Source organism: Nocardia sp. CA-120079 (assembly GCF_050955745.1).
GTDB lineage: Bacteria > Actinomycetota > Actinomycetes > Mycobacteriales > Mycobacteriaceae > Nocardia.
On record NZ_CP192088.1, the window covers coordinates 3,370,444 to 3,481,727 of the forward strand.

At 66.2% G+C, this 111,284-nt stretch carries 110 protein-coding genes (2 of these 110 only partly in view); 54 read left to right on the forward strand and 56 right to left on the reverse strand.

All coding sequences use genetic code 11. The annotated features are described in order from the left end of the window. The 4 genes in view from ACQPYR_RS15390 to ACQPYR_RS15405 are tightly spaced (each overlapping or abutting the next) and all read right to left on the reverse strand, a layout consistent with a single transcriptional unit that may run on beyond the window. Positions 1-615: the beginning of a flavin-containing monooxygenase gene (locus tag ACQPYR_RS15390; protein ID WP_433632774.1), read on the reverse strand. 921 nt of this gene lie to the left of the window's left edge; only the first 615 of its 1,536 coding nucleotides appear in the window; its start codon is at positions 613-615; the stop codon falls past the left edge of the window. Then, positions 612-1,469: an SDR family NAD(P)-dependent oxidoreductase gene (locus ACQPYR_RS15395; protein WP_433632776.1), complete on the reverse strand. Its 858-nt coding sequence runs from the start codon at positions 1,467-1,469 to the stop codon at positions 612-614. The genes ACQPYR_RS15390 and ACQPYR_RS15395 overlap by 4 nt, the downstream gene beginning before the upstream one ends. Further along, positions 1,453-2,352 carry an alpha/beta fold hydrolase gene (locus tag ACQPYR_RS15400; RefSeq protein ID WP_433632778.1) on the reverse strand — a complete coding sequence of 300 codons (900 nt, stop codon included), beginning with the start codon at positions 2,350-2,352 and terminating at the stop codon, positions 1,453-1,455. Before ACQPYR_RS15400 ends, ACQPYR_RS15395 begins: the two co-directional genes overlap by 17 nt. Then, on the reverse strand, positions 2,349-3,692 hold the full coding sequence (locus ACQPYR_RS15405; RefSeq protein WP_433632780.1) for a cytochrome P450: 1,344 nt from the start codon (positions 3,690-3,692) through the stop codon (positions 2,349-2,351). The genes ACQPYR_RS15400 and ACQPYR_RS15405 overlap by 4 nt, the downstream gene beginning before the upstream one ends. Before the next feature lie 125 nt (positions 3,693-3,817). Here ACQPYR_RS15405 and ACQPYR_RS15410 point away from each other — a divergent pair, with 125 nt between their 5' ends. After that, the gene (locus ACQPYR_RS15410; RefSeq protein WP_433632782.1) at positions 3,818-5,437 is read left to right on the forward strand and encodes a carboxylesterase/lipase family protein; all 1,620 of its coding nucleotides are present in this window, start codon (positions 3,818-3,820) and stop codon (positions 5,435-5,437) included. A 27-nt stretch (positions 5,438-5,464) separates the two neighbouring features. On the opposite strand, the gene lexA is transcribed toward ACQPYR_RS15410, so the two are convergent. Next, the gene (gene lexA / locus ACQPYR_RS15415; protein ID WP_433632784.1) at positions 5,465-6,175 is read right to left on the reverse strand and encodes a transcriptional repressor LexA; all 711 of its coding nucleotides are present in this window, start codon (positions 6,173-6,175) and stop codon (positions 5,465-5,467) included. Between the two features lie 302 nt (positions 6,176-6,477). On the opposite strand from lexA, the gene ACQPYR_RS15420 reads away from it, so the two are divergent. From ACQPYR_RS15420 to nrdR, 3 genes are all read left to right on the forward strand, one after another. Continuing rightward, positions 6,478-6,918: a hypothetical protein gene (locus tag ACQPYR_RS15420; protein ID WP_433632786.1), complete on the forward strand. Its 441-nt coding sequence runs from the start codon at positions 6,478-6,480 to the stop codon at positions 6,916-6,918. A gap of 152 nt (positions 6,919-7,070) precedes the next feature. Next, entirely contained in the window at positions 7,071-8,324 is a 1,254-nt protein-coding gene (locus ACQPYR_RS15425) for a hypothetical protein (RefSeq protein ID WP_433632788.1), read from the forward strand. 175 nt (positions 8,325-8,499) lie between these two features. Then, complete coding sequence (gene nrdR / locus ACQPYR_RS15430) at positions 8,500-8,976, forward strand: transcriptional regulator NrdR (RefSeq protein ID WP_063038396.1); 477 nt, start codon at positions 8,500-8,502, stop codon at positions 8,974-8,976. Positions 8,977-8,985: 9 nt separating this feature from the next. On the opposite strand, the gene ACQPYR_RS15435 is transcribed toward nrdR, so the two are convergent. Both ACQPYR_RS15435 and hrpA read right to left on the reverse strand, forming a co-directional pair. Then, entirely contained in the window at positions 8,986-9,207 is a 222-nt protein-coding gene (locus ACQPYR_RS15435; protein WP_433632790.1) for a hypothetical protein, read from the reverse strand. Between the two features lie 216 nt (positions 9,208-9,423). Then, the gene (gene hrpA / locus ACQPYR_RS15440) at positions 9,424-13,785 is read right to left on the reverse strand and encodes an ATP-dependent RNA helicase HrpA (RefSeq protein WP_433632792.1); all 4,362 of its coding nucleotides are present in this window, start codon (positions 13,783-13,785) and stop codon (positions 9,424-9,426) included. 300 nt (positions 13,786-14,085) lie between these two features. On the opposite strand from hrpA, the gene ACQPYR_RS15445 reads away from it, so the two are divergent. Beyond that, positions 14,086-14,460 carry a Pr6Pr family membrane protein gene (locus ACQPYR_RS15445; protein WP_433632794.1) on the forward strand — a complete coding sequence of 125 codons (375 nt, stop codon included), beginning with the start codon at positions 14,086-14,088 and terminating at the stop codon, positions 14,458-14,460. A gap of 1 nt (position 14,461) precedes the next feature. Then, complete coding sequence (locus tag ACQPYR_RS15450; RefSeq protein ID WP_433632796.1) at positions 14,462-15,685, forward strand: aspartate aminotransferase family protein; 1,224 nt, start codon at positions 14,462-14,464, stop codon at positions 15,683-15,685. Positions 15,686-15,871: 186 nt separating this feature from the next. Here ACQPYR_RS15450 and ACQPYR_RS15455 read toward each other — a convergent pair whose 3' ends face one another. Together ACQPYR_RS15455 and ACQPYR_RS15460 are read right to left on the reverse strand one after the other, a co-directional pair. Continuing rightward, positions 15,872-16,483 (reverse strand): malonic semialdehyde reductase, encoded by a 612-nt coding sequence (locus tag ACQPYR_RS15455; RefSeq protein ID WP_433632798.1) that lies wholly within the window; start codon positions 16,481-16,483, stop codon positions 15,872-15,874. Positions 16,484-16,519: 36 nt separating this feature from the next. Beyond that, entirely contained in the window at positions 16,520-16,939 is a 420-nt protein-coding gene (locus ACQPYR_RS15460) for a nuclear transport factor 2 family protein (RefSeq protein WP_433632800.1), read from the reverse strand. Between the two features lie 160 nt (positions 16,940-17,099). Here ACQPYR_RS15460 and ACQPYR_RS15465 point away from each other — a divergent pair, with 160 nt between their 5' ends. Next, entirely contained in the window at positions 17,100-17,882 is a 783-nt protein-coding gene (locus ACQPYR_RS15465; protein WP_433632802.1) for an SDR family NAD(P)-dependent oxidoreductase, read from the forward strand. A 12-nt stretch (positions 17,883-17,894) separates the two neighbouring features. Further along, positions 17,895-18,398, forward strand: coding sequence for an acetyl-CoA carboxylase biotin carboxyl carrier protein (locus tag ACQPYR_RS15470; RefSeq protein WP_433632804.1), 504 nt, complete (start codon positions 17,895-17,897; stop codon positions 18,396-18,398). A 9-nt stretch (positions 18,399-18,407) separates the two neighbouring features. Here ACQPYR_RS15470 and ACQPYR_RS15475 read toward each other — a convergent pair whose 3' ends face one another. Then, complete coding sequence (locus tag ACQPYR_RS15475; protein ID WP_433632806.1) at positions 18,408-18,797, reverse strand: lipocalin-like domain-containing protein; 390 nt, start codon at positions 18,795-18,797, stop codon at positions 18,408-18,410. 29 nt (positions 18,798-18,826) lie between these two features. Continuing rightward, positions 18,827-19,321, reverse strand: a complete 495-nt coding sequence (locus ACQPYR_RS15480) for a luciferase family protein (RefSeq protein WP_433632808.1) — start codon at positions 19,319-19,321, stop codon at positions 18,827-18,829. A gap of 132 nt (positions 19,322-19,453) precedes the next feature. Between ACQPYR_RS15480 and ACQPYR_RS15485 the strand changes: the two genes are divergently transcribed. After that, positions 19,454-19,819: a winged helix-turn-helix transcriptional regulator gene (locus ACQPYR_RS15485; protein ID WP_433632810.1), complete on the forward strand. Its 366-nt coding sequence runs from the start codon at positions 19,454-19,456 to the stop codon at positions 19,817-19,819. On the opposite strand, the gene ACQPYR_RS15490 is transcribed toward ACQPYR_RS15485, so the two are convergent. The 7 genes from ACQPYR_RS15490 to ACQPYR_RS15520 are packed head-to-tail and all read right to left on the reverse strand — an operon-like array spanning position 19,798 to position 26,453. Next, on the reverse strand, positions 19,798-20,598 hold the full coding sequence (locus ACQPYR_RS15490; protein ID WP_433632812.1) for an alpha/beta fold hydrolase: 801 nt from the start codon (positions 20,596-20,598) through the stop codon (positions 19,798-19,800). The two genes, ACQPYR_RS15485 and ACQPYR_RS15490, sit on opposite strands and share 22 nt — an antisense overlap. Before the next feature lie 2 nt (positions 20,599-20,600). Then, entirely contained in the window at positions 20,601-21,860 is a 1,260-nt protein-coding gene (locus tag ACQPYR_RS15495) for an FAD-dependent oxidoreductase (RefSeq protein WP_433632814.1), read from the reverse strand. Then, on the reverse strand, positions 21,848-22,783 hold the full coding sequence (locus tag ACQPYR_RS15500; protein WP_433632816.1) for an MBL fold metallo-hydrolase: 936 nt from the start codon (positions 22,781-22,783) through the stop codon (positions 21,848-21,850). The genes ACQPYR_RS15495 and ACQPYR_RS15500 overlap by 13 nt, the downstream gene beginning before the upstream one ends. Then, the gene (locus tag ACQPYR_RS15505) at positions 22,780-23,718 is read right to left on the reverse strand and encodes an aromatase/cyclase (RefSeq protein WP_433632818.1); all 939 of its coding nucleotides are present in this window, start codon (positions 23,716-23,718) and stop codon (positions 22,780-22,782) included. Before ACQPYR_RS15505 ends, ACQPYR_RS15500 begins: the two co-directional genes overlap by 4 nt. Then, a complete protein-coding gene (locus tag ACQPYR_RS15510) occupies positions 23,715-23,960 on the reverse strand; it encodes an acyl carrier protein (protein WP_433632820.1) in 246 nt (81 codons plus the stop codon). The genes ACQPYR_RS15505 and ACQPYR_RS15510 overlap by 4 nt, the downstream gene beginning before the upstream one ends. 10 nt (positions 23,961-23,970) lie before the next feature. Continuing rightward, a complete protein-coding gene (locus tag ACQPYR_RS15515; protein WP_433632822.1) occupies positions 23,971-25,188 on the reverse strand; it encodes a ketosynthase chain-length factor in 1,218 nt (405 codons plus the stop codon). After that, positions 25,185-26,453, reverse strand: a complete 1,269-nt coding sequence (locus ACQPYR_RS15520) for a beta-ketoacyl-[acyl-carrier-protein] synthase family protein (protein ID WP_433632824.1) — start codon at positions 26,451-26,453, stop codon at positions 25,185-25,187. Before ACQPYR_RS15520 ends, ACQPYR_RS15515 begins: the two co-directional genes overlap by 4 nt. A 167-nt stretch (positions 26,454-26,620) precedes the next feature. Here ACQPYR_RS15520 and accA point away from each other — a divergent pair, with 167 nt between their 5' ends. After that, the gene (gene accA, locus ACQPYR_RS15525; protein WP_433635138.1) at positions 26,621-28,312 is read left to right on the forward strand and encodes an acetyl-CoA carboxylase carboxyl transferase subunit alpha; all 1,692 of its coding nucleotides are present in this window, start codon (positions 26,621-26,623) and stop codon (positions 28,310-28,312) included. A gap of 4 nt (positions 28,313-28,316) precedes the next feature. Beyond that, the gene (accC, locus tag ACQPYR_RS15530; protein WP_433632826.1) at positions 28,317-29,678 is read left to right on the forward strand and encodes an acetyl-CoA carboxylase biotin carboxylase subunit; all 1,362 of its coding nucleotides are present in this window, start codon (positions 28,317-28,319) and stop codon (positions 29,676-29,678) included. Here the strand turns inward: accC and ACQPYR_RS15535 are convergent. Then, entirely contained in the window at positions 29,675-30,520 is an 846-nt protein-coding gene (locus ACQPYR_RS15535) for an AfsR/SARP family transcriptional regulator (protein ID WP_433632828.1), read from the reverse strand. The two genes, accC and ACQPYR_RS15535, sit on opposite strands and share 4 nt — an antisense overlap. Before the next feature lie 377 nt (positions 30,521-30,897). On the opposite strand from ACQPYR_RS15535, the gene ACQPYR_RS15540 reads away from it, so the two are divergent. Beyond that, positions 30,898-31,530, forward strand: a complete 633-nt coding sequence (locus tag ACQPYR_RS15540; protein ID WP_433632830.1) for a TetR/AcrR family transcriptional regulator — start codon at positions 30,898-30,900, stop codon at positions 31,528-31,530. Continuing rightward, positions 31,527-33,122, forward strand: coding sequence for an MDR family MFS transporter (locus tag ACQPYR_RS15545; RefSeq protein ID WP_433632832.1), 1,596 nt, complete (start codon positions 31,527-31,529; stop codon positions 33,120-33,122). Before ACQPYR_RS15540 ends, ACQPYR_RS15545 begins: the two co-directional genes overlap by 4 nt. 69 nt (positions 33,123-33,191) lie before the next feature. Here ACQPYR_RS15545 and ACQPYR_RS15550 read toward each other — a convergent pair whose 3' ends face one another. After that, positions 33,192-33,623, reverse strand: coding sequence for a L,D-transpeptidase (locus ACQPYR_RS15550; protein ID WP_387284936.1), 432 nt, complete (start codon positions 33,621-33,623; stop codon positions 33,192-33,194). A 366-nt stretch (positions 33,624-33,989) separates the two neighbouring features. On the opposite strand from ACQPYR_RS15550, the gene ACQPYR_RS15555 reads away from it, so the two are divergent. From ACQPYR_RS15555 to ACQPYR_RS15565, 3 genes are read left to right on the forward strand one after another with little or no spacing between them, the layout of a single operon-like run. Further along, positions 33,990-34,313, forward strand: a complete 324-nt coding sequence (locus ACQPYR_RS15555) for a hypothetical protein (protein WP_433632834.1) — start codon at positions 33,990-33,992, stop codon at positions 34,311-34,313. After that, positions 34,310-35,599 (forward strand): hypothetical protein, encoded by a 1,290-nt coding sequence (locus tag ACQPYR_RS15560; RefSeq protein WP_433632836.1) that lies wholly within the window; start codon positions 34,310-34,312, stop codon positions 35,597-35,599. Before ACQPYR_RS15555 ends, ACQPYR_RS15560 begins: the two co-directional genes overlap by 4 nt. Further along, complete coding sequence (locus tag ACQPYR_RS15565) at positions 35,586-36,572, forward strand: hypothetical protein (RefSeq protein ID WP_433632838.1); 987 nt, start codon at positions 35,586-35,588, stop codon at positions 36,570-36,572. Before ACQPYR_RS15560 ends, ACQPYR_RS15565 begins: the two co-directional genes overlap by 14 nt. Before the next feature lie 57 nt (positions 36,573-36,629). Here the strand turns inward: ACQPYR_RS15565 and ACQPYR_RS15570 are convergent, their stop codons facing one another. Then, complete coding sequence (locus tag ACQPYR_RS15570; protein WP_433632840.1) at positions 36,630-37,139, reverse strand: GNAT family N-acetyltransferase; 510 nt, start codon at positions 37,137-37,139, stop codon at positions 36,630-36,632. Between the two features lie 324 nt (positions 37,140-37,463). On the opposite strand from ACQPYR_RS15570, the gene ACQPYR_RS15575 reads away from it, so the two are divergent. Further along, a complete protein-coding gene (locus tag ACQPYR_RS15575; RefSeq protein WP_433632842.1) occupies positions 37,464-39,107 on the forward strand; it encodes an acyl-CoA synthetase in 1,644 nt (547 codons plus the stop codon). Between the two features lie 198 nt (positions 39,108-39,305). On the opposite strand, the gene ACQPYR_RS15580 is transcribed toward ACQPYR_RS15575, so the two are convergent. Next, on the reverse strand, positions 39,306-39,707 hold the full coding sequence (locus ACQPYR_RS15580; protein WP_433632844.1) for a winged helix-turn-helix transcriptional regulator: 402 nt from the start codon (positions 39,705-39,707) through the stop codon (positions 39,306-39,308). 98 nt (positions 39,708-39,805) lie between these two features. On the opposite strand from ACQPYR_RS15580, the gene ACQPYR_RS15585 reads away from it, so the two are divergent. Genes ACQPYR_RS15585 through ACQPYR_RS15595 form a run of 3 tightly spaced genes read left to right on the forward strand, consistent with a single transcriptional unit; the run spans position 39,806 to position 41,963 of the window. Further along, entirely contained in the window at positions 39,806-40,636 is an 831-nt protein-coding gene (locus ACQPYR_RS15585) for an NAD(P)H-binding protein (protein WP_433632846.1), read from the forward strand. Positions 40,637-40,641: 5 nt separating this feature from the next. Continuing rightward, a complete protein-coding gene (locus tag ACQPYR_RS15590; RefSeq protein WP_433632848.1) occupies positions 40,642-41,046 on the forward strand; it encodes a pyridoxamine 5'-phosphate oxidase family protein in 405 nt (134 codons plus the stop codon). 44 nt (positions 41,047-41,090) lie between these two features. After that, on the forward strand, positions 41,091-41,963 hold the full coding sequence (locus ACQPYR_RS15595) for a haloalkane dehalogenase (protein ID WP_433632850.1): 873 nt from the start codon (positions 41,091-41,093) through the stop codon (positions 41,961-41,963). 410 nt (positions 41,964-42,373) lie between these two features. Here ACQPYR_RS15595 and ACQPYR_RS15600 read toward each other — a convergent pair whose 3' ends face one another. After that, on the reverse strand, positions 42,374-43,663 hold the full coding sequence (locus ACQPYR_RS15600; protein ID WP_433624106.1) for an IS256 family transposase: 1,290 nt from the start codon (positions 43,661-43,663) through the stop codon (positions 42,374-42,376). A gap of 172 nt (positions 43,664-43,835) precedes the next feature. Here ACQPYR_RS15600 and ACQPYR_RS15605 point away from each other — a divergent pair, with 172 nt between their 5' ends. Further along, positions 43,836-44,531: a DUF5134 domain-containing protein gene (locus tag ACQPYR_RS15605; RefSeq protein WP_433632852.1), complete on the forward strand. Its 696-nt coding sequence runs from the start codon at positions 43,836-43,838 to the stop codon at positions 44,529-44,531. A gap of 17 nt (positions 44,532-44,548) precedes the next feature. Here the strand turns inward: ACQPYR_RS15605 and ACQPYR_RS15610 are convergent, their stop codons facing one another. Beyond that, on the reverse strand, positions 44,549-45,490 hold the full coding sequence (locus ACQPYR_RS15610; protein WP_433632854.1) for an amidohydrolase family protein: 942 nt from the start codon (positions 45,488-45,490) through the stop codon (positions 44,549-44,551). A gap of 58 nt (positions 45,491-45,548) precedes the next feature. Between ACQPYR_RS15610 and ACQPYR_RS15615 the strand changes: the two genes are divergently transcribed. After that, entirely contained in the window at positions 45,549-46,043 is a 495-nt protein-coding gene (locus ACQPYR_RS15615) for a MarR family winged helix-turn-helix transcriptional regulator (protein ID WP_433632856.1), read from the forward strand. Between the two features lie 19 nt (positions 46,044-46,062). Here ACQPYR_RS15615 and ACQPYR_RS15620 read toward each other — a convergent pair whose 3' ends face one another. The 4 genes from ACQPYR_RS15620 to ACQPYR_RS15635 form a co-directional block, all read right to left on the reverse strand. Further along, complete coding sequence (locus ACQPYR_RS15620; RefSeq protein ID WP_433632858.1) at positions 46,063-46,764, reverse strand: PhzF family phenazine biosynthesis protein; 702 nt, start codon at positions 46,762-46,764, stop codon at positions 46,063-46,065. Positions 46,765-46,806: 42 nt separating this feature from the next. Then, positions 46,807-50,091, reverse strand: coding sequence for a DUF4132 domain-containing protein (locus ACQPYR_RS15625; protein ID WP_433632860.1), 3,285 nt, complete (start codon positions 50,089-50,091; stop codon positions 46,807-46,809). Positions 50,092-50,225: 134 nt separating this feature from the next. Next, positions 50,226-50,765, reverse strand: a complete 540-nt coding sequence (locus ACQPYR_RS15630; RefSeq protein ID WP_433632862.1) for an alkyl hydroperoxide reductase — start codon at positions 50,763-50,765, stop codon at positions 50,226-50,228. A gap of 50 nt (positions 50,766-50,815) precedes the next feature. Next, positions 50,816-51,403, reverse strand: a complete 588-nt coding sequence (locus ACQPYR_RS15635; protein WP_433598015.1) for a peroxiredoxin — start codon at positions 51,401-51,403, stop codon at positions 50,816-50,818. 114 nt (positions 51,404-51,517) lie between these two features. On the opposite strand from ACQPYR_RS15635, the gene ACQPYR_RS15640 reads away from it, so the two are divergent. Further along, positions 51,518-52,432, forward strand: a complete 915-nt coding sequence (locus ACQPYR_RS15640) for a hydrogen peroxide-inducible genes activator (RefSeq protein ID WP_433632864.1) — start codon at positions 51,518-51,520, stop codon at positions 52,430-52,432. A gap of 10 nt (positions 52,433-52,442) precedes the next feature. Here the strand turns inward: ACQPYR_RS15640 and ACQPYR_RS15645 are convergent, their stop codons facing one another. Next, positions 52,443-52,877, reverse strand: coding sequence for a MarR family winged helix-turn-helix transcriptional regulator (locus ACQPYR_RS15645; protein ID WP_433632866.1), 435 nt, complete (start codon positions 52,875-52,877; stop codon positions 52,443-52,445). 86 nt (positions 52,878-52,963) lie between these two features. Between ACQPYR_RS15645 and ACQPYR_RS15650 the strand changes: the two genes are divergently transcribed. The 6 genes from ACQPYR_RS15650 (at position 52,964) to ACQPYR_RS15675 (ending at position 57,485) form a co-directional block, all read left to right on the forward strand. Further along, the gene (locus tag ACQPYR_RS15650; protein ID WP_433632868.1) at positions 52,964-53,809 is read left to right on the forward strand and encodes an SDR family oxidoreductase; all 846 of its coding nucleotides are present in this window, start codon (positions 52,964-52,966) and stop codon (positions 53,807-53,809) included. Positions 53,810-53,972: 163 nt separating this feature from the next. Then, a complete protein-coding gene (locus ACQPYR_RS15655; RefSeq protein ID WP_433632870.1) occupies positions 53,973-54,431 on the forward strand; it encodes a gamma-glutamylcyclotransferase family protein in 459 nt (152 codons plus the stop codon). A gap of 49 nt (positions 54,432-54,480) precedes the next feature. Beyond that, positions 54,481-55,071 carry a TetR family transcriptional regulator C-terminal domain-containing protein gene (locus ACQPYR_RS15660; RefSeq protein WP_433632872.1) on the forward strand — a complete coding sequence of 197 codons (591 nt, stop codon included), beginning with the start codon at positions 54,481-54,483 and terminating at the stop codon, positions 55,069-55,071. 88 nt (positions 55,072-55,159) lie between these two features. Beyond that, entirely contained in the window at positions 55,160-55,894 is a 735-nt protein-coding gene (locus tag ACQPYR_RS15665; protein ID WP_433632874.1) for an SDR family NAD(P)-dependent oxidoreductase, read from the forward strand. Then, entirely contained in the window at positions 55,894-56,094 is a 201-nt protein-coding gene (locus tag ACQPYR_RS15670) for a tautomerase family protein (RefSeq protein WP_433632876.1), read from the forward strand. The genes ACQPYR_RS15665 and ACQPYR_RS15670 overlap by 1 nt, the downstream gene beginning before the upstream one ends. A gap of 197 nt (positions 56,095-56,291) precedes the next feature. Continuing rightward, positions 56,292-57,485 carry a cytochrome P450 gene (locus ACQPYR_RS15675; RefSeq protein WP_433632878.1) on the forward strand — a complete coding sequence of 398 codons (1,194 nt, stop codon included), beginning with the start codon at positions 56,292-56,294 and terminating at the stop codon, positions 57,483-57,485. A gap of 100 nt (positions 57,486-57,585) precedes the next feature. Here ACQPYR_RS15675 and speD read toward each other — a convergent pair whose 3' ends face one another. The 4 genes from speD to ACQPYR_RS15695 form a co-directional block, all read right to left on the reverse strand. Continuing rightward, positions 57,586-58,788, reverse strand: a complete 1,203-nt coding sequence (speD, locus tag ACQPYR_RS15680; protein WP_433632880.1) for an adenosylmethionine decarboxylase — start codon at positions 58,786-58,788, stop codon at positions 57,586-57,588. An 8-nt stretch (positions 58,789-58,796) separates the two neighbouring features. After that, a complete protein-coding gene (locus ACQPYR_RS15685; RefSeq protein WP_433635139.1) occupies positions 58,797-59,897 on the reverse strand; it encodes a type III PLP-dependent enzyme in 1,101 nt (366 codons plus the stop codon). A 126-nt stretch (positions 59,898-60,023) separates the two neighbouring features. Then, entirely contained in the window at positions 60,024-62,522 is a 2,499-nt protein-coding gene (locus tag ACQPYR_RS15690) for a DEAD/DEAH box helicase (RefSeq protein WP_433632882.1), read from the reverse strand. 49 nt (positions 62,523-62,571) lie between these two features. Beyond that, positions 62,572-63,516 carry a PAC2 family protein gene (locus ACQPYR_RS15695; protein ID WP_063038328.1) on the reverse strand — a complete coding sequence of 315 codons (945 nt, stop codon included), beginning with the start codon at positions 63,514-63,516 and terminating at the stop codon, positions 62,572-62,574. 233 nt (positions 63,517-63,749) lie between these two features. Here ACQPYR_RS15695 and ACQPYR_RS15700 point away from each other — a divergent pair, with 233 nt between their 5' ends. Further along, complete coding sequence (locus ACQPYR_RS15700; RefSeq protein WP_433632884.1) at positions 63,750-64,472, forward strand: sensor domain-containing protein; 723 nt, start codon at positions 63,750-63,752, stop codon at positions 64,470-64,472. A gap of 368 nt (positions 64,473-64,840) precedes the next feature. Then, positions 64,841-66,295 carry a DUF4192 domain-containing protein gene (locus tag ACQPYR_RS15705; protein WP_433632886.1) on the forward strand — a complete coding sequence of 485 codons (1,455 nt, stop codon included), beginning with the start codon at positions 64,841-64,843 and terminating at the stop codon, positions 66,293-66,295. A gap of 102 nt (positions 66,296-66,397) precedes the next feature. Here the strand turns inward: ACQPYR_RS15705 and galE are convergent, their stop codons facing one another. Further along, a complete protein-coding gene (gene galE / locus ACQPYR_RS15710) occupies positions 66,398-67,378 on the reverse strand; it encodes a UDP-glucose 4-epimerase GalE (RefSeq protein WP_433632888.1) in 981 nt (326 codons plus the stop codon). Between the two features lie 3 nt (positions 67,379-67,381). Further along, complete coding sequence (locus ACQPYR_RS15715; protein WP_387284880.1) at positions 67,382-68,068, reverse strand: metal-dependent transcriptional regulator; 687 nt, start codon at positions 68,066-68,068, stop codon at positions 67,382-67,384. Between the two features lie 198 nt (positions 68,069-68,266). Here ACQPYR_RS15715 and ACQPYR_RS15720 point away from each other — a divergent pair, with 198 nt between their 5' ends. The 4 genes from ACQPYR_RS15720 to ACQPYR_RS15735 all read left to right on the forward strand — a co-directional run bounded on the left by ACQPYR_RS15720 (position 68,267) and on the right by ACQPYR_RS15735 (position 73,495). Then, positions 68,267-69,544: an acetoin utilization protein AcuC gene (locus tag ACQPYR_RS15720; RefSeq protein ID WP_433632890.1), complete on the forward strand. Its 1,278-nt coding sequence runs from the start codon at positions 68,267-68,269 to the stop codon at positions 69,542-69,544. Then, positions 69,537-72,305, forward strand: a complete 2,769-nt coding sequence (locus ACQPYR_RS15725; protein WP_433632892.1) for a GNAT family N-acetyltransferase — start codon at positions 69,537-69,539, stop codon at positions 72,303-72,305. The genes ACQPYR_RS15720 and ACQPYR_RS15725 overlap by 8 nt, the downstream gene beginning before the upstream one ends. Before the next feature lie 588 nt (positions 72,306-72,893). After that, positions 72,894-73,244 carry an NAD(P)-binding domain-containing protein gene (locus ACQPYR_RS15730; RefSeq protein ID WP_433632894.1) on the forward strand — a complete coding sequence of 117 codons (351 nt, stop codon included), beginning with the start codon at positions 72,894-72,896 and terminating at the stop codon, positions 73,242-73,244. Further along, positions 73,208-73,495 (forward strand): NAD-binding protein, encoded by a 288-nt coding sequence (locus ACQPYR_RS15735; RefSeq protein WP_433632896.1) that lies wholly within the window; start codon positions 73,208-73,210, stop codon positions 73,493-73,495. The genes ACQPYR_RS15730 and ACQPYR_RS15735 overlap by 37 nt, the downstream gene beginning before the upstream one ends. Before the next feature lie 171 nt (positions 73,496-73,666). Here the strand turns inward: ACQPYR_RS15735 and ACQPYR_RS15740 are convergent, their stop codons facing one another. From ACQPYR_RS15740 to ACQPYR_RS15750, 3 genes are all read right to left on the reverse strand, one after another. Then, a complete protein-coding gene (locus ACQPYR_RS15740; RefSeq protein ID WP_397045490.1) occupies positions 73,667-74,635 on the reverse strand; it encodes a sigma-70 family RNA polymerase sigma factor in 969 nt (322 codons plus the stop codon). A gap of 195 nt (positions 74,636-74,830) precedes the next feature. Continuing rightward, the gene (locus ACQPYR_RS15745) at positions 74,831-76,348 is read right to left on the reverse strand and encodes a DUF7059 domain-containing protein (protein WP_433632898.1); all 1,518 of its coding nucleotides are present in this window, start codon (positions 76,346-76,348) and stop codon (positions 74,831-74,833) included. A 72-nt stretch (positions 76,349-76,420) separates the two neighbouring features. Then, positions 76,421-77,161, reverse strand: coding sequence for a VOC family protein (locus ACQPYR_RS15750; protein WP_433632900.1), 741 nt, complete (start codon positions 77,159-77,161; stop codon positions 76,421-76,423). A 224-nt stretch (positions 77,162-77,385) separates the two neighbouring features. Here ACQPYR_RS15750 and ACQPYR_RS15755 point away from each other — a divergent pair, with 224 nt between their 5' ends. Further along, a complete protein-coding gene (locus tag ACQPYR_RS15755; RefSeq protein ID WP_433632902.1) occupies positions 77,386-78,714 on the forward strand; it encodes an MFS transporter in 1,329 nt (442 codons plus the stop codon). 213 nt (positions 78,715-78,927) lie between these two features. Here the strand turns inward: ACQPYR_RS15755 and ACQPYR_RS15760 are convergent, their stop codons facing one another. Beyond that, positions 78,928-79,281, reverse strand: coding sequence for a DUF3099 domain-containing protein (locus ACQPYR_RS15760; RefSeq protein ID WP_433635140.1), 354 nt, complete (start codon positions 79,279-79,281; stop codon positions 78,928-78,930). Positions 79,282-79,453: 172 nt separating this feature from the next. Between ACQPYR_RS15760 and ACQPYR_RS15765 the strand changes: the two genes are divergently transcribed. Then, the gene (locus ACQPYR_RS15765) at positions 79,454-79,690 is read left to right on the forward strand and encodes a DUF3039 domain-containing protein (RefSeq protein ID WP_433632904.1); all 237 of its coding nucleotides are present in this window, start codon (positions 79,454-79,456) and stop codon (positions 79,688-79,690) included. On the opposite strand, the gene ACQPYR_RS15770 is transcribed toward ACQPYR_RS15765, so the two are convergent. Further along, positions 79,663-80,871 carry a YihY/virulence factor BrkB family protein gene (locus ACQPYR_RS15770; RefSeq protein WP_433632906.1) on the reverse strand — a complete coding sequence of 403 codons (1,209 nt, stop codon included), beginning with the start codon at positions 80,869-80,871 and terminating at the stop codon, positions 79,663-79,665. The two genes, ACQPYR_RS15765 and ACQPYR_RS15770, sit on opposite strands and share 28 nt — an antisense overlap. Positions 80,872-81,159: 288 nt before the next feature. Here ACQPYR_RS15770 and ACQPYR_RS15775 point away from each other — a divergent pair, with 288 nt between their 5' ends. Further along, positions 81,160-82,818: a DEAD/DEAH box helicase gene (locus ACQPYR_RS15775; protein WP_433635141.1), complete on the forward strand. Its 1,659-nt coding sequence runs from the start codon at positions 81,160-81,162 to the stop codon at positions 82,816-82,818. 9 nt (positions 82,819-82,827) lie between these two features. Here the strand turns inward: ACQPYR_RS15775 and ACQPYR_RS15780 are convergent, their stop codons facing one another. After that, positions 82,828-83,436: a TetR/AcrR family transcriptional regulator gene (locus tag ACQPYR_RS15780; protein ID WP_433632908.1), complete on the reverse strand. Its 609-nt coding sequence runs from the start codon at positions 83,434-83,436 to the stop codon at positions 82,828-82,830. Between the two features lie 107 nt (positions 83,437-83,543). Between ACQPYR_RS15780 and ACQPYR_RS15785 the strand changes: the two genes are divergently transcribed. After that, on the forward strand, positions 83,544-84,284 hold the full coding sequence (locus tag ACQPYR_RS15785) for an SDR family NAD(P)-dependent oxidoreductase (protein ID WP_433632910.1): 741 nt from the start codon (positions 83,544-83,546) through the stop codon (positions 84,282-84,284). Positions 84,285-84,299: 15 nt separating this feature from the next. On the opposite strand, the gene ACQPYR_RS15790 is transcribed toward ACQPYR_RS15785, so the two are convergent. Next, positions 84,300-85,178, reverse strand: a complete 879-nt coding sequence (locus ACQPYR_RS15790; RefSeq protein ID WP_433632912.1) for an AraC family transcriptional regulator — start codon at positions 85,176-85,178, stop codon at positions 84,300-84,302. A gap of 118 nt (positions 85,179-85,296) precedes the next feature. Here ACQPYR_RS15790 and ACQPYR_RS15795 point away from each other — a divergent pair, with 118 nt between their 5' ends. Beyond that, positions 85,297-85,866 (forward strand): class I SAM-dependent methyltransferase, encoded by a 570-nt coding sequence (locus tag ACQPYR_RS15795; RefSeq protein WP_433632914.1) that lies wholly within the window; start codon positions 85,297-85,299, stop codon positions 85,864-85,866. Between the two features lie 6 nt (positions 85,867-85,872). Here the strand turns inward: ACQPYR_RS15795 and ACQPYR_RS15800 are convergent, their stop codons facing one another. Together ACQPYR_RS15800 and ACQPYR_RS15805 are read right to left on the reverse strand one after the other, a co-directional pair. Further along, positions 85,873-86,433 (reverse strand): hypothetical protein, encoded by a 561-nt coding sequence (locus ACQPYR_RS15800; RefSeq protein ID WP_433632916.1) that lies wholly within the window; start codon positions 86,431-86,433, stop codon positions 85,873-85,875. Further along, a complete protein-coding gene (locus ACQPYR_RS15805) occupies positions 86,433-88,178 on the reverse strand; it encodes a DEAD/DEAH box helicase (RefSeq protein ID WP_433632918.1) in 1,746 nt (581 codons plus the stop codon). The genes ACQPYR_RS15800 and ACQPYR_RS15805 overlap by 1 nt, the downstream gene beginning before the upstream one ends. Before the next feature lie 143 nt (positions 88,179-88,321). On the opposite strand from ACQPYR_RS15805, the gene ACQPYR_RS15810 reads away from it, so the two are divergent. Then, positions 88,322-89,062 (forward strand): TetR/AcrR family transcriptional regulator, encoded by a 741-nt coding sequence (locus ACQPYR_RS15810; protein ID WP_433635142.1) that lies wholly within the window; start codon positions 88,322-88,324, stop codon positions 89,060-89,062. 68 nt (positions 89,063-89,130) lie between these two features. Here ACQPYR_RS15810 and ACQPYR_RS15815 read toward each other — a convergent pair whose 3' ends face one another. Further along, positions 89,131-89,325: a DUF7455 domain-containing protein gene (locus ACQPYR_RS15815; RefSeq protein ID WP_029903635.1), complete on the reverse strand. Its 195-nt coding sequence runs from the start codon at positions 89,323-89,325 to the stop codon at positions 89,131-89,133. Between the two features lie 273 nt (positions 89,326-89,598). Here ACQPYR_RS15815 and ACQPYR_RS15820 point away from each other — a divergent pair, with 273 nt between their 5' ends. Then, entirely contained in the window at positions 89,599-89,973 is a 375-nt protein-coding gene (locus tag ACQPYR_RS15820) for a DUF952 domain-containing protein (protein WP_433632921.1), read from the forward strand. A gap of 1 nt (position 89,974) precedes the next feature. On the opposite strand, the gene ACQPYR_RS15825 is transcribed toward ACQPYR_RS15820, so the two are convergent. Beyond that, positions 89,975-90,619 carry a response regulator gene (locus ACQPYR_RS15825; RefSeq protein ID WP_433632923.1) on the reverse strand — a complete coding sequence of 215 codons (645 nt, stop codon included), beginning with the start codon at positions 90,617-90,619 and terminating at the stop codon, positions 89,975-89,977. Next, entirely contained in the window at positions 90,619-91,812 is a 1,194-nt protein-coding gene (locus tag ACQPYR_RS15830; protein ID WP_433632925.1) for a sensor histidine kinase, read from the reverse strand. The genes ACQPYR_RS15825 and ACQPYR_RS15830 overlap by 1 nt, the downstream gene beginning before the upstream one ends. 156 nt (positions 91,813-91,968) lie before the next feature. Between ACQPYR_RS15830 and ACQPYR_RS15835 the strand changes: the two genes are divergently transcribed. Further along, a complete protein-coding gene (locus tag ACQPYR_RS15835) occupies positions 91,969-92,451 on the forward strand; it encodes a cation:proton antiporter regulatory subunit (RefSeq protein WP_063043599.1) in 483 nt (160 codons plus the stop codon). A gap of 4 nt (positions 92,452-92,455) precedes the next feature. Continuing rightward, positions 92,456-93,640: a cation:proton antiporter gene (locus ACQPYR_RS15840; RefSeq protein ID WP_433632927.1), complete on the forward strand. Its 1,185-nt coding sequence runs from the start codon at positions 92,456-92,458 to the stop codon at positions 93,638-93,640. Here ACQPYR_RS15840 and ACQPYR_RS15845 read toward each other — a convergent pair. Then, on the reverse strand, positions 93,542-94,486 hold the full coding sequence (locus ACQPYR_RS15845) for a rhomboid-like protein (protein ID WP_433632929.1): 945 nt from the start codon (positions 94,484-94,486) through the stop codon (positions 93,542-93,544). The genes ACQPYR_RS15840 and ACQPYR_RS15845 overlap by 99 nt on opposite strands. Positions 94,487-95,089: 603 nt before the next feature. On the opposite strand from ACQPYR_RS15845, the gene ACQPYR_RS15850 reads away from it, so the two are divergent. Further along, positions 95,090-95,866, forward strand: a complete 777-nt coding sequence (locus ACQPYR_RS15850) for an MHYT domain-containing protein (RefSeq protein WP_433632931.1) — start codon at positions 95,090-95,092, stop codon at positions 95,864-95,866. 54 nt (positions 95,867-95,920) lie between these two features. On the opposite strand, the gene ACQPYR_RS15855 is transcribed toward ACQPYR_RS15850, so the two are convergent. The 3 genes from ACQPYR_RS15855 to ppgK all read right to left on the reverse strand — a co-directional run bounded on the left by ACQPYR_RS15855 (position 95,921) and on the right by ppgK (position 99,510). After that, positions 95,921-96,766, reverse strand: coding sequence for an MHYT domain-containing protein (locus tag ACQPYR_RS15855; RefSeq protein WP_433632933.1), 846 nt, complete (start codon positions 96,764-96,766; stop codon positions 95,921-95,923). A 415-nt stretch (positions 96,767-97,181) separates the two neighbouring features. Continuing rightward, on the reverse strand, positions 97,182-98,555 hold the full coding sequence (locus ACQPYR_RS15860) for an RNA polymerase sigma factor (protein WP_433632935.1): 1,374 nt from the start codon (positions 98,553-98,555) through the stop codon (positions 97,182-97,184). 196 nt (positions 98,556-98,751) lie between these two features. Then, positions 98,752-99,510 carry a polyphosphate--glucose phosphotransferase gene (gene ppgK / locus ACQPYR_RS15865; protein WP_433632937.1) on the reverse strand — a complete coding sequence of 253 codons (759 nt, stop codon included), beginning with the start codon at positions 99,508-99,510 and terminating at the stop codon, positions 98,752-98,754. 180 nt (positions 99,511-99,690) lie between these two features. Between ppgK and ACQPYR_RS15870 the strand changes: the two genes are divergently transcribed. Beyond that, complete coding sequence (locus ACQPYR_RS15870) at positions 99,691-100,596, forward strand: inositol monophosphatase family protein (RefSeq protein WP_433632939.1); 906 nt, start codon at positions 99,691-99,693, stop codon at positions 100,594-100,596. A 63-nt stretch (positions 100,597-100,659) separates the two neighbouring features. On the opposite strand, the gene cei is transcribed toward ACQPYR_RS15870, so the two are convergent. Next, positions 100,660-101,340, reverse strand: coding sequence for an envelope integrity protein Cei (cei, locus tag ACQPYR_RS15875; protein ID WP_040692557.1), 681 nt, complete (start codon positions 101,338-101,340; stop codon positions 100,660-100,662). A gap of 372 nt (positions 101,341-101,712) precedes the next feature. Here cei and ACQPYR_RS15880 point away from each other — a divergent pair, with 372 nt between their 5' ends. Further along, positions 101,713-102,015: a DUF4193 domain-containing protein gene (locus tag ACQPYR_RS15880; RefSeq protein WP_040692543.1), complete on the forward strand. Its 303-nt coding sequence runs from the start codon at positions 101,713-101,715 to the stop codon at positions 102,013-102,015. Between the two features lie 65 nt (positions 102,016-102,080). Here ACQPYR_RS15880 and ACQPYR_RS15885 read toward each other — a convergent pair whose 3' ends face one another. Then, positions 102,081-102,560, reverse strand: coding sequence for a DUF3093 domain-containing protein (locus ACQPYR_RS15885; protein ID WP_433635143.1), 480 nt, complete (start codon positions 102,558-102,560; stop codon positions 102,081-102,083). 159 nt (positions 102,561-102,719) lie between these two features. Between ACQPYR_RS15885 and dut the strand changes: the two genes are divergently transcribed. Further along, positions 102,720-103,217 carry a dUTP diphosphatase gene (gene dut, locus ACQPYR_RS15890; protein ID WP_433632941.1) on the forward strand — a complete coding sequence of 166 codons (498 nt, stop codon included), beginning with the start codon at positions 102,720-102,722 and terminating at the stop codon, positions 103,215-103,217. 5 nt (positions 103,218-103,222) lie between these two features. After that, the gene (locus ACQPYR_RS15895) at positions 103,223-104,227 is read left to right on the forward strand and encodes a DUF3710 domain-containing protein (protein ID WP_433635144.1); all 1,005 of its coding nucleotides are present in this window, start codon (positions 103,223-103,225) and stop codon (positions 104,225-104,227) included. On the opposite strand, the gene ACQPYR_RS15900 is transcribed toward ACQPYR_RS15895, so the two are convergent. Further along, positions 104,224-104,940 (reverse strand): alpha/beta fold hydrolase, encoded by a 717-nt coding sequence (locus ACQPYR_RS15900; RefSeq protein ID WP_433632943.1) that lies wholly within the window; start codon positions 104,938-104,940, stop codon positions 104,224-104,226. The genes ACQPYR_RS15895 and ACQPYR_RS15900 overlap by 4 nt on opposite strands. A gap of 130 nt (positions 104,941-105,070) precedes the next feature. Here ACQPYR_RS15900 and ACQPYR_RS15905 point away from each other — a divergent pair, with 130 nt between their 5' ends. From ACQPYR_RS15905 to ACQPYR_RS15915, 3 genes are all read left to right on the forward strand, one after another. Then, entirely contained in the window at positions 105,071-105,448 is a 378-nt protein-coding gene (locus ACQPYR_RS15905) for an OB-fold nucleic acid binding domain-containing protein (protein ID WP_063043609.1), read from the forward strand. A gap of 3 nt (positions 105,449-105,451) precedes the next feature. Next, positions 105,452-106,180 (forward strand): DUF3159 domain-containing protein, encoded by a 729-nt coding sequence (locus ACQPYR_RS15910; protein ID WP_433632945.1) that lies wholly within the window; start codon positions 105,452-105,454, stop codon positions 106,178-106,180. Positions 106,181-106,330: 150 nt separating this feature from the next. Next, the gene (locus ACQPYR_RS15915; protein ID WP_433632947.1) at positions 106,331-106,966 is read left to right on the forward strand and encodes a sigma-70 family RNA polymerase sigma factor; all 636 of its coding nucleotides are present in this window, start codon (positions 106,331-106,333) and stop codon (positions 106,964-106,966) included. A 40-nt stretch (positions 106,967-107,006) separates the two neighbouring features. On the opposite strand, the gene ACQPYR_RS15920 is transcribed toward ACQPYR_RS15915, so the two are convergent. Further along, entirely contained in the window at positions 107,007-107,678 is a 672-nt protein-coding gene (locus tag ACQPYR_RS15920) for a potassium channel family protein (RefSeq protein ID WP_063043610.1), read from the reverse strand. A gap of 2 nt (positions 107,679-107,680) precedes the next feature. Beyond that, entirely contained in the window at positions 107,681-108,346 is a 666-nt protein-coding gene (locus ACQPYR_RS15925) for a potassium channel family protein (protein ID WP_433632950.1), read from the reverse strand. Positions 108,347-108,587: 241 nt separating this feature from the next. Between ACQPYR_RS15925 and ACQPYR_RS15930 the strand changes: the two genes are divergently transcribed. After that, positions 108,588-110,576, forward strand: coding sequence for an APC family permease (locus ACQPYR_RS15930; RefSeq protein ID WP_433632952.1), 1,989 nt, complete (start codon positions 108,588-108,590; stop codon positions 110,574-110,576). Then, on the forward strand, positions 110,573-111,284 hold the start of the coding sequence (locus ACQPYR_RS15935; RefSeq protein WP_433632954.1) for a class I SAM-dependent RNA methyltransferase. Its footprint extends 908 nt past the window's final position; the window shows 712 of its 1,620 coding nt (coding positions 1-712); it begins with the start codon at positions 110,573-110,575; its stop codon lies off the right edge, out of view. Before ACQPYR_RS15930 ends, ACQPYR_RS15935 begins: the two co-directional genes overlap by 4 nt.

Below are 111,284 nucleotides of genomic sequence, written 5' to 3' on the forward strand. Positions count from 1 at the left end.
CACCGCGGTGGCCCCGCTGCCGATCACGACGACTCGCTTACCGGCATAGTCCAGGTCGGCGGGCCACTGCTGCGGATGTACGAGCTGCCCACGGAAATCCTCGATTCCGGCGAACTCGGGGGTGTAGCCGTGGTCGTAGCGGTAGTAGCCGCTGCACACGTAGAGGAAGCCGCAGGTGTATGTCGAGGTGGTGCCGTCATGTTCAGCCGTGACCGTCCATTGCGCCGCTCCGGTCGACCAGGATGCGCTGACGACCTTGTGCCCGAACCGGATTCGGCGATCGATACCGGCTTCGGACGCGGTGTCACGGATGTAGTCGAGGATCGATGGCCCGTCGGCGATGGCCGCGGCCTTTGTCCACGGCCGGAAACGGTAACCTAGGGTGTGCATATCGGAATCCGAACGCACCCCCGGATAGCGGAACAGATCCCAGGTGCCGCCGATTGCCGTGCGCGCCTCCAGAATTGCGTAACTGCGCTTCGGGAAGGCCGTCTGCAGGTGGTGTGCCGCGCCGATCCCGGAGAGACCCGCACCGACGATCAATACATCGAAGTGCTCCGGCCCACCCGACTCCCGGCTGCCACCCCTCGTCGAATCGCTGCGCGATGCTCTCATACCGTCACTCCCGCCTTGGCGCGAGCCCGCAGCTGCCGCTCCAGCACCGCGAATATGTCGTAGTAGTGAGTCGGCGCTATGCGTGCGAGTGCGTCGAACACGTAGGCATCCGGCCCGACCAGAATGCGTGACTTCCCGCGTTCGACTCCCCGACAGATGATTTCGGCCGCCTTGTCCGGCGAGGTCAATGTGATCGCCTCGAACTCCGCCGCCATCTGCTCATGCGAACGGCCGCGCCCCTCGGGATCCTTGCGTACCCGGGCATTGCGCGCGATGTTGGTGGTGATACCACCCGGGTGCACATTCACCGCGGATACTCCGGTGCCCCGAAGTTCCTGGCGCAGTGAGTCGGTGAAGCCGCGCACCGCGAATTTCGCCGCGCAGTAGGCGCTTTGATTCGGCATGCCGAGCAGTCCGAATACGCTGGAGGTATTCACGATGACGCCTTGGCCCTGTTCGACCAGGATGGGCAGAAACGCGCGCGTGCCATTGACCACGCCGTCGAAGTTGATCTGTCGCAGCCATTCATCGTCGTCCGGAACCGCGTCCAGCACCGACGAGCTCACCGCCACACCGGCATTGTTGAATACCGCCGCCAACGGTTCGGTCAGCCAGTCCTCGACCTCGGCGGCGAAGGCGAGTTGGTCGGCGGCATCACGGACGTCGAGTACCCGCATGAGCACCGGACCGGCCAGGGCGGCGGCCGTCTGCTTCAAACCGACCTCATCGATATCGGCGATCGCCACCGGCGACCCACGGCGCGAGAGCAATTGGGCGAGACTGCGACCGATGCCGGAGGCGGCGCCGGTGATCATGGCGGGACGGCCGGACAGCGGCCTAACGGTGCGGGGCATCGGTGCTCCTGGCGGTGCGGATATGGGTGTCGATGAGGTCGGTGAGCGTCGGCCGGACGCCGACGGGCAGGTCGTGGCCCATGCCGGACAGGGTGTGCAGGCGCGCACCCGTGATGGCGCTGGCCGTAACGGTGCCGCCGGTCGGATTCACCATCAGGTCGCGGTCACCGTGCAGGATCAGCGTCGGGGCGACGACGGCGGCGAGTTCCGCCGTGCGGTCACCGGATTTGAGGATGCCGGCGAGTTGACGGCCGACGCCCGGTGCCGGATGAGGATCGCGGTCCCAGGTCGTCGCCGCGGCGGCGCGCACCGCCTGCTCGTCGAACGGATAGCCGTGCGAGCAGATGTGGCGGTACATGCGCACCGAGCGGTCGATGTGTTCGGTCCGAGTGCGGGCCGGTCGGCCGAACATCAGCCGCCAGGTGGACAGGGCCGGACGCCCGACCCGCGCCGCACCCGTGGTCGACATGATCGAGGTCAGCGAGGCGACCCGGGCCGGATAGCGGGCGGCGACCGTCTGCGCGATCATCCCGCCGAGCGACATCCCGACCACATGCGCGGAGCTCAGCTCCAGCGCGTCGAGCAGACCAACGGTGTCGGCGGCCATATCCGAGAGTTCGTATTGCGCTGTGTGCCAACGCTTTCGCAGAAAATCGAGCGGGCCGGGCGGCGGAAAGCCGAAGTGCGTCGACTTGCCGACATCGCGATTGTCGAAGCGGATGACGTCGTAGCCGCGCGCGACGAGTAGTTCACAGAGACCGTCGGGCCAGTCGTGCAGTTGCTGACCGAGTCCCGCGACGAGCAGCAGCGGAGTGCCGCCGTCACCGAGGCGCTCGTAGGCGAGGGTGACGCCGCGGCCCACATCGGCGAATTGCTCACTCATGCCGTCACCTGTTCGGCCCTGGCTTCGGCCGTGCTGGGCCGGGGCGCGCGGCGGTACACCACGGCACGCCCCTTCTTGGCGGGTACCAGCGCGACACCGCGGAAGTGCGTGCGCTCATCAGGTGCGTCGGTTGGCTCGAGCGTGAAATCCCGCAGCAGCGTGCGCAATACGACATTCATTTCCATGGTGGCGAAGGCCGCGCCGATGCAGCGCCGGGCGCCGCCGCCGAACGGAATCCAGCTGAAGGTGCCCGGCCGGACACCGACGAAACGATCCGGATCGAAGGCGCGGGCCCTCGGAAACAGTTCCTCGTTGTCGTGCATGAGCCGAATGCTGACCAGCACATTCTGCCCCTTGGGTAGCGTCCACCGGCCCAGTTGCATCGACTCCGCGCGAATATTGCGGACCGTCGAGTCGATGACCGGACGCACCCGCTGCACCTCCAGCAGGGTGGCCTCGCGCAGTGCCGAACCGCCGTCGTCGACCTCGGCGACCAAGCGTCGCAACACTTCCGGATGTCTGCGCAGCCGCTCGACGGTCCACGACAGGGTGGTCGCCGTGGTCTCGTGGCCGGCAGTGAGCAGGGTGAGCAGTTCGTCGGCGATCTCGCTGTGGGTCATCGCGGTGCCGTCGTCGTAGCGGGCCTGCAGCATCATCGCCAGCACATCGTCGCGGTCGGCGAGGTGCTCATCGGCGGCGGCGCGGTCGATGAGCCTGCCGACGATTTCGTCGTAGTTGCGGCGGTGTGCGGCGAAGCGGGCCCATGGACCGTATCGCCCCAAGAACTTTTGCGGCACCGGTAGTGCCGCGAGCGCCGATCCGACCAGCACCATTTTGGGCAGCAGTTCGCGCAGTTCGTCGAATTCCTTACCCTCGGCGCCGAATACGGCGCGCAGGATCACATTCAGGGTGATCCGCATCATCGAGTCCATCGTCGCGAACTCCCGGCCTTGCGGCCAGGTGGCCGACTCGCGCACCGTCTCCTCCTCGATCAGCGTCTCGTACACCGCGAGACGACGACCATGGAACGGCGGAGTGAGCAATTTTCGCTGCTTACGATGTTCGGCGCCGCGCAGCGAGAACAGTGAGCCGGGACCGAGGAACTGCCCGAGATTGACGTCGACGTTGTCGGCCACATCGGAGCTCGCGGTGAACAGCGCCTTCACCTCGGCCGGTTCGGATAGCACCACCATCCGCCCGAAGCGCGGTAGGTAGACCGTGAACGCCGAGCCGTACCGCTGGTGCAATCTGCGCCATGCGCGGGTGCGACTCGCCATCACCTCGATGGCCTGTAAGAAGGCCGGACTCGTCGGCCCGTCGGGCAATTTCACCGTGGTCATGCGGCGCCTCCCAGCGTGGTACATCTGTGTACCACCAGCACGGTACGCTCACGTACCGTGTGTGGCAAGGGTCACTTTCGGAATAGCCACCCGCCGCGGCGGTGCAGGTAGTTAGCGTGGGGCCCGTGCGCAAGCATCGTTGGGTGACAACGGGAGGCTGGTTTCGCGGCACGGCTCGGGGTTGGTTGGCCATCCTCGCGGCCGTCATCGTGCTGATCGGTGTGGCCGGGCCGGCGCCCGCCGAGCCGGTCGCCGCCGATCTCGTCAGCGTCGAGACCGGTCAATTGCGCGGCATCGTGGCTGCGGAGCATCGAATGTTCGCAGGCATTCCCTACGCGGCCCCGCCGGTCGGCGAATTGCGGTGGCGGCCACCTGCTCCGGCCGCACCTTGGCCCGATATTCGGGATGCCACGGTGGCCGGGCCGAGCTGCCCGCAGGAAAACGACTTCTACGGGGTATTCGCCGCGAACCCGACGAAGTCGGAAGACTGTCTATATCTGAATGTTTCGACGCCGCGCAACCTGCCCGCCGACGGCGGTGGGCTACCGGTGCTGGTCTGGATCCACGGCGGCAGTTTCGTCACCGGCTCCGGCGATATCTACGGCGCCGAGCCGCTGATCGCGCACGGTGACGGCGACCTGATCGTGGTCACCATCAATTACCGGCTCGGCACGCTCGGCTACCTCGCCGCCTCGGCGCTCGACGACGGCTCCGGCCCCGGTAATTACGGCTACCTGGATCAGCAGGCAGCATTGCGCTGGGTGCAGCGCAATATCGCGGCATTCGGTGGTGATCCGGAGCGCGTGACGCTGGCGGGCGAGTCGGCCGGTGCGACGTCGGTATGTACTCAGATGGTCGCGCCGAGCTCGCGTGGGCTGTTCCGGGCCGCGATCATGCAGAGCGGACCGTGCAGTCCGGGTGTGCCCGCCGCGACGGCGGTGGCCGATAGTGACGCGTACGCCGCAGGTCTCGGGTGCGCCGGACCAGAGACCGCGGCGTGCCTGCGCGCGCTGCCGGTCGATACGCTGGTGAACGATCCCATCACCCCAACGGTATTCGGTGGCCGCTTCCTGCCGTCCGGGCCACAGGCGGCCGTGCGCAACGGTGCCTTCGCCGATGTGCCCACGCTCGTCGGTGCGAACAACGACGAGATGTCGTTGTGGGTGTACATGAAATACGGTGTGCCCCTTGGCAGGCCGCTGACCGCCGCCGGATACCGCGACGCACTGGCCGCCGCCATGCCCGACCTGACGCCGGAGCAACTCGACCGCGTCGAACAGACTTACCCGGCCGCCGCCTACCCGCAGCCCGCACTCGCACTGTCGCGCGCCTGGACCGATCGCATCCTCGCCATGCTGGTTGTCGAATACGACGGGCTCGGCCCGCGCACGCCCACCTACACCTACTCCTTCGACGACCCGGCGCCGCTCGGCCCACCGAATACCTTCCCGCTGGGCGCCTACCACGCCAGCGAATTGGCGTCGCTATGGAGCCTGCGCGACCTCGGCTGGCTGTACGGCGCCGTCCAGACACCGGACCAGCAGCGCCTCGCCGCCGAAATGCGAAGGTACTGGACCCGATTCATCATCGAAGCCCGCCCGGATCCGGCCGGTCTCGAACCGATCCCGGCCTACGACCCGGCAGCACCGCTGGTCATGTCCTTCCGGCCCAGCGGAAACCGGCTCATCGACTCCTATGCCGCCGACCACCGAGCCGACTTCTGGAAACCTATGCTGCCGCGCTGAGCTGGGTCATCTCGCGCTGAACTGGGGTCAGATCTTACGGATGACCGTGACGACCTTGCCGAGGATCTGCGCGTCATTACCCGGAATCGGTTCGAACAGCGAATTGTGCGGCATCAGCCAGACATCCTTGCCGGTGCGCTTGAACGTCTTCACCGTCGCCTCGCCCTCGATCATCGCGGCCACGATATCGCCGTTATCGGCGACATTCTGCTGGCGCACGACCACCCAGTCGCCATCGCAGATGGCGGCGTCGACCATCGATTCACCGACGACCTTGAGCAGGAACAGCGAGCCGTCGCCGACCAACTCTCGTGGCAGCGGAAAGACATCCTCCACCGCCTGCTCGGCCAGGATCGGGCCACCGGCGGCGATCCGGCCCAGGACGGGCACGAAGGTCGGGACCGGCCTGCCTGCCTCGACATCCTCGGTGGTGGGCAGGCTGGTCACCGCGCGCACCGCCTCATCGAGACCGCGAACGTCAACGGCGCGTGGGCGATTCGGGTCGCGGCGCAGATAGCCCTTGCGCTCGAGGGTGCGCAGCTGATGGGCGACCGACGAGGTGGAGGTCAGTCCGACCGCATCGCCGATCTCGCGGATGCTCGGCGGGTAGCCGCGCTCGCTGACCGAGGTGCGGATGACCTCCAGGACTTTGCGCTGACGCACGGTGAGATCCGCCCCGGTACTGGACGGGTCGGTGCCAACTCCGCTCCCGTCGCCCGTGTCGTCTGTGTGGCTCACCGCAACCGCCCTTCTGTGTCCAACTTGCGCCGTTCGCTGGGGCCTCTGTGGTTACGCAAGCTGTCGCCTCCGTGCCCGTCGCTCTCGTCGCCTGTCCATTGATTTCGTTTAACGAATCTAGTCCGGTAACGCCGATGTATCAAACATCTGTTCGAGGCATGTCGGCGTTTTCTGCTGACTTTGTCGGTGGAGCGTGGTAGAAATCGAACACAAGTTCTTCGAACATTTGATCGAACAGCTACTCCCATCGTCTCGCGACATACCTGAGCACCCACCAACACCCCTTCACGGAGGTTTGTCCGATGAGCACAGCGATCAGCGCCCTGAGCACCGACCTCGAGGACGAGGCCGACGTCGATCTCGGCTTCGAATCCGTTCCGCGCGTGCAGCGCCCGCATCGCGGTGGTCTGCGCGCCCTCGAGTCCGCGCGCGTCGGGACGGATCGGCGTCCGCGCGACAGTCGGCCCGGCGGTGCGGTCCTGCTGTACGACCGCGGTCCCGTTCGAAAGCCCGCACTACGTCAGGCGCGGGGGCGGCATCCTATGGAGCGGGTCGAACAGGCGCAGGTCGGTTTCGCGGTGCTCGCGGTGTCCGCACTGCTGAGCGCGCTGGCGGTGACGGCTTTGATCGGGTTGGCGCATTGGCGCGCAGGAACTTTCGGCGGCCAGACCCCGACGACGGTGCCCGCCGTGGTCGAGCAGCAGTCGGTTCCGGACGGTATGGGAGTCGGTGTGCCGCGGTAGCTCGTCGAGACCCGGTGTGGCGGATGATGACCGGTCGATCCGCCACGAAGCGTGGCCGAAATTGTCGATTGCAAACTAGAACATGTTGCTACTGTGCCTGAAAACGTGACCTAGGCAACTCTTGCCGACGAACGACTTCGGGACACCACGCAATGACGCATCGCTCCACCGCTGCACACGCCGTCCGTCTGCTCGCCCGGATCATCGGGCTGCTGGCCTGTCTTATCTTCGGGCTCACCATGATTCCGGCCGCACAGGCGGCACCCGCATACGAGGCGTATCTGGATCTACCCGCGCTCAACGGAGACGGGGCAGGCCGCGGTGGTCTGAATCCCGCACTGCCACTGGACGAGTCGACGTTGCGTGCGACGCTCGACCAGGCCAGGTCCGACGGGGTGGCACCGAGCCGCTATGCCACACTGCTGCACCAGTATTGGCTGGTGGTCTCGACCCGCAATGCCGATATCGACCTCGCGGACTGGGATCCGGCGCTCGGCGTGCGTGCCAACCAGCGCACCTTCAGCCAGGTGTACGTCAACTACTTCCGGCTCGCCAATCAGCACCAGGAGTACTGGTGGGCGGGCCTTGCCGGAATCGCGGGCGGCTCCTTCGCCTCGGGGTTCTTCGACCTCAGCGATGTCGGGGTGGTGCTCGACGTACCGGGCATCCACCAACTCGGCGACGCGGTCGCCGACCTGTTGCGCGGCACCCCACCGGAACTGGTGGCTGGGGTGCCCTCCGACATCCGGCTGCTCGCCACCGAGGGTTCGCGGCTGAACGCCGAAGATGTCGCCTGGTACCAGACCCGGCTGATGATCATGCAGAAGCACATCTTCACCGATCTGGTCCCGATGCACGAGGCGTATGCCGCACTGGGGATGGCCGGAATCGACGAAATGTATGCGGCCGGGGTGATCGATGCCGATATCCGCACCGCCTGGCAGTCGATCGATTCGCATAACCGCGACGGATATGTGGACGCGCTCATCCGGATGACCGATCGTGAGCAGAACCGTGTGATCGCCGACCAGTGGGATGCCACCTCGGCGGGCCGCGGCGGCATGGGCCGGGTCATGACCTATGTGAGCACGGTGGCCGGCAAGCCCGCCGTGCCCGGCGTGCGCGCACCCGGTGTTTTCGCGCCCGCCACCGTCAGCGCGGATATCGCGGGACGCACCGTCTCGCTGCGCACTCCGCTGCCGGACTTCAACTGGGCCGACCGCGATACCCGCTGGGCCTACATCACCGGCGATCTGGTGCTGCGCCATATCGATATGGAGAGCAACCGGCCATTCGCCGAGGTGGTGCTCGGTGAATCGTTCTGGAGCAAGCTCGCGCACGGCCGGATGATCGCCCGCATTCCGGATCTGATCGCCGACCTGACCACGCAGTGGCGACTCGGCTGAGCGTCGCTCGACGGGGTAGTTGGGACGTGTGAGACGGTTGGTGACCCCTCCCGGGTATCCTGGACCCGATATGGACGTATCGGTCTAGACCCCTGTACACGTGCTCGCCGGATCGGGACTGGCGAACCGGAGCCGATTCGGACGCGGGCGCGCGCATCGACGAAGGATCTCTCGGATGCATTGCCCCTACTGCCGACACCCCGACTCGCGGGTCGTCGACTCGCGTGAGGCCGAGGAAGGCGCGGCCATCCGCCGCCGGCGTTCCTGCCCGCAGTGTGGGAGACGATTCACCACCGTCGAGACCGCGATCCTATCCGTGGTCAAGCGCAGCGGCGTCACCGAACCGTTCTCCCGGGAGAAGGTGATTCGCGGTGTTCGTCGCGCCTGCCAGGGCCGCGAGGTCGCCGAAGACGCCCTGAACCTGCTGGCTCAGCAGGTGGAGGACGCGGTGCGCGCCAAGGGTTCGCCGGAGGTGCCCAGCCACGAGGTCGGCCTGGCCATCCTCGGCCCGCTGCGCGATCTGGACGAGGTGGCCTACCTGCGGTTCGCCTCGGTCTACCGCTCCTTCACCTCCGCCGACGATTTCGAACGCGAAATCGCCGACCTGCGCAAGCACCGCGAGGAAGCGACGGTCGCCGCCTCTGCCGACTGATCCCGGCGGTCAGAGACAGATCCCCGGCAGGCGCGAGCAGCCGAAGCTGCCCATAGCCTGCCCGGGGCAGATGGCGACCGATCCGGTATCGAGCAGCCGAACCAGCTGCCGCAGCACATCGGTGTCGGTGCGCACCGGCGCGGGCTGTGGTGGCACGGTTGCTGAAGCGGTTGCCATCGGGGCAAGTGCGACGGCGCAGGCGGTGAGAATCGGCCTGAGGGATTTCCGCATCGCGAGTACCTCTTTCGAGAATTCGCGCCGAACTGCTCAACAACGCGCGATGCGGATACTATGAGCGGCCGCGATACTCTTGCGCGCCACCATGCTTCGGCGACTGTACCGCCGTACCCCGGCTCCGGTCGCGCCCCCGGAACTACCGTTGCGAGCTCGTCGGCGCTTCGGTTGTCCTCGGTCGGACGCGCCGGCGGCATCCGCACGGCTGATGGGTCAGCGGCGGAGGGCGGCGATGGCTTTTTCGATGCGTTTGGTGGAGACCGGGTACGGCGTGCCGAGTTTCTGGGCGAAGAGGCTGACGCGGAATTCTTCGAGCATCCACCAGATTTCGGTGACATCCGGGGCGTGCTTGCGGGTTTCGGGCAGTGCATCGACGAGGCGGTCGTAGGCGGCGAGTGCGCGGTCGATTTCGACCATGCCCTGTCGGTCGCGGACCGCGGAGCCGGGTAGTGCCTCCAGGCGGGTCCGGGCGGCCGCCAGGTAGCGGGGGAGTTCGCGCAGCCGAGCGCTGCCCCACTCCGAGATGAAGCCGGGGAAGATCAGGTCGTCGAGTTGGTGGCGGACATCGTCGGCGATATCGCGTTCGGTGGTATCGGCGAGGGCGGACGAAACCTGGTGCGCCCCAGCCAGCACCGGCACCACCAGGCGCACGATGCGGGCCACGGCGGAGACGAAGTCGGGGCGGATCTTCGCGACCATCGCGTCGAACTGCTTAGGACTGCGCACCGGCCCACCGGCGGCGGCGATCAATTCGTCCGCCGCGGTGGCGCGGCAGTCTTCGATGAGCGCGTCGAGCGAGCCGTACGGATTCTGGCTCAGCGCAAGCCGATCCCGCGGCGGCAGACTGGCCGTGACGGTGCGAACCGAGGTGGGAATGGCGCTCAATACCAGTGCGCGCGTGCCCGCCCGCATGGCGGCGGCTTGCTCGGCGGGGGAGCTCAGGACGCGCACCGCGACGCCCTCGCCCTCGGGGACCAGCGCCGGGTAACCGGTGACCGTCTGTCCGGCCACTTCGCTGCGCACCGTCGGCTCGACCGTCCCGAGTGATTCCGACGTCCACACGGTCGCGGGGGCTCGTTCCGCGCCCGCGGTCGCACGGGCGACCGAGGCCGAAACCTGCTCGGACAGTCGGGTTTTCAATTGAGCGAGATTTTTCCCGCGCGCCAGCACCTGACCGCCGGCAGCGATCGCGGCGAACGTCATGCGCAGATGGTCCGGAAGCGCGGCGGGGTCGAGATCGCCCGGTGCGATGGTGACCGAACCGAGCCGCGACAGCTCCCTGGCCAGGCCGATGCGCAGGGGTTCGGCGCGCGGGGTGAGCACGGCCAGCGCCGCCGCGGCGAAGTCCGGTGCGGGAACGACGGTGCGGCGCAGAGCCTTCGGAAGTGTCTTGATCAGCGCGGTGGCCAACTCGTCGCGCATACCGGGCACCAGCCAGTCGAAGCCGACGGCACGCACATGCGCCAGCTGCTCGACCGGGATCCGCACGGTCACACCGTCGTCGTCATTGCCGGGCTCGAATTGATAGGTGAGCGGGAAGCTCAACTCACCCTGACGCCAGGCGTCCGGGAAGTCGGTCGGGTCGAGCGTCGCGGCGGCGTCATTGACCACGGTATCGGTCGAGAAGTCCAGCAGCGCAGGATCTTTGCGCTTGGCGGTGCGCCACCAGCTGTCGAAGTGGCGCACCGAGACGATATCGGCCGGGACGCGCTTGTCGTAGAACTCGAACAGCACCTCATCGTCGACGAGGATGTCGCGGCGACGGGCGCGGTGCTCCAAATCGGCGACATCGTCCAGGAGTTCGCGGTTGCGGTGGAAGAATTCGTGCCGCGTCTGCCACTCACCCTGTACGAGGGCATGCCGGATGAACAGCTCGCGCGACAGTTCCGGATCGATCCGGCCGTAATCGACGGCACGGCTGACTACCAGCGGTACGCCGTACAGCGTGACCCGCTCGTATGCGCGCGCCGCACCGCGCTTGGATGACCAATGCGGTTCGGAGTAGGTGCGTTTCACCAGATCCCCGGCCAGCCGCTCGGCCCACTCCGGCTCCACCCGGGCCGCCATCCGACCCCAGAGCCGGGAGGTCTCGACGAGTTCGGCCGCCATCACCCAGCGGGGCGGCTTCTTCGCCAGCGAGGATCCGGGGAAGATCATGAATTTGGCATTGCGGGCACCGAGGAATTCGCGCGTCTCGGCCTCGCGGACGCCGATGTGGGAGAGCATGCCCGCCAGTAGGGCCTGGTGGATGGCGGTCGAATCCCATGGTGTGCCATCGTCTTCGAGCGTCGCCGTTTGCGCAGCGGCGGTACTGCCGCCGTGCGTGCGACCGCCGCTGTCTTGCTGCTTCGCCCCCGGCGCGGCCCCGCCGCGGCCTCGGCGGTTCGCGCCCCGCGCCGACTCGGCACGGCGGCCGCCCCGCGCATCACCGCCGTTACTCGAACTATCTGCGGCATCGTTTGTCCGACGGCCGGATCCCCCACGGCGTGAACCGGTTTCGGCTTGCTCGGATCCAGCCGCATCGCCGAAGTGCGTGGACCACCCGAGTCCACGCGTGATGGTCCGCAACTGCCCGTGCAGATCCTGCCACTCTCGGATCCGCAGATAATGCAGGAACTCGTCACGGCACATGCGCCGGAACTGATTGGCCGACAGCGACTTCCGCTGTTCGGTCAAATACTCCCACAACCGCAGGTAGGCCAGGAAATCCGAGCCCTCGACCACGAAGCGGGCATGTTTGGTGTCCGCGGCCTGCTGATGGTCCGCGGGACGTTCGCGCACATCCTGAATGGACAGCGCCGCGACGATGACCAGTACATCCGCGAGCACGCCGTTGCGCTGGGCTTCGACCAACATGCGCGCCATCCGCGGATCCACTGGTATCTGGGCCATTTCGCGCCCGGTGGTGGTGAGGGTCAGCGCCGCATCGGACAACTGCTCCGCTTGGATCGGTTCGGCCGCTGCACTCGCCTGGTCTTTCGTCGTCGAATCCGCTTGCTGCGGAGCCGGTTTCGCAGTGGCGCGTGGTGCGAGCGCGCCCAATTCCTCCAGCAGTGCGATACCGTCGCGAATGGCCCTGCGGTCGGGCGGCTCCACGAAGGGGAACTTCTCGATATCACCGAGTCCCAGCGCGGTCATCTGCAGGATGACGGCGGCCAGATTGGTCCGCAGGATCTCCGGTTCGGTGAAGGCGGGCCGGGATTCGAAGTCTTCTTCGGAGTACAGGCGGATGCAGATGCCGTCGGCGACGCGGCCACAGCGTCCCGCGCGCTGGCGCGCCGAGGCCTGCGAGACCTCTTCGATGGGCAGGCGCTGCACCTTGGTGCGCATCGAATACCGCGATATGCGTGCGGTGCCGGGATCGATGACGTAGCGGATGCCGGGGACGGTCAGCGAGGTCTCGGCGACATTGGTGGCCAGCACAACTCGCCGCCCCGGATGTGGTGCGAATACGCGATGCTGTTCGGCGGTGGACAGGCGGGCGTAGAGCGGCAGAATCTCGGTGCGCGGCAGCTGCAAGTCGCGCAACGCATCCGCGGCGTCGCGGATCTCGCGTTCGCCGGATAGGAAGACCAGCACGTCACCGTCGCCCTCGGTGAAGAGTTCGCGCACCGCGTCACCGATGGCGTCGACCGGGTCGCGGTCCACGATCCGGGTGTCCTCGTCGTCGCCATCGGTGGCGACGGGTAGCTCCAGCGACAGCGGCCGGTACCGGATCTCGACCGGGTAGGAACGGCCGGATACTTCGACAATCGGTGCGGCAGTGCCGGATTCGTCAGCATCCGGGTCGTCGGGTTGCTTGGCACCGGAGTCATCGGTTTGCTTCGCACTGGGGACGTCGGTTTGCTTCGCACTGGGGACGTCGGTTTGCTTCGCAAAGTGGCGGGCGAACAACTCCGGATCGATGGTCGCCGAGGTGATGATCACCTTGAGATCCGGCCGGCGCGGCAGCAATTGCTTCAGGTAGCCGAGCAGGAAGTCGATATTGAGGCTGCGTTCGTGCGCCTCGTCGATGATGATCGTGTCGTAGCGGCGCAGCAGCCGGTCGCGCTGGATTTCGGCGAGCAGGATGCCGTCGGTCATCAGCTTGACGAGTGTGCGGTCGGAGGCCTGATCGGTGAAACGCACGGTGTAGCCCACGACATCGCCCAGTTCGGTGCCCAATTCCTCGGCGATGCGCTCGGCGACGGTGCGCGCGGCCAGCCGACGCGGCTGAGTGTGCCCGATGGTGCCTCGGATGCCCCGGCCGAGCTCCAGGCAGATCTTCGGAATCTGGGTGGTCTTACCCGATCCGGTCTCACCGGCGACGATGACGACCTGGTTCTCCATGATCGCCTTGGCGATCTCGTCGCGGCGCGCGGAGACCGGCAGCTGCTCCGGATACCGGATTTCGGGTACCGCGGCACGGCGGGCCTCGACGCGCTGCTCGGCCGCCGCGATCTCGGCCGTGATGCCGGTGAGATCGCCGCCGCGGGCTCGGTCCAGGTTGCGGCGCAACCGGTGTTCATCGCGGAGGGTTACGGCGGCCAGGCGGGTCCGAAGCTCGCGGAGATTCGCGTCGGCTGTCCTGGTCATTGCGTTCACCAGGGTAGCGAAACCGGCGCGTCTAATCCGAGTCGGGCGTGGGCATCCGGTGAGCACACCGGCGGTGCGGCCGGCGACACTGTGCTGTCGCGCTGCTCGGAGCGGTCCTGATGTGGGACGATCCGACTACTTCAGCCAGTTCACCATCGAATCCATATGCTCGGCGTCATGGTGCTGCTGGTCGGGGCGCTGTTCGATCCGCGTGATCGACGCTGGCAGCTGGTGCGCGGTGCGACCACGCTGTATCTGCTCATCATCGGCATCGTGTAGGTGCTGCTGCCGCATATCCCGATGGGAGATGAACGGGGGTGGGTGGATGACGTGCTGCAGCGCATCATGCCTATGGTGATGATCGTGGACTGGGTGCTGGCACCGGTCGCGCTCGGTATGTCCGGGCGGCTGATCGCGGGCCGGCTGGTCTACCCGCTCGGCTACGGCGCGTACACCCTCATTCGTGGGCCGATCGTCGACTGGTATCCGTACCTGTTCCTCGATCCACGGCAGCAGGGCCATGTGTCGATGGCGACGGGTCTGGTGGTCCTGGTCATCGGATTCGCGCTACTCGCCGTCGCGGTAGCCGCGCTCGGTGCGCTGTGCGGCCGCCGGCGCGGTGCGGACGAGCGGGAGAGCGACGAAATGACGTGGTTGTCGAATAGAGGTGGTTGATATGGGCGCGCTATGGCATGGGTTCGCCGATATGGGTGCTGTCGAGCGCGATGGCGCGTTCGTCGTTGCACGTGGTGAGGGCGCCTACATCTACGACCAGGCGGGCACCAGGTATCTGGACGCGACGGCCGGGCTGTGGTTCACCAACGTCGGGCACGGACGCGCTGAGATCGCGGATGCGGTCGCCGCACAGCTGCGCACGGTCGCGCACTATTCGAACTTCGGTGATTTCGCTGAACCCGCCACACAGGAGTTGGCGGAGAAGTTGGCGAGCATCGCACCGGTGCCGGGCAGCAAGATCTTCTTCACCTCCGGCGGCTCGGATTCGGTGGACACCGCGGCCAAGCTCGCCCGCCGCTACTGGCACGAGCTGGGGCGGCCGGACAAGACCATTGTCGTCGGCAGACAGCGCGCGTATCACGGCATGCACGTCGCCGGAACGGCTTTGGCGGGGATCCCGGTCAACCGTGATGGCTACGGCGAGCTGATGGCCGATGCTCGCACCGTCGAATGGGACGATGCGAAGGCGCTGCTCGCGCTCATCGAGGAGATCGGCGCGGAGCGGATCGCGGCCTTCTTCTGTGAACCCATCATCGGCGCGGGCGGGATCTACCTGCCGCCGGACGGTTACCTCACCGAGGTCCGTCGCATCTGCCGCGATCACGACATCCTCTTCGTCATCGACGAGGTCGTCACCGGCTTCGGCCGCATCGGCGGATCCTGGTTCGCCGCAACCCGTTTCGAGCTCGAACCCGACCTCATGACCACTGCCAAGGGCCTCACCTCCGGCTACGTCCCGATGGGCGCGGTCTTCATCGCCCCCCATATCGCCGCCCCCTTCTTCCGCGGCGGCGTCTGGTGGCGTCATGGCTACACCTACGGCGGCCACGCCGGCGCCGCCGCAGCCGCCCTCGCCAACCTCGCCATCATCGAACGCGAAAACCTCCTTGCCGAGGCGAAGCGCCTGGAATCCACCCTCCATGAAAAGCTCGCACCCCTGGCAGATCACCCCCGCGTCGCCGAGGTCCGCAGCGGCCTCGGTGTGGTGGCCGCCATCCAACTGGCCGATCCTTCCGAAGGTCTCCCGTTTGTGAAGGCATTGCGTGCCCACGGTATTTCGGGGCGTGCAGCCGGACAGGGCGCAATGCAGATCTCTCCGTCGTTCGTCATGACCGACACCCAAGTCGACGAACTCGTCGAGGGCTTCACCCGTGCCCTGGGTTGATCCCAAATCTGGACAGATGATCACCATGCATTGGTGTGGGTGGTTCTCGGTCGATGCCGCCGACGATGCTTGGTGATCGTCTGACCGGCTCTGCTCGGCCCACTGGGGCGAGTGTGCTGGTGGGCACGCTCCCGATGTGATGTCGCCGACGAGCGGCGCACTCGCCACTCGTCGGCGGGGATCGGCTTACACGGTGGTGACGACCTCGTCGTAGCCGAGGCGGGGGGAGCGGGGGAACCAGGCGTCGGCGCCGGGGATGCCGATATTGACGACGACCAGTGCGCTGTGGGTGCCGTCGGGGAAGAAGTCCTTGTCCAGGCCCTCGGCGTCGAATCCGTTCATCGGGCCCGCGGCCAGGCCGGCGGCGCGGATGCCGAGGATGAAGTAACCGGTTTGGATGAGGGCGTTGAAGCGGGCCGATTCGGCGCGGTAGTCGGGGTCGGCGAAGTAGTCCTTGGCTTCGGGGGCGTGCGGGAAGACCTTCGGCAGGTTTTCGTGGAAGTTCAAGTCGGCGGCCAGGATTGCGGTCAGGGGCGCGACGGCGGTCTTCGGCTTGTTGCCCTCGATCATGTGGGTGACCAAGCGGGCCCGCGCCTCGGGGCTGCGCACCAGGACGATGCGCAGCGGCTGCTGATTCATCGATGTCGGGCCAAATTTGATCAGTTCGTAGATATCGCGGATCTGGTCGTCGGTGACCGGTGCGTCGGTGAAGGTGTTCGCGGTGCGCGCCTCCCGGAACAACAGGTCCTGGGCTTCGGCGGCAAGGGTCAGCAGGGTGTCTGGCTGCACGGTGTTCACGTGGTGCTCCTCGAAATATGGTCGGGGACAGCGGAATCAGTCATGGGCGACGCGCCGGGACCGGGTCAGCAGATTGCCGTCGACGCGGACGAGCACGTCGTGTACGACGCAGCTCGGCGCGATTTCGGGCTTGCTGTTCGGCCGGACCTTGACCACGAGGCAGTAGGCGGTGGAGACGATGGTTCCGTCGTCCTGCGGCTGCAGGTTGATCATGTTGAACCAATGCCTGCGCTGCATCGGATCTGCCTCGAAGCGCTTGTGGAATTCGACCAGGTCCGAGATGATGCCCGCCCTGGTCCGGGCCGGTGGCCGACCCGGTGTGTGTTCGAATTCCGCGTCCTCGGTGAAGGTTTCGGCGTAACCCGGGATGTCGCGGTTGTCCAGCCGCTGCATCTGGTCGGCGTAGAACTGCTGGACCTCGGCGTACAACTCGGTGCGGCTGGCGACGGTGGTCATGGTGGCTCCTTGGTTGCGGCGGGGCGCGGCTGCACGCAACGGTCGCCGATGCCGCTAGAGACTGGCTCGAGCCGCGTGCGGGTTGACCGGGGCTATAGGACCTGCGACGAGTCTGGAGGTCGAACAGCCCGGCGAGTACGGAAAGACCGATGGAGGAGTCATGGCGGAAAGTCAGCGCGTCGCGCTGGTCACCGGAGCGACCAGCGGTATGGGCCTGGAGATCACCAAAAGCCTGGCGGCCCAGGGCATCGCGGTGTTCATCTGCGCTCGCGATCAGCAGAAGTTGACCGATACGGTCAAGAGCCTGCAGGACGACGGTCACGAGGTCGACGGCACGGTCTGCGATGTCGTGGATGCCGCGCAAATCCGCGAATACGTCGACGCGGGGGTGCGGCGCTACGGCCCGATCGACATCCTGGTCAACAACGCGGGCCGCAGCGGCGGCGGCGTCACCGCGGAAGTCACCGACGAGCTGTGGTTCGACGTGATCAATACCAACCTCAACAGCGTCTTCCTGATGACCAAGGCGGTGCTGACCGCCGGCGGCATGCTCGAGCGCGGCAGCGGTCGCATCGTGAATATCGCCTCCACCGGCGGCAAACAGGGTGTGGTCCACGGTGCGCCGTATTCGGCCTCCAAACACGGTGTCGTCGGCTTCACCAAAGCCCTCGGGCTGGAACTGGCCAAGACCGGGATCACGGTCAACGCCGTGTGCCCCGGTTTCGTGGAAACACCGATGGCGGAACGGGTTCGGGAGGTCTACTCCGGTCTGTGGGGTGTCGATACCGACGAGGTGCACGCCCGGGTCAGCGCGCGCGTCCCGATCGGACGCTACGTGCAGCCATTCGAGGTCGCGGCGATGGTCGACTATCTGATCGGCCCCGGCGCGGGCGCGGTCACCGCACAGGCGCTGAATGTCTGTGGCGGACTTGGCAATTACTGAGAGGCCTGGGCAATGACCGCAGTGGAGGAGAACACATCGGGCGCGTTCGACGGCGCAACCGGGCACGACGAGTATCTGCGGATCCTCGAGGCGATCCAGACGGGTGCTCTGCAACTGCTCGCGGGTTTCCCGCAGCAGCCGAGCGCGCTGCGTGTCCAGGTGGGTGAGGTGACGATCGAGGCCGAATGGCAGGTCACGGCGGCACCGCTCGTCGGGGCCCCCGAAGTGGCAGCGGGAGCGGTGGAAACCCCGGCCGCACCCGATAAGCCTGCACTCGGTGCGGTCTTCCGCGCACCGAGTGTCGGGGTGTTCTATCGCAGCCAGGAACCGGGGGCGGACCCCTTCGTGGAGGTGGGCGACCGCGTCACGGCCGGACAGCAGATCGCCATCGTGGAGGCGATGAAGTTGATGATCCCGGTGACCGCGCAGACCGGCGGTGTGATCACCGGCATCCTTAAGGAAGACAACGAACCGGTCCAATTCGACGAGCCTTTATTTTCGTATTCTCCGGAATAGCAGTGGATTTCAGGCAGGCGGGCCGGAGCGGCGCCAGGTCAGCACCCGGCGCTGCATCCGCCCGCCGACCTGGGCGGCCCCGATCAGCGTGAGAATGTCGCCGTCGAGCGACATCTGGCGCACCTGTTCGGTGTCGGCCCAGGCCGGGTTGGAGCACACGGTGATCGCGTGCACCATTTCCGTGCCGCGCCTGCGCCAGGTTCCCGCATAACCCATGAAAGGTGGTGTGCCCGGCGCTGCGTCGGTGCGCATCATGCTCACCGACATATAGCCGTGCGCGCCGTAGATCAGCAGGCCGCGCGGGTCGTCCCCCAGTGGACCGGTGCTGGTCGCATCGTGTTCGTCGATATCGAAGTAGGACAGCAATTCCCAGGTTCCGACAAGATCGGTCGCGTTCATGACCTCCACGATGGCGGCCACCGCTCTAATCACGCTGTAGCCGCCCCGCGCGCGAAACCGTGACTGATCCGCACCAGCCGCCAGATCACCTCGAGTTCGTCGAGATCGCGTGGACCGTAGACCATTAGCAGGGTCTCCGGCAGAAAACGCTGGCGCGCCATGGGATGCAATTCGGCCCACCCTTGCGCGATCGCCTCGGCCGCAATATCTTTCGGCAGACACATGTGCAGGCTGCCGTCGTCGTATCCGTGCAGATGGGCGAATTCGGTGCCGACCAGATATGCCTCGCCCGGTCCCTTGGCGATGGTCGGGCGCAAATGCAGCGCACGGGTATCGGGCAGCGAGACGCCGCTGCGGCCGAGCAGTACGCCGTTCAGCGTGGTCATCCGCGACCACAGGGTTTCCTGCAGATCTGGTGGCGCCAGCTGGCTGAGCTGCTGATGTGGATTGTGTGCCCGGGTGCGCGGCCGGTCGCCGGAGCGGCGCGGCAGGTCGATGCGACCGTCCACGGATGTCGTTGTCATGACTGTGTTCCCTTCGGTTTTCGTTCGCGTTGGTGCTCGCTCACGACCCCTGGTTTCACAGTACTTTCCAAAGTATAGTAGTTACCAAGTGGAAAGTGAGGTCCAATGAGGCCGGCATCGCGTAGCGATTCGATGAGGGGTGAGCCAACCACCGTTGATCCCTGCCCGATCACCCCGGTGATCGACCTGGTTTTCGGCCGCTGGTCCACCCAGGTGCTCTGGGTGCTGACCCATGACGGCCGCCTGCGTTTCACCGAACTCGAGCAGCGCATTCCCGGCCTCACCCCCAAGGTGCTGACCCAGCGCCTGCGCCAGCTGGAACGCGACGGACTGGTCTCCCGCACCTACCATGCCGAGGTCCCACCCCGCGTCGAATACGAGGCGACCCCGCTCGCGGTCACCCTGACTCCGGTCTTCGCGAGTATCGTCGACTGGTCCAGCGCGCATCTGAGTGAGGTGCTCGCCGCCCGCGCCGCCTACGACGCCACCGAATCCTGACTCGATCCGGTTGGGCGGCCTCGAGCAAGACTCGTCCGCGGGGCCAATGCCAGGAGGTGCCCGGCCAATTCGCGCGGCATGGTGATCATGCAGTCGTGTCCGGTCGGCAGCACATGCAGGCGGCCGGGCGGTAGGTCGGCGGGTGGCAGGGTGCGCGGCATGGCGGCGCGCATGGCCTTGTAGTCTTCGCCGCCCTCGCTGCAATACACATGTGTCACCGGAATATCTGCCAGCGCAACGGGATTCGTGAGCAGCATGCGCTGCTGGAACGTCTCCAGCGACTGAGCGGTCATCATCGAGGCCGCCCAGCTCAGATCGGGCTCCTCGATAATGCCGTACAGACCGCCGTCGCCCATCGGCTCGGTCTGCGGTGGTACGCGCCAGCCGTCACCGTATTCGGCGGCCGCGGCGGCGAAGGCATCGACCATCCCGGGCATGATGTCGGCGACCGCCTCACCGTCGCGCGGAACGAAGGTGTCGATATAGACGAGTTCGGCGATACGGTCGGCGACCGCATCGGCGAGCGCGGTCACCACGATGCTCGCGTAGCTGTGCCCGACCAGGATGACGTCGGTGAGATCCGCGGAGGTGAGCAGGCTGACCAGGTCTTCGACGTGGCTGTCCAAGCCGACCTCGGGGGTCAGTAGCTCGGCGCGGTCGCCGAGGCCGACCAGCGACGGGGCCAGCACCCGGTGTCCGGCGTCTTCGAGCAGCGGCGCCACCCGCTGCCAGGCCCAGCCGCCGTGGAATGCGCCATGGACGAGCAGATATGTCGACACGATCAGTTCTCCCTGAATTTCGTTAGGGCAGTGACGGTTCCGGTGATTTCGGCGGCCGGCGGCACGTGTTCGGGCCGGATGCCGAGCCCGATCACCCGCGCCACCAAACGGGGTAGGCGGGGAAAGCGCCGCAGCAGACGCACCAGCAGTGGCTTATCGGTGCCGGGCCGCCCGGCATTCGGATAGAGATCCGACAGCAGGCGCAACTGCGCGAATTGGACTACACGCATGGGGAATTCACGTCGGCTCTGTACGGCGCGCAATTGCGTGACGCTCGGTCGAGCTCCCGTAGCGAGGATGGGTCCGAGCAGCCGGGCGGCCGCGATCGCGTCCTGTACCGCGAGATTGATGCCGACTCCGCCCGCGGGCGACATGGCATGGGCGGCATCGCCGATCGCGAGCAGACCGGGACGGTACCAGCGGCGCAGCCGATCCACCCGCACATCAAGGGGTTTCACGTCATCCCAGGCGCGGATCTCGGCCGCCAGATGCTCGGTGAGGCTGGGATAGATCGCGGCGAGGTCGGCGCGGAAATCGGCGAGTCCGGCGGCCTCGACGGCCGCGAATCCGCCCTTCGGGATCATGTAGGCCACCTGGAGGTAGTCGCCGCGGTCGATGCAGACGATGAAGAAACCATTGCCGCTGCGCACGGTAGGCAGCCGCTCGCCGTCGGGTTTGCCGACCCGGAACCACAGCACGTCCATCGGCGCCTCGCTGGCCGCGACCTCGAGCAGGCCAGCGCGCACAATCGAATTGCGTCCATCCGCTGCGATCACCAGCTGGGACCGGACCTCCAGCGGCCCCTCGGGTGTGCGTACCCGCGCACCGACCACGGTCTCCTGCTCTTGGATGAGTTCGGTGACCTCGGCCCGCTGGATCAGTCGGAAGCCCGGATATCGCCCACCCGCCTCGGCCAGGAAGTTCAGCACATCCCACTGCGGCATGAATGCCACGAACGGAAAACCGCCTGGGAGAGAACGGAAGTCGGCGAAGATCACCGGCCCGCTCGCGGTGGCCATCGGCAGCTGAGGCAGTTCGACGTGCGGCAGCGCGAGGAATTCGGTGGCGAGCCCGAGTTCGTCCATCGCGCGCAGAGTGGATGGGTGCACGGTGTCACCGCGGAAGTCCCGCAGGAAGTCCGGATGTTTCTCCAGCACAAGCACTTCCACACCGGATCTGGCCAGCAGGAGACCGGTCATCAGCCCTGCGGGACCGCCGCCGACCACGCAGACCTGCACCGATTCGATCGTCACGCCAGGCATGCCGGCACCTGCCCGTGGTTGTACACGATCATCTCGTCGAAAATCGACAGCACATCCAGCGGCTCGCCGATCGGGCCGCCCGCCATCTCCGCATCGGCGCGGTACAGATTCCCGACTATGCGCTCTTCGTCGACCAGATCGGCGAATTCGCCGTGTTCGGCCTCGAGCGCGATGGCCAGCGGGGTGAGTCCGAGGGAGCGGCCCTCGGCGGCCAGCTCCCGCACCCACCGCAGATATCGCAGTGTCTGATCGAAGATCTCGGGTCCGGTCACCGGACCGTGCCCGGACACCACGGTCTGCGCGCCCAGTTCGGCGAGCCTTGTGATCGCGCTTATCGACCCGCTCACCGATCCCATCAGGCAGAACGGCGCGGCCCCCGACATCACCAGATCTCCAGCGAAGAGCACCTTCTCCTCGGGCAGCCACGCCACCACATCATTGGTGGTGTGCGCGGCCGGTCCGAGGTGGATGAGCTCGACCCGCCGTTCGCCGATGTGCAGGGTCACGTGGCTGCTGAAGGTGATGCTGGGCAGGGTGACTCGAACATCACCCCACTGCACCTGCGGCCACAGTTTGGTCAGCGCGAGTCCGGTCTCGATCATCTCCGGCCGGATCCGATGGTGGCCGATGACGACCGCGGTGGGCCCGAAGAGGTGATTGCCGAAATTGTGGTCGCCGTGATGGTGGGTGTTGACAATCGTTCTGGCCGGACCGATATCGAGCCCGTCGACGAATTCGATCAATGCGCGGGTGCGTCCCTCGGTCGCCAGGGTGTCGATGACTACCGCGCCGTCCGGACCAGCCAGCACGCCCGCATTGCTGACACACCAGCCGCCACGACGGTGCGTGTACGCATAGACCCGGTCGGCGATTTCGCGCACGACCGGGCCCCCGGCCACCTGCCGGGGTTCGGTGGCGGTCATGTCGGTGACTTCACGGATTCGGCATACCGCACCGCGCAAAGCAGCGTATTGCGACTATTGGTCGACAGCGCCTCGGTGAGATATGCGCGCGCATCGGCGAGATCGGTATCGATCCCGAGGATTTCGCGCGCGGCGACCGGATTGATCGCGACGGTGTGCCGCGCCGTCACCACCGCGCCGTCCGGAGCGTCCGCGAATTCCCAAGCGCCGCTGTGCCCGAAGAGCATGGCAGGCGGCAGCAGCTGCTTGTAATCGATGCGCTCATCGGTGACACAGACACGCACGGATTTGGTGGTGTGCGGAATACCGCCCGCGGTAACGGTATCCATCTCCATCAGCTGTACGCCATCGGCATCCTCGTCGAGTTCGATCCGGCCGACGTGCGGGACGTGGTCGGGCCAGCGCTCACTGTGGTAGATGAAGTCGTACGCCTCCGCTGCCGAAATATCCAGCGATACCGCGTCTTCGAAAGTATGCACGACATCGTCTACCGGGTGGCCGAGCTCTGCGATTCGGGCCAACGCCGCCAGCTCGGTCTCGCTATTGCGATCCACCGCGCCCGCGAACAGATCCGGATCGGCGCCGTCGACCACGGTGAAGTGGTGATCGAGCGTGACCTTCGTGGTACCGGAATCCATTTCGCGGAACGACCAGGCACCACCCATCGAACCGATCGGCGGCTGACTGCGTTCCTGTTCGAAGACGATGCGCCGCTGTGCCGCATCGAGCACCCGCCGGGAGGTCCAGTTCTTCACCTCGCCATTGACGGTGGCCCACAACCGGAACCGCTCCTCATCGGGTCCGCGGTGCAGATGGCGCACCAGCACGCTCGGCGCGAAGATCACCGGCCATTTGGTGACATCGGCCACCAGGTCGTAGACGATCTCCGGCGGCGCCTGCACCACCTTGGTGTGGCTCATCACCTGGGTGTTCATGCCGCACCCCGCAATTGGCTATTGACGATATCGATCAGCTCCTGCGGCGTCTTGACATCGATGAGCTGTTCCTCCGGGATCAGCACGCCGAAATCGCGCTGGATCCGCGAGGCCGTCTCGATGAGCGCCAGGGAGTCGTAGCCGAGCTGTTCGAAGTCGTGGCCGGCGATATCCTCGGCGATATCGTCGCCGCCCGCGCATTCCACGAGGATCCGGCGTAATTCGGTGATGGTCATGGTCATGATCGGCTCCCTAGGTTTGGTCGACAGCGCGCACGACGACCGCGGAGTTGAAACCCCAACGGCCACGGGCCAGGATGAGGGCGCCGCCGACAGTGGCGGGCCGCGGTGCACCGAGAACCAGATCGATCCGGTAGTCCTCGGCGAGTGTTGTGGTGTAGGCGGTCGGCGGAATCACCGAATCGCGAATGGACAGCAGCGCGGTCACGATGTCGAGCGGGCCTGCACCCGAAAACAGCCGTCCGGTCAGCGGTTTCGTCGCCGTGACCGGGACGCCGTCGGGACCGAAGACGGCCTCGATGGCCGCCGCCTCGTCCCGATCGCGGTCGGGCACGCCCGCCGCGTCGGCGAAGACGATGTCGATATCGCCCGGCCCCATACCGGCGTCGGCGAGTGCGAGTTCCGCGGCGCGACGCAAACCCGAGGGCCTTCCCGAATCCGGTGCCGGATCGAATGTCGAGGCATATCCGGCGATTTCGCCGTGCACCTTCGGCACGCCGCGCGCGCGGGCCGCCGTGGCATCCTCGACCACCAGCATCGCACCGCCCTCGCCGGGCACATATCCGGCGGCCGCGGTATCGAACGGCAGATAGGCGAGCTCCGGCTCGTCCGACGTGCTGACCTCGCCGCTCGCCAGATGCGAGGCCCAGCCCCAGGGATCGAGTGCGGAATCCACGCCGCCGGTGACCACCAACGGGGTGCCGCGGTTGACCGTTCGCCGAGCGTGCCCGACCGCATCCACACCGCCCGCCTGCTCGGCGACCAGCGCACTGCTCGGTCCGCGCATACCGTGCCGGATCGAGATCTGCCCGGTGTTCACCGCGTAGAACCAGGCGAACGACTCGTAGACGCTCACATGTTCGGAACCGCGCGACCACAGCTTATTGAATTCGCGATGGGTGAATTCGAAACCGCCGGAGGCATTTCCGGTGACCACACCCATGTCGTAATCGGTCAGCGCCGCCGTATCGACCTTGGCGTCGTCCAGGGCCCACTGCGCGGCCACCAATGCCATCCGCGTCGAAATATCGGTCTGCGGCAGCAATCGGCTCGGCAGATGCTCGGTCGCGTCGAAATCGGCGACCTGTCCGGCCAATCGCGCGGTGCTGCGACTGGTGTCGAACCGGGTCAGCGGTGCGATGCCGCCCCGACTGTCCAGTACCGCATCCCAGAAGCGTTCGACGCCGAGGCCGTTCGGCGCGAGTACGCCCATACCGGTCACGAGGATCATGCCGCCACCGCCTCGGATTTACGCAGCACCATCGCGCTCTGGAAACCACCGAATCCGCTGCCGACGGTGAGCACGGTGTCCATTCGGTGCGCACGCGCGGTGAGCGGCACGTAGTCCAGATCGCATTCCGGATCGGCTTCGTGCAGATTCGCCGTCGGTGGCACCACCTGATATTCCAGCGCAAGCAGGGAGGCGGCGATCTCGACCGAACCGATGGCCCCCAGCGAGTGGCCGACCATAGACTTGATGGAGCTCATCGGTGTCGCGTAGGCGTGCCGGCCGAGACTGCGCTTCACGGCGGCGGTTTCGTGGCGGTCGTTCTGCCGGGTGCCCGAGCCGTGCGCATTGATGTAATCCACACCGGTGGGGTCGATGCGTGATTCGTCCAGTGCGACCCGGATCGCCTCGGCCATCTCCCGGCCGTCGGCCTTGAGCCCCGTCATGTGGTAGGCGTTGCAGCGCGTGGCGTAGCCTGTGATCTCGGCGTAGATATGCGCGCCGCGTTTGCGTGCACTCTCGTACTCTTCCAGTACGAACATCGCCGCTCCCTCAGCGAGCACGAAGCCGTTGCGCGAGTTGTCGAACGGCCGGGAGGCGTGTTCGGCATCGTCATTTCGGGAGGTGGTGGCCTTGATCGCATCGAAGCAGGCCACCACGATCGGGGTGATCGGGGTATCCGCGGCACCGGCCAGCATCACATCGGCCGAACCCTCGCGAATCAGCTGGACGGCGTGGCCGACCGAATCGAGGCCGGAGGTGCAGCCATTGGAGACCATGGCGACCGGCCCCTCGGCACCCACACTCCAGGCCACCTCGGCGGGCATCACGCTGGGCACCATGTAGTCGAACATGTGCGGGGACAGGTAGGTCTGGTCGACCAGCCAGTTCTTGCCGGAATCGGACAGCACCAGATATTCCTGCTCCAGGCTGGTAGCCGCGGCGACCGCGCTGCCGAGGCTGACGCCGAGCCGGTGCGGATCCAGTGCTCCGATATCGATGCCGCTGTCGGCCACCGCCTCCCGTCCGCAGACCACGGCGAACTGCACCGCCCGATCCATACGGCGAATTTCCCTGGGCGACAACCCTTCCTGAATCGGGTCGAAGTCGGCCTCACCTGCTACCTGGGATCGGTAGGGCGTGGGGTCGAAGAATGAAATCCGGCGCGTCGCGGTGCGGCCCTCGGACAGCAGTTTCCAGAACTCGTCCTTACCCGATCCGCCGGGCGCGCGGACACCGAGTCCGGTGACGACAACGCGGCGGCTCATACCGCACCACCGGATGCGTTGGGGTTCATGGCGTTATCTCCCTTCGGTCGTGTGCTCAAGGATCGAAGGCGGTCCTCGAACCTGACTCGAGCGTCGGAGTCGAGCTGTTCTCTAGCGGGTGCGCGCAGGCTGTGTGCAGCTATCCCCGAGCACAGGAGACACGCGTGATGAAGTCAGCACACGCCCTGGACGGCGGCGCGGACTGGGTGCTCTGCCCGGCCTGTCTGATTCCGCTGTACGGCAAGCGGTTCGCCCGCGACCTCGGTGTCTGCGGCGAATGCGGCAGACATACCCCGATCACCGCCGAGCAGCGCATCACCCAGCTCGCCGACGAGGGCCGGTACGAACAGCTCGCCGTCATCCCCACCGACGACGATCCGCTGACCTTCATCGACACCTTGCCCTATCCGGACCGGTTGGCCGCCGCGCGGGCACGCACCGGCATGCACGATGCCGTGTTGTGCGCGCTCGCGGCGATCGAGGGCAATCCGGTGATCATCGCGGCCATGGACTTCCGTTTCCTCGGTGGCAGTTTGGGCACCGCGGTCGGCGAAATGATCACCGCCGCCGCGGAAACCGCGCTCGCCGAACGGATTCCGCTGCTAATCGTCACCGCCTCGGGTGGTGCGCGGATGCAGGAGGGGCCGCTGTCGCTGATGCAGATGGCGAAAACCAGTGCGGTGCTGGAACAGCTGGACCGCGCGGGCATCCTTACCGTTACGCTGATCACCGATCCGACCTACGGTGGGGTGGCGGCGTCGTTCGCCACGTTGTCGGATGTGCTGATCGCCGAGCCGGGGGCGCGACTGGGCTTCGCGGGTCGCCGGGTGATCGAGCAGACGATCCGTCAGGAGCTGCCGCCGAGGTTCCAGACCGCCGAATTCCTCTTGGAGCGCGGGCTGATAGATATGATCGTGCCGCGCGCCGGTTTGCGGCAGGCACTCGGTTCCCTGCTGCGCGTGGCCGGCCCGGTCGTTCCTACCGGCGATGTGGTGACCGAACTGGACGCGGGAACCATCACCGACCCGGCTCGGGTTCCCGACCACGACCCGTGGGCGCAGGTTCGGCGGGCGCGCACGCCGAGCAGGCCCACCGCGCTCGATTACTTCGCCCTGGCCTTCGACGGCTTCCAGGAGTTGCGCGGGGACCGCGTCTCGGGGGACTGCCCGGCCATCGTCGGCGGCACCGCCTGGCTCGGTGACCAGCCGGTCGTGGTGATCGGACATCAGAAGGGACATGAGCCGAAGGAGCTGATGGCACGCAACTTCGGCATGCCGACGCCGGCGGGATACCGAAAGTCCGCACGACTCATGCGTTTCGCCGAAAAGCTCGGGCTGCCCGTGATCACGTTGATCGACACCCCCGGCGCTTATCCCGGCGCGACCGCCGAGGAGCAGGGCCAGGCGGTGGTGATCGCCGAGAATATCCGGCTGATGTCCGCGCTGCGGGTGCCGGTGGTCAGCGTGGTGATCGGGGAGGGCGGCAGCGGTGGCGCCTTGGCGCTCGGCGTCGCCAATCGGGTGCTGATGTTCGCCAACGGGACATACTCGGTGATCAGCCCGGAAGGGTGCGCGGCCATCGTATGGAACGATCCCGCTGCGGCACCGAAAGCCGCGGCCGCGCTGTCACTTACAGCCGGTCACCTGCTGCGGCTCGGTGTCGTCGATGCGGTGCTGCCCGAGCCCGGCGACGACGTCGGTACCGCACCGCTGGCGGCGGCGAATCAACTGCACCGTGCATTGGCGGCGAGCCTGCGCGAATTGACCGGGCTCAGCGGCGAAGACCTCGCCGCCGAGCGGCGCGCCCGATTCCGCCGGTTCGGTGCGCGGCAGCAGGTTCCGGTTCGGTCGGTGGCGTAAGAGAGTGCGGGACACCATGTTCGAGAAGATTCTTATTGCCAATCGCGGCGAGATCGCGCTGCGGGTCGCACGCACCTGCCGGGAACTCGGGGTGCGCACCGTCGCGGTGCATTCGGTCGCCGACGCCGAGTCGGCCGTCGTGCGGTTCGCCGACGAATCGGTGCAGATCGGGCCCGCTGCTGCCAAACGCAGCTATCTCAATGCGGCCGCCGTACTTGCCGCGGCCGAGACGACCGGCGCCGATGCAATCCATCCCGGGTACGGATTCCTTTCGGAGTCACCAGATTTCGCGGATGCTTGCCGTGCGGCGGGTGTCACGCTGATCGGGCCGCCCGCCGATGTGATGGCCCAACTCGGTGACAAGCAGTCGGCACGCACCCTGATGGCCAAGGCGGGGCTACCGCTGTTGCCGGGCAGTCTGGATCCGCTCGAACCCGAGGAGGCGCACACGCTCGCCGACTCGATCGGTTACCCGGTGATCATCAAGGCCGCCGCGGGTGGCGGCGGACGCGGCATGCAGGTGGTTCGTGACAGCGCGGCGTTCCCACGCGCGTATCAGGAGACTCGGGCGACCGCGCGAATGTTGTTCGGGGACAGCCGAGTCTATCTGGAGAAGTACCTCGAGGGTGCCCGGCATGTCGAAATACAGGTGCTGTGTGATGGCTACGGCAATGGCGTGCACCTCGGTGAGCGCGACTGCTCGGTGCAGCGCAGGCACCAGAAGCTCATCGAGGAGTCGCCCGCGCCACGGCTGCCGGAGGGGCTCGCGGCGCGGATGGGCAAATCCGCAGTGGAGGGGGTGCTGGAAGCCGGGTACGTCGGCGCCGGAACCGTGGAATTTCTGGTGGATCGGCAGGGGAATTACTATTTTATGGAGGTGAACTGCCGAATCCAAGTCGAACATCCGGTGACCGAAATGGTTACCGGTCTCGATTTGATCGCCGAGCAGATCCATATCGCGGCGGGGCAATCGCTCAGCATCGCACAGAGCGATATTTTCCTGCGCGGTGCGGCAATTGAATGCCGCATCAATGCCGAGGACCCGGCTGCCGAATTTGCACCGGCACCCGGAATTGTGTCCGAATTCACTCCTCCCGGCGGTCCGTTCGTGCGCGTCGATACCCATGTGCACGCCGGATATTCGATCCCACCCCACTACGATTCGCTACTTGCCAAACTGATCGTCTGGGCGCCGGACCGGGACCAGGCGCTCGCACGCATGCGGCGAGCCCTGGCCGAATTCCGGATATCGGGTGCGCGCGTGGCGACGACCCGGGATTTTCTGCGAGAGGTACTCGACCACCCGGCCATGCGGTCGGCGACGCATTCGACCGCACTGGTGGACGAGATATTGCCGTCGAATTAGGCCGGTTTTGCTCGAGCCGAGCGGAATTCGGGGGAGTACCAGCCGATGAGGTATCCCGCGTGCCGGCTGTTGAGCATGGCACTGACTGATACGTCGGAGGCGGCGAGGATATCCTGATGCAATTTCTGCAGCTTCTGGCAGGGATCGAGGCCGAGTTCGCGCTGCATCGACCTGCTGAATTGCTGATAGGACTCCAGTGCGCGGGCACGCTGGCCCGCACGACTCAATGCGAACATGTAGTACGCCTGCAGCCGCTCGTGCAGCGGGTGCTGCATGGTAAGTCGGGCCAGGTCAGGGCAGGCTTCGCGATATCTGCCGAGCCGCAGCTCGGCCTCGACGCGCAACTCGATATTGGTCAGCCGCAGGTGATCCAGATGCGAGATCTCCGCGGCGAGCGGGATACCGCCCTCCACATCGACCAGTGCCGGACCGCTCCACAGCGCCTCCGCGGCGGTGAACAGATCTACCGCGCGATAGTCGTCGCCAGCCTTGGCGGCGCAGCGCGCGGCCTCGGACATGCTCTGATAGTCGCGCAAATCGAAGACGCAATCCTTGACGTCGAACGAATACCCTTTACTGCGGGTCCGGAGAAAACGTTCGGCCACGTCGGTCTGTCCGATGCCGAGCTGTTCAGCCATCTTCTTTCTGATTCCCAGGACGTAGGTCTGCACGACGGTGACGGCGCTGCGCGGCGGATCGTCGTTCCATAACTCTTCGACGAGTGTGGTTACCGGAACGACGGTGTCATGCCGGACGAGTAGTAAGGCGAGCAGTTGGCGTTGTTTCTGCGCTGTCGGCGTTGCGTTGTGATTATTGAGAGCAAGTGTCAATGGACCTAACACGCGAGCGCACACTGGATACTTCACCTGGAGTTCTCCTACGGGCGTTATTCCCCCCGACCGACGTGAGTTCTCGAAATCCCACCTCGCTGTAGGCGATATCAACCCTATCTAAAATCGAGTATCAAGTCGATGAATCTTGAGTTATATCGGAGTTAACTAGACTCGGAGGGTGCGCTAATTCTCCTTCCTGCCAAGGAAATTCGCGCATCGGGACAATTCGCGTGGTGACGCGCGCTCGGATTGCGCGTAGCGGGCGATTTGCGGTGGATTCACGCTCGGAGCCCGTTCGGGCCGAGGCTGTCCCGGTTGCGAGGTGCCGCGGCGCACTCTGAACTTGCAGTTTCTGAAAAATTGCAGTTTGTGCTACTTTGGCGAACATGTCCAAGATCGAGCGCCCGATCGGATTGCGGGAGCAGAAGAAACGCCAGACCGAGCTCGATCTCTGTCTTGCCGCAAGACGGCTCGCGGTCGAGCGCGGGTTGGACGCGACGACCGTCGAGGACATCGCGAGAGCGGTCGGGGTCTCGCCCCGCACGTTCTTCAACTACTACGAGACGAAAATGGATGCGGTGGTAGGGCCGGTCGGCGAGATCGGCACACCGGAGTTGCGCGAGCAGTTCATCGCGGGCGGGCCGAGTGGCGTGCTGATGGACGATCTCACCTGGTTGTTCGTGCACGGCTTCGAATCCGAAACCGAGGTGCGCGAGGGCATCGCGCTGGTTACCGAGATCATCAAGACCGAGCCGCGGGTGCTCGCGGCCTTCGTCGCCTCGGGCGCCCGCTTGCAGAGCGTGATGACCGACCTGCTCTCGGCTCGCCTCGGCAGTGTCGTATCGCCCGAATTCGCCGGCCTGGCAGCGGGATTCGTGACGAACATCACCACGCGGGCAGCGATGACCACGGTCGGGGACCCGACCGTATCGCTGGCGGCGGCAGTACGCGAACACTGCGCAATGGCCGCGCGGCTGTTCGAACAGCATGACGGGAAGAAGGAGAGACGCAAGAGATGACCATCACGGCTGAATCGCCGCCCGAGCCGATTGTCCTGACCCAGAAGCGGATCTGGCTCATCTTCGGCGCACTGATCGCGGGGATGTTCCTGGCCAGCCTGGACCAGACCATCGTCGGCACCGCGATGCCGACCATCGTCGGCGATCTGGGCGGCATCTCCCATATGGCTTGGACCGCCACGTCATATCTGCTCGCGACCACCATCATGATGCCGATCTACGGCAAATTCGGCGATCTGTTCGGGCGGCGCTGGCCGTTCCTGTTCGCCATCACGATTTTCACCGTTGCCTCCGTCGGCGCCGCCGCGTCGACGAGCTTCTGGGAGTTCATCACCTTCCGCGGCCTGCAGGGCGTCGGCGGTGGTGGTCTGATGATTCTGGCGCAGGCCATCATCGCCGATGTGGTGCCCGCCAAGGATCGCGGCAAATATATGGCCCCGATGGGCGCGGTCTTCGGCATCACCTCGGTCGCGGGTCCGCTGCTCGGCGGCTTCTTCGCAGACCATCTCGGCTGGCGCTGGTGCTTCTGGATCAATGTGCCGATCGGGATTGCCGCACTGTTCATCGCCTTCCGCTACCTGAGCATCCCCAGCCATCGGCCCAAGACCCGGCCCGATTATCTCGGTGTGGTATTGATGTCGGCCGCGACCACGTTGCTGATCCTGATCACCGACTGGGGCGGCAAGCAATACGCTTGGGGCTCAACGGTTATGGTCACCATGATCGCGGCGTTCGTCGTGGTGGTCGCTGCCTTCGTGCTCGCGGAGGCGCGCGCGGAGGAGCCGATGCTGCCGCTGTGGTTGTTCCGCAATCGCACCTTCGTGCTGACCTCCGCGATCGGCTTCGTGGTCGGCCTGGTGATGTTCGCCGCCCTCGCCTTCATCCCGACCTATCTCCAAATGGCAACGGGCGCTTCGGCTTCGGTATCCGGTCTGCTGCTGATTCCGATGATGGTCGGTCTGATGATCGCATTGATCGCCTCGATGACGATGATCACCAAAACCGGCCGCTACAAGGTCTATCCGCCCCTCGGCGCGGTTTTGATGTTCGCGGACATGCTCTGGTTGACCCGCCTGGACGCGGACACCGCGATGTGGGTCGTCTCCGCCATGCTGTTCGTCATGGGTGCGGGCCTCGGCCTGATCATGCAGATCATCGTTCTGGTCGTGCAGAACGCCGTGGCCCCAGACCAAATCGGTACCGCCACCAGCGCCAACAACTATTTCCGCGAAATGGGCGGCGCACTGGGCGTGGCGATTTTCGGTTCCATCTTCACCAACCGTTTGACCGAGGGCCTCACCGATGTATTCGTCTCCCACGGGCCCGAAGCCACAGCGGCGAAGCTGGATCCGAGCGCGCTGGTGCCCTCGGTGGTCAAGCATCTACCCGACGGCCTACACGACGCTATCGTCGGCGCCTACGTGGACGCCTTGGTCCCCGGCTTCTGGTACCTGATCCCGGGCGCGGTAATCGCCTTCGTGCTCGCGCTGTTCATTCCCCATATGAAGCTATCCGATGAAGCGGGCATGGTCGCCCGCGGCGAGGCGGTCATGGAAGAAGACGCGGATCCGCAGCTCGTCGGCGAACACTGAGGCAGGCGAGCAGGACATGAGAAAGGCCCGGGCGGAATCCGCCCGGGCCTTCCATGCGCAAATCCGTTGTCACGGTACGACTTCGACCACGTCGCCGGGGTTGAGATAGCGGTATGTCGCTTCGGCGCCCTCGGGAGTCATCCGGATGCAGCCGTGCGACTGCTCCTCGATGGGTCCGATATGGGTGGCGATATCGCCGTTGAAGAAGACCGCCCACTTCATCGGAGCATTGTGCATGGTGCTCCAGAAGTCTTCCCGCTTGAACGCGACCTTGAAGACGCCGGGCGGCGTCTCATATCCGGGCCGACCGTGCGAGATCGGGGTCGGACCGTAGGTGACCTTGCCATTGTCCATCAGCCAGGCCTCGTTCGTCGACAGCCGCATGCACATGCGTGCGGTGGTGCCACATGGTGCGACGATCGGAACCGGCGGGATGATCGCCGGTGAGCCGATATCCGGTCCACCGGGCCACAACGGTTCGGCCTGTGCCGTCCCCGCCATCAGGAGACCTGCGGAAACGGCACCGACGAGTAAAGCGGATCTGACCGACCAGTTTCGAAAACGTTTGCTGTTCTTCACGCTTCTGACCCCTCTAACCCTTGCCGGCACCCTGCGCGGGGATCGCCAGGGTGATGATGGGACCAACTCCGTCGCGACAAGCATAGAACCGGCGCGAGGTGAAAGTGATCATTTCCGCATTCGACCTCGGTATCTGTGGAACCGGACCGGTGTGGGAATAAGGGACGGATCCGGCGGCATAGACTCCAGCGGAACGAAAGGATCCGCGCGCGCATTGCCCGGGTCCCAAGTACGCTCGGAGTGTCGAAATGTGACGCGACAGATTGGTTTCCGTACTAAGGGGGAACAGTGGACGCGCTGAAGCTCGACCCGGCGGCGATGGCCGCCTACACCACGATCGCGAATACGGTGTCGCAACAGCTGGCCTCCGCGTCGGCGGTCGCGGGTGGCGCGGTGAATCCCGAGCGGCTGGTGGCCGACCTAGGTCAGGTCGGTGTCGAATTCGTGGCCCGGTTCACCGAGAAGGTGAACGAACACGTGCAGGCGCTCTCGACCGCGGGGCAACTGGTCGCCGCCTACGGGCAGGTACTGCGCGACTACAGCGCGGACATGCAGGGTATCGATGTCGATTCCGCGGGCGCCCTTGCCCGGCAAGGAGAGGCGCTGGCATGAGACGACTGCTTCGACGGCGGCCCACGAACAATGCTTCCGATACTCTCGCCAGCACGCCCGTTGATCCGAATGCGGACCCGCCGATCGTAGCGGCGCTGGTCGAGCCGCTGCTGCAATTGCGCGCTTCGCTCGGCAGCGGCGTCGCGACTCCGGACCAGTCCGTCGTCAACGCGCTGTCCACCGCGTCCACCCAGGCCGCCGATGCCGAGGGCCCGCACCGCGAGGGCCTGCACGCCCTCGAATCGACATGGACTTCCCGCGCCGCCGACGATGCCGTTCCGGCATTGCGCACCACGCAAACTCAGATCGGTGATATCACCGATCGCGGACCCGAGTACCTGTCGGTGCTCGGCGACGCCCATGCCACCAGCGCCCGTGCCGCGCAGAAGGTGGATCAGATCATCGCGGACTTCCGTCGCGACGCCAAACAGATCATGAGCACCGCGAGCGCGTCCTCGGATTCCGACGCGGTGATCGCGCGAGCGACCCAGGCGCTGCGCGACGCGGTCACCGCGGTCAGCACGGCGCAGTCGGAAATGGATGACCACACCGCGCGGTTGGACGCGATGGGACCGCTCACGGTGACCACACCGCAGGGTGTCGGCACCACCCAGCAGACGGTCGTGCCGGGTACGACGAACGGCGTGAGCACCGCGGGCGTGACCACGACGACGCCACTGGATCCGGTGCAGGCGGCCCAACTGCAGTTGCAGCAGTACCTGATCAACGCCGGCGTTTCGGTCGGCACCGCGGCCATCGATGCCGGGGTCAATATCGGCACCCACCTGATCGACAAGATCGCCGAGGTCGGCACGCACGCCATGGATACCGTGGCCGCGTCCGCGGACAAGGTCATCGATAAGGCGATTCCCGAACTCATCCATCCGGGTAGCACCACGAATTCGCCCACGGGCGGTGACAGCGCGAGCAAGCCAACGAATGTCATCGACTTCGGTGGTGGATCGGGGCAGTCGTCCAAGCCCGCGCCGAATATTGGAACCAACTCGGTGATCCCGCCGAGCATGGACGGCCCGACCGCCACGAAACCCGCGCCCGCACCCCCGCCGCAGGCACCGGCCGCGAGCGCGGATGCGCCGCCGTCGCGCCCTTCCGGGCCGGAACCGACGAATCAACCCGGCACCACCGGCGGTCTGGCGATGCCGCCGTCGTCGCAGTCGGATGAGGACCGCCGACCGCGCGACGGTCAACTCGGTGTCACCGTGCCGACCGTGTTGGCGACCGTCCCGCCTGCGGTGATCGGCGAATTCGACGATGACGAGCTCTGATTCCGGCTCCTCGAGCCAGTACCAGGGCAATCCGTTCGACACCGGGCTGCCCATGGTCCGGCCCGCCGCTGCGGCCCCGAAGCGGCGCCGCCGTCCGAACGCACGTCGCGGTTCGGGCCGGCCCCGGACACCGCTGGCCGATGCGCTCGATCCACCCGAGCGGCCGCGCCGTCCTCGGCCGGCCGGGGATTGGCAGGAGTGGCTCGAACCGCAGCGCCCCGCGGCGGCGCCACCGGAGGAGAATCGCAGTCGGCCTCCGACGCGCGCGGTCGAAGCCGAGTCCGAGCTACCGGCGGAGACGAGTTCCGTCGTACCGACGATCATCGATCGGTCCGGTGGCAATCCCGGTCCGGCACTTCGGCATCCGCCGCGCCGTCGCGATCCGCAACCGAACGGTGGCGGCAACCGAGTCGTCGCGGTGCTGATCGTGCTCGGCGTGGTGTTGGCGGTGGTCTCGGTGCTGATGTTCGTCTTCGGCGGCTCGGGCGATCACAAGCGACCGGCCGCGGCGACAACACGGGCGGCCGCCCAGGGAACAGGTGGGCGCGCCCCAGCGACCACGGCACCCGGTGACCAACCGTCCGTGGTCGCCACCCCGGGCTGCGAACAGCGGCGCACCGGCGATGTCATCTCCGGCACCGATCCCGGCGGCACCAGCGATGGGCCGTCGGCGATCCTCGCATTCGAACGTGCCTACTATGTGCAGCGCTCCGGATTCGCCGCGCGCGGCGTCGTCGCCAATGATGCGAATGTGCCCGCCGCCGACCAGATTCAGCGCGGAATCAACCAGGTGCCGATCGGCACCCTCTACTGCGTGCAGATCACCCGCGCGGGCAGCGATGCGGGGGAGGCGCACTGGGAGGTCCGGCTGACCCAGCAGCGTCCGGGCGAGCAGCCGCAGACCTTCACGCAGATCATCACGACGCGAACGGCGGGCAATCGCACGCTGATCACCGCGATCAACGCGGGCTGACGGTCCGATCCACCAGGCTTCGATGGGTGCTGGAGGTCTGCTCTTCGACGCGTGGAATCAGAGGGTGCGCGTCATGAAGACGCTGTGCGGATCTTCGACGTAGTCGGCGAACGGTGCGCAGATCTCGAATCCGTGGCGGGCGTAGAGCCGCTGTGCGGGGGCGAAGTAGTCCGAGGCTCCGGTCTCCAGGCTGAGTCGCCGGTAGTTGCGTGCGCGGGCCTCTGCGATGAGGTGGTGCAGCAGGGCCGAGGCGATGCCGCGGCCGGTGCGATCGGTTGTGGTACGCATCGACTTGATCTCGCCGTGAGTGGGGTCGAGTTGTTTGAGTGCGCCGCAACCAGCGAGTTCGTCATCCTCCCAGGCGCTCCAGAAAGTGACGTTCGGGCCGCGGAGCGCATCCAGGTCCAGGGCGTGCACGCTGTCTTCGGGCGAGTTGTCGTACATCTCGGCCAGATGCTGGGTGAGCAGGGCAGCGACTTCGGTACCGGACAGATCATCGACGACGATCCGCAGCACGGCAGCCGGTGCGGTTGGCGTCGGTAGGTGGTGGCCGATATCGCTGGACATCCGTCCATCATGGATTGTGCCCGCATCGGACCGGCTGTCTGGGTCGGTCCTCGACGAATCCGCCGGCGACCCTTTACTGTGAGGGCACTCGCCCTCACCTAGGTGGACAACGATGTCGATACTCGAGAAGTACGCGCCGTGCACGGATCGTGTGCTGACTGGGCCGTGCCGACTGCCGGTGCCCGCGGGCGCCGTCGTCAGTCGAACGGGGTGCGATGCCGCGTTCAGACGAATCGGCCGCATGGCCGCGGTGTCAGAATCAACTGCGGCCGAGGGGATTCGGGTCGGTGAGCGGTTCGGCTGGATTCACGTCAGGATCGAATCATGAAGTTTGCGAACAAGGTCGGGGCGATGGCCGCGGCTGCGGCGCGACGGGCCGCCGATGAGACCTACTACGCCGCGTTGACAGTGCGTGCCGGACTTGCGACCCCCGAACGCCCGGATCGGCTCGCCCTCATGGGTGCCGCGGTGCTGCGCTCCGGACTGCTCGGCGGGCTGACAACGATTGCCGCCCTGCGCTATCGCGATCGCGCCGCCATCATCGATGAACTCGGCCGCGTCAGTTTTCGTGAACTCGATGAGCGCAGCACCGCGCTCGCGAATGCCTGGCGGGCGCGCGGACTGCGTGACGGCGAAGGTGTCGCCGTCCTGGCGCGCAACCACCGCGGCTTCCACTACGCGGTCTTCGCCGCCGCGAAATGCGGTGCGCGAATCATCCTGCTCAATACCGATTTCGCGGCGCCGCAACTGCGCGAGGTGGTGACCCGCGAGGGCGCCGATCTGCTGATCTTCGACGACGAGTACGCGAGTATGCTCGGCGATTTCACGCCGCGCCGGGGACGCTACCGCGCCTGGGCCGATAAACCGGGCGTCGACACCATCGACAATCTGATCGCGGGTGCGGCGCGCACTCCACCGCGTAGGCCGCGCACCGCTCCCCGCCTCATCCTGCTGACCAGCGGGACAACCGGCACCCCCAAAGGTGCGCCGCGGAGCAGCGAGCCTGCCTCGCTGTCGCCGCTGGGCGCGATCCTCGGCAAGGTGCCGTTCCGTGCCCGCGAAATCACCGAATGCCCTGCGCCGCTGTTCCATACGCTCGGATTTGCGCACGCTGTCCTCGCGATCGGCTTCGGTTCCACGCTGGTGATCCGGCGGCGCTTCGATCCCCGGGAGGTGCTGGACAGTCTGGACCGCCACGGTGCCACGGCCATGGTCGCGGTGCCGGTGATGCTGCAGCGACTAGTCGACGCCGGACCGAAAGCTTTTGCCGGGCGCGATCTTTCGCGGTTGCGGATCATCTTCGTCGCGGGCTCGCAGCTGGGTGCGGACCTGTGCATGCGGGTGACCGAGGCATTCGGGCCGGTGGTGTACAACGTGTACGGATCCACCGAGGTGGCCTACGCGACTATTGCGACACCCGCGGATCTGGCGGTCGAGCCCGGCTGCGTCGGCTCTCCGGTGCCGAGTACCACCGTGAAGATCTTCGACGACAACGACCGAGAGGTGAGTCCCGGCACTACCGGACGCATCTTCGTCGGCAACAACTACCAATTCGAGGGCTACACCGGCGGTGGTGACAAGGCTCGCATCGGACGGCTGATGTCCACCGGTGATGTCGGCCATTTCGACAGTGCCGGAAGACTTTTCATCGACGGACGCGATGACGAAATGATCGTATCCGGCGGCGAGAACGTCTTTCCGGGCGAGGTCGAGGAACTGCTCGCCGCACATCCGGCGGTGGCGGAGGTCAGCGCATTCGGGGTGCCCGACGATCGATACGGTCAGCGCCTGCGTGCGGTAGTCGTTGTCCGCGAAGGGCATTCGCTCACCGGGGACGAGGTGCGCGAGCACGTGAAAACGCATCTGGCCCGCTTCAAGGTCCCGCGTGACGTGCTGTTCGTCGACGAACTGCCGCGCAACCCCACCGGAAAAGTACTCAAACGGGTTCTGCGGGAGCTCCCGGCCTGACGGCTCACATACTGCCGAGCATCCGTCGCATCGTATGGCGCAACTGCGCCGGACCCGGTGTTCTGTCTCACTGATCGTGAGGCATCCTCGGCCTGCTGAGTTGCGGTGGCCCAGGTTCGTGAGACGGATGGTGAGTTGGGTGTCTCGCTGATCATGAGGCAGATCATCGAATTGCTGTTGTGGACGGCGGGCTTGGGGTCACCTTCGGTGGTGTGTGTGCCGCTTGGTGTCGTAGCTGAGGCGGGCCTGTTCGACGTGGTCGAGGTTGACAGACCATTCGGACAGTGCCGCGAATACCGATGCCAGGCTGCGCCCTAGTTCGCTGATTTCATAGACGACCCGGGGCGGGACCTCGGCGTAGTAGGTGCGTACTACGAGCCCGTCGCGTTCGAGTTGCCGTAGCCGTTCGGTTAGGACCTTGGGAGTGATCGTGGTGATACGTCGTTGCAGCTCGACGAACCGATGTGGCCCGTATTCGTGGAGCACCCAGAGGATCGGGGTCGTCCACCGACTGAAGACAACCTCGACCACGGGATTGATCGGGCAGGCGTTCTCCGGGGTCGCCTGCGGGGACGCCTTCCAGGTTGTGTCGCTGGTCACACGAACACCTCTCCGCCATTACTTTCGTATAGGTATCTACTAGCTTGAGGATAGTAGCCTCGCCGAGTCGGATAGACGAACTCGGATCAGGAGCGAACATGATCGTGGTAACCGGAGCGACGGGCAATGTCGGGAGGCCGCTCGTGCAGGCGTTGGCCGCGGCCGGCGAACAGGTGACGGCGACCTCACGGTCGATCACTGCGCCCGATGTGCCGGAAGGGGTTCGATATCAACAGGTCGATCTCACCGAGCCGGACACCCTCGCGCCGGTCGTCGAAGAGGCACAGGCACTGTTTCTGCTCACCTCCGCCGACTTCCACGCCGGAGACGGCGACAGGCTCGCCGGGGTCATGGTCATCGTGCGTCGAGCCCGCGTCCGACGGGTCGTGCTGTTGTCCTCGCAGGGGGTGGGCACGGGACGCCACCCCAGTGTTCTCGAAGACGTGGTCAAGCAGTCCGGTGTGGACTGGACGATCCTGCGCCCGGGCGGCTTCGCCTCCAACGCGCTGTGGTGGGCCGAGATGGTCCGCACGCAACGAATGATCACCGCACCGTTCGCCGATGTCGCCATCCCGATCGTCGACCCAACCGACATTGCTCAGGTCGCGGCTGTCGCTCTGCGCGAAGACGGCCACAGCGGCCAGACCTACACCCTGACCGGACCGACACCGATCACACCGCGGCAGCAGGCCGCCGCGATCGGTGAAGCACTGCGCGAGCCGGTGCGCTTCGTGGAGCAGAACCGCGCCGAAGCCAAAACCCAAATGATGCAACTCATGCCGGAACCCGTGGTTGAACGCACACTCGACGCCCTGGGCACACCAAAACCCGAAGAGCAGCAAGTCAATCCGGATATCGAACGGGTCCTCGGCCGCCCACCCCGCACCTTTGCCGAGTGGGCAGCACGCAATTCCGCAGCCTTCAAGTAGCCGCCATGTCTGCTCATATTCCTCTGCGGCTGACGGAGACGATGGAGCGCTTCCTGGCAGGCAACCACGTAGCGACGCTCATCACCTTGCGGCGCGACGGCTCTCCCCACGCGGCGCCGATGCGCTTCACCTGGGACAGTTCAGCCGGTCTCGTGCGAGTGATGACAGCAGCGTCACGCCGCAAGGCCAGAAACGTGGCGGCCGGTCCCGGCAGCCGGGCTGCGGTCTGTCAGGTCGCGGGTTTCCAATGGGTCACCCTCGAAGGCTCCGCGGTGATATCGCACGACCCGGCCCGCGTGGCCGAGGGAATTCATCGCTACCGCCAGCGCTACTCGTCACCGCCGCCGAACCCGCCCGGACTGGTGGTCATCGAGATAGCAGTCGATCGGGTGCTCAGCCTCAACAGCTGAATGCCAACCAACCGGCCACAAAGATTCGATACAGGAGCGCAATCATGCCCATACAGCAAGTCCTCGACTCGACGATCTTCCACCGGGAGATGGGCGCCGGGACGCCGTTCGTATTCCTGCACGGCAATCCGACGTCGTCGTATCTGTGGCGCAACGTTCTACCGGCCGTGGACGATCCCGCACGGCGGCTGGCGCCGGACCTGATCGGGATGGGTGACTCCGGTAAACCGGACATCGACTACACCTTCGATGACCACGCCCGCTATCTGGACGCCTGGTTCGACGCGCTGGAGTTGGACAGCGTTGTGCTGATCGGACACGACTGGGGCGGGGCGTTGGCCTTCGACTGGGCGGCTCGCCATCCCGACCGAGTCCGCGGCGTCGCCTTCTTCGAGACGATCGTCAAGCCGATGTCGTGGGAAGAATTCCCAGACGACGGGCGCCGACTCTTCGAGGCGATCAAGACCCCGGGCATCGGCGAGGCGATGCTGCTGGAACAGAACGCGTTCATCGAGCTGCTCCCGGGCACCGTGATCACCCCGCTGACCGAGGAGGACCTCGCTGCCTACCGCGAACCGTACCCGACGCTGCAGAGCCGTCGGCCGCTGTTGCAATGGGCGCGGTCGATGCCGCTCGGCGGAGAACCCGCCGATGTCGTGGCCAGGGTTGAGGCATACGACGCGTGGCTGGCGACCAGCGTCGAGGTGCCCAAGCTCTTGCTGGCATTCGAGCCCGGCCCCGGAGCGATGCAGAGTCCGGAAATGGTCGACTGGTGCGCCACCCACATCGCAAACCTCGAAATCACCCGGCACGGTCCGGCTGGTCACCACACCCCCGAAGACCAGCCCACCGCCATCGCCACAGCGATAGCCGCCTGGGCGGACAAACACAATCTGAGATCAACCGCCGAATCATGAGACACGTACCCGGAAAGTTCTTCTGCCCCTATACATCGTCAGCAAAGCATGCTGCTCAACCGGTCCGATGGCGTCGATCTCCAAGTGCCGCGACGTGAATGCGTCCGCCCTGTAGACAGCAGGCGCGGCAGTCGCCATCAGACGCCGGACCTCGTCGTCGTACGAACGGGACCACTCGAACCACTCGTCTCAAATACCTGAGGCGAAATCAGCAGATGCCACAGATCAACGAGATTGCCTCAGCATCAACGAGACAGGACACCCGGCATCGCGGTATGGAACCACCCGGTCGGCGGCACCACCATCAGTCCGCCGCGTCGGTGCTCGACACAGTCGACGATCGCGTCCGTGCCGCCATGGTTTCCACATGATCGGGACTATCTCGCTAACGGTGTTTCCGGCGGTTTCTCTCAGTAGGTTTGGGCGTCGGGCCAGCGGTCGGCGAAGGTGATCGCGAACGCGTTGACCGCGGGCTTCCAGCGCATGGTCCATCGTGCCCGACCGGCGCCGGTCGGGTCCAGGGACCGGGTGACCAGATACAGGCATTTCAGGGCGGCTTGCTCGGTGGGGAAATGCCCGCGGGCTTTGATCGCGCGCCGGTAGCGGGCGTTCAACGACTCGATCGCGTTCGTCGAGCAGATCACCCGTCGTATCTCGACGTCATAGTCGAGGAACGGAATGAATTCCTCCCACGCATTCTCCCAAAGCCGCACTATCGCAGCGTATTTCGTGCCCCACTTCTCGGTGAGTTCATCGAGCGCTGCCCGTGCCGCGGCGGCGTTGACGGCGGTGTAGATCGGTTTCACATCACGACGCAACGCGTCCCAATGCTGACGGCCGGCCAGCCGGAAAGTGTTGCGGATCAAATGGATGACACAGGTCTGGACCGTAGCCAGCGGCCACACGTTGCCCACCGCGTCCGGCAAACCTTTCAACCCGTCACAGACCAGGAAGAACACATCTTTGCAGCCGCGGTTACGGATATCGGTCAACACACTCAGCCAGAACTTCGCGCCCTCACCACCGGTGCCGGCCCACAAACCCAGGATGTCCTTCTCACCGTTGACCGTGACACCGATCGCGGCATAGATCGGACGGTTGGCGACCTGACCATCCCGGACCTTCACCACGATCGCGTCGATGAAGATAGCGGCATACACCGCGTCCAAGGGCCGGTTGGCCCAATCGGCCATCTCGGCGATCACCTTGTCGGTGATCCGAGACACCGTCTCCTTCGACACCGACGCCCCATAGATCTCAGCGAAATGCGCCGAAATCTCCCCAGTGGTAAGCCCTTTCGCATACAGCGACAGCACGATCTCATCCACCCCGGTCAACCGGCGCTGGCGTTTCTTGACGATCTGCGGCTCGAAACTACCCTCCCGATCGCGGGGCACCTCGATCTGCACCTGACCCGTCGCCTCGGTCAACACCGTCTTGGCGCGAGTCCCGTTGCGCACGTTGGCCGATTCGCGCTCGGTCGGGGCTTGGCCCTTGTCGAAACCGAGATGCTCGGTCATCTCCTCGTTCAACGCCGTTTCCAGGACGGTCTTAGTGAACTGTTTGAGCAACCCGTTCGGCCCGGTCAGCGATAACCCTTGCTCCTTGGCCATCCGGACCAGCTCCTGGGCGGCGAGCTCCTCGGCCGAAGCCTCCACCGGCTTCTTCTTCCTCGTCACGGCATCAAGTGTCGTCATCACGGCACCTTCCCGCTGAACATCGCTCAGCGAATCAGGCCGGAAACACCCTTAAATCCACAGTCCCACATGATCATCCGTCCAGCGGGTGTCTGGGGTTTTGCGTTGTGGGAGGGGTGGCTGGGGGAAAGGGCGGCGGGTGGGGGGTTGGGGGTGCGAGCATGGAGGGGAAGACGTGGGTCGGGAGGTGGGTGTGGTGGAGTTCGCGCAGGAGTATGCCGCCTTGCGGTGGTCGGTAGTGGTGGCGTTTCTTTTCGCGGCCGCAGTGGTGCTCGGGCGATTGGCGGCGCCGGACGGCGTCGGTAGGGCCGAACCTGTTCGCCTGCAAGCAGATTCGCCGGGCAGGAATGCGGCGGCATGTCACGAGTCCGATGCCGCCCATCTGATCATGTGCATGGTCATGCTTGCGATGCTGATCTTTCCGATGGGAGCGGATCCGGTCGTGCTGCGCGGTGTGCTGATCGCGCTCATCATCGTCTTCGCGGCCTCACTGGTAGTTCGAATTATGCAGTGGCGCAATACGACTCGCGTGCTACCCGATGATCGCATCATCGCCGTCGGATATCACATCGCCGTCGCCGCCGCCATGCTGTACTCGATCGCGGGACACAGTGCGGGCATGCACGCCGACGGGCCGGCCCCCGGACCGGCGCTGACACTGACCGCGCTCTTCACCGCCGATGCGCTCGCCTTGCTCGTCGCGGCGAGTACCGGCCGTTGCCGGCGTTGGCTCGGCCACCCGATCGACATCCGAACCGGCCCGCAGCAGTCGGCTTCCTTCGTCACCCGTGCACTGACATCCGCGATCGTGCCGCATATCGTCATGGACATCGGCACGGCCTACATGCTGATCGCCGCCGTATCCGGGTAGGCCGACCCGATGTCTGATCAGGCGGCAGCGAGACGAGGGAATAGGGCCTCGGCGCTACCGCGATTGATCGCGTCGAGCTGGCCGGGTTCGAAACCCTCGTAGCTCTCCAGCAGAGAGTCGAGGAGATCACCGCTTCCCTCCGGGGCGAAGGGAAAGTCGCTGCCGTAACAGATGTGTCCGGGCGCGGCGAAGGCCAGCAGCGAGGGTAAGGCGGACGGCGTGGTGGACAGTGCGGTGTCGAAGTAGAAGCGCTGCAGGTCCGTCAGAATGCCCATGGGCGTTGTGCTGGGGTTGAACTGGGCGCCTCCGGTGAACCGCCAGGCGGCGTACGGCAGGAAGCCGCCCGCGTGCGAGAGGATCACGTTCATCCGGGTGTGCCGGCTCATCACGCCGTTGAGCGTCATATGGACGGCGGTGCGGGTGGTATCGAAAGGGAAGTCCAGCAGGGGACTCGGCATGCCCTCCAGCATCGGCATCGGCGGGGCGGTGGGGTGGATGAAAACCACGGCGGCGCGAGCGTCGAGCTCGGCCCAGAGCGGCTCGAACTCCTGGTGGCCGAGGTAGCGGCCGTAGTAGTTGGACAGCAGCACCACACCGTCGGCGTGCAGTTCGTCCAGCGCGTAGGAGGTTTCGGCGATCGCGCCTTCGACGTCCGGTAGCGGGAGACTCGCGAAGAAGCCGAAGCGGTCGGGCCGGTCCTTGGTCAGCTCGGCGCTGTACTCGTTGACGTCGCGGGTGATCGCGCGGGCCTGCGCGTCGTCGCCGAAGTGGGTGCCCGGTGAGCTGATCGAGAGGATGCCGGTCGCGATCGACCGGCGGTCCATCATCGCGATCGCGCTCTCGGCATCCCAGACGGCTGTGGGCCAACCTCCGGCCGTCGCCTCATGACGGTCCATTGCTTCCCGGTAGGCAGGCGGGATGAGGTGCTGGTGGACGTCGATCCGGGATGGAGAGGCCATTTTTCGCTCGCTTACTAATATTTAGCTTGCTAATTATTGTGATGCTAGGCTAGCAGGCGTGGCAAATACGGGCAATGTCCAGCAGACGGCGACGGATGCCGACGCGAGCGGAGAGGAGATCGCGCAGGCGGCCGACGCGCTGTTCGTCGCCATGCGGCGGGCCCGTTCGGTGGGTGCCGAGCAGATCGGTGGACTCTCGCTGGCCCAGGTCGCACTCTTGGAACCGCTGGCCGGGGAGGCGGACATCCCGGTGGGACGGCTGGCGAGCAACGCGGACGTCAGCGTGCCTACCGCCACTCGCATGTTGCAGCAACTGGAGGCGAAGGGCGTCGTCGTGCGACGCAGATCCCCGGAGGACGAGCGGCGAGTCCTGGTGAGCCTCACCGACGACGGCGCCGAGCGGCTCGCCTTGCTCCGGACCCGGCTGCGCGAGCGCCAGCTGCGCGCCTACGAGGCGTTCATGCCCGGCGAGCGGGTCCAGCTCGTCACGCTGCTGCGCCGCCTCGCCGAACTCGTCTCCGATTCCGACCGCCATCCGCGGCCGCCGGAATAGGTCGTCGGATACTCGCGGTCTACAGGTCGACGACCGAGTCGGCGACCACGCGGCCGCCGAGTCGGACCCAACCGTCGGAGTCCCATTCGGTGAAGATCTGCGACCCCTTGCCTTGGGTGATGATCAGGCCGCGGCGCAGCAGGGCGGTGAGGGCGACGGCGGCGGCTCCGGTGGCTTCGTCCTCGGGTACGCCCATGACGGGGGCGAACATGCGCGAGCGCAGGGCACCGCGGTGCTCATCGGTCCAAATCCAGAGGTAGTGCGAGCCGCTGTCGAAATCGTCGGGGCGCAGATTCGCCAGCTCGTCGAGGTCGTCGAGCTGGTGAAAGGTGAAGTCCGGGGCCCATTCGCCGCGTGCCCTGATCCAGACCATGCCGTCGGAGAGCTCGACGGCGACTGGACCCGCCGACACCTGCAGAATCCGCACCGGCCGGCCCTGCTCGGCGAACCACCACGCGGTGCCCACCGACGGATGCCCGGCGAAGGGCAGCTCCACCGCGGGGGTGTAGATCCGCACCTTGGCGACCTCGTCGACGGGATCCTCGACGACGACGGTCTCGCTGTACCCCGCCTTCGCCGCCAGCGCCTGGTGGTCGACCTCGGCGACATCGGCGGCGCGAGCGATGCCGAGCTCATTGCCGCCTCGACCGGTCGGGTCCGTGAAAACGCGCACGACCTCGACCCGCGTACCGATGGCCTCCGGTTCACCCTGTGTGCCCATGTTCGCGAGCCTACCGGCCCCCAAAAGGTCCAGGAAGTGCTGTCAACGCGGGCCGCAGAGCCAGGCGAGGTCACGCAGGATTTCCGACACGGTCACCGGGCCGAGGTCGGCGAAGGTGGGGCCATTGCGGCCCGCGAGCGCGGCGTACCTGAGCTCGTGCACGGGAGCGACCGGTTCGAACGGCTCCATGCCCGGATCGATCCCGATACTGAAAACCCGGTCGTCCGGGAGCCGCTTGTCGAAGGTATCGATGCGACCGCCGTCGCCGCGTTCGGGTGGATTCCAGCCGCGGTCGGTCAGGCCGTGGATACGGCCGAGGGGAACAGTGGCATGCACCGGAATCGGCACGGAGGAACTGGCGAGCAGTTCCGGATCCGGATGGTGCACCGCCCGGCCGATCTGTGGAAATGGTTGCAGGAGTTCGTAATCGGCGAGCACATCGGCCCAAGCGGCGGTCATTTCGGCGCCCAGGTGGAGAGGATGGGCGATACCGATGACGGCATCCTCGGCGACTTCGAGTGCGGCGTCGTCGGCGTCGGCGAAGGTGTCGTCCTCGGCGATGCGGAACGAGTCGAGCACCTGGTCGTCGCAGTAGGTCGCCCAGACCAGGCGGCGAGTCACGTTGATGCGCACCGGATGTGCGATGAACAGGGTGCGTAGTTCGTCCAGGGTGAAGCGGCGTTCGGTGACCATGGCGCGTTCGAGCCGCCGGATCTGATCGGCCGCGAACTTCCTGACCGACTTGCGGATCGAGCGATAGCTCGCGGTCGCGTCGGCGGCCGAGTGCTCGTCGTCGCGAATTCCGGCCTTGGGCAGTGCCTTGTAGCGGGTGCCGTCGGTGCCGGTAATGGTGGGGCGCAGCTGTTCATCGAAGCCGAGCACGAATTGGCGCGGCCCGAAGTCCAGCAGCGCCGTACCGTCGGGACGCAGGCCGAGATCGGGAACCAGGCGGTCGGCGAGTTGATCCTCGCTCAAACCCAACTCGTCCGCGACATCGGTGACCCGGATCTGCGCCGCATCCCGGACCGCCGCGTTTCGGCCCTTCTCGTTCAATGTGATCAGCGCGGACAAGGCTTGGTCGGTACCGATGGCGGCGAGAGTGTCGAGCGCATTGTCCTTGGCTCCGCTCCAGAGGATATTCGGCAGCAGTTCCTCGACGGTCTCGTCATTTCCGAAGGCAGCCAGCACTTCCCAGACCCAGGTGTCCTTCGACGGCGCGCCCGCCCTGGTCCACTGGCTGTGGATCGCTCCGGCCGCGGCGGCCAGACTCGCCGCGTCGCAGTCTGCACGAACCCGTGCCAGCGCGGCATGCGGTGCTCCGGGTTCCGACAGCATCATCAACGTAACGAGATTCGCGACCGCCTCGGGCGGCAGCGCGTGGCCGCTTTTCAGTCCGATCGCGGGCAGCTCCGAAATCGACAACCATTGCGGGAGAACCGGAATCCGCGCGGGCACGATCTCGGCGGGATCGGTATCGAGCAATTCGCGTACCGCCACGGTGGCGTCATATGCAGCGGCCGCATCAATAATGGCATCGGTGTGACCGAGTGTGACGAGGGTGCGCAGAGCTGCGGAATGCGTGCGTCTTGCCTTGCGCGCCTTGCCGATCGCTCCCGGAATGAATGCGGTCGCGGCGTAGACGGGATGGCGGCGCAACCAGTCCAGCGCGATGCGGCGGCGCGAGCGCATATGCAGCCAGTCCACGATCAGTTCGGCGACGGCCGGGCTTTCGAAGGGGGCGATCGCCGCAGCGTGGTCGCGTGGTCGCTTCGTGACGGTGTCGATGACCAGGTCGTGCGTAGCGGCACCGTGTTTTGCCGCGAGGGCGAGCAGGGGAGTGGCCGACCAGAGTCCCCAGCCCACGGTGCTGGTGCGCAGATACGGTTCCGCGATCGCGAAGTCGACCTGGACGAGTGCGTGCAGTGTCCAGTCGTTGAGAAAGTCATTGCCCGGCGGAATGCGCTCCAGCCGCTCGTGTATCTCGTCCTCGGACAGTGTGCCGACGCTGTCGAGCCATTTCTCCCGTTCGCCGTCGTCGCGCCACGAAATAGCAACGCCCGCAGGCACTTCGAGCGCTACGGCGGCAGCAGGTCTGTGAAGCGGTCGCTGCCATGGCGGTGTGCTGAGGATCGCGGGAACAAGTTGGACAGGAGTCGTATCGACCGCCTGCTCTTCGGGCAGACTCTCGGTGATCAACTGCTGCGCGGATTCGGGCAGTTCGTCGCGCATGGCGACAGCGAGTTCGGGATGGCGGCGGACGTGCCGGCAGAAGTCGGCGGCGTTCTCCTGCCGGGTGGTCCGCGCACCGAGCACACGCATGGCACGAGACGGAAACCGTTCGGTCGAGGCGAGCAGTGCCGCGGCGCTCACATTGCGCCACGAATGCCTGGCCAGGAAGTCCATCGCTTCGTCAGTTGGTAGGCGGGCGAGCATGCGCGACAGGGTTTCCGGTCCCGGAGCGGAGCTGTTGCCCTGACCCGCCTCCCACAGTCGAGTGAGTACCGAAGTGGCGTCGGGGCCGAGATGTGCTGCGACACTGTAGATCAGCGATTTGTTGTCGCGCAGCAGATGCCAGTGCCAACCGAGCAGATCGAGGATGCGGTGCGCGTGCGCCGAGTCGGTCACCGAGGCGAGCAGGAATATCGATCCGAAGCTGTCGGTTAGTTTCGGGTCGGCGAGATCGGTTGTGACCCAGTCCTGTTCGGTGGGGAACAGGTATGAGGTGAGCAACCGGATCGCGAGCGGCCCGCGGCGCAGCTGCCGTGCCTGGTCGACGGCATCGGCGTAGTCCATCTCCGCGGTGGCGGCCAGCAGGGTGCGTAGTCGCCGGACCAAGGTGGCGGGCGGATCGCAGGGACTCGACACCAGAACGCGATTCGTTTGCCCGCCCCAGGTTTCGGATGCTTCCGCGTGGATACCGGTGAGGGCGGCCACGGTTGCCACAGCGCAGCCGAAACCGTGGGCGGCGACCAGATAATCGGCCAGATCCGCGTGGTCGTCGTAGTAGCGGCCGAGGGCATCGGCATCCCAAAGCTTCGCGTCCATGCCGATGGCGGCGCACACGGCCGCGCCGAGCGGGTCGGCACGCCGATCTTCCAGATATTGCGTACCCCGCTCGGCGAGCACCTTGTGCGAGCCGGAATGGCTCAGGATGACGTGGGTCCGATCCGCGGACTGCGCCAACTTGTCGGAGACGGTCTGTGCCGCAGCCGCATTCACCGCACCGTTGCGTGCGGGCCATCGGCCGCGGAAGGGATCGGTTTTCGACCGCCAAGCGGCGGGTACCACCCAGATGTCCTCATCGGTCGGCGGCGTGCGGACAGCCATCGGCCCTGCTCCCTTGTTCACGAGGTGCGTATCGCGGACAGGCTAGCGAGGCGCTCCGACAAGTGCCGGTCGGCGCGGAAACGGCAACGGCCCCGTCCACTCGGACGGGGCCGTTGCGTGTTTCCGGCGAGATATCAGACCGCGGCGGTGGCCAGCGTCTCCGTGGATTGCACGGCCTGGCCGACTCCGGCGACGATCGCGGCCGCGCGCAGCGATTCGAAGATCACCTCACGCGAGACGCCCGCCTCGCGCAGGGTTTTCTCGTGCGCCTCCAGGCAGTGCGCACAGCCGTTGATCGAAGAGACCGCGAACGACCACAGCTCGAAATCGGCCTTGTCGACACCCGGGTTGCCGATGATGTTCATCCGCAGACCGGCACGCAGATCGTCATAGCGGCCGTCCAGAAACGCTTTGCCCCGGTAGAACACATTGTTCATGCCCATGATCGAGGCGGCGCCGAGTGCGGCGTTGTAGGCCTGCGCGGATAGATTGTCCGCGGCTTCCTCGGCGATTTCCCGCAGCGTCGTCGTCGACCGGGTCGCGGCCGCCGACGCGAGCAGCGTGCCCCACAGCTGCTGTTCGTTCAGCACGGTGGTGCGTGCGATGGACGACAGATTGAGCTTGAGGTCCTTTGCGTACTCGGGAAGGGAGTTCTTCAGGGTCTCAATGCTCATTCGGCGAATCCTCTTCTCGTTCGGGGGTTTTCAGTTGGTTCGGCTAATACTCAGACGCTCGCGGCGAGCAGTTCGCCCGCATTGATGGTCGGGTCGCCCTTTTTCCAGTTGCAGGCGCACAGCTCGTCGGACTGCAGCGCGTCCAGCACGCGCAGCACCTCGTCGACATTGCGGCCGACCGAACCGGCGGTCACCGAGACGAACTGGATCTCGTTGTTCGGGTCGATGATGAAGGTGGCGCGGTCGGCGACGCCGTCGGCGTTGAGAACGCCGGTGGCGGAGGCCAATTCACGCTTGAGGTCGCTCAGCATCGGGAAGGGGAGGGTCTTGAGGTCCTCGTGCTGGGCGCGCCACTGGAAGTGCACGAACTCGTTGTCGACCGAGGCGCCGAGCACCTGTGCGTCGCGGTCCTCGAATTCGTCGTTGAGCTTGCCGAAGGCGGCGATCTCGGTCGGGCACACGAAGGTGAAGTCCTTGGGCCAGAAGAAGACGATGCGCCACTTGCCGGCGTGGTCGTCCGAGGTGATGCGGGTGAAGTAGTCGTCAGGCTGCTGAGCGTCGACCTTCGACAGGTCACCGCCGATCACCGCGGTGAGGTTGTATGCCGGGAACTGGTCGCCGATGGTCAGCAAAGCCATGCTTGTCTCCTCGTCAGTCGGTTTGCTAGAGCGAGTGGATCGAAAAGCTCACTGGTGATCTTGCCCAAAGGCCGGTGAAAGGTAAACGTGATCAGTCGCACTACACTGATAGGCGTGACTGATCAGACTTATCAGCCGACCCTGTCGCAGCTGCGTGCGTTCGTAGCGGTCGCGGAGTACCGCCACTTCGGCACCGCGGCCGCGCGGCTCAGTGTGAGCCAGCCCACGTTATCGCAGGCACTGGCCGCATTGGAACACGGGCTCGGGCTGCAGCTGATCGAGCGCAGCACCCGGCGGGTGCTCGTCACCGCCGCGGGTATGCGGCTGTTGCCGCAGGCGACGGCGACCCTCGAGGCGGCCGATCGATTCGTCGCTTCGGCGACAGGTGACAGCCTGGGCGGCACCCTGCGGATCGGCATCATCCCGACGGTTGCCCCGTATGTGCTGCCGGATCTGCTGCCCGAATTGCGCAAGGTATTGCCCGCTTTGAATCCTCAGGTGGTCGAGGACCAAACCGCCCGGCTGTTGGAGGGATTGCGCACCGGCGTCCTGGATGTCGCGCTGCTTGCACTGCCGACCGAAGCGCCCGGACTCGTCGAGATCCCGTTGTACACCGAGGAATTCGTTCTGGTGACTCCGCGCGGTCACGCGCTGGCCGGCCGCACCGATATCGCACCCGCCACCTTGGACGCGCTGCCGCTGCTGCTGCTCGACGAGGGCCACTGTCTGCGTGACCAGACCCTGGAATTCTGCCGCTCCGCCGACGCCCATCCGGGCGCGGTCGGCGATACTCGTGCGGCTTCGCTGGCGACCGTGGTTCAGTGTGTCGCAGGCGGTCTCGGGGTGACGTTGATCCCGGAGATGGCGGTGGCGGCCGAAACCGCGCGCGGCACACTGGAAATTGCGCATTTCGCTGCCCCCGCTCCGGGGCGCACGCTCGGTCTGGCCTTTCGCGCATCGACGGCGCGCGCGGACGATTACGAACGGCTGGCGGAGATCATTCGGTCGCAGCGGCCCGGAGTCGACTGAGTCCGCGGGATCAGGGTGCGGCGTCGCCGAGGAGCTCGGTCGCGGTGCTGTGGATTTTGCGCAGGGCGTTCATGAGGTGACGGCGCTCGGTGGGGGTGAGGTCGGCGGTCACCTTGTCCTCCAAGGCTTGTCGCTGCGCCTCGATCGGCTGCTGGAGGGCGCGGCCCTTATCGGTGAGCCAGAGGCGGACCAGGCGGTTGTCGTGGTCGTCGCGACGGCGCTCGAGCAGGTCCGCGGCGGTCATGCGGGTGGCCATTTTGACCACCGTCGGGGTGGTGACGTTCAGCGCGGCGGCGACCTCGCCCGGGGTGCGCCCGTCCCGCTCCCACAGCAGAGCCAGGACGTAATTCTGACCCAGATGCAATCCATGCGTACGCATTTCGCGGTCCGCGAGTGCGCGTAGCACCTTCGAACTGCGGCCGTGTAGGTCGAGGAATTCGGGCATCTGTCGGATCTCCCTGGCTATTGACGAATAGATCGTTAGCCGTCTAGCGTTCCAATTCGTTAGACGGCTAGTGATGTGGAGGTCTGATGATAGTGGTCACCGGTGGCACCGGAAATATCGGTCGTGAACTCGTTGGCGAACTCGCTGCAAGAGGTGCGGAATTCCGTGTTCTCGTGCGCGATCCGGCTCGTGTCGTGGATCCGGGCGGGGGTGAGCTGATCGTCGGCGATCTGGACGATCCGGCGGCCCTCGCGCCCGCATTCGACGGTGCCGACACACTGTTCCTGCTGGTGCCCGGCATCGGACTGGAGCACACCGTCGATGCGGTGAACGCGGCGCGAGCGGCCGGAGTGCGGCATATCGTGCAGTTGTCGTCGTTCAATGCGATGGGCGATCCGGTACCGGCCATGGGGCGTTGGCATCTCGAGCGCGAGCGGATCGTCGCCGAATCCGGCATACCGGTGACCGTGCTGCGCCCCGGTGGATTCATGACGAATGCGCTGGCGTGGGCGCAGACGATCCGCTCCGGCGGTGCGGTCCTCGACCCCACCGGACCCGGTCGCTATGCCCCGATCGACCCTGTCGATATCGCCGCGGTGGCGGCCGAGGTTCTCACCCGCGACGGTCACCACGGTATGACATATACCCTCACCGGCACGGAAACCTTCACTGTCGCAGAACAAGTCGCGACCATCGCCCGCACGATCGGTCGCGCCATCGAGGTTCACGAGGCGGCCACGCCGCAGGAGGCTTTGGAATCCCGCTACCCGGGCGGTGCACCACCGGCGCTGGCGGCGGCGATCATCGAGGGATTCGAGTTGATGCGTGCCGACACAGTGGGGTTCCGTACCGACACGGTGAGTGAGCTGCTCGGTAGAAGTCCGCGTAGGTTCGCCGACTGGTGCGTCCGCAACGCCGATGCGTTCGTGTGAAGACGCTATTCGGGTGAGGTAATCCTCTTGGCTCGGTCGGAGCGTCCGGCCGCCTCGACGCTTCCGGCGAGTTGTTTGTCGGACCGGTAGCCCCCAGTTCTAACGCGGTCTATCGGATCGTTGGGCGTAATCTCCGCTGGTAGGCAGTTGGAAAGGGTGCGCAGTGGATGAGTCGGGTGCCAATGTGTCGACCGAGCCGGGACGGCGGCTCGGTCGCTCGATCGCGAACGGTGATCAGCTGTTCGTCTACGGAACATTGCAGTTTCCCGAGGTGCTGGTCCAGTTGATCGGGCGGTGTCCGGAATTGGTGGCGGCGGAGCTGACCGGGTGGCGGGTGGCGGCACTGCCGGGCCGGGCGTATCCCGGGTTGGTACCCGCCACGGGTGGGATTGCGCGCGGTGTGGTGTTGTCGGGGCTCGACGCGGGGGAGTGGGCGGTGCTGGATGCGTTCGAGGATGACGAGTACGAGTTGCGGCGGGTTCGACTCGGTCCGGCCATATCGGCGTGGACGTATGTGTGGACTTCGGTTGTCGCGCAGGATGATTGGTATGCTGAGCGCTTTGCGGCCGAGCATCTGGGTACGTTCGTGGCTCGGTGCGCGGAATGGCGACGACTGCTGTGACCGAAGGCCGGATTTGCGATTCCAAGACGACCGGTCATATATTATCTCCATGGCGCGACCCCGACGCAGTGATGACACTCGGCAGCTTCTGGTGGAGCAGGGCGCTGCCGGTTTCCTGACGAACGGCTATCACGGGACCGGTATCAAGCAGATCCTGGATGCGGTCGGCGTGCCGAAGGGTTCGTTCTACAACTACTTCGCTAGCAAAGAGAGTTTCGGGCAGGCCATCATCGACCATCATTCGCTGTGTGTGCAGCGGAATTTGGCCGAGGCGCTCGGGACTTCGCCGGATCCGGTCGCCGGGTTGCGGGAGTTCTTCGGGCGGCTCATGGATGATTTCGTGCGGGCGGAGTTCACCGGTGGATGCCTGATCGCGAACCTCGGCGGGGAACTCGAGGGCAGTGAGGTGCTGCGGGAATCCTTGGCGGGGGCCTGGAATTCCTGGCGCGACGGGGTGGCGGCGGCGCTGCGGCGGGCGCAGGAGCTCGGGACGATTCGCGACGATATCGACGCCACGGAATTGGCTGATCTGCTGTTGGAATCGTGGGAGGGCGCGGTGATCAGGATGAAGATCCAGCGCTCGCTCGAACCGCTGCACAAGTGTTTGCGCCGACTGCTGGAGGACTACTTTCGGCCCTGACTTGTCGGTATTGCCGCTTTGGGTGGCCATTTATCCATTCCAAGACGACCGGTCGTATCGGCAGATATCACGAGAAAGAGAGAAAGATATGGTCAAGACGGTGATCGTCACCGGATCCTCCAGTGGGATCGGGCGCGATATCGCTCGGGCCTTCGTGGAGCGTGGTGACAGTGTCGTGCTCAACGGGCGAGACGCGGACAAGCTCGCAGCGGTGGCGGACTCGCTGGGCGCGCCCGCACAGTTGGCGGTATTCGCCGGTGATATCGGCACGCCCACAACGGGTTCCGAGCTCGTGCGCCTTGCGGTGGAACGTTTCGGTCGAGTCGATGTGCTGGTGAACAATGCCGGAATCTTCGGGGCCAAGCCGTTCGTCGATGTCACCGAGGCGGATCTGGACAGTTACCTCAACGGCAACCTGAAAGGGACCTACTTCACCACACAGGCCGTCGTGCGCCAGCTGCAAGCGCAGAAAAGCGGTGGCAGCATTGTGAATATCGGGACGGTGCTGATCAATCACGCGCTCGCGGGCCTGCCCGCATCGGCCGCGCTGGTCAGCAAAGGCGGCGTCCACGCGTTGACCACGAGCCTTGCCGCGGAACTCGCGGCGGACGGCATTCGGGTCAATGCCGTCGCTCCCGGCATCATTCGCACACCACTGTTCGGTGACGGCGACGAAAGCGCCTCGGGCCGACTGGCTTTGCTCAACCGAATCGGTGAAGTGAGCGAAACCACCGCAGCGGTGCTGTATCTCGCGGACGCCGCCTTCACCACCGGCCACATCTTCCCCGTCGACGGCGGGTTCATCTCGGGAAGGGCCGCGTAATGCCTTATGTCAACATCAAAGTCACCAACGAGGGTGTGACCCGGGAGCAGAAGACCCGGCTGATCAAGGGCGTCACCGACCTGCTCCGTGATGTCCTCGGCAAGGACCCGGCGACCACCTTCGTCGTGATCGACGAGGTCGAGCTGATCGATTGGGGTATCGGCGGGATGAACGTCGAGGACTGGCGCAAACAGGGGTAGGCCGGGCGTTGGCCCACTCGCCCATTCTTGCCCGGATGCAGCGGGATCTCCTGCGGAATCGAGGCAGGAATGGGCGCTGAGGCCACTTCGGTACAGCCCGGACATGCAGTTGCTCGGCGCACTTGCCGCATACAGGAATGGCAGACTCGCCAGCCGACTATTAGCCTGAGATCCGATATATCCGGTGTAGGAGCAGCATGGCCATGCCCGGCGAGGTTCGAGCCGAGATCGGTTGGCGACAGGCGATTGTCGACCGTGACGTGCCGTCCGCACTGATCGCGCGGGCGCGGCGCAACGGCGGGATCATGCGGGTCAGGCTGCCATTGCCAGGCCGGTCGTGGCTGATCACCGACAGTGATCTCATCGACCGTGTGCTGCGTACCGGTGCGGACGAATTCGACAAAGGTGGTCCGATCTACCGGATCATCCGCAACGCGACCGGCGACGAGGGTTTGTTCGTGGTCAACGATCCGCAAATGTGGCGGACATTGCGTGAACATACGAATCCCGCGTTCGCGGCTGCCGAGCTCGCGCCGCTCGCGCACGAGAGTGTCCGGCGATTGACCGACCGGATCGACAGCTGGCATCAGGACCGCGCCGTCGACGTGTTCACCGAATTCAAACTGCTCAACGTGGAACTGCTGGCACGGCATCTTTTCGGTCAGACTGTCGACTGCGCGACACTGGTGCGACTGGCCCAGCCGATCTTCGACAGCCAGCGCAGGCAGTGGTTCCGGATCGGCGGCGGCAAGTACCGGCGCGCCATCGCGGCCATGGACGCCGAGGTCCACGCCATCATCGACCGGCGGCGCACAATGGACGATTGCGCCGGCGACCTGCTCGGACATCTGCTGCAGGTGCGTCCGGAACTTCCGGGCCAGCGGATACGCGATCAGGTGATAAGCCACTTGATGGCAGGTTTCGACAGCACGGCATGCGCTCAGGCGTGGGCATGTGTGCGACTGGCAGACCATCCCGCCGAGCTGGTCGAATTGCGGACCGAAGTCGAACAAGTGCTGGCGAGTCGACTACCGGCCGCAGCTGACCTCGCCCGGTTGCCCCTGCTCACATCGTTTTTCGGCGATGTTGTGGCACAGCGGCCGTCGTTCCCGCTCATCTTCCGCCATGTCGCAGTCGAGACCGAACTGGCCGGTCGCCCGCTGCGTCAGGGCGACCAGCTGTTCATCGCGCTCGGACCCGCCCGCCTGCCGTTCGGCATCGGCAAACGAAAATGCATCGGCGAACCGATGGCGCTTCTCACCGGCGCACTGTCCATCGCGGTACTCGTACAGCGGTTCAGCCGATGGCAGCGCACGCGGCCGGGCAACCAGCAGATCCGCTACGCGACCACCGCCCCGCCCCGCCACAGCGAGATCCGTTTCACGCCATAACCATCCGGTTCTCGGCCAGGAGCGGACACTCCGGCCGAACGCCGAATCGCACCGGCTCGAAGGGAAATCCCTTGGGAACCGGTGCGATTCGAGAGTGCCGCTAGACGCGCAGCGCGTGTGGTTCGATCGCGCCGCGCACCAGCGCCCGCGCATCGATCGTCTCTGCGCGGTAGGGCAGCGTGCCCAGCCGATCGGTCATCGCCTGCACCGGGTCATCGATTCGCTCGTTCAACCCGAACAGGAATGTCCACTCGTGCTCATCGCTGCCGTACTGCACCACGGTGCCGAACTGCTCGTGGAAGCGCTTCCAAGACCTCTTCAGCGTCTCGTTGCGCCACATCGTCGCGCATCCGGCCTGTGCGCTGAGCACGCCGCCGGGTGCGAGCAGCGCCCGACATCGCGACAGGAACTCCGACTCGTAGAGCCGGTTGTGTTGCGCGTCCTCGACCCGCTCATCGGGCAGATCGATGACTATGACGTCGTAGCGGGTGCCCGCCTCGTTCGCGTTGGCAAGGAAGTCCCAGCCGTCGGCGTAGTGCACGTTGACCGGGCCCGCACCCTTGACGGCGGCGGCCAGTTCATCGCTGGTGTAGCCGTATGGCAGGTGCTCGGCACACAACTCGACCTCGTGCTGGTCGATATCGACGTGATCCACCAGCGTCGCACCCGCGGCGACCGACATCTGGCTGGCCACACCCTCACCTGACCCGATGATCAGCACCTTGTCCAGCTTCGCGGCCAGCGCGAAGGCGGGGACCATCATCGCCTCGTGATAGGTCAGCTGGGAGAACTCCGTGGACTGGCGATCGTCGTCGGAGAACAGGCTGATGCCCTGTTCGGTGCGCGCGATCACCATGTGCTGGAACGGAGTATGGGTATCGACGATGACCTCGTGCAGATCCCAGATGCGGGTCAGGCCATTGCCCACCGGCTCTTCGATCCGCGTCGAGCCGTGCCCGCGCTGGATGACCCGCATGCGAACATCTCTGGGAGACAACTTATCTCGCAGTAGTTCGACGGCCTTCGACGCGCCGGCGCCGATACTTCCGCAGGTGAATACGTCGACAAAGATGTCGCCGGACTCCGGATAAGTGTGAATCGAGGCGTGGGACTCCGACAACAGCGCGAGGACGGTCACCCCCTGCGGATCGAACTTCTTGTGTACGACATCGCAGATGGTGACGCCCGCCGCGATCAGAGACTCGCGCAACGCCGATTCGAGTCGTTCGAGATCGTCGCAGAGATCTGCGTCGACACCACCGAACTCGGCCAGCACATGCCAGCCGGTGAATTCCGCCGTCATAGGCAAACTCACTCTCGCTCAGCGCCCGAGACATGAACGGTCAAGGGCGGAAAACCATTGAAGGACACCGACGAATAGCTCGCGGTATAGGCGCCGGTATCGAGGATCTGGATGCGATCACCGGCTCGCAACGAGGTCGGAAGAAGGACCTTCGTGCGTTGATACAGTACATCGTCGCCATCGCAGGTCGGTCCGGCCACCACCGCCTCGTCCACGGGATCTCCGTCACGTTCGGTGACGAAGCGGTATGCGATGTACTCGTTCTCGGTCTCGGCCATGCCGTTGTAGCGGCCGATGTCGAGATACACCCAGCGCCGTCCGTCCGGCGCGATGCGCACGCCGATGACCTCGGCGTGAATGGTGCCTGCCGAACCTACGAGCGCGCGGCCGGGCTCGATGACGAGTCCGGCGGTCGCGGGCAGGAATTCGGCGGTGGCGGCGGCAATGACGGCACCGATATCGTCGAGTGCGGGCGCCGCCTCGACGTACGAAATGGGCAGGCCGCCACCGATATTCACCGAGAGCACCGGAATATCTTTGTCCGCCAGCGCCGCCACGATGCGGCCCGCCTGCTCGATACCGACGTGCCAGGCTCGCGGGTCGGTCTGCTGGGAGCCGACGTGGAAGTACGGGCCCCCGACGATCAGTCCGAGATCGCGGGCGCGCACCAGCAGCCGCAGCGCCTCGGTGGGGGAGCAGCCGAATTTGGTGCCGAAGGGCGTCGTCGACTGCGGCGCCGAGGACAGGAACCGGCACTCGACTTCCGAACCCGGCGCGTGCTCGATGATGCGCAGCAGATCGTCCTCGGTGTCGAAGGCGTAGCGGCGCACACCCGCGGCGTAGGCGGCCGCGATGTGGGCGGCCTTCTTGATCGGGTTCCCGTAGCACATGCGCGCCGGGTCGACGCCCTCGTGCAGGCACAGTTCGATCTCACCGACGCTGGCGACATCGAACTCCGCGCCGTGACGGTCGAGCAGACGGATGAGTTCCGGGACCGGACTCGCCTTGACCGCGAAGCGTATTCGGGCTCCGGGTACCGCGGCCTGGAGTGCGCGGTAGTTCTCGCGCACCCGCTCTGGGTGGATGGCCAGATAGGGCGATTCGGGCAGGTTTGAACCGGTCAATCTAAGGGAACTCTCCGTCGTTTGGGGGGCGGCCGTCGTTCGGGCACCGCGCGAGAGAGTATCAGCGCGATGCCCCTGGTAACCAACTCGCTGACGACACCTTGATCATGATCACCCTGCGACTATCGTGACCTCGTCGAAGACGACCTCGCCCGCGGCATCGGACTCGGCGAGATCGACCACTGCCGCGAGCGCCCAGCCGTGGTCCCCGGCGGGATCGTCGAGCACTTGGCGCACCTGCCAGAAACCGGGGCGTTGTTCCACCTGGAACAGTTGCGGACCGCGAGCATCCGGGCCGGTGCCGATGCCTTCGTACTCGTCGAAGTAGGGGTTGAGCTCGGCCGCCCAGTCCGGTCCGGTGCCCAGCTCGGCGAGTGCCTCCCAGCGGCGCAGCGCGGCGAGTTCGACGCGACGGAACATGGCATTGCGGATCATCACCTTGAACGCGCGTTCGTTGGCCGAGATCGGCCGCACCGTTTCCGCGCCGAAGGCGAGCTGATCGGCATCGGTCTCCGCACCCGGATTGGTGAGCTGCTCCCATTCGTCGAGCAGACTCGAATCCACTTGGCGCACAAGTTCGCCCAGCCATTCGGTCATATCGTCGAGATCCTCGGTGCGCGCGGCTTCCGGGACGGTGCGCCGCAGCGCGCGGTAGGCGTCGGCGAGATAGCGCAGCACCACCCCCTCGGAGCGGGCCAGCTCGTAATGCGAGATCAGCTCGGCGAAGGTCATCGAGCGTTCGATCATGTCGCGGACGACCGATTTGGGGGACGGAGCGAATTCCGACATCCAGGGATGCCCGGCCCGGTAGGTCTCGAAGGCGGGTTCGATCAGCTCGGCCAGCGGTTTGGGCCAGGTGACCTCTTCCAACAGCTCCATGCGTTCGTCGTATTCGATGCCGTCGGCCTTCATCTCGTTGATCGCCTGGCCGCGGGCCTTGTGCTGCTGGGCCATCAGCAGCTGGCGCGGATCCTCCAGCGTCGATTCGATGAGGGAGATGACGTCGAGGGTGTAGCCGGGGGCGTCCTTGTCGAGCAGGTCGAGCGCAGCGAGGGCGAAGGGGGACAGGGGCTGGTCGAGGGCGAAATCGCGCTGCAGATCGACGGTGAGCCGGGCGCGGCGGCCCTGTGCGTCGGGTTCGGGAAGCTGTTGCACCACACCGGCATCGCGCAGGGCGCGATACAGGCGGATAGCGCGCAGGATGTGGCGGCGTTGCGCTGGGCGGGGCTCGTGATTGTCCTCCAGCAGACGGCGCATGGCGTCGAAGCAATTGCCCGGGCGGGCGATCACATTGAGCAGCATGGAGTTCGTCACGTTGAAGCGCGACACCATCGGTTCGGGGCTGGCGGCGACGAGCCGGTCGAAGGTCTCCTCGCTCCAGGAGACGAAGCCCTCCGGCGGTTTGCGGCGCACCACCTTGCGCTGCTTCTTCGGATCGTCACCCGCCTTGGCCAGCAGCCGGGTGTTCTCCACTTCGTGGTCGGGCGCCTGCACTACCACGGTGCCCATGGTGTCGTAGCCCGCCCGGCCCGCGCGGCCGGCGATCTGATGGAATTCGCGGGCCTTGAGCCTGCGGGTGCGCACACCGTCGAATTTGGTGAGACCGGTGAGCAGTACCGTGCGGATCGGCACGTTGATCCCGACGCCGAGGGTGTCGGTGCCGCACACCACCTTCAGCAGACCGTCCTGGGCCAGCCGCTCCACCAGGCGGCGGTACTTGGGCAGCATGCCCGCGTGATGTACGCCGATACCGTGGCGGATCAGCCGGGACAGGGTCTTGCCGAAGCCGGAGGAGAAGCGGAAATCACCCAGTGCCGTTGCGATGGCGTCCTTTTCGGCGCGCGTGGCGAAGTTGACGCTGGTCAGCGCCTGCGCGCGTTCCAATGCGGCGGCCTGGGTGAAATGCACGACGTATACCGGTGACTGGTTGGTCGTGACGAGATCTTCCAGGGTTTCGGTGATCGGGGTGCGCGCGTAGGAAAAGCTCAGCGGGACAGGACGTTCGGTGCCCGCGACGATGGCGGTCGGATTACCGGTGCGGCGCTCGAGGTCGGCGGCGAAGAAGTCGACCTCGCCGAGAGTTGCCGACATCAGCAGGAATTGGGCGCGCGGGAGTTCCAGCAGCGGTACCTGCCAGGCCCAGCCGCGGTCCGGATCGGCGTAGAAGTGGAATTCGTCCATCACGACCTGGCCGACATCGGCGGCCGCCCCCTCGCGCAGCGCCATATTCGCCAGGATCTCGGCGGTGGCGCAGATGATCGGCGCCTCCGGATTCACCGCCGCGTCACCGGTCACCATGCCGACCCGGTCCGCGCCGAAAACCTCGCACAGGGCGAAGAACTTCTCGCTGACCAGCGCTTTGATCGGGGCGGTGTAGTAGGTGCGCAGGCCGCGGGTCAACGCGAACAGATGCGCGCCGACGGCGACAAGGGATTTACCGGATCCGGTGGGGGTGGCCAGGATGACATTGGATCCGGACGCCAATTCCAGTAGCGCCTCGTCCTGCGCCGGATACAGCGGGGTCCCCTGCTCGGCCGCCCACGCCCCGAAGGACTCATAGAGTGCGTCGGCGTCGGTTCCCGGTATCTCCAGCAGTTCGGTCAGATCCACTCCGACCACCCTACGGGCAGCCGCCTACGGTCCCGTCAGGGTGATCGGGTCAGTTGGACTGTTCGTCCTCGTCGCCGTCGTAGCCGCCCTGCTCGGCCAGGAAGCGCTCGAATTCGGCGCCCAATTCGTCGCCGCTGGGCAGCTCACCATCGCCGACCAGCAGGCTCGACTGGCGTTCCTGCGCGGAGACGAAGCTGTCGTACTGGCGCTCGAGCGCGTGCACCACGGTCTCGACCTCGGAATTCCCCGCGATGTGCTCGTTGACCTGCTCGCGCACCCGCGCGGCGGCCTCACCGAGGGCGGCCAGTGGGAATTCCAGGCCCGCGTTGTCGGCGACGTGCTCGAGCAGGGTCTGCGCGGCCTCCGGGTAGGCGGTCTGCGCGAGGTAGTGCGGCACATGCACCGAGAATCCGACGGATTCGTGGCCGTGCTGGGCCATCCGGTACTCCAGCAGCGAGGACGCGCTACCCGGCACCTGTAGTTCGCCCGGCCAGCGCTGATGGTCGGCGATGAGGTCGCGGTCGGAGGAGTGCGCGGTGATGCCGAGCGGGCGGGTATGCGGGATCGCCATCGGGATGGCACTCAGTCCGATGCTGCGCCGCACACCGAGCTGTTCGGCGAGCAGACGCACCGCGGTGGTGAATTTCTCCCAGCGCAGATCCGGTTCCAGGCCGGACAGCAGCAGGAACGGGGTGCCCGCGGTATCGCGCAGCGCCCAGAGATTCAGCTCGGGCTCGGCGTAATCCGAGAAGTGGTCGGTCTTGAACGTCATCAGCGGACGACGCGAGCGATAGTCCAGCAACTCGTCGACATCGAACGACGCGACCAGCTCGCTCTCGAGACTCTCGCGCAGGTGCGTCGTGGCCAGCCGCACCGCATGCCCGGCATCGGTGAAGCCCTCCAGTCCGTGTACCAGGACCGGACCCAAGCCATCGTCGTTCGACAGCTGCGGAGCTGGGAACTCCAACTCGTACATTCGCGACTCGTGGTCCATCGCGTCTCCTTCCTGCGCGGTTTACCGACGCGCGCTTCCAGGTTCACAGGCCTGTTGGGCAATTCGCGGCGGTCAACCACTGTCCATTGTCCCCCATAGTCCCGACACACGTTGCCACGGGCGACACCGACCCATGAGCAGGGCAACGTCAGTAGTACCCCGCACATTCCCGGTCACGCGACGAACCGGCGTGGCATCGTGGGCGGGCTCGGGGAGTTTGGCACAGTGGACCGGTGACTGTGCCGAATTCGACGCGCAGGGGGCCACGCGGATTCGGGGTATCTGGTTTGGTGCCCCTCGCCGCGAGTGCGGCGCTGCTCGCCGGCTGCACGTCGACGGTGACCGGACATCCGGTCGCCTCCGGCCCGAGTGCGGGGACTCGGTATGTGACGGCACAGCTTTCGACGCTGCTGCCCGATCCCGCGCAGTTCCCGGCCGGATACGAGGCGGTCGTGCTGCCACCGGAGGCGGCCGCGCAGGCGGCGGCGGACCTGACCGGGGTCGGGCGCGGTGCGAAGGTGCAGCCCGACGGATGTGTCCCGCCTGCTCAGCAATTCGGTCCGAATCAGACGGCCGTTGCGGTGGGCACCGACAACGAGACGCGCGCCACGATGACCGCGGAGTTGACCAGGACCGGACAGCCGTTGTCGGTATTGCGTGACCAGTTGAAGCGGTGTCAGCAGGTGCATGTGAACCGAGCGGGCGCGACGACGATTGTGACCACCGAACTGCAAGCGCCCCCGACGATCGACGCCGACGACACGTTCGCGCTGCGCCGCACGGTGGCGCCGCAGGTGAGCGCGGCCGGGCTGACGCAGTCGATGCAGACGCTCACCGGGCAGGTCGCCGATGTGCGTATCACGGTGACATACATGACATTCGGCGACGCGAAGCCGGATACGGCGGCATTGGACGAGCTGTTCACAACGGCGGTGCGGAAAGTGAAGCAGGGGTGAATGCGGCGGCCTGCGCCGCTTGTTGGCTGGTGCTTGCGGCCGGACAGTAGCAGGTGGCACCGACATGTTCGTCGCCGTATTCGGGTCCGATTCCCGATTCGTCCACAGTCCAAGTGTTTTCCACAGGGCAATTCGGTCCCGCGATATCCCCAGGTCGGTGTCCCGGGCTTCGAGGTGGGTGGGCGCACCCTCGATGCATGACGACTTCCACGAATCCCGCTCCCGCCCTCGGAGATCCAGGCGACGGCGCATCGCCGCGCACCGGTTTTTGCACAAGCCCCGCCGTTCACCTCCGCAAATCCGCTCACTCGTCGGGTGTCGGCGACTCGGGTTGCCGGGATGTCGAGGATTCGTGTGACGGCGCCGGGATGGGTACCGACAAGCCGGCGGACTATCGAGCCGCCGGGCATCCAGGTGCTACCGCGGGGGCAGCGGATCGCGGGGTGCATGTCGGCGACGAAACAGAGGGCTCGCGCGCCATCGCGTATTCGAGCGGCATTATCCCTGCGCCGCGGTTCGATGAACCAGTGCGCGATAGCGTTGCGGCGCATACATATCGCACGTGGCCCGTGGACCCGGTCTCGGCCCGAATCGATTCGGTGTCCTTCTTCGACCCCGATACCGACGACGAATTGTCGGAATGCACACGAGGTTTCGGGAAAGAGTTGCGCCCGGGAATCTGTGCGGAACCGCCGCCGGAATTCGGGGATCGGATTCCAGGGGACTCACTGCATGTCGACGATCCGGGTGAATTGATTGTGGCTGTGCCCGCCATGGTCGGATTCGTGCCGGAGCGGTCACTGGTGGTGGCGGTGCTGCGGGGCGCGACAGATGTGGAGCAGAGTCCGATCATCGATGCGGTGGTGCGGTTCGATTTGGATCAGGAAGGCGGGAGTCGGCGGGGGCTCGCGGCCGCATATGCGGAGTGTGTTTCGCACATCTGTGCCGCAGAGGGGGCGACGGAAGTACTCGCGGTGATCGTCGACGACCGGGTGCGCGAACCGCGGCGCACTCGCCGAAACGGTGTGGGCAGTACGGGACCGTGGGGCACACTCATCGCGGCGTTCGCGCGCCGACTGGCGCGGGCCGAGGTGTACCTCGAGGGCGCCTGGGCGGTGCGCGCTATCGAGGCGGATCAGCGGTGGTGGAGTCTGCTCGATGCGAATCACCATGGGACGCTGCCGGATCCGGCCACATCGATGGTCACGGTGGCGCATGTGCTCGAAGGGCGCCCGATCCGGGGCACCCGTTCGGAGCTGACCGCTCTGGTCGCACCGGATGAGGAACTGGCGCGCCAGGTCGCGGTACATCTGGACAGCGCTCGCGCGTTCGCGCACGAGCGGTACGCGGCGGCCGTCCGGCGCGGGGATCCCGACGGATACCACCGGCGGGCACTCGAACATATGCTCTCGCAGATCGCCAACATCGACTCCGGTGTAGTCCTGACCGCCCAGGAATACGCGGAACTGGCCGCGGCACTGCGCGATCGGACGGTGCGCGACTCGTTGTTCGGGCTGGCCGTCGGAGACCACGCCGCCCCTGCGGAGACCCTCTGGGTGGCGCTGACGCATGCACTGTCGGGCAGCGACCGTGCCGATGCGGCAACACTTCTCGGCTACAGCGCCTACATCCGCGGTGACGGTCCGCTCGCCGGCATCGCACTGCAGGCGGCCTTGGAAGCCGATCCCGCCCATTCCATGGCGAGTCTGCTCGAGATCTCACTGCGCACCGGGATGCGCCCGGATACGCTGCGTCGCCTTGCCTACTGCGGGATCGGCATTGCTGCGGATCTCGGTATCGACTTTGGGCCGGTCGTCCGGTGAGCCCGATCGCGTTCTCGGGTGGTCAGAGGTGAGTTGGCGAGTCACATGGTGGTTGTGGCAAATGCGGCACCACCATGCAACCGCGTTCGATGCTGCGCCGGCTTACTTCGCGCTGTGTGCCAGCGGTCCGAGGTCACGCAGGAATTCCCAAGCATCGGCGACGATTTCGTCGAGATCGTTGTGCTTGGGCTGCCAGCCGAGATCGGTGATGGCGCGGTCGCTGGACGCGATCAGCGTGGCCGGGTCGCCGGCACGACGCGGTGCGTCCAGGGCGGCGATTGGCAGGCCGGTGACGCGCTCGCAGGCCGAAATCACCTCGCGGACCGAGAAACCGGTGCCGCTGCCGAGATTGAAGATGCGATGTGTGCCGGATTCGGCGGAGCCGAGAGCCAGCAGGTGGGCGTCGGCGAGGTCGCGAATGTGGATGTAATCGCGGACCGCGGTGCCGTCTGGTGTGGGCCAGTCGGTGCCGAAGACCGAGATCGCCTTGCGATGACCGAGGGCGACCTGGAGCACGAGGGGGATGAGATGGGTTTCCACCACCCGGTTTTCGCCGAGACCGCCGTAGGCGCCGGCGACGTTGAAGTAGCGCAGGCTGGTCGCGGCGAGACCGTGCGCGATCGCATAGGAGGTGATGGCGTGGTCGATGGCCAGTTTGGAGGCGCCGTAGGGGTTGGTCGGCCGGGTCGGCGCGTCCTCGGTGATCGGCACCCGTTCGGGTTCGCCGTATACGGCCGCGGTCGAGGAGAAGACCAGCCGCGGCGTTTCGGTGCGGCGCATCGCCTCCAGCAGCTCGAGCGTCTTCACCACATTGCCGTGCCAGTACTTCTCCGGCTGCTGCACCGACTCACCGACCAGCGATTGCGCCGCGAAATGCAGGACACCGTCGAAGGATTCGGCCTCGAGCAGGGCGGGCGCGGCGACCGCGACATCACCCTCGACGAATCGCGCCTCGGTCGGCACGCCCTCGGCATTGCCGGTCGACAGATCGTCGACCACCACGACCTCGTGCCCCGATTCGAGCAGAACCTGCGCGCAGACGCCACCTACATAGCCTGCGCCACCTGTGACCAGAAGTTTCACGCCTCAGACCAACTTCACCTGGACGGCGTGGGCCATCTCATCCGAGAGCTCGAAACCCGCGTGGCCGGGCACGGTGATGACCACCGAACCGGGCTTGGTCTCGACCGTCACGCGCGCGTCGGGCACCACGCCCGCCTCCCGCAGTTGGCCGATGACCTCGGGATCGGTCTGGATGTGCTCGGCGAGGCGACGCACAACGACCGCGTGCACCTGGCCGTGTGGCAGATCCGACAGCCGCACCAGGGTCTCGTCGGCGCCGCTCTGCGTGGCGAGGCCGAGCTCGTCCAGACCCGGAATCGGGTTGCCGTAGGGGGAGGTGGTCGGGTGGTTGAGCACCTCGACCAGCCGCCGCTCGACATCCTCGCTCATGACGTGTTCCCAGCGGCACGCCTCGGCGTGCACGTTCTGCCAGTCGAGCCCGATGATGTCCACGAGCAGCCGCTCGGCGAGGCGATGTTTGCGCATGACCGCGACCGCCATGCTGCGGCCCTTGTCGGTCAGTTCGAGATGGCGGTCACCGGCGACCAGCAGCAGACCATCGCGTTCCATCCGCGCGACGGTCTGGCTGACCGTCGGGCCACTCTGCTCGAGGCGCTCGGCGATGCGCGCACGCAGGGGCACCACGCCCTCTTCCTCGAGGTCGTAGATGGTACGGAGGTACATCTCCGTGGTGTCGACCAGATCCTTCACCTGTTACCCCTTCGTCGGCACGAATTCTACCCACGCACGTCGGCACCCCCGTGTGCCGCGTGGTTTCGCGCTACACCCGTGACTGCGCTGTGGGAATTCTGTCGGCGCACGGCCTGTCACCGTATTCGCTCTTGCTTGTATTTCTACTGCATACGAACGTCCAACGGGGCCGTTACCTTCCCGCGTAGCGTTGCGAGCATGGCCACTGCACCGCACGGCGAACAGTCCGCGCCGCTCGACGAAGGTGATCTCGAGGCGCGATCCGGGACGGTCGTCTGGACCGACCGCTTCCTCGACTACGCATGGACGCCGGAGCACCCCATGAAACCGGCGCGCCTGCAGTTCACCATGGCCCTGGCGGAAAGTCTCGGATTACTCGACGGTGTCGAGCGATTGGTGCCCGAGCGGGCTGAAGTGTCCGATTTGCTGCGCATCCATACCGCGGACTACATCGAGGCCGTCGAACATGCCACACCTCCCGCGGGTGCGCCGCTCGCACCGCCGTACGGTCTCGGCTCACCGGACAATCCGGTGTTCCCGCGGATGCATCAGGCAGCCTCGGTGATCGTCGGCGGCACATTGACCGCGGCACGCGAGATCGCCCAGGGGCGCACCCGGCGGGCAGTGAGCATCGGCGGCGGCATGCACCACGCGATGCCGGATTCGGCGGCCGGATTCTGCATCTACAACGATGCGGCCGTGGCCATCTCCTGGCTGCTGGAAAACGGATTCGATCGCATCGCCTACATCGATGTCGACGTGCATCACGGCGACGGTGTGCAGCGCGCCTTCTACGGCGACCCCCGAGTGCTGACGATCTCGATTCATCAGCATCCGGCCACACTGTGGCCCAATACCGGCTGGCCGGAGGAGACCGGCCACGGCGCCGCCGAGGGCACCGCGATCAATCTGGCGGTCCTGCCCGGCACCCGGGATCCGCAGTGGTTGCGCGGCTTTCACGCGATCGTGCCCGGTGCGCTGGCGGCGTTCCGGCCGCAGATCGTGGTCAGCCAATGCGGTGTCGACACCCACCGCGAGGACCCACTCGCCGATATGGAACTGACCGTCGACGGTCAACGCGCCGCCTTCATCGCCATGCGCGATCTGGCCGACGAATACGCCGAAGGTCGTTGGCTCGCCGTCGGAGGCGGCGGCTACGGCCTGGTACGGGTGGTGCCACGCGCCTGGACGCATCTGCTGGCGACCGCGCTGGATCGCACCATCGCACCGGAAACCGCGGTACCGCAGGACTGGATCGATATGATCCAGTCCGCGGCGCCGACCGTCGATCCGCCGCGCGCCATGGGTGACGGTGGTGACACTGCCTACCGCCGGTGGGACGGTCCCGGCGGCACGGGGGAAACTGGGGACGCGCGCACCGACCGCGCGCAACGCGCTATCGATACGGCCGTATTGGCTACGCGCCGAGCCACCTTCGGGTTGCTCGGCCTCGATCCGGAGGACCCCCGTGACTGAGAACCCGCCCGTCCCGGATTCCCCGAATACGCCCGCGATACCGCCTCCCCCGCCCCAGCACTGGTTCGCCGATGTACTCGCCTCGGACGGTGGCGTGGTGCGACTGCGCCCGATCACACCCGATGACGCCGAGCGGCTGCAGGAGTTCCACACGGCTCTGTCGGATCGCTCCCGGTACCTCCGCTACTTCGGTCCGTACCCGCGTATTTCGCCCAAGGATCTGTACCGCTCCACCCACGTCGACCACCACGACCGGGTCGGACTGCTGCTGGTACTGGGCGAGGCAATCATCGCGGTCGGCCGCTACGAACTGCTGACCGACCGCACCGGACCGCGCGCCGCCGAAGTCGCATTCGTGGTGGCCGACGAGCATCAGGGACGCGGGCTCGGTTCCATCCTGCTCGAACATCTGGCGGGTGCGGCCGCCGAGAACAAGATCGAGACGTTCGTCGCGGAGGTGCTCGCCGAGAACACTGTGATGGTCACCGTATTCCGTGATGCGGGCTATCAGGTCGAGCGCGCCAGGGACGGTTCGGTGCTGCATCTGGAATTCGCCATCGATCCCACCGAAGCTCGGCTCTCGGTGCGGGATTCGCGCGAACGCGCCTCCGAGGCGCGCAGTGTCGGCAATCTGCTCGCGCCCCGTTCGGTCGCGGTGATCGGCGCCACCGTTGGCCCGGCCCGGGTCGGTGGAGTGATCTTGGCCAATCTGCTTTCCGGAATTTTCCAAGGTCCGGTGTTCCCGGTCAATCCGAACCGGCGATCGGTGCGCGGGGTGCGGGCTTACCCGACGGTGCGCGATATTCCCGATGAGGTGGATCTCGCGGTGGTTGCCGTCCCTCCGGAAGCGATCAGCTCCGTTCTGGACGACTGTATGGCCAAGGGCGTCAAGGGATTGGTCGTGCTCACCGCGGGCTTCGGGGAGACCGGTGATGGCGGTGTGGTTGCCGAACGCGAGTTGGTTGCCGCGGCACGTGGACACGGGATGCGGGTGGTCGGGCCGAGCGCGCTCGGCATTGCCAATACCGATGCCTCGGTTTCGTTGAACGCGACTTTGGCTTCGGTACTGCCTGGGCCCGGGCGCATCGGATTCTTCTGTCAGTCCGGGCCGTTGGGTGCGGCCATCCTCGGTGAGGCCGCTGCGCGCAACCTCGGGTTGTCGACCTTCGTCTCGGCAGGTAATCGCGCGGATGTGTCCGGCAACGACCTGCTGCAATACTGGGACACCGACTCCGCCACCGATGTGATCCTGCTTTATCTGGAGAGTTTCGGTAATCCGCGCAAATTTTCCCGGATCGCGCGTCGGGTCGCGCGGAGCAAACCGATCGTCGCGGTGAGCAGTGGGCGATTGGCCGCGCGGGCCCAGCCGACCGGCGATATGGACCGATCGATCGTGCGGGACCTGTTCGCGCAGTCGGGAATCGTTCAGGTCGACTCGATTTCGGAGCTGTTCGACTGTGCGGCGCTGCTGGGCTATCAGTCGCTGCCCGCGGGTCCTCGGGTCGCCGTGATCGGCAACAGCGCGGCGCTGAACTGGCTGGCCGTCGATGCCGCACGCGGTGAGGGACTCGAGGTTCGACGTCCAGCCGCGGTGCCGTTCGACAATGTTCGGCGACCACGCCCGACCGAGCGTGTGGTGGACGAGGAGTCGATCGGCGATCCGGTCAACTTGGGCCCCGCCGCGACACCGGGTGCATATCTGGACGCGGTGGTCGCCGCGCTGCGCTCGGACGAAATCGACGCGGTTATCGTGGTTTTCGCGCCGCCGGTGCCGCTGCGGATGGCCGGATTCGCCGATGCCATTCGCGAGGCCGCCGCAGCCGTGCCCGATGCGGCGAAACCCATTCTCACCACTTTCGTTGCCGAGCAAGGGATTCCGAACCTCCTGGCCATGCGCGGTCCGGGCGGTACGGCGGTCCGCGGCTCGATACCGTCCTATCCGGATCCCGAGCGGGCCGCACGGGCACTGGCCAGGGCGCACCGATACGCGCAATGGCGCACGAAACCGGTGTCGACCGTGGTTCGTCCGGCGGGCATCGACGCGGAACGGGCCGGGCATCTGGTCGCGGGCTGGATGCGCGAATCCGACGGACGTTGGCTCACCGACCTGGAGGCCGTGGACCTGTTGGATTGCTACGGAATTCGCGTCGTCGAATTCCGCGAGGTCCGCAGCGCCGACGATGCGGTGGCGGCGGCCGAAGAACTCGGCTATCCGGTCGCGGCCAAGGCAACCGGCGAAATGTGGCGGCGCCGACCGGATCTCAGTGGGGTTCGGCTGGACCTGTGGCGGCCTGAAGCCGTGCGCCAGGCCTATTCGCACCTGGTGGAACTATGCGGTGATCCCGCCGTGCACATTCAGAAGATGGCCAGCCCCGGCGTCGGCTGTGTGCTGCGGGTGCAGGACGACCCGTCCTTCGGCTCGGTCATCGAATTCGGCCTCTCCGGCATGATCATCGAACTCCTCGGCGACCGCGCCTACCGCGCCCTCCCACTCACCGCCGACGAAGCGACCGCCCTCATCGACGCCCCTCGCGCCGCCCCACTCCTCTCTGGCACCCCCGCCAGTCCCCGCGTCGACAAACCCGCCCTAGTCGAACTCGTTCAACGCGTCTCGGCCCTATTCGACGACCTCCCCGAAATCCGCGAACTATCCTTCGACCCCGTCCTCGCCTCCCCCAACGCCGCCGCAATCCTCTACGCCCGAGCCCGCTTCGGCCCCCAACCAAGCCGCTTCGACACCGGCCCCCGCCGCCTCGGCTGAACTCCCGCAACTCGCCGCCACCGGGCCGCACGACCCCCGCGCCGCTCAACGCACCAATCTGCTGCACTCGCGCACGCCGCGGTCCCGCGTCAGGTTCGAATCGCCGCCGGACAACGCATGAGACGGATCGATCGTGAGCGGTGTCCGGGCCGGGGCCGAGAGCATCGGCGCTAGTCGACGAGATGGTGAAGCTGTGTGAGTTGCTGGTGCCAGCCGGTCAGCGCGACGGTGACCGGGCTGCGCTCATCGGCGTCGCGGTCTCGCGTCGGCTGGTGCGAATTCGCCGACCGGGTGGCGTACGGACCGGTTCGATCGGTGGTGAGCGGTGCCTGGGATCGCGGCGGCGCCCGTGAGCATCAGCAGCGTCGCGATCGCGGGCGAGCCGGTCAGCGGCGGGGTTGAGTAGGTGGCTTGAAGTGCCGGTGCATTGCGCATGGACCGGTTCGATCGGAGACCGTGCCTGCGCGGGCAGCTCCGACCTCGAACAGGTCCTATTCGGCGCCGACGGCCTGCTCGCCGACGAAAAATCTGCACCCGCGATAGTGGTGGACTGCTCGACCGTCTCGACGGAATCCTCCGCGGCCATTCGTGCGGCTTGCGAACGTGCGTGGTGGGGGCTTCCTGGCCGCACCGGTCAGCGGCAATACGAAGGTGGTCGCCGCGGGCGGACTTTCGATCGCGGCCTCGGGTCCGCTGGATGTCTACGAACGCGTGGCACCACTACTGCGCACCATCGGTAAATCCGTCACCTATGTCGGTGCGGGCGATGTGGCGCGGCTGGTCAAGATCTGCCGCAACCTGTTCCTCGGTGTGGCCACCCCAGTCGATGGCCGAGGTCACCGTCCTCGCGGAGAAGGCGGAGTATCCCGCGCGGCCTTCCTGGACTTCTCAACAACGGCGTCTTGGGTTCGGTCTTCACTCGCTACAAGACCTTCGTAAACCTCGACTACACACCGACTTTCACCCCGATGCTGCTGCGCAAGGATTTCGATCTCGGTCTCGACGCGGCCCGCCGAAGCGACGTACCGATGCCGCTCGCGGAGGCCACCGCACAACTGGCCCAGGCCAGTGTTGGCAGCGGTCGAGTGCACGAGGATTTCGCGAGCATGCTCGATCTGCGGGCCGAGAACTCCGCACTCGAACTGAAACCAGAGAACGTCGCGGTTGACGACGGACTCGGCGGGGATTGAATGGGGTTCGCCGACCGGCTCGCGCGAACCCGGAGGGGGCGGGACGCGCGGTCACCGGTCGGCGTTTCGAGGTGACCGTCCAGGGTCACCAAGCCGGACGCCGAACTTGCCTCGGAGTAGTCCGGCGTCATGGGCACGTGCCGGGATCACCGGCACGAGTTATTGCGGGAATCAGCTGGCGTAGGCGCGCAGGCGGTCGGCCCGCTCTCCCTTGCGCAGCTTCGACATGACCTCGCGCTCGATCTGACGAACACGCTCTCGGGAGAGCCCGAAGAGCTTGCCGATCTGATCGAGGGTGCGCGGCTGGCCGTCGTCCAGGCCGAAGCGCAACCGGATGACCTGCTGTTCGCGCTCGTCCAGGGTGGCGAGCACGCTGCGCACATCGTGGTGCAGGAGCCCGGCGATCACGGCGGATTCGGCCGAGGTGGCCTCGGAGTCCTCGATGAAATCGCCCAGCGGGGCCTCTTCGTCATTGCCGACCGGCATATCCAGGCTTACCGGGTCGCGGCTGTGGTCGAGCAGATCGGAGATCTTGTCGACCGGAATGCCGGACTCGTTGGCGAGTTCGGCATCGGTGGCCTCGCGACCGAGCTGCTGATGCAATTCCCGCTTGATCCTGGCCAGCTTGTTGACCTGCTCGACCAGATGCACGGGGAGGCGGATGGTGCGGCTCTGATCAGCCATACCGCGGGTGATGGCCTGCCGGATCCACCAGGTGGCATAGGTGGAGAACTTGAATCCCTTGGCGTAGTCGAACTTTTCCATTGCTCTGATCAGGCCGAGGTTGCCCTCCTGGATCAGGTCCAGCAGCGGCATACCGCGGCCGGTGTAGCGCTTGGCGAGGGAGACCACGAGCCGGAGGTTGGCTTCGAGCAGATGCGAGCGCGCCGCTTGGCCTTCGCGAACGATGGCGGCCAGATCGCGTTTGCGGGTGGCCGACAGTCGCTTGCCGGTCTCCAGCAGATGCTGCGCATAGAGGCCCGCCTCGATGCGCTTGGCCAGCTCGACCTCGTCGGCTGCCGTGAGCAGTGCGGTACGGCCGATCCCGTTCAGGTACACACGTACCAGGTCGGCGGCAGGGCTCTGGGCGTCGAGGTCCGAATCGCTGGTGCGCACACGAGTGGTGGCGGGGCTTGTCATGACTTGCCTCCTGTCGGTGGTGTCTCACTCCGAACAACGGACCCGACAGGTAGAAAGTTCCCCGCTACTGCTCCGATAAACCGCTCTGAACTGCGGTTTCCATCAATCGCGTCTGAGAAGTTCCTGAGAACCCCACCCTGTCGGAACAGCCCGTGCGCGAAAGGGTCCGGAGGGATGCGAGCGGTTGCCGCTTCGTTACACGGGCCGCACCAAACCATGGCGAACCAATCCGGCCACCACGGATAATGCGTCGGCCGCGAACTCCTCGGTCACTTCGCCCGATCCGTCGGCGAGCGCGAGCAGTTCCAGCAGCTCGTGTAACGGCAAACCCTCGGCGCGCATTCCCGCGACGAGTGCGATGGTGGACTCGTCCACTTCGTGCTGCCAGCGCGGACCGTCGCCGCGGTGCAGCCGCGCGACCTGCTGCTCCCAACCGAATTCGCGGTGCAGGTAGACCCGTTCCAGCGCGGTTGCCGGATCAACCACGAAACGTGTTGACCAGGCGAGGTTTTCCTCGGCGGCGGCGCGGCGCAACCATGCTGAGCGTGCGAAATACGCGGTGGCCTCGGCGCCGAGCGGATCGTCGAAGCCGTGCGTCAGGTCCTCGGCGAGCAGTTCGCTCGGACCGTCGATGGCGTGCAGGTAGACGAAGCCGAAGCCGATGCCCTCGACGCCCGCGGCGGTGAAGGCGTCGAGCCACAGTTCGGCGCGCTCCTGCGCGGCCGGGTCGCGCGGATCCAACCCCGCATCGCGCAGCCATGTTCCGACATAGAGGGCCGGATCGGCGACATCGCGCTGGACCACCCAGGCATCGACGCCGTGTGCGGGCAGCCAGGACGAGACGCGTTGGCGCCAGTCCTCGCCGTCCACATGCACCCATGCCGCCAGCATCGCGGCGGTGCCATCGGGGGCGAGCAGGGCGGGGGCTTGCGAGATCACCAATTCGCTTGCGCCATCGAGGGCGAGGCCGGAGTCGCGGTAGGTGTGTTCGATGCGGGCGGGGCCGACGACGAACGGCGGATTGGCCACCACCTGGTCGAAGCGGCGACCGGCCACCGGCTCGAACCAGGAACCGGCCACAAGTTCGATATCGAGTCCGTTGAGTGCGGCCGTCGCCTCGGCCAGCCACAGGGCGCGCGGGTTCACGTCGGTCGCGGTTACCCGGTCCGCGTACGCGGCCGCGTGGACGGCCTGGACGCCGCAGCCGGTGCCCAGGTCCAGCACCGAACCAACCCGGCGGGTGGGGGTGGCGCGCAACAGTGACAGGGAGGCGTGGCCGACGCCGAGCACGTGATCCTCGGTCAGGGTGCGCCGGAACATCGAATCGTCGAGGTCGGACAGGATCCAGCGGGTGCCATCGCCCGCGTCGAGCGGACGCAGGTCCAGGGCCGCGCGCACATCGTCACCGTCGCGAGCGAGCAGACCGGCGGCTACCGCGCGGTCGATCTCCACCGGTGCCAGTGCGGCCGCGACCTCGCGTTCGGGCATTGCGTCACCGAGCAGCCACAGGCGGATCAGGGTTCCGAGTGCGCCCGCTCGACGCGCGGCGCGGCGCACCGGCACCGGTTCGGACCGGCCCAGTGCGGCATGCGCATCGGCGCCGAGCACTTCCAGCAGCATGTCGGCGTCGTAGCCGACGCGGGTCAGCGCGGCCCGCAGATCGGGGCACAGCGCGGTGAGCAGCGATCCGGTGGTCGTCTGGTTGGTAGGCACACCGGTACTCTGCCACCGCGACACGCCAGCAACAGAAACGTACTCGTCGTGTCACTTGGACAGCGTGCGATATCAGACGCCGTTCGGGTCGCGGCCGGTAATGCAGTAGGGCGCGTCGGCCGGATCGGACATCACGATCCAGTGCTCATGGCGCTCGACCAGTGTCGCGCCGAGTGACTCGTGCCAGGCGGCGGTGGCGTCGATATCCGCGGAGGCCAGGTCGATATGCGCGCCGGCGGGTCGATCCTCGCCGAGGCGCTGCAGCAGAAGCTGGACCGGCATCGGCTCTTTCGCGCGCAGCCGGGCGAATTCGGGCAGGCGACCCTGCGTCAGGTCCCAATTGGTGAGGGTGGTCCAGAAGCGGGATTCGGCCGCGTGGTCGGTCGGGCCGATATCGAGGCAGACCTGGTCGAGGCGGGTGAGGGTGCCGTCCGGGGCGCGCACGGCCGGGGCGGGTGTGCCCTTCGCGCGGCCGCTGGGGGTGAAGCAGAAGATCTGACCGCCTGGTGAGCGCAGCACGGCGTACCTCTTGTGGTTGGCGACCAGTTCGGCATCGAGGTCGAGTGCGATGCGGACCGCGGCGGTGACATCGTCGACGTCGAAATCGAGGTGTACCCGCCCGAGTCCGGTCACCGCCTGCATCTTGACACCGGCATCGGCGAATAGTGCAGGATCCGGTAGGAGCGTGAGGAATTCGTCGTTCTCGCCGCGTCGCGGCGAGAGTTGGGTGTCGGTGATCGTCGACCAGAATGTCGCGCATTCGTCGAAACGTTGCGTCGGGCGGTCGAGGAAGGCCCAGACCCACCGAATCATGCTTTCTCCTGTTTCCTGGCGGGAGGTCCCGCGCCGCAGCCGGCATGCAGTTGTCGCATCCTCCGGCGATTCGGCGGCGCCCGCGCCCGGTTGGCGCGGATGTGTTGCACATCACTGGCGCTGAGGGAGTTCCCGTCGCTTACCCCCGCCACACAGTAGGTCTCGCCCGCGATGCTGTCGAGCCGGTTTCGGCTCGTCCGTGACTGGCACGATCTTGGCGGTTTATGGCATTCCGGCCACTCGTTCGATGCGCGAAATTCCGGCACGCTCAGCGGGTGACTGAACTGCAGACGCCTCGGGTACCTGTCGAATCCGTGCCGCGGCGGCTGCACCCCGCCTGGATCGTCGCCGGTGTGGGATTCATCGCACTCTTGGGCGCGGCGGCGTTCCGGTCGGTGCCGAGTGTGCTGCTGGACCCGCTGCACGAGGAGTTCGGTTGGTCGCACGGCACCATCGGTGCCGCGGTCTCGCTGAATCTGCTGCTGTACGGGCTGATTTCGCCGTTCGCGGCGGCCCTGATGGACCGATTCGGTATCCGCAGGGTGGTGGCGTGCGCACTGGTGCTCGTCGCGGCGGGTAGCGGCCTCACCGTATTCATGACCCAGCCTTGGCATTTGGTGGCGACCTGGGGGCTGTTGGTCGGGGTCGGCGTCGGATCGATGTCGATGCCATTCGTGGCGACGATCACCGGTCGCTGGTTCGTGCGCCAGCGCGGATTGGTGACCGGCGTGCTCACCGCGGCGGGTGCGACCGGGCAACTGATCTTCCTGCCGGTGGTGTCCGCTGTCGCGCATGAGCACGGCTGGCGAGTGCCCTCGCTGATCGTCGCGGGTGCCGCGCTGGCGGTGGTGCCGCTGGTGCTGCTGTTCATCCGCGACTTCCCCAGTGACGCAGGTGTTTGCGCGTACGGCGCGGAACCCGGCAGCACAGTTGGACTGCGCGTGCAGGCGACCGGTGGTGCGACCCGCGCGCTGACGGTCTTGACCACGATCGCGCGCAGTCCCGGATTCTGGCTGCTCGCAGGCGGATTCGCGATCTGCGGCGCATCGACCAACGGGCTGGTCGGCACTCACTTCGTCAGTGCCGCACACGATCACGGCATGCCGCCGACCACCGCCGCCGGTCTGCTGGCACTGGTCGGCATCTTCGATGTCGCGGGCACGGTCTTCTCCGGCTGGCTCACCGACCGCGCCGATCCGCGCTATCTGCTGGTCGGCTACTACACGCTGCGCGGACTGTCGCTGTTGATCCTGCCGTCGCTGTTCGCGCCGGACACTGAGCCGAGCATGTGGGTGTTCATCATCTTCTACGGCCTGGACTGGATCGCCACCGTCCCACCCACGGTCATGCTCTGCCGCGAACTCTTCGGCGCCGACGGCCCCGTCGCCTTCGGCTGGGTCTTCGCCTCCCACCAGATCGGCTCCGCCATAGCCGCCACCGGCGCCGGCATCATCCGCGACGTCCAAGGCTCCTACAACCTCGCCTGGTACATCGCCGGCGCCCTCTGCGCCGCCGCAGCCCTCATGTCCGCCACCATCCGCCGCCACCCCTGATATCGAGAATGCGCTGGTGGCGGGCCATTCTCGATGTTTGCCTCCACCGTTGCATGATGATCACTCGTCCAGTTTGATCGTCGGCGTGTCGGCACCCGCGTGGTGGCTTGCGGCGTGCCCCTGCCCCTGCCCCGCCTGCCCTGACCCCGGCCTGGACCTCCCTACCTACCAGGACCTAACTTCCCCGTCCCTGGACCTCAGCCGCTCCCAGCTTCAGGAATCGATGGCGCGGTGTGGCCGGGATTCGATGGCGGTGCGGGGGCGGTCCCAGCGGCTGGGTTCGTCCTTGCGGCGCGGCGGGCGGTCATTGGCGATGAGAACGGCGATCCAGGGGAGAGGGATCGAAGCGGTGATGATCAGGATCGAGAGCAGGGCGTTGCTGAAGACGCTGTAGGCGACCGCGGCCAGGATCAGGCAGGGGATGCGGAACGCCATGATGATGGTGTAGCGGCGAACCCTGGCGCGGTGCTGATCCTCCAGTGACGGCGCGGCCTCGGTGATCAGCACCGGGTGCTTCTCGTCATTGCCGGGGAAGTAGCCGGTGGACTTGCGCGGTGGCGTCGGCATTGCGACGTCCGGGCGATCACCGCTGCCGATGTCGTCGGCGTCGGGGGTGTCGCCGTACTGCTGCATACCCTGAGTCTTCCACTGTCGAGGGCGCACCGCACATGGCCTGGTCAGCTCGACGAACACCGACCGATATCAGCCGAGCTCGCGAGTATGCGGCATCATGGAGTCCGTGAGTACCGACACTCTGGTTCGCCCGGATACGACCACCGACGAGACGACCGGCGACGACACCCCCAAGTTCTTCCACTACGTGAAGAAGGACAAGATCGCCGAGAGCGCCGTCATGGGCACCCACGTGGTCGCCCTCTGCGGTGAGGTCTTCCCGGTGACGCGCTCGCCGAAGCCCGGCTCGCCGGTCTGCCCGGACTGCAAGAAGGTCTACGACGGCTTGCGCAAGGGCGAATGAGCCGACGCCGGTGACGCATCGCCGCGCGCGCTGAGTCGTGCCCGGTCGGCATCGGCGCCGTTGTCGTCTGTCCGCTCGATCGGCCCCCGACCCTCCTGTGGGTTCGGGGGCTTAGCTGTGCCCGGATCATCCTGTTCGGTGCCGGAGTCGTCCCCGCCCAACTGATTGGACAACCATTCCTTCACCTGATCGATGCGGGTGCTGCGGGCGGGCCAGAATTCCTGCACCGCGGCATTGAACTCCGCGCCGAGGATGACCGCGAAGCCCAAGAAGAACGTGAACAGCAGGAAGGCGATCGGCGTTGCGAGCGCGCCGTAACTGACACCGGTCCTGGTCACCCACGACAGGTAGCGGCGCAGTCCCTCGCTGGCGGCCATGAAGAACACGCCTGCGACCAACGCCCCGCCGAACAAGCGGTGCCACGGCAGCGATTTGTGCAGTGCCAGCTTGTACAGCGTGGTGAGCCCGATGATCAGCACCAGGCCCACGCCCGGGTAATAGAACGAGTCGATCAGCCGCAACCCGGGTTCCCGCCACGAATCCGGCAGCACCCGTCCGATCAATGTCGGACCCAGCGCGATCAGCGGCAGCAGGAATACCGCGACCACCAGGAACAGCACATACAGCAGCAACGCGAAGATGCGCTGCCACACCGGATGCCGGGCATCCTTCTGGCCGTGCGCCTCGACGATCGAATCCACGAAGGTCGACATGGCCGAGGATCCCGCCCACAGCGACATTACGAAACCCACCGAGACGAAGGCGGCGCGTCCGCGACTGAGCACGTCGGTGACGGTCGGTTCGATCAGATCGCTCACCACGCTGGTGCTGAACAGGTCCCGGCTGAACGCGATGATCTTCTGCTGGACGATCTCCACGGTGTCTGGTCCGAACCATTCCCCGACGTAACCGAGGCTGCCGAGCAGCCCGAGCAGCAGCGGCGCCAGCGACATCGTCTGCCAGAACGCCGCGGCCGCGGATTTGGCGAAAATCGAATCGTTCCACGACTTCACCGCCACCCGCACGACGAGTTTGCCACCATGTCGCGCGGCATGCGCAGCCCGCGTTGCGGCGTGGCGGGCACAGGTCGCCACCGTGGGTTCCGCGCCGCGTCCGCCGCTGTGGATCGGCTGGTCGCCGACCCCCGGGGTGTGGCGCGGTAGAGCGCTTTCGTCGGTCATGATGCTTAACAGCATCGCGCATCCGAGCATATTGTTCCGGTTTGCCGTGGCATCGAGTCGATGGGGAGCAGATGAACACGGCGTGGCGCAGGGTTCGGCGTGTGACGCCCGTCGCCCACGCCGCGTCGGTTTGGCGACACGCCATGGGGGACAGCTAGGGTCGTCTTCGTGACTGTGTCGGGTGGCGCCGCTGTGGCGGGAGAAGCGGAAACACCGGGCGATTCGCAAAAATCGAGCGCCGCGGGTTCCACAGGTGGTTCGCTACGCGCCTGGCAGCGCCGGGCCCTGATGAAGTACTTGTCGACCAAGCCGAGGGACTTCCTCGCGGTGGCGACGCCGGGTGCTGGTAAGACCACCTTCGCACTGCGGGTCGCGGCCGAACTGCTGGCCGACCGCACCGTCGACCAGGTCACCGTGGTCGCTCCGACCGAACACCTCAAACATCAGTGGGCCCAATCCGCGGCCCGCGTGGGCATTCAGCTGGATTCGCGCTTCTCCAACGCGACCGGTGCGACCTCCGGCGACTATCACGGCGTCGTGGTCACCTATGCGCAGATCGCCTCGCATCCCGCGCGGCACCGTGTCCGCACCGAAAGACGCAGAACGCTGGTGATTCTCGACGAGATCCACCATGCGGGCGATGCGAAGTCCTGGGGTGAGGCGACAGCCGAGGCATTCGGTGACGCCACCCGCCGGCTCGCGCTGACCGGTACCCCGTTCCGCAGCGATGACAGCCAGATCCCGTTCGTCATCTACGAACCCGATGAGGCCGGTTTCCCGCGCTCGCGCGCCGACCACACCTACGGCTATGCGGATGCATTGGCCGACGGCGTGGTCCGGCCCGTCGTCTTCCTGGCGTATTCCGGTGAGGCGCACTGGCGCGACAGCGCGGGTGAGGAGTATTCGGCCCGCCTCGGTGAGCCGCTGAGCGCCGAACACACCGCCCGTGCGTGGCGCACCGCCTTGGATCCGGCAGGTGACTGGATGTCCAAGGTGCTCGTGGCTGCCGACACCCGGCTGCGCCAGCTGCGTGCGACCGGTATGCCCGATGCCGGTGGTCTGGTGATCGCCACCGATCAGGAGCGCGCCCGCGATTACGCCGAACTGCTGGAACACATCTCGGGCGAGCGGCCAGCGGTGGTGCTCTCGGATGATCCGTCCTCCTCGAACCGGATCGCCGAATTCAGCAAGAACACCCAGCCGTGGATGGTCGCGGTGCGCATGGTGTCCGAGGGCGTCGACGTGCCGCGACTCGCGGTGGGCGTCTATGCGACCAGTGCCTCGACACCGCTGTACTTCGCCCAGGCCATCGGCCGGTTCGTGCGTGCGCGCAAGCCAGGCGAGACCGCCAGCGTGTTCCTGCCGTCGGTGCCGGTGCTGCTCGATCTGGCCGCACAGCTGGAACTGCAGCGCGATCACGTCATCGGTAAGCCGCACCGCGAGCAGAACGGTCTCGAAGACGAACTCCTGATCGACGCGAACAAGCAGAAAGACGAGCCGGGCGAGGACGAGAAGCCCTTCGTCGCACTCGCCGCGGACGCCGAACTCGACCAGGTGATCTACGATGGATCCTCCTTCGGCACAGCCACTTTCGCGGGCAGTGCCGAGGAGGCGGACTACCTCGGGATTCCCGGGCTGTTGGACGCGGAGCAGATGCGGGCGCTGCTGCGTGAACGTCAGTCCAAGCAACTCGCCGAACGCGGTGAGGCCGCGATGCCCGATCCTGGTCCGCAGGTCGCCTCGGCCGCCGAGCGGGTCGCGACCGCGGATAAGCTCGGTGAGCTGCGTCGCGAGCTCAACAGCCTGGTCGCCATGCACCACCATCGCACCGGCAAGCCGCACGGTGTGATCCACGGTGAGTTGCGCCGCGAATGCGGTGGTCCGCCAACGGCATTGGCCACCGCGGATCAACTCGGTGAGCGCATCGCCGCCCTGCGCCGTAAGTAACCGTGGCGATCAGTGTGCGGTGGCCGATACGGGCCACGCGGCCATGGCACAGTCGATGGATCGGGTGAGTTCGGTGTGCGAGGCGCCATCGCGGGCGCGGATCGACAGACCGTACAGCACCGTGGTGTAGAAGCCGGCCAGGGCCGCGGTATCGGTGTTTGGAGGTAGCTCACCTTCCGCGACACCGCGATCCAAGCGCTCGCGGATGTCTTCGGTTGTCTCGCGCCGCTTTTCGACCAAAAAGTCGCGGATGGTTTCGCTGCGGGTGGTGTAGGTGGAGCCCGCCAGCACGACCATGCAGCCGTGCGGTTTGTCCTCGTGGGTATAGGCAGTGGCGTTGTCGCGCAACATGGCTTCGATGCAGGCGCGGGCGGTGGGTTCCTCGCGCAGGGCGCGTGCGGTGTAGCTGCCTTCGGTCTCGCCGTACAGGCCGACCGCCGCGCGGAACAGCTCTTCCTTGCCGCCGAAGGCGGCGTACAGGCTCGGTGAGTTGATGCCCATCGCCGCGGTGAGATCGCTCATCGACGAGCCCTCGTAGCCGTGCTCCCAGAACACCTCCATGGCGCGACGGAGCGCGACCTCGCGGTCGAAGGCGCGTGGGCGTCCACGTTCGGCCATGGCCCATTCCTTTCTGTGTCGATCGTTAAATATACCCCTTGACGTCGTCGCCGCCCATGCGCTTAGCTATTTATGTATTGATCGACACAGAATTAGGAGGAGTCACGATGTCGGATCTGACGGGCAAAGTTGCGCTGGTGACCGGAGGCAGCCGAGGGATCGGAGCGGCGATCGTGCGGCACCTGGCCGCGGCGGGCGCGGATGTGGCACTGACCTACCAGCACAACGAATTGCTCGCGAAATCGGTTGTCGCCGAGGTGGAAGCGTTGGGGCGGAGCGCAATCGCCATTCGAGCCGACAGTGCCGACGCCGACGCGGTCGTTGCGGCGGTGCATCGGGCCGCGACCGAACTCGCCAGGCTCGACGTGCTGGTCAACAACGCGGGCATCTTCCCGGCAAAGCCGTTCGAGGAGTTCACCGTCGAGGAGGTCGACCGCGCGCTCAATATCCATGCGCGGGCGGCGTTCGTCGGTTCGCAGGCGGCGGTCGAGCATATGGTCGAAGGCGGGCGGATCATCAGTATCGGCAGCAACCTGTCCGAGCGCGCCGCGTTCGGTGGACTCGCGCTTTACAACCTGAGCAAATCCGCACTCAACGGATTCACGAAAGCCCTTGCGCGCGAACTCGGTCCGCGCAACATCACGGTCAATCTGGTGCAGCCGGGCTCCACCGACACCGATATGAACCCGGCCGACGGTGACCACGCCTCCCCCCAGATCGACTTGACCGCGCTCGGCCGCTTCGGCTCCACCGACGACATCGCCGCCACCGTAACCTTCCTCGCCGGCCCCTCCGGCCGCAGTATCACCGGAGCGACCTTCACCGTCGACGGCGGCACCAACGCCTGACGCCGCAGCGCGCGATTACCCGGTGAAGTAGCGGCCGGGGGAGACGCCGACGGCGCGGCGGAAGGCGGCCACGTAGCTGCTGGGGGTGGCGTACCCGACGCGGCAGGCGATGCGGGCGATCGGCAGGCCCTCGGCGAGCAGGGGGAGGGAGGCGGCCAGGCGGATCTGGGTTCGCCACTGGCCGAAGGAGATTCCGGTTTCGACGAGGAACTGACGGGTCAGGGTGCGAGGGCTGGTTGCGGCGTCGGCGGCGAATTCGGCGAGGGTGCGGGGGTCGGCGGGATTGCGGGTCAGGGCGTCGGCGACCTGTCCGGCTCGGGCATCCACCGGTCGTCGGGCGCCGACAGGAATCACCTCGACCGGCTCGAGCAGGTCGAAGATGACCGCCTCCGCGCGCCCGCGCCGCGCGGTGGCGTTGTCGTCGTCGGGATTTCGAGTCGCCGCGGCGACGACCCCGTCGGTTCGGGTGGCGGTGCGCGGGTGCGCGCCGAGAGTGGGCTCGTCGACGTGCTCGCGTCGATCCGCGTCCTCTCTGCGCGCGAGTGCGGTGTCGGGCCCGGTGAGATGGTCGAACAGTTCGCGCAGCAGTGGCGACACTCGCAGCATTGTCGGGGCGGTGAGCGAGACGGGACACCGATCGGGTGCCACGAAGATGCCGCGCATGGTCGCGCCCTGGGGGGTTCCGGTTCGGTGTCGGGTACCGCCGGGGATCCACAGGGCGCGGGTGGGTGGTAGCACCCAGTATCCGTCGCCGATTTCGACGGCGATGACGCCCCTTGCCGCCCAGGCGATTTGGTGCTGCGGATGTTCATGGGTGTCGAACCAGTAGCCCGCGGATATGACGCCCGCGCCGAAGACCATAGCGGTATCACCGATCGCGGCCGGGAATACCACGGATCCGTCGTTCGGCTGGGATGTCCCGGGTTGGGGCACCAAGAATTGGCCGTTTCGCGACACAACTTGTCAACGTAGCCTGTCGTGGTCACAGCCGGCCGCTTCTAGCGTGAATCGCATGGCGATGAACTACGTACACAAATTGATGTGCCGATCGGCGGCGTGGGAGCGTACGAGTACGACGCGGATCGTCCCGTGGGCGCTGTCCGGTCTCGACCTCGGTGCGTCCGCACTCGAGATCGGCCCCGGCTACGGTGCCAATATCCGCGCCCTGCGAGAACGCACCCGCAAGCTGACCGGTGTCGAGATCGATCCGGTGCTCGTCGATCGGCTGCGCACTCGGCACGGAGCCGCGATGACGGTGATCGAGGGCGACGGTGCGGATATGCCCTTGCCCCCAGGACAATTCGACTCGGTCGTGTGCTTCACGATGCTGCACCACGTACCCACCGTCGGAGCGCAGGACGCGCTTTTCGGCGAAGCCCTGCGCGTCCTGCGCCCCGGCGGTGTATTCGCAGGCAGCGACGGCCTCGACGGCCGCGTATTCCGCCTGCTGCACCTCGGCGACACCTGCCTGCCGGTACCGCCGGAGCACGCCGCCGACCGGCTCACCCGCGCCGGCTTCACCGATGTCGAGATCGAAACCGGCGAACGCAGTTTCCGCTTCCGTGCCCGCCGCCCCGAGTGAATCCTTTCAGTGCACCGCTATTGCGGCCTCGAAGTAGCCCGCAGGATCGAGTGCGTTGATCGGGGTCCAGCGGGGAGACTCGACCGGCACTGTCGAATCCTGCGGTGCCGCTTGGAAATAGCCCTGGATCTCCAGCGCCAGGCGGGGATTCTCGTCCACGCGGCGGGCCATGTCGTAGAACACCGCGAGGACGTGCACGCAGCGGGCAGTGCGAGCCGAACAGGAGCAGTCCGTCCCGGCCGGGTCAGGTGCCGGGCTGATGCCGGCGTCGACCAGCGCTCGGTGCATCTCGTCGGTGAGAACTGTTGTATCCGGGATGATTTCGGAGATCGCGGTGATGGCCGAGCGGGAAAGTGGCGCGAATTCGAGGTGGGTTACCGAGGCCTGTCCACCGCGGTGGATGGCGGCGCGCACGATGCGCCCTTCGATGCTCGCCTGGACACCACTGTTGCGGGCAATACTGCGGGCACGGGGGAGCAGCGAGTCGGGTCGGGTCTGGCGCAGTGGTTCGGCGAGCCGGACCCAGTCCATGCCCCATGCCGTGTATCCGAATTCGTTGTCCGCCATCAGTTCTCCCTCTTGCGGCGCAGGATTTCGATGAGCTGGTCGTCGTCGAGGCGGGCCAGCGCGGCGATCCCGGCGGAATCGTCGAGGTCCGCGAGGGCGGATTTGCGGTCGTGCATGCCCGCGATGTGTTCCTCGACGGTGGTGCCCGAGGTCAGGGTGGTAATGGTGACGGTGCGGGTCTGGCCGATGCGATGCACCCGGTCGGAGGCCTGGGCTTCGACGGCCGGATTCCACCAGCGGTCGAAGTGGATGACATCGGCGGCACGCGTCAGGGTGAGACCGGTGCCTGCGGCGCGCAGACTCAGGATCAACACGGGCGCACCGTCTTCGGCCTGGAAGCCGGAAACGATCTCGGCCCGCTCGGCCTGATTCAGTCCGCCGTGGAAGAACGGCGCCCGCACCCCGAATTGCTCGTGCAGGTGGCGGACCAGCAGGTCGCCGGTGGCGCGATACTGGGTGAATATCAGTGTCGGGTCACCGGTTTCGAGATTGTTGGCCACGATATCGGCGCACAGATCCAGCTTTCCGGACCGGCCCGCCAATTCACCGAGCTCACCGGTGATCAGTCCCGGATGGTTGCAGACCTGCTTGAGAGCGGTGAGCGTCGCGAGCACTCGGCTCTGCCGTTGCGCGCCGTGGCCGAAGCCGTCATCGATCGCCTTGTCGAGTAGCTGGTCGTAGAGCCGTTCTTGTTCGGTGGTCAGATCACAGAGCAGATCGCTGTGGATCTTCGCGGGCAGCGATGCGGCGACCTGAGCCTTCTTGCGCGCCAACAGCACCGGTTCGAGCGCATCCCGCAGTCGTCCCGCCGCGGCCGCCGAACCCTCGTGGATCGGCCGGACGAATCGACGGCGGAACTGGGTGCGATGCCCGAACAGCCGCGGCGCCACCAGATTCAGCAGCGCCCACAGCTCCTCGAGATGGTTCTCCACCGGCGTACCCGTCAGCGCGACCTTCGCCTCCGCTGTCAATGCCCGCGCCGCCTTGGACACCTGGGTGCGCGGATTCTTCAACGCCTGCGCCTCATCGAAAACTACTGTCGCCCAGGACCGATCGGTCAACGCATCACCGTGCAACCGCAGTATCGGATACCCCGTCACCACAATGGTCCCGGCCGCATCCGCGATCTGACCCCCACGCCACACTACCGCCCGCAGCCCCGGCGCGAACCGCGTGATCTCATGCGCCCAGTTCCCGACCAACGACGTCGGGCAAACCACGAGCTGCGCTCCGCTCTCGGCGCGCCCGAGCAGAAACCCGATGGTCTGCACCGTTTTCCCGAGCCCCATCTCATCGGCCAAGACCGCCCCGCCGTGCGCCGCGATTGTTTCGTGCAACCACCCCGCCCCGCGCAGCTGATACGGCCGCAACTCCGCTTTCAGCCCCGCCCGCAATTCCGCCCCGATGCACCGTGTTTCGCGCAACACCCGCATCGCACGCTCGGCGGACACGATCGATGTTCCGGCAGCGTCAGGGACAGCGTGCGCCGCAACGGGCAGCGGCACCGTCCGCGCATCGCACGGTTCCGCTCCGTCCTGCAGTACTGCGCGCCAAGTATGTACGGACGGGCCCGCGTCACCGAGGTTCAGATTCAACAGCTCGTCCGGATCGACGAGTGCGCAATCGACATCGGTGACCTCGATGGCGCCGCCCGGACCCGTCGGCACTGCTAGGGACAGCGCTTCCCGGTCGCCGTCGGGCGCGCGGCCGGGCGCGGATCCGTTCCAAGTCCACAGCGCGAACATGTGGCGGTCGGGTAGGTAGGTGGCCTGTGTGCTGGGCAGAGCGCTCCCCTAGTTCGTCGTATGGTGTACGGAGTATTGTAACAACGTACAGCGTACCGAATTAATTCCGAGAGGACCACGTGACCGACCAGGCGAAACAGTTGATGAGCCTGCTCTGGCGACATGCTGTGCCGCCGCGACCCGGTGGGCGCGGCCCGAAGCAGACGGTGAGTGTCGATGAGGTCGTCGTCGCCGCGATCGCCCTCGCCGATCGGGAGGGGTACGAGAAGGTGTCGATCCGCGCGGTGGCCGCCGAACTCGGCCTGCGCCCGATGAGCCTCTATACCTATGTGCCGAGCAAGGAGGCATTGACCGTGTTGATGGTCGACACGGTCGCACTGGAGGATGTACCCATCCCGGCCGATCTGCCGGTCCGTGAGCGAATGTCCGCGATCGCCGAACAGGTCCGTGCGGAACTGATCGCGCACCCGTGGCTGCTCGAGGTGCCACCATGGCGGCTCGTGCTCGGTCCGGGCCGGATGCGCCGATACGAACGGCAGCTGGCTGCGATCGAGGGGATCGGGTTATCCGATCTGGCTATGGATCGGGTGATCGCGGTGCTGTCGGAATTCGCGACCGGCAATGCGCGGATGGCGATCGCCGGAATCCGCAGTACCGCGGAGCTGACCGACGCGCAGTGGTGGGAGCAACACGGCCCGCTGCTGACCCAGGTCATGTCGGTCGAGGAGTTCCCGATCGCCTCGCGGGTCGGTGCGGCGGTAGGCGAACGCTATCAAGCGCCGTCGGACCCGCCGGGCGACTTCGCCTTCGGTCTCGGGAAACTGCTCGACGGCATCCTGTCCGGAGTAGCGGGACCGCAAACGCCGACAGCGGGCGACCTGTAGGTCGCCCGCTGTCGTCTATCAGCGATGTTCTGTTGTTCGATGCTGTTGTGTCGGGACGCGAGGACTGGTCAGAGCGCGGGAGCTGATTCCGTATCGATCACGGCTTCGAGCTCACGCAAGCGATCCATGTGTTCATTCGCGTGGTGCTGGCAGAAGAGCAACTCGCCACCTGCGGGCAATACGGCACGAACTCGTGCGGCAGCACCGCAGCGGTCGCAACGATCGACCGCGGTCAGTGGGGTGCTTGTCAGGGTTCCTGGCATGACTCCTCCGTCCTGGCTCCCGGCACTACAGTCCGTTCACCTGGTGTGGGGCCCGTGGTCACTCCGCGGGCTCGCTACCGCTACTTCCCAGCAGGGGTATGACTACTCTGTCAGACGTTCGGGACGGGGGCTTTGTTCCCGGAAGTGATTCTGTGTGTTTTCGATAACACCACCTGGGATTTCGCTACTGGCGAACATCAGTGGTTACGTATCGAACTCCACTCGACCACGATCACGAACAGGCCTATCCAGTTGTCTACCGGGAGATTACCCGTGATCCATGACACTCACACGCTCGTTCACATTTGCACACTCACCGATTGGCTGACCGCCCGGCAAACCGGCGAGTACCGCCCCGAGTCGTTCGAGGAGATCGGGTTCATCCATCTCTCCACGCCACAGCAGGCGCATCTGCCCGCCAACCGACTGTTCGCCGGACGGTGGGACATGGTGCTGCTGCGTATCGATCCGGCCCGCGTCGGCGCACCGGTGAAATGGGAACCGGGCGTGCCCACCGATCCGGAATCGATGCTGTTCCCACATCTGTACGGTCCGCTGCCGGTGGGCGCGGTCACCGCAGTGGTCGAGTACCAGCCCGGGGCGGACGGCACCTTCGCCGCGCTCGACCCGAACTTTCCAGCGTCCTGACCTACCGCTCCCTGACCTCGCGCGCCACAATGGCGGCCTGAACGCGAGAGCGCACACCGAGTTTGGTGAGCACGCGCGAGACATGGGTTTTGACTGTTGTCTCACCGATGAACAGCCGCGCGGCGATCTGCGCATTCGACAGACCGTCGCCGAGACAGTCGAGCACCTCGCGTTCGCGCTCGGTCAGCTCGTCCAGGCCGTCCGGCACGACCCGGCGCGGCTCGCCATCGGTCGAGGCGAACGCATTTATCACCGCGGCGATCACCTCGGGTGCGAGCACACCGTCACCCGCGGCCACCGCGCGCACCGCATCGACAAGTGCTTGTCCCGAAGCGGATTTCAGCACGAACCCGGACGCGCCGGCGCGCAACGTACGGAAGACGTACTCGTCCAGGTCGAAGGTCGTCAGGATGAGCACCCTGGCCAGGCCGTCGTCGGTGATCCGGCCGGTTGCGGTGATGCCGTCGACGCCCGGCATGCGCACATCCATCAGCACCACATCCGGGCGCAGTACCTTGGCCTGTGCCACCGCGATATCGCCGTCGGCGGCCTCACCGACCACTTCGATGCCCCCAGCGGTCTCCAGGATCATCCGCAGTCCGGCCCGGATCGCGCCGTGGTCATCGGCGATCAGTACCCGGATCATCACACCTCCGTCGTCGAGATCGGCAGTCGCGCAAGGACTTCCCAGCCACCGGCGCCTGGTCCGGCGGTGAAGGTGCCGCCGAGCGCTGCGGCTCGTTCCCGCATATTCATCAGACCACTGTGGCGCGCGTCGTCGGGTGGCCGATTGCGCACCGGGACCGTCGGATTGCGCACCGAGAGGGCCAGATCCGTTGCCTCCGTGCGCACATCGATATCGACCACCTGACCCGGTGCGTGTTTCATGGCATTCGTCAGTGCTTCCTGGACGATTCGGTAGGCCGCCTGGTCGACCGCGCTCGGCAACGCCGTCCCGTTCAGCGAATCCCGCACGCGCACGGTGATTCCGGCGGCGCGGGCCGCATCGACGAGAATCGGCAGCTGAGCCAGTTTGCGCGGCGCACCCGCATCGTCCTCGGCGCCGTCGTCGCGGCGCAGCAGACCGATCATGGCGCGCATTTCCTGCAGCGCGTTGACACTATTGGACCGGATCGACGAAATGATCCCGGCCACAGCGGGATCGGTTTCCTGCCGGGCCAGCACCCCGAGCGCCGCTTCGGACTGGATGGCGATGGCCGACAGATGCCCGGCGATCACATCGTGCAGATCGCGCGCCATCGTCTTGCGTTCGTCGGCGATGGCGGCGCGCCGATCCAATTCGGCGACCAGTGTCATCGCCTGCGCGCGTTTGCGTTCGGCCTCGGCGATTTCCTTGTGCCCGCGCACCGACAGCGCCCACCACAGCGGCGTCGCGACGAACGCGAACAGCGCGGCGATGGTGATCACCGCGACCCGCCAGTCGCCGAGCACGAGCGCCAGCACGGTCAGTACAGCCGAGACCAACCCGCAAACCGTGACCAGCCAGCGTGAGCGCGTGGGCGCGGCATACAGCACACCCGCATAGATCAGATCCGAATAGATGAGCCAGACCGGCACTGTCGGACCGAGTGCGAAATCGATGGCGAATGGGATCAGCCCGATACCGAGTGCCGACATCGGCATGCGCCGCCGCAGGAAGCTCGCCACACAGATCAGCGCGAGCACCCCGAACCGCACCGGCAGCGACGGATGGCGGCTCAGGTCACTGGCCATCTCGAACAGGCCGGTCAGATAGAGCGCGGCGCCGAGGACGAGCGCGAAGGCGGCGACCAGCGCGTCCTGCGCGGTCGCAGACAAAGCATCCCACTGCCGTCGCATCGCCCCATCACAGCACATGCCTCCGCGTCCCCGGGTCCGCCGAAGGAATGAGCCCGGGTCGGTTTGATGACCCAGGCCCTGGTGATCGCGGGCGTTGCGTGGTGCGGTCGCGGGCCTGTTGGGCGGTCAGCCGCTTTTGCCGGTTAGGGTGGAGGTGTGAACGTCGATGTCACCGCCCTACCCGGGATCGGGGTACGGAAAGACTTCCAGCTGCGGTCGGGCCGCCGGATCGGTGTGGTCGATCACCGCGACGGCGGCATCGATCTGATCGTCTCCAAACCCGATGACCCGGACTCCTGCGCCGCGCAAGTACCGCTGACTCCCGACGAGGCCGCCGTGCTCGCCAACCTACTCGGCTCGCCGCAGCTGGTGGCGAAGCTACGCGAGGATCACCGCGACCTACCTGGGATCACTACCCGCCAGCTACCCATCGCCGAGGATTCGCCATACGAGGGCCGCACCCTCGGCGAGACCGGAATGCGCACGCGCACCAAGGCTTCCATCGTCGCGGTAATGCGCGCGGGGCAGCTGCATCCCTCGCCGGGACCGGATTTCACTTTCACCGCCGATGACATACTCGTGGTCGTCGGTACCCCCGACGGTCTGGACGCGGCCGCGAAGATCCTGACGCACGGGTGAGAGCGTGAACGAAACCGCGCTCGCCCTCATCGAGCTCGGGGCGGTGTTATTCACCCTCGGCATGCTCGGGAGAGTGGCGGCACGCTTCGGCATGTCCCCGATTCCGCTATACCTGCTCGGCGGGCTGGCCTTCGGCCAGGGTGGCTTGGTAGAACTGGGCGCCGCGAACGAATTCGGCCATATCGCAGGCGAAATCGGCGTCGTACTGCTATTGCTACTGCTCGGCCTCGAATACACCGCGGCAGAATTGGTGACCGGATTGCGCCGCTCCTGGGCCGCGGGTCTGGTCGATCTCGTCGCGAACGCGACGCCCGGCGTGGTGGTTGCCCTGATACTCGGCTGGGGGATGACCGGAGCGATCACCATGGCCGGGGTCACCTACATCTCGTCATCGGGCATTGTCGCCAAGGTACTGAACGACCTCGGCCGCCTTGGTAACCGGGAAACCCCGGTGATCCTGTCGATCCTGGTCTTCGAGGACCTCGCGATGGCGATGTATCTGCCGATCCTCACCGCGATCCTGGCCGGCACGAGCTTGCTGAGCGGGTTGACGGTGCTCGGGCTGGCCCTGGCCACTGTCACCGTCGTCTTGGTCGTCGCGCTGCGCTACGGCCGGTACGTCTCGGCAATCGTGGACAGCGCCGACCGGGAGGTATTCCTGTTGAAGCTGCTCGGCGCGGCGCTGCTGGTCGCCGGGCTGGCATCGGCGCTGAATGTTTCGGCGGCGGTCGGCGCATTCCTGCTCGGCATCGCGATCTCCGGTTCCACCGCGCGCGAGGCGACCAAATTGCTGGAACCGATCCGGGATCTGTTCGCGGCCATCTTCTTCGTGGCCTTCGGATTCAGCACCGATCCGCGGGCCATTCCGCCGGTACTCGGCTGGGCGATCCTGCTCGCGGTGGTGACCGTGCTCACCAAGGTCGCCACCGGCTGGTGGGCGGCGAGTCGGCAGGGTATCCGCCGGACGGGCCGGGCGCGTGCGGGCGCGGCACTGGTCGCGCACGGTGAATTCTCCATTGTCATCGCGGGTTTGGCAGTGGGCATGGGTGCGGTCGACATCCAACTCGCCGCGCTGGCCTCGGCCTATGTGCTACTGATGGCGGTGCTCGGCCCGATCGCGGCCCGCGTCGTCGAACCGGCCATCGGCATGGTGCAGCGCCGCTTCAACCCCGCCGTCAGCACCGGATAGCGGCTGCGCCGCCACGGAACTCGTCCCGGTATCGGCGGCAGCCGCGGGAATCCGGGGCGCCGCAACCGGATTCGTCGACACTGGCGCCGGCGCCGCGGAAGTCGACTCGCGTTCGGCACGCAGGCGTTCGATGCGCCGCCAGAAGGTCGACGCGACGAATCCGACCGCCAAACCGATCAGAGCCGCGCACATATGCCCGTAGTCGGTGAAGGTCGGTCCGATCAGCAGCGCCGAACCGAGGAAGACGACGATGACACCCGCCCACAATGCGCGGACCACACCGCGAAAGTGGAACGCCATGGCAGCCAGAACTGCGGTGAACCCGTAGCTGGTGCCGACATCCGCCGCGTACTGCACCCGCACCGGGATGACGTGGTGGTCGATGGCATGGTCGATGGCGGTGACGGTGAGCAGCGTCGCGCCGATATGTCCGGTCGCGAACAGCAGAATCCAGCGACTGGTGCCGAGCCAGCGTTCGGCGAAGCCCATGACCACCAGAATCTCCGCGATGGTGACCCACGGAAATTGCCCCTGGGTCCAGAACGCCGAGGCCACCAGCACCTGGATCGGGTTGTGCTGCATGTTGTAGAGGTTGGTGGAGGCCGAGAAGATCAGCCTGCGCTCCACCGAATCACCGACCCCGCGCAGCGTCCACCAGGTGACGAACAGGGTGAACGCGTAGGCCGTGCTGGCCGGTGCGCCGGATAGGTGCTGGCGCAGTTCGGGCAGTAGTCGGCGCACCAATCGGGGCCGACGTGCCCACGACCAGACCGCGCGCAACTCGTCACCGAGGTCGACGGTCTGCGTCCAGGGGGAGTGGATTCGGCGCAAAGTGGGGGCAACCACATGGACAAGTCTGCCGGTTCCGAGGCACTTCCGCGCGCAGACCCGCCCGGTCTGTGTCCTGGCTCACTGAGCTGGTCTTTCCGCCCCAATGTCGATTCACACCCGGGCAACGTAGGCTCCGCAGAATTGGTCCGCCGACCAAGAGGGCAACCTCTGTCAGTTCGACGCAACTACCGCAGACCCGCCGCGAGCACACGATGCCGGTCAAGTCCGGTTGGCTACGAGCCTCATCCAGCTCGGCGGCACTGGGCCGCAATGAGATTCGGCATGCGCGTACCGAAATCGCCGTGGTGTTCTTGCAAATGCGCGAACGCCTGGTGTCGACCGGCGAATTCATGAGATCCATTGTGGCCCAGCAATATCGGTGCTGATCGATTGCCAGCGGTGATGATCAACAGGATTCGGCGGCGGGGGACCGTTCGGTTTATATCGGGCACAGGTGGTCGCCGACAGGTAGCGGGCATTGTCTCACTGATCGGATTCATCCCATGACAAATTTAGCGGACGGTAGTACTGTAAATCGCCTACCTGCTGGTTCTTTATAAGCGGGCAGGCTCGCACCGTCGCGATGACGGTCGATGTCGGCCCAACGAGGGAGTTCGCGTGCTGGAAATCGATCACTTCAGCCACGGGTTGCTCACGCCGGTTGTCGCGTATCTGATGTCATTCACCGGATCATTGCTGGGACTGCGGTGCGTGGTTCGGGCGCGGGCCGGTAGCGGCCACGCCGGATGGCTCGTCGCCGCGGCCATCGCGATCGGCGGCACCGGTATCTGGGTTATGCATTTCATTGCCATGCTGGGCTTTTCGATCCACGGCGCATCTATCCGCTATGACGTGCCGATCACCCTGCTCAGTGCGGTGATCGCAATGGTGGTGGTGTGGATCGGATTACGGGTCGCGCAGCTGCCGGGATTGGAGCCGATGGCGCTGTACATCGGCGGTGCGATCACCGGCGTCGGTGTCGGCGCCATGCACTATTCCGGCATGTATGCGATGAAATCCGACGCGGTCATCGAATACGACGGACGAATAGTGCTGCTGTCCATGGTGATCGCGGTGATCGCCGCGACCGCGGCGCTCTGGTTCGCGTTGCATATCCGCGGCACCCTGGCCACCATCGGTGCGGCGCTGGTGATGGGCGTCGCGGTCTGCGGCATGCACTACACCGGTATGTTCGCGATGCATGTGCAGAACGGCCATCACATGCACCCACCCGCGGGTGCGGGCGCGACGCAACTGCTGACTCCGCTGACGGTCGGCGTCGGCATGGTCACCATGATGCTGCTACTGCATATCGGCATCACCGATATCGAGGATCCGGCCTACGACGGTGCGCGTGGATCGCGCCCGGCGCGCTACTGGCCGACCAGGGACTGAGTCGCATCGCCCGTGAGATCGCCCGGAGCTTGTCGCACAGGCGATTTCGAGGGTTCAGTGGCGCGGTACCTCGGTCCGCGTCGGCCAGTACGCGGTCGGCAGTATCTGCGGTTCCACCGGTGGCAGCGGCGGTAGCGGATCGGTTTTGGCACGCGGTGCGATGCGCAGCGGTGGCAGTTCTACGCTGCGATCGATCTCGGTCAGGCTGACGCTGATGAGCAGCAGCATCGTCACCACGCTGATCACGACGATGATCGGCGCGATCAGCTCCATGGCACCGGTCCCTCCGGGGGTATGCATATCTCCGGTGTGCGCATGCATCGCAGACATCCCGGTGTAATGCATGCCGCATACGGCTACACCCATGATCAGTCCGGCACCGATGGTTGCGAAAAATCCCTTGACCCGCAGCGTGAACCAGAGCGCAACCGTCGCCGCCACCACCGCGATGACCATCGACAGCCCGACCCGCCGCGTGTCATAGCTGATCATCGCATTCGACTTCATCGCATACATGCCCATGTAATGCATGGCCCCGACGCCGAGGCCGGTGATCGTTCCCCCGGCCAGCAGGCCGCGCAGCGACGGTTCGGGTTTGACCACGATGAACAGCCCGATGCCGACCACGGCTATCGCGGTGATCGCGCTGAGCAGAGTGAGCGGAATATCGTACCGGATCTCGGTGCCGCGGATCGAAAAGCCCAGCATCGCAATGAAATGCATGACCCAGATGCCGGTGCCGCCGATGGCGACGGCCGCGCCGAGCAGCCAGCCGATTCGATCCTTGCCGCTGCGGGCGCGCGCGGCGCACTGCAAGCCGAGCAGGCACCCGGTGACCGACATGGTGTAGGCCAGCAGCGGCGTCAGCAGACCGTAGCTGAAATGGTAGATGTCGAGCACGCACGCCCCCCACTGCCGGAAATGGCATTGGTGATTGAAACAACAGCGGGTCAGACGATACGACAGCCGTGTACTCGATGGGAGCCGAAATCCGCTTTCGCAGAAGTGGTTTCGGTCACTTTTAGGTTTGATTGAAACCCGAATTGGTTAGCGAGCCGGACGCTGTCTCGGTTGCCACCCTGTGGCTGATCGGTTGCGCCGCATGACGCCGAAAGTGACTGTTGCAGAAGCGGTTCGGCGCAATACGGTTGAAAACCCCAATGGGTGCAGCCGGATTCGACGATAGCGGGACCGTAGGCGGAGCGAATGCGGGCAGAGTTGCCGGTCGACCGAACGACGAGAAAGCCGGTTGCGAAAAAAACGAAGCGCCCGCGCTGTCAGGCGCGGGCGCTTCGGAAAAATCGAGCAGAACGAACTAGTCGAGGTAGTCGCGCAGGACCTGCGAGCGGCTCGGGTGGCGCAGCTTGCTCATGGTCTTCGACTCGATCTGGCGGATGCGCTCACGGGTGACCCCGTAGACCTGGCCGATCTCGTCGAGGGTGCGCGGCTGGCCGTCGGTCAGGCCGAAGCGCAGCCGGACCACGCCCGCCTCGCGCTCGGACAGCGTCTCCAGCACCGACTGCAGCTGATCCTGCAGCAGCGTGAAGCTCACCGCGTCCACCGCGACAACGGCCTCGGAGTCCTCGATGAAGTCGCCGAGTTGGCTGTCGCCCTCGTCGCCGATGGTCTGGTCCAGCGAGATGGGCTCACGCGCGTACTGCTGGATCTCGAGGACCTTCTCCGGCGTGATGTCCATTTCCTTGGCCAGCTCCTCCGGAGTGGGCTCGCGGCCCAGATCCTGGAGCAGCTCGCGCTGGATGCGGCCGAGCTTGTTGATGACCTCGACCATATGCACCGGAATGCGGATGGTGCGGGCCTGATCGGCCATGGCGCGAGTGATGGCCTGCCGGATCCACCAGGTGGCGTACGTGGAGAACTTGTAGCCCTTGGTGTAGTCGAACTTCTCCACCGCGCGGATCAGACCGAGGTTGCCCTCCTGGATCAGGTCCAGGAATGCCATGCCGCGGCCGGTGTAGCGCTTGGCAAGCGAGACCACCAGACGCAGGTTGGCTTCCAACAGGTGGTTCTTGGCGCGGTTGCCGTCGCGCACGATCCAGGTGTAGTCGCGGCGCATCGCGACCGGCAGCTTCTCGCCCTGCTCCGCGAATTCGCGCACCTTCTCCGCCGCGTAGAGACCGGCCTCGATCCGCTTGGCGAGTTCGACCTCCTCCTCGGCGTTGAGCAGTGCCACCTTGCCGATCTGCTTGAGGTAGGCGCGCACCGAGTCGGCCGATGCGGTGAGTTCGGCATCCTTGCGGGCCTGGCGCAGCGCCTCGGATTCCTCCTCGTCCCAGACGAAGTCGCCGGAGGCCTTGTCCGCGGCGGACGGTTCTTCGGTCTCGCCCTCCTCGACTTCCTCGGCGACGTCCTCGACCAGTTCCTCGGCCTCGTCGGCGAGATCGTCCTCGGAAACCTCGAGATCGCCGAGATCCTCGATGTCGAGATCTTCGGCCTCGAGGTTCTCGTCGCCGCCGGGTTCGCCGTCGGGTCCGGCCTTCTTCGGTCCGGCCTTCTTGGCCGGGCCCTTCGTCGCCTTCGCGGCGGCGGCCTTCTTGGCCGGAGCCTTCTTGGCAGCGGCCTTCTTGGCCGGAGCCTTCTTCGCGGCAGCCTTGCGGACCGGCCGTGCTTCGGTTACATCTGCGGAGTCGGCATCGGCCGATTCGGCGGTCTGACGGGTCGTGGCTACCACGTACGCCCTTTCGTGACGGTCTCGTGCGGCGTCACGCCAGAGTGGTGTTCCGGCGGAGCGGTCTGTCGGGTTTCACCGGCTGAGCGCCGGGTCTGGGGTTTCCGGCTCGCGGCCGGAGTACGTTCCATTGTAACGATCGAACCAGGGTACCTACGGCACGATCCCGGCAACGGCTAATGCCGCACCCTCCGCGCGTCTACGGTGCGATGCCGGCATCGATGGCCATGGCCGCACCCACGATGCCCGCGGTGTTCTCCAGTCGGGCGGGAATCACCGGGGTTCGGTTGGTGAGCAATGGAATCCATTGTTCGGCATCGCGACTGATGCCGCCACCTGCGACGAAGACCTTCGGCCAGAACAAATTCTCCAGGCCGCCGAGCACAATGCTGACCTGCGCGGCCCATTGCTCGTAGGTCAGGCCGTCGCGATCCTTGATCGAGGCGGCGGCGCGGTGTTCGGTCTCCATGCCGCCGATCTCGAGATGGCCGAGTTCGGTATTGGGCACCAGCGTGCCGTGCAACAGCAGCGCCGAGCCGATGCCGGTGCCGAAGGTCAGCAGCACCACCAGACCGTCGAATTCCTTTGCCGCGCCATAGTGATCTTCGGCCAGACCGGCCGCGTCGGCGTCGTTGAGCACGGTGACGACGCGGCCGTCGAGTGCCGCGGAGAACAGCGCCCGCGCGTCGGTGCCGATCCACGCCTTGTCGATATTGGCGGCCGTCTGCGCGACGCCTTGCAGCACGACCGAGGGCAGCGTGATGCCGACCGGGCCGTCCCAATCGGCCTGGGCGACCAATTTGGCGACGGCGTCGGCGACCGCCTGCGGTGTCGAGGGATGCGGCGTCAGGATCTTTATCCGCTCATGGACCAATGCTCCGGTGGCCAGATCCACCGCGGCGCCCTTGACGCCGCTGCCACCGATATCGATACCGAATGCGTGCCCCCGAGCGGACATGACGTTCCCTCGTTCCCTGTGCTGGCCGATGTGATGAACCCGCCGCCGCACAGGAACTCACCACCGGCTGGTCGCGGAGCATGCGGTGATGTGCCCGACGACGGCGTTGTGTCGTGCACGACAAGAGTAATGGGCGGGCATCGGTTCCCGTTCGCCGAGGATGTGTGATGGCATGGGGGCATGCCGGAGACCACAGCGTCAGTTACCGCCCGACCGACCGCGATGCCATCCGAGGATGTTGCCGAATTGCGACGGATCGCGGTCCAACTCGCCGAAACCGCGGCCGCGCATGTGCGCTCGCGCCGGCCCGAGGTATTCGGCCCGGAGGGTGCGCGCGACGGGGTCGTGCAGGCCAAGGGCCACCCGACCGATCCGGTGACGATCGTCGATACCGAAACCGAGGATCTGATCCGTCGTCTGCTCGACGACGTGCGCCCCGGCGATCCGATCCTCGGTGAGGAGGGCGGCGGTAGCCTGGCCAACGGTGACGCGGAGACCGTGCACTGGGTCGTGGACCCGATCGACGGCACCGTGAACTTCCTGTACGGCATTCCCGGCTATGCGATTTCGGTGGCCGCGATGCGCGACGGACAACCCGTCGCCGGGGCGGTGGTCGATGTCGCGCGGGCGGCCACCTACAGCGCCGGACTGCGGATGGGAGCGACGAAGGTGACCGGTGACGGCGCCGTGGAACACCTGCGCTGCACGCCGGTGCGATCGGCGGCGATGGCCTTGGTGGCCACCGGATTCGCGTACGGCAAACACCGCAGGGCCAGGCAGGCGGAGTTGATCGCGCAGATCCTGCCGGAGATCCGCGATATCCGCCGTCTCGGCGCGGCGGCACTGGATCTGTGCTTCGTCGCCGAGGGCCGCGTCGACGCGTACTACGAGCACGGACTCAACGCGTGGGACTGGGCGGCGGGCGCTTTGATCGCCGCGGAGGCGGGTGCGGCGCTGCGCTTGCCCGCGGCGACCAGCCCGGGTGCGGCAGGTGAGCTGGTCGTTGCCGCCGCACCGGGCGTCGCGAACGAATTGACCGAACTGTTCGAGCGTGTCGGCGCGACCACCGCGATCCCGGACGCCTGAAAACGGATCGCCCCGGTCTGCCGAAGCGGCAGACCGGGGCGATGAAGGTCGGTTCAGAAAAGATCAGCAGCGTGCCGTGCGCGCCGCGGAAAGCAGTTTGGGATCGATCGACGTGGATCCGCCCGGCGCCGGATTCTTCAGCGATTTCAGCACTTCCTCGGCGTCGGGGCTGGGTCGCAGCGATTCGCCGAATACCGAACCGAGCACCAGGTCCACGGTATCGTCGTTGCGCTGATCCTCGATCAGCTCGGCGCAGGGCGCGACCAACTGGACCGAGGCCGCGGCCGGCCGGCCGTTCACGCCGAAGCGGATCTGGCCGGTGCAGTTCAGGTCGCCGTTGACATAAACCGGATCGTTACCGAATTGCTGTCCCGGCGCGCTCGCGAAGCCCAGATCGCCGAGTGCCGAGGCGATGTGCGAGGCCTGACCGCTCTTGTTGTTCGCGTTCAGCACGCGGACCTTCGACGAGGCCAGCGCCGCCGGTTCGACGTCGGTCAGCCGCGATTGCCCTACCCGCTGACCCATCGGGGCCGGTTGGGGCGACTTCGCGTCGGTGGCCGGGCTCGGCGAATTGCACGCCATCGCGGTTCCGCTGCTGTCCTCGGTGGTCAGGGCCTTGATCCACACCACGGTGCAGATCAGGAGTAGGACGCCGACCAAGATCAACCATGGCTGGTTGCGTCGCCGGAGGAAGGGTTGACCCGTTCGATCCGTTGCGCTGCCTTCGGTGATGAGTGAAACCACGTGCATACTCTACGAAAATGTGTCCGCGCCAGTGCGTAAGGTCTCGGCGAGTTCACGGTTGGTGTCGATTACCCCTCAGTTTCGAATCGTCTGTGTTTTGATTGCGACTTTTGCTGTGGCGTCCGCTATTGTCTGGCGGCCCAGATCGAAACATCGCAGCCCAAAACGGTGGTCGGTCGCGGGAACAAGAAGGGCATGTCCTGCGTTTACCGAGCGCTATCAAAGGTGGGTCCGCATGATCCGCCCTGATAGGGGACCGGTGTACGTGTGACGTGCACCACCGGCGGGGCGGAGCTGGTCATTCCGATTCCGAGGAATCGGTGTGAGTGGCCCGGTCCGGGATATACGGAGTAAGGACGAGGGGAAGACGACATGGCAACCGACTATGACGCACCGAGGCGCACTGAATCCGACGAGGTGTCGGAAGATTCGCTGGAGGAGCTGAAGGCTCGTCGCAACGAGGCACAGTCCGCCGTCGTGGATATCGACGAATCCGATACCGCGGAGTCGTTCGAGCTTCCCGGCGCGGACTTGTCCGAGGAAGTCCTGACAGTTCGGGTGATCCCGAAGCAGGCCGACGAGTTCACCTGTTCCAGCTGTTTCCTGGTCCATCACCGGAGCAGGCTGGCCAGTGAGAGTGGCGGTCAGCTGATCTGCATGGACTGTGCAGCCTGATTTCCGGCGCGAGATCTGATCTCCAGCCGAGATCAACGGTCAGCCCGCGCTCGGCACGCCCGGCCTCAGCCAGGTATGCCAAGCGCGGCCAAGACCCGCTCCGGCCGTCGCGTACTGATCAACCAGTACGGCGTCGGATCGTCCGGGTCGTCGAGTACAAGTAGCACCATCGGCCCCACCCATGGCCGATGTTGGACATAGGCGGCGGGGTCGAGCTGGCGGCCCAGCGCCGCACTCTTGGCGGTGGGGGCCACCGTGGCCGATCTGGCCACGAAGTTCACCGGCAAATGCGCGCGATCGGCGCGGAGTTCGCGGATGCCGGAACCGTCCTGGGCGACCTCCACCCGATGACGGCTCAGCCACAACAGCACCCACACCGGTACCGGAAACAGCAACGCGTAGGGCAACCAGGCGCGCAGACCCGGTGCGCCCATATGGATTTCGGCGGCCAGCAAGCCGGCGATGGCGAACGCGATCGGCCACCACCACAGCGGCACCCACAGGCGCTCGCGGTAAGGCTCGAAGCTTCGCTGTTGATCGTCCATAGTCACTGGGTTGGGCTGGTCCGACACGACTCAACACTAATTCACTGAGGTCGAGGGCGTACGCGTAGGCTCGGACAACGTGAGCGAGCGCAGCGAGCGATTAATCAACACAGCCGCCCGGGTGGTCATGACGGAGCCGAGCGTCAGCGAGGCGCAGTCATGAGCGCCCTTTCACCCATACCTTTGCTGCGGCTCGATCCCGGCATCCCCGTGCCAACGCGTGCCCACCACGGAGACGCGGGCGTGGACCTGTGCACTACAGAGGACGTCATCATCGAACCGGGGGAGCGAGTGCTGGTCGGCACCGGTGTCGCGGTCGCACTGCCGATCGGCACGGTCGGCCTGATCCATCCCAGGTCTGGACTTGCCGCGAAAACCGGTCTGTCCGTGGTGAATACGCCGGGCACCGTCGATGCGGGCTATCGGGGCGAAATCAAGGTGTGCCTGATCAATCACGATCCGCGCACCCCGATCGAATTGCGTCGCGGCGATCGGATCGCGCAGCTGCTGGTGCAGCGGGTGGAACTGGTCGATTTCCTGGAGGTCGACGTACTCGACGACACCACGCGGGGAGCGGGCGGTTACGGGTCGAGCGGTGGCCACGCCAGTCTGGCCGCGTCGGCCGACGAAGTGGCCACTCTTGGCAAGGAGGCATGACCGGCATGTTCGGGAAGAGACGCAAGTCCGGTGGACGTGAGGAATACGCCGAGGACCGGTACGACGACGAATACGCCGACGAATACGGCGAGTACGCCGCTTACGGCGACGCGGGTTACGACGATGAGCCGATCACCGACGAGAACCCCATCATCGATCCGATCACCGACGAGAATCCGATCGTCCCAGCCGCTTACGTCGCCGCGCACTACGACGACGAACCCGAGTACGACGAACCCGAGTACGACGAGCACGACTACGACGAGCACGACTACGACGATGACGATGACGATGACGATGTCGTGGATATGCCGAAATCCGGCCCGTACGACTACGACGAAGTGGCCGAGCTGCTGGACAATGTGTCCGATCAGCGCCTCGATCTGGGTTCGGTGATCCTGCCGGTGCCGCCGGGCGGCCAATTGCAGGTCGAGATGACCCCGGACGGCACGCCGCAGGCGGTGCACCTGGCTACCGAACACGGTCGGATCACGGTCGCGGCCTATGCCGCGCCCAAGTCGGCGGGCCAATGGCGTTCGGTGGCGGCGGATCTGGCCGAATCGCTACGCAAGGACGGCGCCAGGGTCGCGGTGGAGACCGGACCGTGGGGCCGGGAACTGCTCGCCATCACCGAGGGCGCGGACCTGCGCTTCATCGGGGTGGATGGTCCGCGATGGATGGTGCGGCTGGTGGCCGCGGGTCCGCAGGGCGCCGCCGATGACGGTGGGCCGCTGGTGCGGGCCGCGCGAGCGATCTTGACCGAGACCGTGATTCGGCGCGGCGACGACCCGATGCCGGTGCGCGAGCCGCTGGCCGTCGTGCTGCCACCGGAGCTGGCCGAGCAGCTGGCCGCCGCGCATCAGGCGCAGGTGGACGCACAGCAGCAGGCAATGGCCGCACAGCAGGCCGCGGTCCAGCCCACACCCCAGCCGCTGGTCCCGCCGCGCATGCCGAATGAACCGCGCCGCGGTGCGGACGGCTCCGCCATGCAGCAGCTCGGGCTCAACTAGAACGCCGCGAGTCCCGCGTTTCCGAGAATCGCGGGATCCGCGCCGAGCTCATCGAGGGTGATCCGGATCAGCTCGGCGCGCGGGATCAGCTCGGCCCATTCCTCGGCGACCGACACCGGGTGTACCGGATCGTCGACGGCGGTGACGATGGTGACGGGCACCTCGACGGTGCCGAGTCGTTCCGCATCGGGCCACTTGTAGTCGGCGGCCTCCTGTAGCGCCTCGGGCAGCCGCGGCCACTGCGAATGCCAGGACTGGGTGAGCGCGTCGGCGAGCCAGCGCGGGCTGCTCGCGCGCATGCGTTCGACCACCGCGTCGAGCCCGTCCGCACGTAACTGGGCCGCGGTGGCGGCAGCGCTGAGCGCGGCCGGGCACGCGGCGGTATCGGGACCGGTCCAGGCCGGTAGCGCCGCCACTACGCCGGTTGCTGCCCCGGGATGTTCAGCCGCCCATTCGAGTGCGACCGCCGCGCCGAGGGAGATCCCGGTGGCCAGGACCGGTCCGCGTCTCGCGGCCCCATCGAGCGCCGCCCGGTACCCGGCAACCACTCCGCGCGGGTCTGGTTCGACGGCGATGAATTCGATTCCGCGTGCCGCACAAGCCGGTCCGAAGGCGCGGCGGGCGAAGTCGGCATCCGAACCGGTTCCCGGCAACGCCACGGCGATCGGGGCGCGGCCGCTGCGCTCCGGCGCGAAATGTGGGGAGTCGAACACCGGTCCGAGCGTAGCGGGGTGAGGGTTGCCCATCTACAGTGGCGGGTATACGGCCTTAAGCCGGTCATCACCGGAACAACCATGATGGCGTGGGACCCACGTCGTCTTGCTCCACCCAGGAGAGCGTCAAATGTCATCCGCCGCCTCAGGTTATTTTCGCCGACTGAGCCGCAGGCTGACCGAGGATCTCGATCAGTTGGACGCCGAGGAACTCGCCGAATCGGCCGATGCGTCGGGTGCCTGCCGGGCCTCGGACTGTCAGCGCGGTGACGAGGCGACCATGCTCGGCCGACTACGCAGTGTCGAGGCGTGTCCGAAGTCCGTCGGCGCCAGTGTTCAGGCAGAATTCTTCGACGGCACCGACGCCATCAGTCTGGTGTGGATCGGTCGCCGCCGTATTCCCGGTATCGAACCGGGACGCAAGATCCTTGTCCGCGGTCGTGTGGGTGACCGGGATGGTCGTAAGGTGATCTACAACCCCTACTACGAATTGCGTGAGAACAGCTGACGTATGCCATCGAGCAACGAGAACGCCGCGGAGATCCACACCCGAGGTCGTGAGCCGATCGACGCGGGCCCGTCCGACGTCGTAGATCGCTCTGTAGACGCCGAAACCGAAAAGGCCGAACAAACCCTTCTCGAGCAGTTGGGCGGCTTCAGCGGCCTCATCTACTCCACGCTGCCGGTGCTGGTCTTCGTGCCCGTGAACACCTTTGCCGGGCTCACCGCGGCGATCTGGTCGGCACTCGGCGTGGCTGCCGCGATTCTGGTGTGGCGGCTGGTGCGGCGCAGCCCCATCCAGCCCGCGATCTCAGGCTTCCTCGGGGTGGGTATCTGCGCGTTCATCGCCTACCGCATGGGTGAGGCGAAAGGCTTCTTCCTGTTCGGCATCTACACCAGCCTGGTCTACGCCGGGGTGTTCCTGGTGTCGATGCTGGTGCGCCGGCCACTGGTCGGCGTGATCTGGGGTGTGCTGAACGGCCACGGCACCGAATGGCGGTCCGACCGCCGCGTCGTGCGCCTCTACGACCTGGCGACCACCACCTGGGTGATCGTTTTCGGCGCGCGTTATCTGGTGCAGTCGCAGCTCTACGACACCGATCGCACCGGCTGGCTGGCCTTCGCGCGCATCGCGATGGGCTGGCCGCTGACCGCCGTCGCGCTGGCAGTCACCGTGTGGGCGGTGCGCCGGGCCGGACATCTGCCGGTACGCCGGGATACAGCCGCCGAAACGGCCTAGGAATTCCCACCCCGAATTCCGCTGGGGTGTTAACGAATCGCCGCCGGAGGTGGGGCAGTACCCACCCTGGGGTGCCTGGTTGGGCGACCGAGTTCATCAGACGATCAGTGCAAGCAAAAAAAGCACGATCGGCGAGGAAGGACTCGGAAGTTGGCTACCGAGCACAGCATTGCGACACTGTCGAAAAACCAGGCCCACCACAACCCGGCGCTGTCGGAGAGCCGCCGGGTATCTGCCGAACTGGATAAGTTGATCGGTCCGGCGGCAGCGGGCGACCGTGCGGCGGTCACCGAGATCATCCGGCTGGTCCACCCGCTCGTGCGCCGGTATTGCGGTGCGCGCCTTGGCAATACCGCACATCTGCACGTCACGGCCGACGATGTGGTGCAGGAGATCCTGCTGGCCACCGTCAACGCCATTCCGCGCTACCGCGATCAGGGCAAGTCGTTCCTGGCGTTCGTCTACGGCATCGCGGCCAATAAGGTGGCCGACGCGTTCCGGCGTTCGCAGCTGCACCCGATGTACCCGGTCGACGCGGTGCCCGATACGGCATCGACCGCCGCGGGCCCGGAGGAGTGGGCGATCGCGTCCGAACGGCGCGAGGCCACCCGGGAATTGATGAAGATACTGGCCCCCGCACACCGCGAGGTGCTGGTGATGCGGATCGTGCTCGGCTGGACCGCAGCGCAGACCGCCGAGGCCATCGGCACCAGTCCCGGCGTGGTTCGGGTCATGCAGCATCGCGCGCTGAACAAGCTGCGCGCGCAGCTCGCGGCCGCATCCTGAGGTCGGACAGGCGCTGATCCATATCAGCCTTGTCGGGGAGTCAGGGTTTGATGCCGTGCGTGGCCAGCGCCACCCGCAGGTCTTCCTCGGCCTCCACGGAGGTCACGAACAACAGCTCGTCATCGCCCTCGAAGGGGTCGTCGGGCTGTGGCACGATCACGCGGCCGCCGCGCAGAATCGTCACCAGGGCGGCATCGCGCGGCAGGGTGAGCGTGCGGACCGGCTTGCCCGCCAAGGCGGTATCGCTGGGCAGGGTGATCTCGACCAGATTGGCCTGACCCTGCCGCAGCGTCATCAACCGGACCAGATCGCCGACCGAGACCGCCTCTTCCACCAGCGAGGCCAGCAGCCGCGGCGTCGACACCGCGACATCGACGCCCCAGGACGCGTCGAAGAGCCATTCATTGCGTGGGTCGTTGACCCGCGCCACCACCCGGCGCACGCCGAATTCGGTCTTGGCGAGCAGGCTGTGCACCAGATTTGTCTTATCGTCACCGGTGGCGGCGATGACGACCTCGTAGGTCTGCAGGCCCGCGTCCTCCAGCAGTGCGAGTTCGCACGCGTCGGCATGGACCCAGATGGCATCCGGGATGGCGGCGGGGTCGATGTGGTCGAGCTGGCGCTCGAGCAGCATCACCCGATGGCCGCCGCGCAATAGCTCCCTGGCTATCGATCGGCCGACGGCGCCGGCTCCGGCGATCGCCACTTTCATGTTCAGTCCTCGCTTGCTGGGGGCTTACCGGCCAAGGCGACGGCCTCGCCGACGGACCCGGAGGTGGCTGCGACATAGACGACGTCGTCGGCCTGGACCACGGTCTTGCTGTCGGGGAGCAGGCCCTGACCGAACCGGATGATGAAGGCGACTCTTGCGCCCACGCTGCGCTCCAGATCGCGCACGGTGCGTCCGTACCACTCCTCGTGCAGTGTCAACTGGGCTACCGCAACGGTGCCCGTCGGATCCCGCCAGGTGGTGGTGCCGCCGTCCCCGATCAGCGTGGTGAGGAAGCGGTCGGTGGTCCATGGCACGGTGGCGATGGTCGGAATGCCGAGGCGCTCGTAGACGGCGGCGCGTTTGGCGTCGTAGATGCGCGCGACCACGCGCTGCACACCGAACATTTCCCGGGCCACCCGCGCGGAGATGATGTTGGAGTTGTCGCCGGAGGAGACTGCGGCGAAGGCGTCGGCCCGCTCGATTCCCGCGCGGGTCAGCACATCCCGGTCGAAGCCGACACCGACCACCCGCTCGCCCGGAAAGTCCTCGCCGAGGCGCAGGAAGGCGCTGTGGTCCCGGTCGATCACGGTGACCTCATGGCCGACCCGGACCAGGGCGCGTGCCAGCGATGAGCCGACCCGTCCGCAACCCATGATCACTACGTACACCGCAACCTCGTTCCTGGAAACTGTGTTCAATTGGCGGCACTCGCAGGCCCTACGTGGTTACGCAAGCCACCGCCTCCGGGCCGTGAGCTCGCCCGCGGGGCGTTCGGTTTGCTTACCTCGGCATCGAACCGTACCCGCCAGATGTTTCCATGGCCCAATTTCCCCTCCGCCTGTCAACCAAACATACGACGCGAACCGGCCGAGGGAGCGCTGCATCCTGCGGGGATCTATGCTCGCTCCAGTGTCCAAGTTGACGACGGCAGCCAAACGTTTGCTGCTGGGCAGGCCTTTCCGTAGCGATGCGCTGGGCCATACCCTGCTGCCGAAGCGAATCGCGCTTCCGGTGTTCGCCTCCGATGCCATGTCCTCGGTGGCCTACGCTCCGGAGGAAATTTTCCTCGTTCTTTCGGTGGCAGGCATTTCTGCCTACGTCTATGCGCCCTGGGTTGGTCTGGCCGTCTCATTCGTGATGGCCGTGGTGGTCGCCAGCTATCGGCAGAATGTGCACGCCTACCCCTCCGGCGGCGGTGACTACGAGGTCGCCACCACGAATCTCGGGCCCAACGCCGGGCTCACCGTCGGCAGTGCGCTGCTCGTCGACTATGTGCTCACGGTGGCGGTATCCATCTCTTCGGCGGCGTCGAACATCGGGTCCGCGATTCCGTTCGTGGCCACGCACAAGGTGTTGTTCGCGGTCGTCGCCATCGTCGTGCTGACATCGATCAATCTGCGCGGCATCCGGGAATCGGGTGTCGCCTTCGCGATTCCGACCTACGCCTTCATTTTCGGCATGTTCGCGATGCTGGGGTGGGGGCTGTTCCGCATCTTCATACTCGGCGACGACCTGCGCGCCGAATCGGCGGGCTTCCAGCTCAATGCCGAGGAGGAGCACCTATACGGACTCGCGTTCACCTTCCTGATCGCGCGGGCGTTCTCCTCCGGCTGTGCCGCGCTCACCGGTGTCGAGGCGATCAGCAATGGTGTGCCCGCATTCCGGAAACCCAAGTCGCGCAATGCCGCGACCACGTTGCTGATGCTCGGCAGCATCGCGATCGCACTGCTGATGGGCATCATCATCCTGGCCCAGAAGATCGGGATCGTCTACGCGCACAACGAATCCGAGTTGATCGGCGCCCCTCCGGACTACCACCAGAAGACGCTCATCGCCCAGCTGGCCGAGACCGTTTTCCACGGCTTCCCGATCGGCTTCTTCTTCATTACCACGGTGACCGCGCTGATCCTGGTGCTCGCCGCGAATACCGCGTTCAACGGCTTCCCGGTGCTGGGTTCGATTCTGGCGCAGGACCGTTACCTGCCACGGCAGTTGCACACCCGTGGCGACCGACTGGCGTTCAGCAACGGCATTCTGTTCCTCTCGGGTGCGGCCGTCGCATTCGTCGTGGTGTTCGGCGCCGAGGTGACCAAGCTCATCCAGCTGTACATCGTCGGGGTGTTCGTCTCGTTCGTGCTCAGTCAGACCGGCATGCTGCGGCACTGGACCCGGTTGTTGCGCACCGAAACCGATCCGTCGCAGCGGGCGCGGATGAAGCGTTCGCGGGTGATCAACGCGATCGGGCTCAGTGCCACCGGGACGGTGCTGGTCATCGTGTTGATCACCAAGTTCTTCGCCGGTGCCTGGATCGCCATCTGCACCATGGTGTCGATCTTCGTTGTGATGAAACTCATTCGGCGGCACTACGATTCGGTTTCGCGAGAACTCGATGAGCACGAATGGGACGGTGTGCTGCCGAGTCGGTCGCATTCGATCGTGCTGGTGTCCAAACTGCATCTGCCGACGCGCCGGGCGCTGGCCTACGCGCGCGCGACCCGCCCCGATACTTTGGAGGCGGTGACGGTGAACGTCGACGAGGCCGACACCAGGGCGCTGGTGCGGGAGTGGGAGCGCAGCGATATCACGGTGCCGCTCAAGGTGATCGAATCGCCCTATCGCGAAATCACCAAGCCGGTACTGGATTATGTCAAGCGGGTGCGGCGCGATTCGCCGCGCGATGTGGTGACCGTATTCATTCCGGAATACGTTGTCGGACACTGGTGGGAGCAGATTCTGCACAACCAGAGCGCGTTGCGGCTCAAGGGCAGGTTGCTGTTCGAACCGGGTGTCATGGTGACGAGTGTGCCGTGGCAGTTGACGTCGTCGGCGAAGGCCAGGCAGGCCGGTGTGGTGAATGCGCCCGGTGCGGTACGGCGCGGGTACGAGGACCGAGGGTGACCGACTGGCGCGCGAACACCTTCCAGGTGCGGCTCGGGCCGCCCGGGCACGGGGGGTTCTGTGTCGCACGGCACGAGGGCCGGGTCGTCTTCGTGCGGCACGGGCTGCCCGATGAACTGGTTCGAGTGCGGGTCACCGAGGATCGCGGGGGTTCGTTCTGCCGTGCCGATGCGATCGAAATCCTGGAAGCATCCCCGGATCGCGTTCCCGCCACCTGTCCCGTCTCGGGTCCCGGTGGCGCGGGCTGCTGCGATTTCTCCTTCGCCACCCCCGCCGCGCAGCGGGCGCTGAAGGCGGCGGTTGTGGCGGAGCAACTGCATCGCATCGCCGGAATCGAACGAGATATCACCGTGGAGCCGATCGCCGGATATCCGGCCGACGCCACCGGCGGCTGGCGCACTCGCGTCCGCTTGGCCGTTGACGCCGAGGGCCGAGCCGGAGTGCACGGGTACCGCAGCACCGAGGTGATCACCGATCTGCGCTGCCCCCAACCGGTTCCGGGTGCGATGGCGGGCATTGCGGACCGCATATGGACTCCCGGCGCGGATCTGGTAGTCGCGGTCGACGGTGACGGGATGCGGCACATCGTCGAGTTGGCTCCGTCGGCGGTTGCGGGACGTGCTGAGTCCGAACGGCCTTCGAGGCGAGGTCCGGATCGGCGTGGCAGGCGGGACACAGACCGGCGTTCCGGAAAGCGTCGCACCGCTG

What these genes read in the sequence shown, in the direction of transcription:
- ACQPYR_RS15815 (WP_029903635.1), bottom strand. Translation starts at nt 89,325, where the DNA reads ATGCCAGGAACCCTGACAAGCACCCCACTGACCGCGGTCGATCGTTGC.
- ACQPYR_RS15620 (WP_433632858.1), bottom strand. Translation starts at nt 46,764, where the DNA reads ATGGGCACACAGGGTGAACCGGAGGCCATCGGTACGCGGGTCGAGGTC.
- ACQPYR_RS15885 (WP_433635143.1), bottom strand. Translation starts at nt 102,560, where the DNA reads ATGGACGATCAACAGCGAAGCTTCGAGCCTTACCGCGAGCGCCTGTGG.
- ACQPYR_RS15920 (WP_063043610.1), bottom strand. Translation starts at nt 107,678, where the DNA reads ATGAAAGTGGCGATCGCCGGAGCCGGCGCCGTCGGCCGATCGATAGCC.
- ACQPYR_RS15565 (WP_433632838.1), top strand. Translation starts at nt 35,586, where the DNA reads ATGACGAGCTCTGATTCCGGCTCCTCGAGCCAGTACCAGGGCAATCCG.
- ppgK (WP_433632937.1), bottom strand. Translation starts at nt 99,510, where the DNA reads ATGTCCGCTCGGGGGCACGCATTCGGTATCGATATCGGTGGCAGCGGC.
- ACQPYR_RS15660 (WP_433632872.1), top strand. Translation starts at nt 54,481, where the DNA reads ATGGCGCGACCCCGACGCAGTGATGACACTCGGCAGCTTCTGGTGGAG.
- ACQPYR_RS15400 (WP_433632778.1), bottom strand. Translation starts at nt 2,352, where the DNA reads ATGAGTGAGCAATTCGCCGATGTGGGCCGCGGCGTCACCCTCGCCTAC.
- ACQPYR_RS15610 (WP_433632854.1), bottom strand. Translation starts at nt 45,490, where the DNA reads ATGGCCTCTCCATCCCGGATCGACGTCCACCAGCACCTCATCCCGCCT.
- ACQPYR_RS15760 (WP_433635140.1), bottom strand. Translation starts at nt 79,281, where the DNA reads ATGCCGACGCCACCGCGCAAGTCCACCGGCTACTTCCCCGGCAATGAC.
- ACQPYR_RS15425 (WP_433632788.1), top strand. Translation starts at nt 7,071, where the DNA reads ATGACGCATCGCTCCACCGCTGCACACGCCGTCCGTCTGCTCGCCCGG.
- ACQPYR_RS15470 (WP_433632804.1), top strand. Translation starts at nt 17,895, where the DNA reads ATGACCGCAGTGGAGGAGAACACATCGGGCGCGTTCGACGGCGCAACC.
- ACQPYR_RS15460 (WP_433632800.1), bottom strand. Translation starts at nt 16,939, where the DNA reads ATGACCACCGTCGCCAGCCGCACCGAGTTGTACGCCGAGGTCCAGCAG.
- ACQPYR_RS15550 (WP_387284936.1), bottom strand. Translation starts at nt 33,623, where the DNA reads ATGGCGGGGACGGCACAGGCCGAACCGTTGTGGCCCGGTGGACCGGAT.
- ACQPYR_RS15475 (WP_433632806.1), bottom strand. Translation starts at nt 18,797, where the DNA reads ATGAACGCGACCGATCTTGTCGGAACCTGGGAATTGCTGTCCTACTTC.
- ACQPYR_RS15500 (WP_433632816.1), bottom strand. Translation starts at nt 22,783, where the DNA reads ATGACCGCCACCGAACCCCGGCAGGTGGCCGGGGGCCCGGTCGTGCGC.
- ACQPYR_RS15595 (WP_433632850.1), top strand. Translation starts at nt 41,091, where the DNA reads ATGCCCATACAGCAAGTCCTCGACTCGACGATCTTCCACCGGGAGATG.
- ACQPYR_RS15495 (WP_433632814.1), bottom strand. Translation starts at nt 21,860, where the DNA reads ATGCCTGGCGTGACGATCGAATCGGTGCAGGTCTGCGTGGTCGGCGGC.
- ACQPYR_RS15775 (WP_433635141.1), top strand. Translation starts at nt 81,160, where the DNA reads ATGAAGTACTTGTCGACCAAGCCGAGGGACTTCCTCGCGGTGGCGACG.
- ACQPYR_RS15445 (WP_433632794.1), top strand. Translation starts at nt 14,086, where the DNA reads ATGGGAGATGAACGGGGGTGGGTGGATGACGTGCTGCAGCGCATCATG.
- ACQPYR_RS15515 (WP_433632822.1), bottom strand. Translation starts at nt 25,188, where the DNA reads ATGATCCTCGTGACCGGTATGGGCGTACTCGCGCCGAACGGCCTCGGC.
- ACQPYR_RS15800 (WP_433632916.1), bottom strand. Translation starts at nt 86,433, where the DNA reads ATGGCGGACAACGAATTCGGATACACGGCATGGGGCATGGACTGGGTC.
- ACQPYR_RS15895 (WP_433635144.1), top strand. Translation starts at nt 103,223, where the DNA reads ATGTTCGGGAAGAGACGCAAGTCCGGTGGACGTGAGGAATACGCCGAG.
- ACQPYR_RS15695 (WP_063038328.1), bottom strand. Translation starts at nt 63,516, where the DNA reads ATGGACCACGAGTCGCGAATGTACGAGTTGGAGTTCCCAGCTCCGCAG.
- ACQPYR_RS15585 (WP_433632846.1), top strand. Translation starts at nt 39,806, where the DNA reads ATGATCGTGGTAACCGGAGCGACGGGCAATGTCGGGAGGCCGCTCGTG.
- ACQPYR_RS15575 (WP_433632842.1), top strand. Translation starts at nt 37,464, where the DNA reads ATGAAGTTTGCGAACAAGGTCGGGGCGATGGCCGCGGCTGCGGCGCGA.
- ACQPYR_RS15570 (WP_433632840.1), bottom strand. Translation starts at nt 37,139, where the DNA reads ATGTCCAGCGATATCGGCCACCACCTACCGACGCCAACCGCACCGGCT.
- ACQPYR_RS15805 (WP_433632918.1), bottom strand. Translation starts at nt 88,178, where the DNA reads ATGTTCGCGCTGTGGACTTGGAACGGATCCGCGCCCGGCCGCGCGCCC.
- hrpA (WP_433632792.1), bottom strand. Translation starts at nt 13,785, where the DNA reads ATGACCAGGACAGCCGACGCGAATCTCCGCGAGCTTCGGACCCGCCTG.
- ACQPYR_RS15590 (WP_433632848.1), top strand. Translation starts at nt 40,642, where the DNA reads ATGTCTGCTCATATTCCTCTGCGGCTGACGGAGACGATGGAGCGCTTC.
- ACQPYR_RS15480 (WP_433632808.1), bottom strand. Translation starts at nt 19,321, where the DNA reads ATGACAACGACATCCGTGGACGGTCGCATCGACCTGCCGCGCCGCTCC.
- ACQPYR_RS15795 (WP_433632914.1), top strand. Translation starts at nt 85,297, where the DNA reads ATGGCGATGAACTACGTACACAAATTGATGTGCCGATCGGCGGCGTGG.
- ACQPYR_RS15870 (WP_433632939.1), top strand. Translation starts at nt 99,691, where the DNA reads ATGCCGGAGACCACAGCGTCAGTTACCGCCCGACCGACCGCGATGCCA.
- ACQPYR_RS15670 (WP_433632876.1), top strand. Translation starts at nt 55,894, where the DNA reads ATGCCTTATGTCAACATCAAAGTCACCAACGAGGGTGTGACCCGGGAG.
- ACQPYR_RS15675 (WP_433632878.1), top strand. Translation starts at nt 56,292, where the DNA reads ATGGCCATGCCCGGCGAGGTTCGAGCCGAGATCGGTTGGCGACAGGCG.
- ACQPYR_RS15810 (WP_433635142.1), top strand. Translation starts at nt 88,322, where the DNA reads ATGAGCCTGCTCTGGCGACATGCTGTGCCGCCGCGACCCGGTGGGCGC.
- ACQPYR_RS15720 (WP_433632890.1), top strand. Translation starts at nt 68,267, where the DNA reads ATGGCCACTGCACCGCACGGCGAACAGTCCGCGCCGCTCGACGAAGGT.
- ACQPYR_RS15650 (WP_433632868.1), top strand. Translation starts at nt 52,964, where the DNA reads ATGATAGTGGTCACCGGTGGCACCGGAAATATCGGTCGTGAACTCGTT.
- ACQPYR_RS15755 (WP_433632902.1), top strand. Translation starts at nt 77,386, where the DNA reads ATGGCATTCCGGCCACTCGTTCGATGCGCGAAATTCCGGCACGCTCAG.
- ACQPYR_RS15780 (WP_433632908.1), bottom strand. Translation starts at nt 83,436, where the DNA reads ATGGCCGAACGTGGACGCCCACGCGCCTTCGACCGCGAGGTCGCGCTC.
- ACQPYR_RS15505 (WP_433632818.1), bottom strand. Translation starts at nt 23,718, where the DNA reads ATGAACACCCAGGTGATGAGCCACACCAAGGTGGTGCAGGCGCCGCCG.
- dut (WP_433632941.1), top strand. Translation starts at nt 102,720, where the DNA reads ATGAGCGCCCTTTCACCCATACCTTTGCTGCGGCTCGATCCCGGCATC.
- ACQPYR_RS15665 (WP_433632874.1), top strand. Translation starts at nt 55,160, where the DNA reads ATGGTCAAGACGGTGATCGTCACCGGATCCTCCAGTGGGATCGGGCGC.
- ACQPYR_RS15420 (WP_433632786.1), top strand. Translation starts at nt 6,478, where the DNA reads ATGAGCACAGCGATCAGCGCCCTGAGCACCGACCTCGAGGACGAGGCC.
- ACQPYR_RS15510 (WP_433632820.1), bottom strand. Translation starts at nt 23,960, where the DNA reads ATGACCATGACCATCACCGAATTACGCCGGATCCTCGTGGAATGCGCG.
- speD (WP_433632880.1), bottom strand. Translation starts at nt 58,788, where the DNA reads ATGACGGCGGAATTCACCGGCTGGCATGTGCTGGCCGAGTTCGGTGGT.
- ACQPYR_RS15435 (WP_433632790.1), bottom strand. Translation starts at nt 9,207, where the DNA reads ATGCGGAAATCCCTCAGGCCGATTCTCACCGCCTGCGCCGTCGCACTT.
- nrdR (WP_063038396.1), top strand. Translation starts at nt 8,500, where the DNA reads ATGCATTGCCCCTACTGCCGACACCCCGACTCGCGGGTCGTCGACTCG.
- ACQPYR_RS15545 (WP_433632832.1), top strand. Translation starts at nt 31,527, where the DNA reads ATGACCATCACGGCTGAATCGCCGCCCGAGCCGATTGTCCTGACCCAG.
- ACQPYR_RS15880 (WP_040692543.1), top strand. Translation starts at nt 101,713, where the DNA reads ATGGCAACCGACTATGACGCACCGAGGCGCACTGAATCCGACGAGGTG.
- ACQPYR_RS15785 (WP_433632910.1), top strand. Translation starts at nt 83,544, where the DNA reads ATGTCGGATCTGACGGGCAAAGTTGCGCTGGTGACCGGAGGCAGCCGA.
- accA (WP_433635138.1), top strand. Translation starts at nt 26,621, where the DNA reads ATGAAGTCAGCACACGCCCTGGACGGCGGCGCGGACTGGGTGCTCTGC.
- ACQPYR_RS15645 (WP_433632866.1), bottom strand. Translation starts at nt 52,877, where the DNA reads ATGCCCGAATTCCTCGACCTACACGGCCGCAGTTCGAAGGTGCTACGC.
- ACQPYR_RS15405 (WP_433632780.1), bottom strand. Translation starts at nt 3,692, where the DNA reads ATGACCACGGTGAAATTGCCCGACGGGCCGACGAGTCCGGCCTTCTTA.
- ACQPYR_RS15750 (WP_433632900.1), bottom strand. Translation starts at nt 77,161, where the DNA reads ATGATTCGGTGGGTCTGGGCCTTCCTCGACCGCCCGACGCAACGTTTC.
- ACQPYR_RS15705 (WP_433632886.1), top strand. Translation starts at nt 64,841, where the DNA reads ATGGGTACCGACAAGCCGGCGGACTATCGAGCCGCCGGGCATCCAGGT.
- ACQPYR_RS15740 (WP_397045490.1), bottom strand. Translation starts at nt 74,635, where the DNA reads ATGACAAGCCCCGCCACCACTCGTGTGCGCACCAGCGATTCGGACCTC.
- ACQPYR_RS15825 (WP_433632923.1), bottom strand. Translation starts at nt 90,619, where the DNA reads ATGATCCGGGTACTGATCGCCGATGACCACGGCGCGATCCGGGCCGGA.
- ACQPYR_RS15830 (WP_433632925.1), bottom strand. Translation starts at nt 91,812, where the DNA reads ATGCGACGGCAGTGGGATGCTTTGTCTGCGACCGCGCAGGACGCGCTG.
- ACQPYR_RS15450 (WP_433632796.1), top strand. Translation starts at nt 14,462, where the DNA reads ATGGGCGCGCTATGGCATGGGTTCGCCGATATGGGTGCTGTCGAGCGC.
- ACQPYR_RS15910 (WP_433632945.1), top strand. Translation starts at nt 105,452, where the DNA reads ATGCCATCGAGCAACGAGAACGCCGCGGAGATCCACACCCGAGGTCGT.
- ACQPYR_RS15630 (WP_433632862.1), bottom strand. Translation starts at nt 50,765, where the DNA reads ATGAGCATTGAGACCCTGAAGAACTCCCTTCCCGAGTACGCAAAGGAC.
- ACQPYR_RS15625 (WP_433632860.1), bottom strand. Translation starts at nt 50,091, where the DNA reads ATGGCTGTCCGCACGCCGCCGACCGATGAGGACATCTGGGTGGTACCC.
- ACQPYR_RS15540 (WP_433632830.1), top strand. Translation starts at nt 30,898, where the DNA reads ATGTCCAAGATCGAGCGCCCGATCGGATTGCGGGAGCAGAAGAAACGC.
- ACQPYR_RS15560 (WP_433632836.1), top strand. Translation starts at nt 34,310, where the DNA reads ATGAGACGACTGCTTCGACGGCGGCCCACGAACAATGCTTCCGATACT.
- ACQPYR_RS15465 (WP_433632802.1), top strand. Translation starts at nt 17,100, where the DNA reads ATGGCGGAAAGTCAGCGCGTCGCGCTGGTCACCGGAGCGACCAGCGGT.
- ACQPYR_RS15770 (WP_433632906.1), bottom strand. Translation starts at nt 80,871, where the DNA reads ATGACCGACGAAAGCGCTCTACCGCGCCACACCCCGGGGGTCGGCGAC.
- ACQPYR_RS15635 (WP_433598015.1), bottom strand. Translation starts at nt 51,403, where the DNA reads ATGGCTTTGCTGACCATCGGCGACCAGTTCCCGGCATACAACCTCACC.
- ACQPYR_RS15520 (WP_433632824.1), bottom strand. Translation starts at nt 26,453, where the DNA reads ATGAGCCGCCGCGTTGTCGTCACCGGACTCGGTGTCCGCGCGCCCGGC.
- ACQPYR_RS15485 (WP_433632810.1), top strand. Translation starts at nt 19,454, where the DNA reads ATGAGGGGTGAGCCAACCACCGTTGATCCCTGCCCGATCACCCCGGTG.
- ACQPYR_RS15905 (WP_063043609.1), top strand. Translation starts at nt 105,071, where the DNA reads ATGTCATCCGCCGCCTCAGGTTATTTTCGCCGACTGAGCCGCAGGCTG.
- ACQPYR_RS15395 (WP_433632776.1), bottom strand. Translation starts at nt 1,469, where the DNA reads ATGCCCCGCACCGTTAGGCCGCTGTCCGGCCGTCCCGCCATGATCACC.